Annotated in this window: 85 protein-coding genes and 1 riboswitch (1 of these 86 running past the window's edge); of the genes, 59 read left to right on the top strand and 26 right to left on the bottom strand. The window is 42.5% G+C overall.

What is annotated here, in order from left to right; all coding sequences use genetic code 11:
- Positions 1-256: 256 nt before the first annotated feature.
- From gap to pgk, 3 genes are all read left to right on the top strand, one after another.
- Positions 257-1261 carry a type I glyceraldehyde-3-phosphate dehydrogenase gene (gene gap, locus FHW89_RS18510; RefSeq protein ID WP_172336524.1) on the top strand — a complete coding sequence of 335 codons (1005 nt, stop codon included), beginning with the start codon at positions 257-259 and terminating at the stop codon, positions 1259-1261.
- 116 nt (positions 1262-1377) lie between these two features.
- A complete protein-coding gene (locus FHW89_RS18505; protein ID WP_172336523.1) occupies positions 1378-1812 on the top strand; it encodes a GNAT family N-acetyltransferase in 435 nt (144 codons plus the stop codon).
- Positions 1813-1913: 101 nt separating this feature from the next.
- Entirely contained in the window at positions 1914-3104 is a 1191-nt protein-coding gene (gene pgk / locus FHW89_RS18500) for a phosphoglycerate kinase (RefSeq protein ID WP_172336522.1), read from the top strand.
- 257 nt (positions 3105-3361) lie between these two features.
- On the opposite strand, the gene FHW89_RS18495 is transcribed toward pgk, so the two are convergent.
- The 5 genes from FHW89_RS18495 to FHW89_RS18475 all read right to left on the bottom strand — a co-directional run bounded on the left by FHW89_RS18495 (position 3362) and on the right by FHW89_RS18475 (position 9801).
- Positions 3362-4330 carry a hypothetical protein gene (locus FHW89_RS18495; protein WP_172336521.1) on the bottom strand — a complete coding sequence of 323 codons (969 nt, stop codon included), beginning with the start codon at positions 4328-4330 and terminating at the stop codon, positions 3362-3364.
- Positions 4331-4470: 140 nt separating this feature from the next.
- Positions 4471-5775 carry an endo-beta-N-acetylglucosaminidase gene (locus FHW89_RS18490; RefSeq protein WP_172336520.1) on the bottom strand — a complete coding sequence of 435 codons (1305 nt, stop codon included), beginning with the start codon at positions 5773-5775 and terminating at the stop codon, positions 4471-4473.
- A gap of 347 nt (positions 5776-6122) precedes the next feature.
- Entirely contained in the window at positions 6123-7454 is a 1332-nt protein-coding gene (locus tag FHW89_RS18485; RefSeq protein ID WP_172336519.1) for a glycoside hydrolase family 18, read from the bottom strand.
- A gap of 135 nt (positions 7455-7589) precedes the next feature.
- On the bottom strand, positions 7590-8822 hold the full coding sequence (locus FHW89_RS18480) for an endo-beta-N-acetylglucosaminidase H (protein WP_172336518.1): 1233 nt from the start codon (positions 8820-8822) through the stop codon (positions 7590-7592).
- A 31-nt stretch (positions 8823-8853) separates the two neighbouring features.
- On the bottom strand, positions 8854-9801 hold the full coding sequence (locus tag FHW89_RS18475) for an endo-beta-N-acetylglucosaminidase H (protein ID WP_172336517.1): 948 nt from the start codon (positions 9799-9801) through the stop codon (positions 8854-8856).
- Between the two features lie 409 nt (positions 9802-10210).
- Positions 10211-10303: riboswitch (TPP riboswitch) on the top strand.
- Between the two features lie 58 nt (positions 10304-10361).
- On the opposite strand from FHW89_RS18475, the gene thiD reads away from it, so the two are divergent.
- From thiD to FHW89_RS18450, 5 genes are all read left to right on the top strand, one after another.
- A complete protein-coding gene (thiD, locus tag FHW89_RS18470; protein WP_172336516.1) occupies positions 10362-11195 on the top strand; it encodes a bifunctional hydroxymethylpyrimidine kinase/phosphomethylpyrimidine kinase in 834 nt (277 codons plus the stop codon).
- Between the two features lie 828 nt (positions 11196-12023).
- A complete protein-coding gene (locus tag FHW89_RS18465; protein WP_172336515.1) occupies positions 12024-13889 on the top strand; it encodes a CocE/NonD family hydrolase in 1866 nt (621 codons plus the stop codon).
- 442 nt (positions 13890-14331) lie between these two features.
- Complete coding sequence (locus tag FHW89_RS18460) at positions 14332-14670, top strand: cupin domain-containing protein (RefSeq protein ID WP_172336514.1); 339 nt, start codon at positions 14332-14334, stop codon at positions 14668-14670.
- Between the two features lie 417 nt (positions 14671-15087).
- Complete coding sequence (locus FHW89_RS18455; RefSeq protein WP_172336513.1) at positions 15088-15543, top strand: DUF2314 domain-containing protein; 456 nt, start codon at positions 15088-15090, stop codon at positions 15541-15543.
- A gap of 51 nt (positions 15544-15594) precedes the next feature.
- Positions 15595-16017, top strand: a complete 423-nt coding sequence (locus tag FHW89_RS18450; RefSeq protein WP_172336512.1) for a hypothetical protein — start codon at positions 15595-15597, stop codon at positions 16015-16017.
- Here FHW89_RS18450 and FHW89_RS18445 read toward each other — a convergent pair whose 3' ends face one another.
- Complete coding sequence (locus FHW89_RS18445) at positions 16018-17331, bottom strand: polysaccharide deacetylase family protein (protein WP_172336511.1); 1314 nt, start codon at positions 17329-17331, stop codon at positions 16018-16020.
- 186 nt (positions 17332-17517) lie between these two features.
- Between FHW89_RS18445 and FHW89_RS18440 the strand changes: the two genes are divergently transcribed.
- The 17 genes from FHW89_RS18440 to FHW89_RS18360 all read left to right on the top strand — a co-directional run bounded on the left by FHW89_RS18440 (position 17518) and on the right by FHW89_RS18360 (position 41188).
- A complete protein-coding gene (locus tag FHW89_RS18440; protein WP_172336510.1) occupies positions 17518-19986 on the top strand; it encodes a TonB-dependent receptor in 2469 nt (822 codons plus the stop codon).
- A gap of 74 nt (positions 19987-20060) precedes the next feature.
- Positions 20061-21278, top strand: coding sequence for a PepSY domain-containing protein (locus FHW89_RS18435; RefSeq protein WP_172336509.1), 1218 nt, complete (start codon positions 20061-20063; stop codon positions 21276-21278).
- A gap of 472 nt (positions 21279-21750) precedes the next feature.
- A complete protein-coding gene (locus FHW89_RS18430; protein WP_172336508.1) occupies positions 21751-23409 on the top strand; it encodes a vitamin K epoxide reductase family protein in 1659 nt (552 codons plus the stop codon).
- Positions 23410-23628: 219 nt separating this feature from the next.
- Positions 23629-24093, top strand: a complete 465-nt coding sequence (mraZ, locus tag FHW89_RS18425) for a division/cell wall cluster transcriptional repressor MraZ (RefSeq protein ID WP_166090265.1) — start codon at positions 23629-23631, stop codon at positions 24091-24093.
- Positions 24086-24988: a 16S rRNA (cytosine(1402)-N(4))-methyltransferase RsmH gene (rsmH, locus tag FHW89_RS18420; RefSeq protein ID WP_172336507.1), complete on the top strand. Its 903-nt coding sequence runs from the start codon at positions 24086-24088 to the stop codon at positions 24986-24988. The genes mraZ and rsmH overlap by 8 nt, the downstream gene beginning before the upstream one ends.
- Complete coding sequence (locus FHW89_RS18415) at positions 24985-25398, top strand: FtsL-like putative cell division protein (protein WP_172336506.1); 414 nt, start codon at positions 24985-24987, stop codon at positions 25396-25398. Before rsmH ends, FHW89_RS18415 begins: the two co-directional genes overlap by 4 nt.
- The gene (locus FHW89_RS18410) at positions 25388-27499 is read left to right on the top strand and encodes a penicillin-binding protein (RefSeq protein ID WP_172336505.1); all 2112 of its coding nucleotides are present in this window, start codon (positions 25388-25390) and stop codon (positions 27497-27499) included. Before FHW89_RS18415 ends, FHW89_RS18410 begins: the two co-directional genes overlap by 11 nt.
- Entirely contained in the window at positions 27496-28956 is a 1461-nt protein-coding gene (locus FHW89_RS18405) for a UDP-N-acetylmuramoyl-L-alanyl-D-glutamate--2,6-diaminopimelate ligase (RefSeq protein WP_172336504.1), read from the top strand. Before FHW89_RS18410 ends, FHW89_RS18405 begins: the two co-directional genes overlap by 4 nt.
- Positions 28957-29130: 174 nt before the next feature.
- The gene (gene mraY / locus FHW89_RS18400; RefSeq protein ID WP_172336503.1) at positions 29131-30372 is read left to right on the top strand and encodes a phospho-N-acetylmuramoyl-pentapeptide-transferase; all 1242 of its coding nucleotides are present in this window, start codon (positions 29131-29133) and stop codon (positions 30370-30372) included.
- A 59-nt stretch (positions 30373-30431) separates the two neighbouring features.
- Positions 30432-31808 carry a UDP-N-acetylmuramoyl-L-alanine--D-glutamate ligase gene (murD, locus tag FHW89_RS18395; RefSeq protein WP_172336502.1) on the top strand — a complete coding sequence of 459 codons (1377 nt, stop codon included), beginning with the start codon at positions 30432-30434 and terminating at the stop codon, positions 31806-31808.
- Between the two features lie 102 nt (positions 31809-31910).
- A complete protein-coding gene (locus FHW89_RS18390) occupies positions 31911-33062 on the top strand; it encodes an FtsW/RodA/SpoVE family cell cycle protein (protein ID WP_172336501.1) in 1152 nt (383 codons plus the stop codon).
- A 74-nt stretch (positions 33063-33136) separates the two neighbouring features.
- A complete protein-coding gene (gene murG, locus FHW89_RS18385) occupies positions 33137-34246 on the top strand; it encodes an undecaprenyldiphospho-muramoylpentapeptide beta-N-acetylglucosaminyltransferase (protein WP_172336500.1) in 1110 nt (369 codons plus the stop codon).
- 54 nt (positions 34247-34300) lie between these two features.
- Complete coding sequence (gene murC / locus FHW89_RS18380) at positions 34301-35659, top strand: UDP-N-acetylmuramate--L-alanine ligase (RefSeq protein ID WP_172336499.1); 1359 nt, start codon at positions 34301-34303, stop codon at positions 35657-35659.
- Positions 35652-36518, top strand: a complete 867-nt coding sequence (locus FHW89_RS18375) for a cell division protein FtsQ/DivIB (RefSeq protein ID WP_172336498.1) — start codon at positions 35652-35654, stop codon at positions 36516-36518. Before murC ends, FHW89_RS18375 begins: the two co-directional genes overlap by 8 nt.
- A 4-nt stretch (positions 36519-36522) precedes the next feature.
- Positions 36523-37863 carry a cell division protein FtsA gene (gene ftsA, locus FHW89_RS18370; RefSeq protein WP_172336497.1) on the top strand — a complete coding sequence of 447 codons (1341 nt, stop codon included), beginning with the start codon at positions 36523-36525 and terminating at the stop codon, positions 37861-37863.
- A gap of 215 nt (positions 37864-38078) precedes the next feature.
- A complete protein-coding gene (gene ftsZ / locus FHW89_RS18365) occupies positions 38079-39683 on the top strand; it encodes a cell division protein FtsZ (RefSeq protein ID WP_172336496.1) in 1605 nt (534 codons plus the stop codon).
- A gap of 260 nt (positions 39684-39943) precedes the next feature.
- Positions 39944-41188, top strand: coding sequence for an aminotransferase class I/II-fold pyridoxal phosphate-dependent enzyme (locus FHW89_RS18360; protein ID WP_172336495.1), 1245 nt, complete (start codon positions 39944-39946; stop codon positions 41186-41188).
- A gap of 183 nt (positions 41189-41371) precedes the next feature.
- Here FHW89_RS18360 and FHW89_RS18355 read toward each other — a convergent pair whose 3' ends face one another.
- The gene (locus FHW89_RS18355) at positions 41372-42415 is read right to left on the bottom strand and encodes a LacI family DNA-binding transcriptional regulator (RefSeq protein WP_172336494.1); all 1044 of its coding nucleotides are present in this window, start codon (positions 42413-42415) and stop codon (positions 41372-41374) included.
- Positions 42416-42589: 174 nt separating this feature from the next.
- On the opposite strand from FHW89_RS18355, the gene FHW89_RS18350 reads away from it, so the two are divergent.
- From FHW89_RS18350 to FHW89_RS18335, 4 genes are all read left to right on the top strand, one after another.
- Positions 42590-43369 carry a heparin lyase I family protein gene (locus tag FHW89_RS18350; protein WP_172336493.1) on the top strand — a complete coding sequence of 260 codons (780 nt, stop codon included), beginning with the start codon at positions 42590-42592 and terminating at the stop codon, positions 43367-43369.
- A 248-nt stretch (positions 43370-43617) separates the two neighbouring features.
- Positions 43618-45354 carry a phospho-sugar mutase gene (locus FHW89_RS18345; RefSeq protein WP_172336492.1) on the top strand — a complete coding sequence of 579 codons (1737 nt, stop codon included), beginning with the start codon at positions 43618-43620 and terminating at the stop codon, positions 45352-45354.
- 263 nt (positions 45355-45617) lie between these two features.
- Positions 45618-47051, top strand: coding sequence for a glycoside hydrolase family 125 protein (locus FHW89_RS18340; protein ID WP_172336491.1), 1434 nt, complete (start codon positions 45618-45620; stop codon positions 47049-47051).
- A gap of 311 nt (positions 47052-47362) precedes the next feature.
- On the top strand, positions 47363-47545 hold the full coding sequence (locus FHW89_RS18335; protein ID WP_172336490.1) for a histone H1: 183 nt from the start codon (positions 47363-47365) through the stop codon (positions 47543-47545).
- A gap of 69 nt (positions 47546-47614) precedes the next feature.
- On the opposite strand, the gene dapA is transcribed toward FHW89_RS18335, so the two are convergent.
- From dapA to ligA, 4 genes are all read right to left on the bottom strand, one after another.
- A complete protein-coding gene (gene dapA / locus FHW89_RS18330) occupies positions 47615-48493 on the bottom strand; it encodes a 4-hydroxy-tetrahydrodipicolinate synthase (protein ID WP_172336489.1) in 879 nt (292 codons plus the stop codon).
- A gap of 582 nt (positions 48494-49075) precedes the next feature.
- Positions 49076-51529: a DUF5686 and carboxypeptidase regulatory-like domain-containing protein gene (locus FHW89_RS18325; RefSeq protein ID WP_172336488.1), complete on the bottom strand. Its 2454-nt coding sequence runs from the start codon at positions 51527-51529 to the stop codon at positions 49076-49078.
- Between the two features lie 121 nt (positions 51530-51650).
- A complete protein-coding gene (locus FHW89_RS18320) occupies positions 51651-51878 on the bottom strand; it encodes a hypothetical protein (RefSeq protein WP_172336487.1) in 228 nt (75 codons plus the stop codon).
- A gap of 138 nt (positions 51879-52016) precedes the next feature.
- Positions 52017-54032, bottom strand: a complete 2016-nt coding sequence (gene ligA, locus FHW89_RS18315) for an NAD-dependent DNA ligase LigA (protein ID WP_172336486.1) — start codon at positions 54030-54032, stop codon at positions 52017-52019.
- Positions 54033-54450: 418 nt separating this feature from the next.
- Between ligA and FHW89_RS18310 the strand changes: the two genes are divergently transcribed.
- Both FHW89_RS18310 and FHW89_RS18305 read left to right on the top strand, forming a co-directional pair.
- Positions 54451-55065 carry a TNT domain-containing protein gene (locus tag FHW89_RS18310; RefSeq protein ID WP_172336485.1) on the top strand — a complete coding sequence of 205 codons (615 nt, stop codon included), beginning with the start codon at positions 54451-54453 and terminating at the stop codon, positions 55063-55065.
- A gap of 8 nt (positions 55066-55073) precedes the next feature.
- Complete coding sequence (locus FHW89_RS18305; RefSeq protein ID WP_172336484.1) at positions 55074-55433, top strand: hypothetical protein; 360 nt, start codon at positions 55074-55076, stop codon at positions 55431-55433.
- Between the two features lie 204 nt (positions 55434-55637).
- On the opposite strand, the gene FHW89_RS18300 is transcribed toward FHW89_RS18305, so the two are convergent.
- Complete coding sequence (locus FHW89_RS18300; protein ID WP_172336483.1) at positions 55638-56558, bottom strand: DUF6263 family protein; 921 nt, start codon at positions 56556-56558, stop codon at positions 55638-55640.
- A gap of 142 nt (positions 56559-56700) precedes the next feature.
- Here FHW89_RS18300 and FHW89_RS18295 point away from each other — a divergent pair, with 142 nt between their 5' ends.
- Positions 56701-56958 (top strand): hypothetical protein, encoded by a 258-nt coding sequence (locus tag FHW89_RS18295; protein ID WP_172336482.1) that lies wholly within the window; start codon positions 56701-56703, stop codon positions 56956-56958.
- A gap of 218 nt (positions 56959-57176) precedes the next feature.
- On the opposite strand, the gene FHW89_RS18290 is transcribed toward FHW89_RS18295, so the two are convergent.
- Entirely contained in the window at positions 57177-58970 is a 1794-nt protein-coding gene (locus FHW89_RS18290) for a DUF885 domain-containing protein (RefSeq protein ID WP_371742466.1), read from the bottom strand.
- Between the two features lie 190 nt (positions 58971-59160).
- Here FHW89_RS18290 and FHW89_RS18285 point away from each other — a divergent pair, with 190 nt between their 5' ends.
- Positions 59161-59628: a DinB family protein gene (locus tag FHW89_RS18285; protein ID WP_172336481.1), complete on the top strand. Its 468-nt coding sequence runs from the start codon at positions 59161-59163 to the stop codon at positions 59626-59628.
- Positions 59629-60222: 594 nt separating this feature from the next.
- On the opposite strand, the gene FHW89_RS18280 is transcribed toward FHW89_RS18285, so the two are convergent.
- Positions 60223-61542 (bottom strand): serine aminopeptidase domain-containing protein, encoded by a 1320-nt coding sequence (locus FHW89_RS18280; RefSeq protein ID WP_172336480.1) that lies wholly within the window; start codon positions 61540-61542, stop codon positions 60223-60225.
- A 376-nt stretch (positions 61543-61918) separates the two neighbouring features.
- Here FHW89_RS18280 and FHW89_RS18275 point away from each other — a divergent pair, with 376 nt between their 5' ends.
- Complete coding sequence (locus FHW89_RS18275; protein WP_172336479.1) at positions 61919-64270, top strand: outer membrane beta-barrel family protein; 2352 nt, start codon at positions 61919-61921, stop codon at positions 64268-64270.
- Here FHW89_RS18275 and FHW89_RS18270 read toward each other — a convergent pair whose 3' ends face one another.
- From FHW89_RS18270 to FHW89_RS18260, 3 genes are read right to left on the bottom strand one after another with little or no spacing between them, the layout of a single operon-like run.
- A complete protein-coding gene (locus tag FHW89_RS18270) occupies positions 64271-64486 on the bottom strand; it encodes a KTSC domain-containing protein (RefSeq protein WP_172336478.1) in 216 nt (71 codons plus the stop codon).
- A gap of 58 nt (positions 64487-64544) precedes the next feature.
- A complete protein-coding gene (locus FHW89_RS18265; protein WP_253952266.1) occupies positions 64545-64946 on the bottom strand; it encodes a DUF1634 domain-containing protein in 402 nt (133 codons plus the stop codon).
- A gap of 6 nt (positions 64947-64952) precedes the next feature.
- Complete coding sequence (locus tag FHW89_RS18260; RefSeq protein WP_172336543.1) at positions 64953-65789, bottom strand: sulfite exporter TauE/SafE family protein; 837 nt, start codon at positions 65787-65789, stop codon at positions 64953-64955.
- 207 nt (positions 65790-65996) lie between these two features.
- Between FHW89_RS18260 and FHW89_RS18255 the strand changes: the two genes are divergently transcribed.
- From FHW89_RS18255 to FHW89_RS18240, 4 genes are all read left to right on the top strand, one after another.
- Positions 65997-67841 carry a UbiD family decarboxylase gene (locus FHW89_RS18255; protein WP_172336477.1) on the top strand — a complete coding sequence of 615 codons (1845 nt, stop codon included), beginning with the start codon at positions 65997-65999 and terminating at the stop codon, positions 67839-67841.
- Positions 67842-67989: 148 nt separating this feature from the next.
- Positions 67990-68685, top strand: a complete 696-nt coding sequence (locus FHW89_RS18250) for a hypothetical protein (protein WP_172336476.1) — start codon at positions 67990-67992, stop codon at positions 68683-68685.
- A gap of 147 nt (positions 68686-68832) precedes the next feature.
- Positions 68833-70212: a pitrilysin family protein gene (locus FHW89_RS18245; RefSeq protein WP_172336475.1), complete on the top strand. Its 1380-nt coding sequence runs from the start codon at positions 68833-68835 to the stop codon at positions 70210-70212.
- 15 nt (positions 70213-70227) lie between these two features.
- A complete protein-coding gene (locus FHW89_RS18240; RefSeq protein WP_172336474.1) occupies positions 70228-71565 on the top strand; it encodes a pitrilysin family protein in 1338 nt (445 codons plus the stop codon).
- 111 nt (positions 71566-71676) lie between these two features.
- Here FHW89_RS18240 and FHW89_RS18235 read toward each other — a convergent pair whose 3' ends face one another.
- The 3 genes from FHW89_RS18235 to FHW89_RS18225 all read right to left on the bottom strand — a co-directional run bounded on the left by FHW89_RS18235 (position 71677) and on the right by FHW89_RS18225 (position 75347).
- A complete protein-coding gene (locus tag FHW89_RS18235; RefSeq protein WP_172336473.1) occupies positions 71677-72762 on the bottom strand; it encodes an AI-2E family transporter in 1086 nt (361 codons plus the stop codon).
- A 181-nt stretch (positions 72763-72943) separates the two neighbouring features.
- The gene (locus FHW89_RS18230; protein ID WP_172336472.1) at positions 72944-73525 is read right to left on the bottom strand and encodes a hypothetical protein; all 582 of its coding nucleotides are present in this window, start codon (positions 73523-73525) and stop codon (positions 72944-72946) included.
- A gap of 340 nt (positions 73526-73865) precedes the next feature.
- Positions 73866-75347: a glycine--tRNA ligase gene (locus FHW89_RS18225; RefSeq protein ID WP_172336471.1), complete on the bottom strand. Its 1482-nt coding sequence runs from the start codon at positions 75345-75347 to the stop codon at positions 73866-73868.
- A 118-nt stretch (positions 75348-75465) separates the two neighbouring features.
- Between FHW89_RS18225 and FHW89_RS18220 the strand changes: the two genes are divergently transcribed.
- Positions 75466-76281, top strand: a complete 816-nt coding sequence (locus tag FHW89_RS18220; RefSeq protein WP_172336470.1) for an alpha/beta hydrolase — start codon at positions 75466-75468, stop codon at positions 76279-76281.
- An 80-nt stretch (positions 76282-76361) separates the two neighbouring features.
- Positions 76362-77027 carry a flavodoxin reductase gene (locus FHW89_RS18215; protein ID WP_172336469.1) on the top strand — a complete coding sequence of 222 codons (666 nt, stop codon included), beginning with the start codon at positions 76362-76364 and terminating at the stop codon, positions 77025-77027.
- Positions 77028-77164: 137 nt separating this feature from the next.
- Here FHW89_RS18215 and FHW89_RS18210 read toward each other — a convergent pair whose 3' ends face one another.
- Positions 77165-78379, bottom strand: coding sequence for an acyltransferase family protein (locus FHW89_RS18210; RefSeq protein WP_216650610.1), 1215 nt, complete (start codon positions 78377-78379; stop codon positions 77165-77167).
- Positions 78380-78547: 168 nt separating this feature from the next.
- On the opposite strand from FHW89_RS18210, the gene FHW89_RS18205 reads away from it, so the two are divergent.
- The 10 genes from FHW89_RS18205 to FHW89_RS18160 all read left to right on the top strand — a co-directional run bounded on the left by FHW89_RS18205 (position 78548) and on the right by FHW89_RS18160 (position 88826).
- Complete coding sequence (locus FHW89_RS18205; protein WP_172336468.1) at positions 78548-79258, top strand: ATP-binding cassette domain-containing protein; 711 nt, start codon at positions 78548-78550, stop codon at positions 79256-79258.
- A gap of 345 nt (positions 79259-79603) precedes the next feature.
- Positions 79604-80125 carry a hypothetical protein gene (locus FHW89_RS18200; RefSeq protein WP_172336467.1) on the top strand — a complete coding sequence of 174 codons (522 nt, stop codon included), beginning with the start codon at positions 79604-79606 and terminating at the stop codon, positions 80123-80125.
- 169 nt (positions 80126-80294) lie between these two features.
- The gene (locus FHW89_RS18195) at positions 80295-80831 is read left to right on the top strand and encodes a hypothetical protein (RefSeq protein WP_172336466.1); all 537 of its coding nucleotides are present in this window, start codon (positions 80295-80297) and stop codon (positions 80829-80831) included.
- Between the two features lie 189 nt (positions 80832-81020).
- Entirely contained in the window at positions 81021-81527 is a 507-nt protein-coding gene (locus tag FHW89_RS18190) for an outer membrane beta-barrel protein (RefSeq protein WP_172336465.1), read from the top strand.
- A gap of 548 nt (positions 81528-82075) precedes the next feature.
- Positions 82076-82432 (top strand): nuclear transport factor 2 family protein, encoded by a 357-nt coding sequence (locus tag FHW89_RS18185; RefSeq protein ID WP_172336464.1) that lies wholly within the window; start codon positions 82076-82078, stop codon positions 82430-82432.
- A 230-nt stretch (positions 82433-82662) separates the two neighbouring features.
- Positions 82663-85059 carry a gliding motility-associated ABC transporter substrate-binding protein GldG gene (gldG, locus tag FHW89_RS18180; protein WP_172336463.1) on the top strand — a complete coding sequence of 799 codons (2397 nt, stop codon included), beginning with the start codon at positions 82663-82665 and terminating at the stop codon, positions 85057-85059.
- 144 nt (positions 85060-85203) lie between these two features.
- Positions 85204-86328, top strand: coding sequence for a DNA polymerase III subunit beta (gene dnaN / locus FHW89_RS18175; RefSeq protein WP_172336462.1), 1125 nt, complete (start codon positions 85204-85206; stop codon positions 86326-86328).
- A gap of 199 nt (positions 86329-86527) precedes the next feature.
- Complete coding sequence (locus FHW89_RS18170; protein ID WP_172336461.1) at positions 86528-87268, top strand: DUF4397 domain-containing protein; 741 nt, start codon at positions 86528-86530, stop codon at positions 87266-87268.
- Between the two features lie 11 nt (positions 87269-87279).
- Positions 87280-88032 carry a DUF4397 domain-containing protein gene (locus tag FHW89_RS18165; RefSeq protein ID WP_172336460.1) on the top strand — a complete coding sequence of 251 codons (753 nt, stop codon included), beginning with the start codon at positions 87280-87282 and terminating at the stop codon, positions 88030-88032.
- A gap of 140 nt (positions 88033-88172) precedes the next feature.
- Positions 88173-88826, top strand: a complete 654-nt coding sequence (locus FHW89_RS18160; protein ID WP_172336459.1) for a DedA family protein — start codon at positions 88173-88175, stop codon at positions 88824-88826.
- A gap of 27 nt (positions 88827-88853) precedes the next feature.
- Here the strand turns inward: FHW89_RS18160 and FHW89_RS18155 are convergent, their stop codons facing one another.
- Entirely contained in the window at positions 88854-89825 is a 972-nt protein-coding gene (locus tag FHW89_RS18155) for a zinc dependent phospholipase C family protein (RefSeq protein ID WP_371742465.1), read from the bottom strand.
- 75 nt (positions 89826-89900) lie between these two features.
- On the opposite strand from FHW89_RS18155, the gene FHW89_RS18150 reads away from it, so the two are divergent.
- Positions 89901-90569, top strand: a complete 669-nt coding sequence (locus FHW89_RS18150; protein WP_172336458.1) for an HAD family phosphatase — start codon at positions 89901-89903, stop codon at positions 90567-90569.
- A 3-nt stretch (positions 90570-90572) separates the two neighbouring features.
- On the opposite strand, the gene FHW89_RS18145 is transcribed toward FHW89_RS18150, so the two are convergent.
- A complete protein-coding gene (locus tag FHW89_RS18145; protein ID WP_172336457.1) occupies positions 90573-91325 on the bottom strand; it encodes a class I SAM-dependent methyltransferase in 753 nt (250 codons plus the stop codon).
- A 221-nt stretch (positions 91326-91546) separates the two neighbouring features.
- Here FHW89_RS18145 and rpsT point away from each other — a divergent pair, with 221 nt between their 5' ends.
- The 8 genes from rpsT to FHW89_RS18105 all read left to right on the top strand — a co-directional run bounded on the left by rpsT (position 91547) and on the right by FHW89_RS18105 (position 102066).
- Positions 91547-91801 (top strand): 30S ribosomal protein S20, encoded by a 255-nt coding sequence (rpsT, locus tag FHW89_RS18140; protein ID WP_076374856.1) that lies wholly within the window; start codon positions 91547-91549, stop codon positions 91799-91801.
- A 192-nt stretch (positions 91802-91993) separates the two neighbouring features.
- On the top strand, positions 91994-92692 hold the full coding sequence (gene radC / locus FHW89_RS18135) for a DNA repair protein RadC (protein WP_172336456.1): 699 nt from the start codon (positions 91994-91996) through the stop codon (positions 92690-92692).
- Positions 92693-92912: 220 nt separating this feature from the next.
- Entirely contained in the window at positions 92913-95312 is a 2400-nt protein-coding gene (pheT, locus tag FHW89_RS18130) for a phenylalanine--tRNA ligase subunit beta (protein ID WP_172336455.1), read from the top strand.
- A 134-nt stretch (positions 95313-95446) separates the two neighbouring features.
- Positions 95447-95737, top strand: coding sequence for a hypothetical protein (locus FHW89_RS18125; RefSeq protein WP_076374860.1), 291 nt, complete (start codon positions 95447-95449; stop codon positions 95735-95737).
- A 20-nt stretch (positions 95738-95757) separates the two neighbouring features.
- The gene (locus tag FHW89_RS18120; protein WP_172336454.1) at positions 95758-96048 is read left to right on the top strand and encodes a cell division protein ZapA; all 291 of its coding nucleotides are present in this window, start codon (positions 95758-95760) and stop codon (positions 96046-96048) included.
- 236 nt (positions 96049-96284) lie between these two features.
- Complete coding sequence (gene rny, locus FHW89_RS18115; protein ID WP_166090147.1) at positions 96285-97850, top strand: ribonuclease Y; 1566 nt, start codon at positions 96285-96287, stop codon at positions 97848-97850.
- A 251-nt stretch (positions 97851-98101) separates the two neighbouring features.
- A complete protein-coding gene (locus FHW89_RS18110; protein WP_172336453.1) occupies positions 98102-98644 on the top strand; it encodes a DUF962 domain-containing protein in 543 nt (180 codons plus the stop codon).
- Positions 98645-98745: 101 nt separating this feature from the next.
- The gene (locus tag FHW89_RS18105) at positions 98746-102066 is read left to right on the top strand and encodes a TonB-dependent receptor (protein WP_172336452.1); all 3321 of its coding nucleotides are present in this window, start codon (positions 98746-98748) and stop codon (positions 102064-102066) included.
- A 530-nt stretch (positions 102067-102596) separates the two neighbouring features.
- On the opposite strand, the gene FHW89_RS18100 is transcribed toward FHW89_RS18105, so the two are convergent.
- From FHW89_RS18100 to FHW89_RS18090, 3 genes are all read right to left on the bottom strand, one after another.
- Positions 102597-104186 carry a hypothetical protein gene (locus FHW89_RS18100; protein ID WP_172336451.1) on the bottom strand — a complete coding sequence of 530 codons (1590 nt, stop codon included), beginning with the start codon at positions 104184-104186 and terminating at the stop codon, positions 102597-102599.
- 205 nt (positions 104187-104391) lie between these two features.
- Positions 104392-105792, bottom strand: a complete 1401-nt coding sequence (locus FHW89_RS18095; RefSeq protein ID WP_172336450.1) for an APC family permease — start codon at positions 105790-105792, stop codon at positions 104392-104394.
- Between the two features lie 395 nt (positions 105793-106187).
- Positions 106188-107016: the 3' portion of a lysophospholipid acyltransferase family protein gene (locus FHW89_RS18090; protein WP_172336449.1), read on the bottom strand. It continues 926 nt past the right edge of the window; the window shows 829 of its 1755 coding nt (coding positions 927-1755); its start codon lies beyond the right edge, outside the window — the gene reads right to left on this strand; its stop codon occupies positions 106188-106190.

Raw genomic sequence — 107016 nt, 5'->3', positions numbered from 1 at the left:
CACCTTCCTGATCTCGGTGATCCTGCTGATCCCGATTGTTTTTAACTGGATGGTCACTTTCTGTATCCGCTCTAAAGAACGCGAACAGGTGGCTTTGCGAAATTTATTTGTTTGAAGAGATTAAGTCATTTACTTCGTGAGTCATTAAGTCATTTACTTTATAGTGATTATGCGTTATATTATCAAAAAATGACCTAATGGCTCAATGCCCCAATGACTTAATTACTAACTTTGACCTGTTTTTAAAACAGAGAGAATGAAGATCGCCATAAATGGATTTGGCCGCATAGGCCGCATTTTTTTAAGAAATATCTTAGCTAAACCCGGTATCGAGGTGGTAGCTATCAATGACCTCACCGATACGCAAACCCTTGCTCATTTATTTAAATATGATTCGGTTCACCGTGGATTTAAAGGTACGGTTGAGCATGATGCCAGCAACCTTTACATCAATGGCAGCCAGATAAAAGTATTAGCCGAGCGCGATCCGCAGGCATTGCCATGGGGGGCATTGGATATCGACCTGGTGATAGAATCAACCGGAAAATTCACTTCCAGGCAGGGCGCTGAACTGCATTTGGCGGCCGGTGCCAAACAGGTAATTATCTCGGCCCCGTCAACAGATAAAAATGTACCTACCGTGGTGCTGGCTGTCAACGATGGTCTGGTCGATCTGCGGTCACTCATATTATCCAATGCTTCCTGTACCACCAATAATGTGGCGGCTATGGTGAAGATACTGGATGAGAACTGGGGAATTATTGATGGCTACATCACCACCGTTCACTCTATGACCGGCGATCAAAGTTTGCATGATGCTCCGCATAAAGACCTGCGCCGCGCAAGGGCAGCTTCGGCCTCTATTATACCTACTACAACAGGCGCGGCCAAAGCTATTACGGCTATATTTCCACATCTGGAAGGGCGCTTGGGTGGTGCCGGTATCCGTGTTCCGGTGCTTAATGGCTCATTAACAGATTTTACCTGCAGCCTTAAAAAGCAACCCACTATTGAAGAAATTAACCGGGCATTTAAACAGGCTGCCGATGGCCCCATGAAAAATGTACTGGAGTATACCGAAGATCCCATCGTATCAACCGATATACTGGATAATCCGCACAGCTGTATTTTTGATGCGCAGCTCACCTCTATCGTAGGCGGACTGGTGAAAGTGGTTGGCTGGTACGATAACGAAATGGGCTACAGCAGCCGCCTGGCCGATCTGGTAGATGAAATAGCTGCGTTAGAGCTAAATGAATAGAACCCAAAGAATAGAATCAAGAGTTAAGAAAATAGCTAACCAGAAAGCGGGTCGATAATCAATGATTGTTTTTTTCTTGATTCTTGGCTCTTAATTCTTGACTCTCATAAAAAACTATGATCAAATTTATAACTGTAGAAGAGTTATTGCCTATCCGCAACGAAGTGCTGCGCGAAGGGAAACTCACCCTGGATGAATGTATTTTCCCGACAGACAGGATAGAGGGTGCGTTTCATTTAGGCTATTATCAAAATGATGAACTGGCCTGTGTGGCTTCGTTTCATCCCCAGAATTATGAAGGTTTTGAAGGCAAGGCCTACCAATTGCGGGGCATGGCTACTACCGAAAAATACAGGGGCAAAGGGCTGGGGAACCAACTGGTTAATTTTGCCCTGGTGTATCTGCGCGGCCAAAAAGCCGATTATGTTTGGTGCAACGCGCGTAAAAAGGCCGCCGCTTTTTATCACAATGCCGGTTTTGAGATCATTTCGCCGGAGTTTGAAGTGCCCGGAATTGGGCCGCATTATGTGATGTATGTTAAAATATCATGAAGTTTGGGGCATTTTCAAACACCTTTTTTACTTTTTCGTTAAGAATTAAGAATAAAATGCCCAATTTGCGCGCCTTACAGTAAATGACCCATATAATTAATATGAAAACAATAGATCAAATAAGTTTTGCAGGCAAAAGAGCCCTGATCAGGGTTGATTTTAACGTGCCTTTGGATAAGGATTATAACATTACTGATGATAACCGGATGACGGCCGCTTTGCCAACCATAAAAAAGATTTTAAAAGATGGTGGTAAAGTTATCCTGATGTCGCACCTGGGGCGCCCGAAAGATGGGCCGAATGAGAAGGACTCTTTGAAGCATGTTGTTTCGCATTTATCAGATCTGCTGGGTCAGCAGGTGCAGTTTGCTGATGATTGCATTGGTGCCGACGCTGTTGAAAAATCACAAAAATTAGGAAAAGGCGAGGTGCTTTTATTAGAGAACCTGCGTTTTTATAAAGAAGAAGAAAAAGGCGATGTGGCTTTTGCCGAAAAGCTTTCGAAACTGGGTGATGTGTACGTGAACGATGCTTTTGGTACGGCTCACCGCGCTCACGCTTCTACAGCGGTTATCGCGCAGTTTTTCCCGGATGCCAAATATTTTGGTTACCTGATGGCTGCCGAACTGAACAATGCCGAAAAAATATTAAACGGTGCTGCCAAACCTTTCACCGCTATCATGGGTGGTTCAAAAGTTTCTGATAAAATTGAGCTGATCGAAAAACTGCTGGATAAGGTAGATAACCTGATCATCGGTGGCGGTATGGCTTATACCTTTGCTAAAGCCGATGGTGGTAACATTGGTACTTCACTGGTTGAAGCCGATAAGCTCGACCTGGCTATCAGCCTGAAACAAAAAGCAAAAGACAAAGGCGTAAAATTGTACTTACCGGTAGATAACGTTATTGCTGATGCTTTTGCTAACGATGCCAAAACCGGCGTTGCTAAAACCGGCCAGATTCCTGACGGTTGGATGGGCCTGGATATTGGTCCGGAAACCGTTACTTTATTCAGCAAGGTGGTTGAAGAATCAAAAACCATTTTATGGAACGGCCCGATGGGTGTTTTTGAAATGGAATCGTTTTTAGTAGGAACCAAAGCTATTGCCGAAGCCGTAGTTAAAGCTACTGAAAATGGCGCTTTCTCCCTGATAGGTGGTGGCGATTCAGCAGCAGCTGTTGCCAAATTTAACCTGACCCAGGAAGTTAGCTACGTGTCAACCGGTGGCGGCGCTTTACTGGAATACATGGAAGGTAAAGAGTTACCAGGTGTAAAAGCGATCAACGAATAAGAGCATATCTCCTATAAATAAAAAAGCCTCCTGATCATATCAGGAGGCTTTTTTATTTAAGGCCTAAGTTATTATGCTAAAAAACGCGTCATTGCGAAGTATGAAACGGAATAAAAAAAACGCGTAATTGCGAGCGCAGCGTGGCAATCCCCGATTTGTAGAGCGGCTCTGTATAGTTAGGGATTGCCACACTGCGCTCGCAATGACGCAATGGGTTAAAAGAGGCTATTGAATTTCAACAAGAGCTCACTTCATCATTACCGTTTAACACTCAAGTGCGCAAAAACAGAATCGGTATAAGCCTGCCCCGCGCCATTCGCGGCATAAACCATAATACCGGCTTTAAGGTCGCCGGTAGGGGGCTGCCAGGCTGCGGCTGCTTCGGCATTGGCCAGGCTGTTATATTGAGATGATACACCGATCATGGTTTTGGCATTGCCTATGTACTTGGCGTATTGGTTAAATCTTGAAGTATTATCAGAGAAATATCCCATATCCTCCACAAAATTAAAGTAGGCTGCCATGCTTGCTTTTTTGCCTATGGCATCACCTTCCGGCGCGCCGCTGTATATGGCCGCGGTGTAAATGGTGCTGGTGTTGGATGATTTTGGTCCAAAGTATCCTCCCAGTGCCTTTAGCATGTTGTTATAATTTGTATTTACCGTTGCCCCGTGTTCAATATCCAAAGCAATACCATCCAGGTGCAAGGAGTCAATTACAATTTGTTTAACAAAAGTGGCAAATTGGGTATAGGTTAATTTAGTACCGGCGCTATTGGTAAAAGGTGTTGTTGTGCTCCATGAAGCCGCATCGTCAATATTCATCAGCACCTTTACACCCCTGGCCTGTAATGTTCGTACATCGGCCATAATAGCTTTGTATGATTTGTACTGGTTGCTCAGCATAATACCATTGTGGTTGGGATCGTAATGCGTAGAATCGACAATTTGCCATGGTGTACCTTCAAACAATACCATCACATTGGCACTTTGGGTGCACTGCAGCAGCGAAACGCTGCCATTATCAAAGGCATAATAAGCCACTTTGTAAGGAGGGCCGGCGGTAACAGATGTTGTAGTAACAGCACGCGCTGTAGCAGACTGTGCGTTTTCGCCTGTTGGGGATACCTGCTCCGACTTTTTACAACCGGCTAAAAATAGCAGGGATAAGCCTGCAATTACCATACTGGTATGGCAAACCTTGTTTGATTTTTTTAATGAATTCATTTTCATAGATTTTTGATAGGTGGATAAATAGTTGAAAGGTATAGTAGGAATCAAGACCCAAGAGTCAAGAATCAGGATTTAGGAAAATGTCCAGAGGTTTTCCTTTATGTCCTGATTCTTGTCTCCTGACTCTCTTAATGTTATTGGATCTTAATCGATGACACTACATCATTGGCACTTGGCGACAACGCGCCAAACCAACTGTTATTGGCAGTTAATGTCCATGATGTGCCGCCAAAATTGTCATTAGAATACATGATCACTGTCCAGCCCGAAGGTATCTGCACCGATGATGCCCAATCGTTCACAAAACCCTTGGCTTGTAATTGCGCCAGGGTATAATTGCCTTTAGCTATTTTTTGGGTAGCTGTACCGGCATAGTTGGAGTTTTGATAAAAAACCACCCCTGTTGTAGTACCGCCACCGCCGCTGGTTGGGTTCATGATCTTGATCAGGTCCTTAGTTACCTTGTAATCCGGAACACGAAGAGTGTTATCGTGCAGAGAGGTAAGCGGTGCATCGCGGTCAATGGCATAACCAAATACGCCGCCTTTTTTGCCTGAGGTTGGCTCCCAGCGGGCATAATCATAAGCGCGGCCTGTTCCGTTTTCCGGGTAAGTAACATCATCCCAGTAATTGCTTGGATAGCCGTTTTCTTCGTAGAATGAAAATCCGGGTACAAATTTATCCGAGGTGATATAAGAAGAAAAAGTGTTCCAGGTACTTTGCAAAGTAGAAGACCCACGACCATAAGCCTGCAGCCATACATAATCGATCATGGTATACACATTCCGGAAAAGGCTGTTGGTGCCGGTTTGATTGGTATCAAAGGTCAATAGTTTCCCGGTGCCTGATTTTGGACCCAGGTAAGCGGAAAGCGCAGTGTAAACGCCAGTCATATCGGTTAGGGTTGTACCCGACGGATTGCTTTCCACATCAATATCATAGCCATCCAAACCGTATTTGTTAACCACGCTATCCATGATCATTTTGGCGGTTGTCTGGTACCCCGCGGTGTTATGCGGTACGCCCGAAGGAATGTTGAGGTTACCGGTGATGATCACTTTAGTGCCTTTGGCATGTAAGGCGCTTACCCATGCCGGTACGCTGGAGGCAATAGGCGAGGTTTTGTCGAAACAAAAAAGAATGAGTATATCCAGGCTATCCGGCACCAACGAAAAGTTGGAGCCATTTACGCCGGCCCCATAACAAGGGCCCTGTACACGGTAGAAACCAGCGGTAATTTCGTGCTTGGTTTTCTTGTAGGCAACCAAAGCGCTGTCTGAAGCTGCAGATAGCGTTGTCAAGCTGTTTTTAGATGAACCTTCGGTTTGCAGTTTAGAAGCAGCGCTGCCATGGTCCTTCTTACAGGCTTGGGTTGCAAGCAACGCAGAGAGGCTGATCAACAAAAGACCGGCTTTGAAAGAAAAGAGGTTTTTTTTCATAATGAGGGATTTTAAAGGGTTTATGTTTAATAAAATTGATTCATAAATATTAACAGGAAGGTTGTATAGCAACTTTTTCCAAGAGAATAATTAGCCAAAAAAGGGTGAGACTCCTTCTTTGGCCATTATTTATTTCGTAGATCGTTACTCCCAAAGAGGAGTTCAGATCATTGAATTTTAGCCGAAAGAAGGGTGAGACTCCTTCTTTTGGCTAATTATTTATTTCACAGATCGTTACTCCCAAAGAGGAGTTCAGATCATTGAATTTTAACACAAAGAAGGGTGAGACTCCTTCTTTGTGTTAATTATTTATTTTGTAGATCCTAATTCTTAAAAAAGAGTTCAGATCATTGAATTTTAACCGAGGTCACTTTATCATTGGCATTTGGCGATAAGGTGGTAAAATCGGGTGTGTTGGCTGTACGTGTCCATGAGGTGCCGCCAAAGTTATCGTTGGTATACATGATCACCGTCCATCCTGAGGGTACTTTTACCGATGATGCCCAGTTATCTACAAAGCCTTTGGCCTGTAATTGCGCCAGGGTATAAGTACCTTTCTGGATCAGACTGGTAGCTGTACCGCCGTAATTGGTGTTCTGATAAAAAGTTACACCCGTAGTTGGCGTAGTACCACCGCTGCCATTCATCAATTGGATAGCGTTCCTGGAAACAATAAATGGAGGAGTATGGTTGTAATCGCGGCTCATACGATATGCTCCAACGCCGGCAACCTTGTTGGCTTTGGCCCAATTGGTGGCATAATTGTATAGATCTGACGTTGCCTGAGCATCGCCGCCTGATTGGTCTTCACTGCCATCGGCATGTTTAAAGCTATCGCCGTTAACCAGCAAAATAGTTTTATCCGCTCCATAAGTAGAGGCTATTGAGGATAGCGGGAAGGAACTGCTGCTCCAGAAATGGCTTCCGGTAGTATAGGATTGGAATAATATATAGTCATAATTGCTTTTGGTGCCGGTTAAACTGTTGTTATCCAGGGATCCATCGGTGTCATAAAAGAACACCGGTTTTTTACCCATACTTTTGGTAACTGCCGAAGTAGAATTTGGTCCGAACCATTTGGCAACGGAGGTTAATAAATTCGGGTAACTGCTGCTGGTTACATTTTTGTTGTCGATAGTACCAGATTCTATATCCAGGTCTATGCCGTCTAAAGAGTCGGCTACAATGTGCTGGTTATACATGGCCTGCGACCAATGGTCATAAGTACTGGTTGCAGTGGCAACGGTTTTGGTTGAAGTTGGCGTAGCCGGATCTTTGGAAGATCCATCAAAATAGGCGTCGCCCAAAAAGTGGCATACCACAATCCGGGTTCCTTTGGCCTGTGCAGCGCGCCAGTGCGACCGTGTGGCATCATTCCCGGCAAAAAACTCCAGGAAATCGGTACTGTCGGGCGCATTGGCCGGATTGAAACTGGCAGCCGCGTCGGCGCCATCACCCACCAAAAAGCCTACAAATATTTTATGCACGCTGTTTTTATAAGCGATCAGGTCGGCATTGGAAGTTACCGCCTGGGTTTTTAAATTATTTGTGGATGCGCCAAGTGTTTGTAGTTTTTCGGCGGAGTTTCCATTATCCTTTTTGCAGGATGAAGTAACAGCAAGAGCGAACAGACAAAGCATAGGCAATCCAAGCCTTGTTAAAAAAGCGTTTTTTTTCATAATTGTTTTTTTGGTTAAGAGAGCGTTGATAGAATCAAGAACCAAGAACGAGGAATCAAGAGCTTTGGCAAATTCCCGGAAGGTTTTGTTCCAGTCTTGATTCCTGACTCTTAACTCCTGATTCTCATTTTTTAATTATTGAATTTTAACAGATGATACCACATCGTTCGCGTTGGGCGACAGGGTGGTGAAATTGGTTGTGTTGGAAGTTAACGTCCAGGAGGTACCGGTAAAGTTATCATCACCGTACATGGTCACCGTCCATCCCGAAGGTATTTTTACCGACGATGCCCAATCGTTCACAAAGCCCAGCGCCTGTAACTGCGATAGGGTGTAATTCCCCTTGGCAATGGTGCTGGTAGCCGTGCCTGCATAATTGATATCCTGGTAAAAAGTAACACCAGTAGTTGGCGTGGTGCTGCTGCCATATACCGTTGCTTTGCCATACAGCGCGTTGGAAACACTGCTCAGGTAAGTATGCACATCGGTGTTGGGCAAATTATAATAAAGGTAAATGCCATAGCCATCATTTACAGTTTGTGTAGCCAATGAGGCTGCGGTTGACGAACTGGTGCTCTGGATATCAATAGCAGCGGGACCCAGGTTGCTTTTAGCTAATCCCGGTACGTTGGGAGCGCCATAGCTGCCATAATAGGCTTGCCAGCTATAGTCGATCTTTGAACCTACGGTTACCCCATTATAGCTTAAGTTGGATGCCGCCGGACCGATAAAATAGAAAGAGATCAGTTTGGTAGGCAGCAACTGGCGTAGGGCTGTTACCAGGTAAACAAACGAGCTGGAGTTGGGTTGCCCGGTGTTGTTGGTGCCGTAGTCGGCATATTCGTCATCAAAGTCGATACCGTCCAACCCGTAGGTGTTTACCGCGTTGGCCAGTAACTGGGCAAAATCCTGCGCGGCCTGCTGGCTCGGGAAGTTGGAGATCCCCGCGCCCTGGTGATTACCCAGGATGGATAGCATCACCTTGATACCCTTGGCCTGTAATGGCTGGATTTTGGTGGCCGCGTTGTTCAATACGGCGGTTACCTGCGGATTAAAAAACAGCTCGGCTTTTTGGGTACTGGTATTGTAATTGATATTGGCGGCGAATATGATGCCGATATCAAAAAGCTGCTCCCCGGTTGATAGCTTGTAATTGCCCACATTCAGGATGTCGTTATTGTTCACCTCTACATAACAAACGCCTTTGGGGCCACTAACACCAATAGCGTTGGTGCCCAGTTTTGAGGGGGCATTGTTTGTTTTTGCAGCGGGCGACAGATCTTTTTTACAAGCTGCCGTAAACAGTAGCACGAAGCCCAATGAGGCCACAGCTATCCTGTTAAAGGATAAATTGATAGATGTTTTCATGTCGGTTACTATTGTTTTTTTAGGGTAGATGTTAAGGTAGTTTCACGGTAGCCTTACCATACAGCGCGTTTGACACACTGCTCAGGTAAGTATGCACATCTGTATTGGGCAGGTTATAATACAGGTATATACCATAGCTATTATTAACGGTTTGCGTAGCCAGCGAAGCCGCGGTCGACGAGCTGGTGCTTTGGATATCAATAGCAGCAGGGCCCAAATTACTTTTAGCTAATCCCGGAACATTGGGTACCGAATAAGAACCATAAATAGCATTCCAGCTATAATCAACTTTTGAACCTACGGTTACGCCATTAAAGCTTAAACGCGATGCTGCCGGGCCATAAAAGTAAAAAGAGATGATCTTGTTGGGCATCAGCTGTCGTAAGGCGGTTACCAGGTACACAAATGAGCTGGAGTTAGGTTGCCCGGTACCGTTGGTGCCGTAATCGGCATATTCATCGTCAAAGTCAATACCGTCTAGCCCGTAGGTGTTTACCGCGTTGGCCAGCAATTGGGCAAATGCCTGGGCGGCTGCCTGGTTGGGGAAATTACTAATACCCGCGCCCTGGTGATTACCCAAAATAGATAGCAATACCTTAATGCCTTTAGCCTGTAAGGGCTGTATCTTGGTGGCTTTATTATTTAATACAGTAGTTACCTGCGGGTTAAAAAATAGCTCGGCTTTCTGGGTGCTGGTGTTATAATTGATATTGGCTGCGAAAATAATACCGATATCAAAAAGCGGCTGCCCGGTTGATAAGGTATACTTGCCCACATTCAAAATATCATTGCTGTTCACCTCTACGTAGCAAACGCCTTTAGGACCGCTAACGCCAATAGCGTTGGTGCTTAATTTTGATGCGTCATTATCGGTTTTCGGGGTGGGCGACAGATCTTTTTTACAGGCCGCTGTAAATAGCAGCGAAAGGCCTAATAAAGCAACAGATGCTTTGGTAATTGAATTAGATGTTTTTCTCATGGTCGGTTGTTAAATTGGTTTTATAAATTTTTAATAGGTTGTAAGTTCAAAAGCGGTGTTTTATCCATAGGCATCTGCTATTTTTATAGGTAACGGCAAAAATTAATGGGAATAAGTTAATAGGGGATGAGTCGGTGTTAAACGATTTAGCAATATGATACGCGTAGTTAAATATCTCATAAATATGATATCATTTTTGTTTTTCAATATTGTAGCAGGCATATAGGTAGGTTTTATATGCGTGATGATTTAATTGGTTTACAGTGATATAGACAAGCAATAATCAGGAATTGCCTACAAGGTTTTAAAATTTTTATTGTACAAGTTAATATTTTTATTTCGATATGTTTTTCTATAATATATCTGATCATGATATACCGGCATAAATGAACAAGAAAAACTACATTTGCTATGGCTTTAGGGGTATTCTGTACAGAATTGAGACAAACCCTTTGAACCTGATCCGGCTGATACCGGCGTAGGGAAAAGTCGGGAACTATTTCTGCCCGTTTGCTCAGTCCCGAGCCCTGTAAGCCCTGTTTTTATGAAAAGCATAAATCATGAATAAAAAAACACATAGTTATCCATCCGTATTAACCATAGCCGGGTTTGATGGCGTTGGCGGCGCGGGTATCCAGGGCGATATCAAAACTATTTCGGCATTGGGTTGCTACGCTACTTCGGTGCTTACCGCGCTGCCGGTACAAAATACCCGTGGGGTGCAATCTGTTTATCCTATTCCTGCTGATGTAGTAGAGGCGCAGTTGCGTGCCGTATTGGATGATGTTTTCCCGGATGCTATCAAAATAGGGATGGTACATACTACGGCTATTGTACACTCCATTGTAAATACGTTGCAGCGATATCCAAAAGTGCCGGTAGTGTTTGACCCGGTGATGGTATCCACCAGCGGGCACCGGCTCCTGGAGGATAGCACCATAGCCGTCATCGTTAAAAAACTGTTTCCGCTGGCTGCCGTTATAACCCCGAATCTGGATGAGGCCGCTGTTTTGACCGGGGTATCCATACACACTGTAGATGATATGCAGGCAGCCGGTAAAAAGATCATCGAGCTCGGAGCCCGGTCGGTATTGCTCAAGGGAGGTCATCTAAATGCTATAAAATTAACCTCCTTATATTTTACCGGCGATGGCCAGATACAAGAATTCAGTTTTGAAAAAATAGATACGCCAAACACCCGTGGAACCGGGTGCACCCTGTCATCGGCTATAGTCAGCTATATCGCCCGGGGAAGTTCACTGTCGGATGCGGTAGCATTGGCGCAAGAGTATGTTCACCAGGCTATACTGAATGGGAAAGATGCGCGCGTGGGCAGAGGCAACGGTCCGCTGAATCATTTTTTTGATCCGCAGAAACTCATTATCAATTCCTAAGAATAGTAAAAAAAATAGATTTGTCATGCTGAACGCAGTGAAGCATCTATTGTTGAACTTTTCAATTGTAGAATAGATCCTTCGTTCCTCAGGATGACAAAAATGAAATAAATCCCCTCTATGCGCGCAGCGGAGAGAGGGGGTGACGAGCGCAGCGATGTCGGGGTGAGTCGATACCCCGCGTTCGATCCTTATCGCAAATCCACCCCGTTAAACCTCAAATACCCGATGGATTTTACGTTCCCTACATCGCGTAAAATCCCGATCGCGTAAATGCCCCTGCCCGAAAAAATGGAGGTCAAAAACTCCATGCAATTGGTAAGGCATGCCACACATGCCTTATGGCTAAACGCCAGCAGTTTTAGAGGACATACTTATAATGGAATAAAGTAAGTTTTGTTATTCTACATTAATACCCTCTCAAGCCCTTAGCTAAATGCTAAGGGCTTGTTAATTTTTGTCCACTCCGGGTCTCTCGCAGAGGGCCCTGAGTTATTAGCTGTTCTCTATTCCCCTATAGAAAACCTCAGAATCCCTTTCAGGAGACCCCGAGGGAACACAAGAGGCTGCTATCCCAAAAAGGTGTCATGCTGAGCTCCGTCGAAGCATGGTGGGCAGGCCTCTGCGCTCTACCCTTCGACGGAGCTCAGAGTGACAGCCCCTTTTGTTCCCTCAGGATCCTTTTCAGAAGATCCCTGGGGGACATCGTCGCCTTGATTTCTGCAAACTGCCCATTCACTCCTCACCACCCCCCCCCCACTCAAAACTCATCACCAGTTGCCCATTTTATTTTATTGAGGTACATTTAGGGCTTGATTGACTAATTAAATGAAAAAAACTTTATTTACCTGTTTATGGCTGGCCATAACAGTTATCAGCGTTTACGCGCAAACCCCACCGCCCGATGCCGAATACATCAAGGCTAATTACCAGAAATACGAATACCAGATACCCATGCGCGATGGTAAAAAGCTGTTTACCTCGGTATACGTACCTAAAGATAAATCCAAAAAATACCCATTTATGATGGATCGCACGCCCTACAGCGTTGCACCCTACGGAACCGATCTGTATAAAGGCAGCCTGGGCCCATCACCGGCATTTGTGCATGATGGATTTATTTTTGTTTACCAGGATGTACGCGGCCGCTGGATGAGTGAAGGCGTTTATGAGGAAATGACACCCGAAAAAGAGGTGCACAAAACCAAAAACGATGTTGACGAAGGCACCGACACGTATGATACCATCAACTGGCTGCTTAAAAACATCCCCAATAATAATGGCAAAGTGGGCGTGTGGGGCATATCATATCCCGGTTTTTATACCACCACGGCACTGCTAAGCCGTCACCCCGCATTGGTTGCCGCATCGCCGCAGGCACCTATTGCCGATTTGTATCGCGATGACGCTTTTCATAACGGCGCCTTTATGCTGGTGGCCAATTTTGGTTTCTACTCCTTTTTTACCAACCGACAGGATGATAAACCCACGCAGCGCCGTGCACCGGGATTTGATTTCGGTACCGAAGATGGCTATGATTTTTTCCTGAAAATGGGTTCCGTAAAAAATACCAACGATAAATATTATAAGGATACCATCCGCCTGTGGAACGAGATGCTGGATCATCCCAACTATGATCAGCACTGGAAAGACCGCAACGTGCTGACCCACCTGCACGATATTAAAACCGCTGTACTGGTTACCGGTGGCTGGTACGATGCCGAGGATCTGTACGGAGCTATCAACACCTATAAAACATTGGTTAAGGAAAACCCTAAAACACCGGTTTACTTTGCTATGGGCCCCTGGGTGCATGGCGGCTGGGCCCGCGGCGATGGCGATCATTTAGGCGATGTTGACTTTGGCGGGCCAACCGGCCCATTCTACCGCGAAAAGATAGAATTTGCCTTTTTTAGCCATTACCTCAAAGGTACCGATCTGAACCTGGCACCGGTATCCGTATTTGAAACCGGCACCAATCAATGGAAAAACTACAATACCTGGCCGGCAAAAGAAGCTACGGAAAAGAGCCTATACCTGTTGCCTGGCGGTAAACTGTCTTTCGATGCCTCAGCAGTTACAAAAGGCAGCTTTGACGAGTTTGTATCAGACCCTAACAAACCGGTACCTTTTACCAACGATATTACCAATGATATGAAGCGGGAATACATGACCGGCGATCAGCGTTTTGCCGCCCGCAGGCCCGATGTATTAACCTATCAAACCGATGTGCTGGACAAAGATATGACCATTGCGGGCAACATCTGGGCTAATTTAAAAGTATCAACCACCGGCACCGATGCCGATTGGGTGGTGAAGGTGATTGATGTTTACCCCGATTCGGCCAAAAATAATAAATGGACAGGCAAGGAGGTTTACCTGTCGGGCTATCAGCAAATGGTACGCAGCGAGGCCATGCGCGGCAAATACCGCAATGGTTTTGATAAACCGGAGCCATTTGTACCAGGACAGGTTAGCCCGGTGAATTTTGAACTGCAGGATGTGCTGCATACCTTTAAAAAAGGTCACCGTTTAATGGTGCAGGTGCAAAGCACCTGGTTCCCGCTCACTGATAGAAACACCCAGCAATTCCAGGATATCATGAAAGCGAAAGATACCGACTTTAAAAAAGCAACCCACCGGGTGTATACCGGCGGCGGAAACAGCTTGTTGAAAGTAAGGGTGATAGAATAGACTAGCAAATATCGAACACCGGATGTTGAAAAATGAATATAGAATGGTTTTGTTACTCAGTATCTGATGTAAGGATGAATTAAAAAATGGAGTAATAGCACAATTCCCTGATTCTTTTGATGGGTGTTATGCTGATCTCCGTCGGAGCATGGTGAACTGGCCTCTACACGCTACCCTTCGACTGTGGGGTGACAGCCCGCTTTTTTTCGACAAAGCCTTTTATTTCTTCAGCGTATCTTTAGCTGGTTTTAGTATTTTTACATGGGTTTACATAAAATCTGGTAAATCGCAGTTTTATTTTTATAATATATTGAAAATGAATTTTTTATAAAAATTTCAACCACGAAAAGTGTAAACCATGTAAACCCACTTTTTAGCCTGTGGTCGATATTTAGTATTTGCGAACAACTATTAAATTTTATATAAATCTGTTTTATTGCATATGGAGCCATTACAACCAACGGTTATCGATACAAAAGTGATCTCGGCAGAACATCCGGAAGATTATTTCAATACCATTCTGAGCAGCGTGAACGATCATATCGTGCGGATAGGGATCATGACGGAGCCTTATTTCTGGCACCTGCACCCCAACTCCGACGAAACCTTTCTGGTACTTGAAGGTACCCTGCTCATCGACCTGGAAACCGGCACCATCGAGTTACAGCCCGGGCAATTGTTAACTATCCCCAAAAATATGCGTCACCGTACCCGTCCCGGCGGAGAGCGGTCGGTAAATCTAACCATCGAACATAAGCAAACAGAAACGGTAATGGGTTAGACTTTTGCATAACCCACAAATATTTTGTATATTGTATAAACAGCCCGGCTTTCCCCGAAAAGGAGAAAGCCGGGCTGTTTGGTTAAGGGAAAAATACCTCAAAAAAATGAGCTGTTTGTATTTAGGTATTTGAAGATCAATGAATTAATACTTTTTAAACCTTCAAAAACCACACTGAAATTTGTTAAAAAGTGTTAAAATGGGGTTTTTTAAATGAATTTTTGGTGGTTTTTAACCCATTTCTACCCTGCTTTTGGTTAAAAAAGTGTTAAAATAAAACTTTAAAAAGTTTTAGGGGCCGACGGAGCGATCAGAGGTTAATGTAAAAATAACGGTTGTGGTGTAATGCAGAATTTGCACTAATCTATAGTTTTGAAGTTGAAACCTGGAGATCCAAACTTTATCGGTGAAATACGCATGAAAAATCTATTGTTTATTTTGTTGCTGTTGGTAATAACCGGCGCTTATGGGCAACAAACCAAGGTCGAAAATAATGTGCTGTATAAATCGGTATCCTTACCAAAGGATGATGCCCGGTTCCTGGCTTTAAAGCGTATTGCTCAAAAATATTTACCCCAGTTTATAGATAGCCTGCAAAAGCATGGAAGGGATACGGAGGGCTACCGGTTTGTAGTAAAATCCGACTTTGTAGAGGGCAGTAACCATGAGCATATGTGGTCGGAAGTGATTGGCTACAGCAATGGCATTTTCAGGGCAATATTTATCGATTCACCTTTTACCCTTAAAAATATTAAGCTTGGCGATAAGATCAGTATCAACCAAGCCGATGTGGAAGACTGGGCCGTTCATGACCTGAGAACCAAGAAGATAACCGGAGAGTTTTCTGAGAAATATTTGAATACCAAACAGTAGCGACTGTAGCATTTATAACTTTCCCGTCGTAAAGGATATAAAAACCTTATAATGATTAAGAAAGTATCTTTCCTGCTATTGATAATTGCTGGCTTTACAGCCTGCAAAGGGAACAAACAAAAAAACGGCTGCGGTGTACAAACCTGCACCCTGGAGTATGCCTACCTGGGAATTGTTATAACCGATAAGCAAAATACGCATCCTGCTATCACCGGTTTTTCGGCTATTAATGTGCGCACCAACAAACCATTGACACCGGTAAAATACCCGCCTAATGTTGATTTTGTGGCAGGCTTTACACTATTGGCTACAGACGATAACATCAAAGATTTTTCAACCGATGGGGATGATATAAAAATAACAGCTACTAACGCGGCTACCCATCAAACCTTGAGTACAATTATCACCATCGCCGGAGGTTGCAATTGTCACGTTAAAAAAGTATCAGGCCCGGATAAAATGGTGTTCGACTGATCAGCTACCCGATAAAGTTACCGGTGAAACATTTGCATAAGCCTGGTATAATACGTAAGAGCCATTAGCATCTGTAAGCGCTTTAAGCGTTTGCTTTTTATTGCCCTGTACCGCGTTGATGTTTTTCCAGTCTGCTGGAACATAGGTTTTAAGCGTAAGCGGGATGGTGTAAAAAACTTTGCTGAGCGGGTGGGTGATATTTACGGTTATCTTATCACCTTTAAAACTGCTTTGTACTTTGGCACTTTGTCTTTCGCGCATGTACTTGGTTACATCGCCAAAAGTGGCTACCCAGAGTTTATCCTGATGGTTTTTGATATAGGTGAAATATTCATCCAACTCCTGGTGGGGCAAGGGTTCCCAGCCTATACCGTCAACACCGTGATGGGTAAGTACCAGCCAGGTATCTTTCCTGTTCATGGTGGTATCTACCCAGGCTTTCATCATCGGTAATGGCGTTTTGGTAGTAGCGCCGCGCTGGTATTGTACATACTCTTTATCCGTATTGCCGGGAGTATCCTTGTTACCGCGGCTTATTTCTTTGAGCCAGGGTTCGGGCATGCGATTGCGCAGGGCAGGGTAAACTTTGGACAAATAAGCAACGGCGCGCTCATTCTCGGTACCAAACGGTCCTTCGGCGCTAAAGGTATAAGCAAGGCCCAAATGGTTTAAAACATCCAGCCGGCTTTTTTCGGCTTCGTACATTAAATTGGTTTCATCAAGGGCGGCCAGGCGGGGATGGGTTACCATATGACTGGCAAATTCATGGCCCTGCGCCGCGTAAGCTTTTATCGGTGCCCAGGTAGTGCCATGAGCGTCTTTATATTCGTCGTTATGCTGTATGCCGGGTTTAAATTCACCGTTACGAACTTTAGCATAGCATTCATCAATAGCTTTATAGGCGGCTTCGGTTTTACCTGCATCTACCAATGAGCCTGCTTTATAATGATAATCCAGCGGACCGATCAGTCCAAGATACCCCCCTGCCGAAGCCCGCTCAAAGAAATTATCTTTATTGGTTGGTATAGTAGCCGTTTCCTTAATGATATCCTTTATCGGCCGTCCAATGAATTTGCCATGATATTGCGAACCTGGTATTTGTCCGGTAATAATGAAAAAGGTAGCAGGTAGCTGTAGTTTGTTAAGTATAGGTAATGCCACTTTGAATTGGTTAATGGAGCCATCATCCCAGGTAATAGATACCGCTCCGTTACGTCCGTATTGCCATTTGGTTATCTGAGTTTTACCCGGTTGAGCCTTTACTATAGGGCTTAAAAGCAGGGTGATAACAATTAGCAGAAGCAGTTTTTTCATGATAAAAAGGTTTATGTAGCTAATATAACACACTTGTGCAACGATGTACTGCAATAATGCTATTGTAACGAAATAGTTAATGATGAGGCGATCAAATTATTATTAATTTAAACTAATTCTAAATAATGTTTGCAAATCAGGATTGCGTTGTTATTTTTGCGCTTAATTAGACTCAATCTAAATTAAATGGCAAAACACTTACACAATTCACTGCAAAAAATTTCTTTTCTTCTCTTTGTTCTATTCATAACTATTTTAACAGCAAAAGCCGATGATGAAGGCGCTAACGGAAAAATATCCGGATTTGTTAAAACAAGCGACGGTATACCGGCAGCATTTGTTAATGTATCTATAAAGGGTTTAAATAAAAGCACGATGACTATTGGCGATGGGTCTTTCATCTTTACCAATATAAAACCTGGGACTTATTTATTAACAACATCGTATATCGGTACTAAAAGCGAGGAGAAAACGGTCGAGGTACTGGCTAAACAAACTACTACTGTTAGTTTTATTCTGAGTGAAAGTTCGGCACAACTTAATGAGGTGGTTGTGTCTTCTACAAAAACCATCAACAGTAAAAAGCTAAGTGTAGGTAAAATGAATGTATCGCCCATAGACCTGCCTCAAAGTGTTACCATTATAGGTCGCGATGTGCTTGACCAGCAACAATCATTACGATTAAGTGATGTAACTAAAAATATCAACGGCGTTTATTTGTATAGTGCCCGCGGTAATACTCAGGAAACATTTGGAGCGCGCGGATACAATTTTTCAAGCACCAACATGTTTAAAAATGGTTTCCGTATAAACTCAGGCGTAATGCCAGAGATCAGTTCGCTTGAGCAGGTGGAGGTTTTAAAAGGCAGTGCTGCATTGCTTTATGGCAACGTTGCGCCAGGCGGTATACTGAACCTGGTTACCAAAAAACCCAAATTTGAACAAGGCGGCCAGGTATCCATGACTTATGGCAGTTATGATCTGTATAAGCCGGTATTTGATGTTTATGGCCCTATATCATCTAAATTGGCATACCGCGTAAACGGAACCTATGAGAATGCAAAGAGCTTTCGTGATAATGTAAAATCAGAACGTGAATACGTCAACCCATCATTCTTGTATAAGATCAGTGATAAAACCCAAATTATTGTTGAAGGTGATTATCTGAACTATGATTTTACACCTGATTTTGGAACCGGACAAATCAATAATGTAATTGCCAAAGTGCCCCGTAACCGTTACCTGGGTGCATCATGGTCAACAGGTAATACCAAGCAAACAACAGCCACGGCCACTATTAATCATCAGATCAATAGTTTATGGCAGTTAAGTGGAGGGTTTTCCTATCAGCATTTTGATCGTCAGTATCAAACAACAGAACGCGTGCTTCCCGACTCTAACGGCGATTGGGGCCGTACGCTGAACAGGGCCAAAATATTAGAAGATTACTACACCGGTCAGTTTAACATAACCGGCCAGTTCAATACCGGTGCTATCAAACATAATATTTTAGTTGGTGCTGATGCCGATTGGTACAAAAACACCAGTTATACCTATGTAGCTACCGTAAATAAAGTATCAAGCTACCTTGATCAAAACGGTGCACTGCAAAACGCGGTTTATGATAAGATCAACATTTTCGATGTTAACAAATACCCTTTGCGCACTGATAAGCCTACCATGAATCCTTTTTATAATGTTTTAACACCAACAAATCGTTTTGGCGCTTATTTTAATGATTTGATTAGCTTATCGGAAAAAGTAAAGGTGTTGGCTGGCTTGCGATGGTCATACCAATATATATCACCTACAACGGTTAATACTTATTATAATACAGCACCCGCATTGGTACAACCCGCAGCCGGTAAGCAAGATAAAGCCTTTTCACCAAGAGTGGGTATCGTTTATAAGCCATTGGTTACTACAGCTTTGTTTGCCAGCTATTCAAACTCTTTTGTTACCAATACAGGTACAGATGTTAACAATAAGCCATTGAGTCCATCGCTGATTGATCAATATGAGTTTGGTGTTAAAAATGATTTTCTGAATGGTAACCTGTCAGTCAATGTAACGGCATATCGCATCCTGAATAATAACCTGGCTCAAACAGCACCCTTCCTGGCCGATGGGGTAACCACCAATACCAATACCAACATCAAAACATTAACCGGGCAAACCAAAAGCGATGGCGTTGAACTGGACATTGCCGGTCATCCTGTAAAAGGCCTTGATATATTAGCTGGTTATAGCTATACAAATGCTAAGTATACCAAAACACCAACAACAATAGGTAGTAATATTGCAGGTCAGCCGTTATTGAATGTGCCTAAGCATACAGCAAATACCAGTGTGTTTTACACTTTTTATAATGGCGATCTGAAAGGGTTTAAAGTTGGTGCATCTGTTTATTACCTGGGTAATCGTGTTGCTGGGAATGCCAATACCGTTGGCCAAACACAAACTCTATCAAGGTTGGTTAACGTTTCTGGATTTACAACAGTTGATGCATCGGTGGGATATAGTTATAAAAGATTATCCATTATTGGTAAAATATCAAATATAGGGAATGTGCTTAATTATAATGTACACGAAAATTACAGCATAAACCCAATACCACCAAGACAGTTTTTAACCACATTGGCTTATAAGTTTTAAGATTTTTAATCAACACTATAAAATATAAGAACCGGTTACGCTTTTGCGTACCGGTTTTTACAGATACAGCGGCAATGAAGGTTTTTTTTCGCACCATACATCTTTACCTGAGCCTTGCGGCTGGGATTATTATTTTTTGCTCGTGTTTTACAGGTACCATGTTGGTTTTTGAAAAGGAAATACAACACACCATTAATCCGCATCGTTATTTTGTAAAACCGCAGGGGGGAAGAATGGCTTTGGCTAACCTAATTCCCGGTGCCTTAAAACAAGTGCCCAAGGCAAAGCTCTCGTCGGTTATTGTGTATAACGATCCAGAGCGAGCTATAGAAATAGCGATAATAGTTCCGGAAAAGAAAAATAAAAAAGGTGCCGGGGCGGCTATACCAGAAGCCGACAAGGGGAAAAAGGCCGCTGGACATGACCTTAAAAAGCCTAAAACAGATGAGCGATCTAATCTCACGCTTTTTGTAAACCCCTATACAGGGCAGGTGCTTGATCAATTTAACCGTCGTCAAACATTTCTGTATAAGGTAGAGATGTTTCACCGGTATTTGCTGGGCGCTAAAAACAGTGTTGGGGACTGGGTGATATCTTTATCGACATTCTTCTTTCTGTTTATATTAATTACCGGGGTGATATTGTGGTGGCCCAAAACAAAAAAGATCATGAAACAGCGCCTCAAAATAAAGTGGGGAGGCAGTACTAAAAGATTAGTGCATGATTTGCATATTGTGACCGGATTTTACACCTCGGTGTTCCTTATAGTTGTGGTGCTAACCGGTTTAACTATGACCTTTAAGTGGGCAAATGCCACCCTGTTTGCCTTAACTGGTTCAAAAGTAGTAGGTAAGGAATTGCCAAAGCCGCCATTATCAATATATAAGCCCGATGCGGTTGCTTTATCTCCCGAAACGGCTTTAAGCGGCATGGGAGAAATCCTCACAAACGCCAGCTATTATAGTGTTCGCCTGCCGCGTGATTCTTCAGCTACCTATACTGTTAGCGTGTGGTCAAAAGAACTGATTGAAACAAATGCGGATATATATTATATCGATCAGTATAGTGGTCGCGTAGCTGGTTCGGTCACGTTTGCTTCTAAAAGCTTAGGGCAACGAGTAAGGGCGTATATGAAACCGGTACACACCGGGGCGGTATATGGTTTGCCTACTCAAATAATCAGCTTTGTTGTTTGCCTGGTATCATTGATCTTTCCGGTAACCGGGGTAATGATGTGGTTAAATCGTACCAGGAAAAAGAAGCCCCGAGCAAAGGCGCTGGTCGCCGCTTAAATTATTCGAAGAATTAATAGTTCTTTCATTAATAATGCCCTTTGGATAAATAAGGGCATTTTTTTTGAGTATAAGCATATCCCTTTTCCTTTACAGGTGGAGCTATTTATGTCACCTTTCTAATACGGCGTTTAGCTTTTATGATAGGCCTGTCTCCATTTTAATGATTATAAAATATTATTAGAAATAAATAGTGAGATATCTTTTTTATTATATTTTTTTTAATGAACTTTCACATTGTATTTCAGATTGATTATTCAATGAGATAAAGAACGGATTATAGCTATTTTGAAGTAAAATATTGAAATAGTGGTTGGGTTTACAATTATAGAAATAGATATTTTTATAATAATGTTCTCTTTTTAATAAATTAACATCAACCAATGCCGTCCATGATTTTTTGTTCTAAATAATTGGACTAACATATACCTGATAAACCGATCGAGCCTAAAAACATTAACATACTCTAGTTATGCTTTCTTTTTTTGAATCAAAAACGAATGGCCCAAATGCGGCAAAACTTTTACTTGATCTTTTGCAGGTTAAAGTAACAGCCACTACGTTAACCCGTGAAATAGAAGAGCATCCAGATTATCCGAGTCTGTTAAGTATAAGCGATGTATTGAATAATCATGGAGTCGAAAATATGGGTATACGGGTTGATCGCCAAAAATTGGAGGAACTTCCCTGTCCATTTATTACTCAAATAAGAGGAGTAAAAGACAAAACAGAATTTTTTACGGTTGTAAAGGAGGTGGGTGAAAATGCTGTTCGTTTTTTTGATGAAGAAAAACGTAGATGGACCTCATTGGCTAAAGAGGATTTCCTAAAAGGCTGGTCGGGAGTTGTATTATTAGCTGAAGCTAAAGAGGATGCCGGAGAGAAGGATTATAACAAAAAGCTAAAAGAAGAAAGCAGAAAAAATACCATTCAATATTTAAGTGCTTTTTGTATACCTGCTATGGTTATTATTACCGGCTTAATAACCTTGATGCAGTTTGGGGCGAGCGCCTTGCTTCCGTTTGTCTTTTCTGTGTTAACCCTTGCGGGAGCTATTACCGGTGCATTACTGCTTTGGTATGAGCTTGATCAACATAATCCTGTATTACAGCAGATTTGCAGTGCCGGTAAAAAGGTAAACTGCGGAGCTATATTACAATCTAAAGCGGCTAAAATTGGAGGTATCAGCTGGAGCGCTATCGGCTTTAGCTATTTCATGGGTGTGTTGCTGTTGTTGCTATTTTCGGGTATAGTTAATCCTGCCGCGTTGTTTGTAGCATCCTGGCTAAACGTAATTGCTGTACCCTATGTGGTATTCTCCATTTATTATCAATGGCGCATAGCCAAACAATGGTGTGTGTTATGTTTATGCGTGCAAGTATTATTAGTATTGCAGTTGGTAACAACACTTTTGGGGGGCTGGCATACCTTGTTGTCATTTAATACCATTGAACCAGGGTTGATCATTGCAACTTTAACAGCGCTCGTTGTTCCGTTTATCATTACCACTTTGTTAATGCCAGCTTTTCAAAAAGCTAAGGCGGGTAAACAAACCAGTAACGAACTGCAAAAGCTGAAGCACAACCAGGAGATATTTGAAGCATTACTTCAAAAACAAAAAATGGTGGCTAATATTCCCGATGGTCTCGGAATAACTTTGGGTAATCCTAATGCCAGTTATAAACTGATCAAGGTGTGCAATCCTTATTGTGGCCCTTGTGCCAAAGCGCATCAACCGATGGAAGATCTGCTGGAGAATAATCCAGATGTTCAGGTACAGATATTATTTACTGCCACAAATAGCGAAGGTGACATGAAAACGCCGCCGGTAAAACATTTGTTAGCCATTGCCGAGAAAAACGAAGAGCCTATTGTGAAGCAAGCACTGGATGACTGGTATCTGGCCGAAAAGAAAGATTATGAGACATTTGCAGCTAAATATCCTATGAATGGAGAGCTGAAACAACAAAATGCTAAAATAGAAGCTATGAAAAATTGGTGTGATACAACGGGAATAGAATTTACACCCACGTTTTTTGTTTCCATGCCGAATGAAAATAATGAAACAATATACTATCAATTACCATCTATATACAGCGTAATTGATTTAAAATATTTTTTTGCTGTGTAAAAATGAATCTTCAATAAGCGTTTTTAGGTACAGTATTTTATAGAGATTTATAAGAAAAAAAATAATTGATTTTAAAGATCCGGCGGCAGCCGGATTTTTCTTTTTAGGGGTATAGCAGAATACCCTCCAAAAATGTTGAAAACTTTTTGGTGGTAGAAAGTGGTAGAAAGTGGTAAAAGTACCTTACTTTTACTCATTGAATTATGCCATAGTCTCAAAATGTCCTATTTAACCGGTGAATTTGAATGTAAGCTGGATCCTAAATCAAGGATGATGATACCTGCTGGCCTCAAAAAAAAGCTTCCTGAAGCTGAAACTGAAGGCCTGGTGATCAATCGCGGATTCAAAAACTACCTGGTTATTTATACAAAAACAGAGTGGGACAAACGGCTTGATGAACTGAGCAAACTTAACGAATACGAGGAAGATAACATAGAGTTTATCAGATATTTCACCCGTGGCGCTACCGAGCTTTCGCTTGATGCTGCCGGCAGGGTGTTGTTGCCGAAGTTTTTGTTGGATTATGCAGGTATAAAAAATGATGTAGTACTGGCCTGTCAGTTAAATAAAATTGAGGTTTGGGATGCCGAGGCGCATAAAGCCGCGTTCTCCAATGAGCCTCAGAATTTTAGCGCGCTGGCACAAAGGGTTATGGGTAATAAAGCAAGGAGGGGTGATGAGTGAGTATCATGTACCGGTAATGCTCAGTGAATGTATTGAAGGGCTTTCCATTAAAAAGGACGGCACATATGTGGATGTGACTTTTGGCGGTGGTGGTCATTCGCGCGAGATATTAAAGAATCTGGGTCCCGAAGGAACTTTGCTGGCTTTCGATCAGGATGCCGATGCGCAGCAGAATTTGATTGAGGATGAGCGTTTTGTTTTTATTGATCAAAACTTTCGCTATCTCAAAAACTTTTGTCGTTTGCATGGCGCTATCCCGGTTGATGGTATCCTGGCTGATCTGGGTGTTTCATCGTACCAGTTTGACCAGGCCGAGCGTGGGTTTTCCATTCGCTTTGATGCAGAGTTGGATATGCGTATGAATCAACTGGGCGAGCTTACAGCTAAGGATGTGGTTAATAACTATACTGTTGCTGAGTTGCACCGCATTTTTGGCATTTACGGTGAAATACAGAACGCGAAATCGCTGGCCGAAACCATCGCGACAGCTCGTTTAAATGCACCGATAGTGACCATTGCCGATCTGAAAAACGCGATCAGTAACCGTATCCCCCGGGGGAAGGAAAATAAATACCTGGCACAAGTGTTCCAGGCATTGCGCATTGAAGTTAACCAGGAGCTGGAAGCTTTGAAAGAGTTTTTGGTTCAGTCGGCAGAAGTTTTAGCCGTTGGTGGCCGACTGGTGGTGATGTCATACCACTCGCTGGAAGACAGGCTGGTGAAAAATTTCATTGCCAAAGGCAAATTTAGTGGCGAGGTGGAGAAGGATTTTTACGGTAATAATAATAAACCGTTGGATGCAGTAAGCCGAGGGGCTATAACAGCATCAGACGAAGAGATAAAGAATAACAATAGGGCACGGAGCGCTAAACTAAGGATAGCTGTAAAAAAATGACGAATCGTTTACGTACAGAAATTCAGGACGAAGAAGAATTGGAACAGGATATCATCGTGGAGGAAAAACCTGCGCGAGAGATCCAGGACAATCTTTTTACCCAGCTTTTTGCCAAGGGTTTTATCTCCAAAGAAAAAGCCACGGGTGCCCTTCCCTTTGTGATGTATATAGCTTTTTTAGGTATGGTATATATTGGTAATATGCACCTGGCTGAAAAAACGATACGTGACATTGATGATCTGAATAAAGAAGTAAAAGAGCGTGGTTGGGATTATAAAACCGCCAAGGCTGATATGGCCTTTAAAAGTACATTAACCGAGGTGGCTAAACGTGCCGATACCCTGGGGGTGAGGCAATCTGTTGAGCCACCACAAAAAATAACAGTAAAGGAGGATCAGGATGGGAATTAGAACCAACATTCTGCTGCGGGTATATATCGCTTTCGGGCTGATATTGCTATTTGCTTTTGCTGTAGTAGTGCAGTTGTGCCGGGTGCAATTTGTACAGGGCAAAAAATGGAAAGATATGGCCGCCAGTCTTTCGGCTCAGTATCAAACTGTTGAGGCTGCCCGTGGTAATATATTTTCTGTGGATGGTAGTCTGTTAGCAACCTCTGTTCCGGAATATGAGTTGCACATGGATATGATGGCAGGTGGTATTGCCGAGGATAGCGTGTTTAATGATAACATTGATCAGTTAGCCTCCAGCATGTCAAAAATGTACGGCGACAGATCTTCCCGTGAATACTCCAGGATATTCCGCGATGCCCGTAAAGAAGGTTCGCGCTATCAGTTGTTAAGGCGTCGGGTGAGTTATCAGGAGCTAAAAAAGATCAAGGAATTTCCAATTTTCAAAAAAAGGAAGACCCGGAATTGTCTGATCGTATTGCAACAGAATAAACGTATACGGCCTTTCCATTCGCTTGCCGCACGTACTATCGGCTATAAGAATGAAAATGTTAAAAATGCAGTAGGCCTTGAAGGGGCCTATTCGTCTTATATCAATGGCGAAAACGGACGCAGGTTAATGCAGCGCATTCCAGGCGGAACATGGATGCCCGTTGATGATGACGAGGAGATAGCCGCTAAAGATGGTGCAGATATTATATCTACCATCAATGTGAATTTTCAGGATGTAGCCCAGGATGCCTTAATGAAACAGTTGATCAAAAGTGAGGCCGATCATGGTTGTGTAGTATTAATGGAAGTAGCTACCGGCGAAGTAAGAGCTATTGCCAACTTTACCCGTACCAAAGAAGGCAACTATGAGGAAAGAATGAACTATGCTATCAGTAACGCTATTGATCCGGGTTCAACGTTTAAACTGGCATCGTACATGACCCTGCTCGATCAGCATAAAATAGATACCAGTACAATAGTAAATGCTGAGGGAGGTAAATACAAATTTCCGAAAGGGCCAACCATTACCGATACCGAGCATGATAATTATGAAATGAGCGTTAAACGCGCGTTCGAAGAATCATCAAACGTAGCAGCAGCTAAACTGGTCACTCGTTATTATAGTGGTAATCCATGGGAGTATATCAATAAGCTGTATAGTTATCATTTAAACCAAAAATTACAACTGCAAATCCGGGGGGAAGGGCAGCCGGTAATCAAAAATCCATCGAACCGAAGCTGGAATAAAAATTACAGTTTGCCTGAGATGGCTTATGGATATGAAATGAATTTAACGCCGCTGCAAATGCTGGCTTTTTATAACTCGGTACCCAACAATGGTAAGCTCATATCGCCCATTTTTGTACGCGAGATACGTCGCATGGGCAATCCTATTGAACAATTCCAGGCACGGGTTATCAACGAGCAGGTATGTTCAGATGTCACCATCGGCAAGTTAAAAGGTATGCTGGAAGGTGTGGTACTTAATGGTACGGGTAAAAATGTAATCAAAAACAAGCTTTACAGTGTGGCAGGTAAAACAGGTACCGCACAAATAGCCGACGGACGAAAAGGTTATACTGCTCACAAAACCTACCAGGCTTCATTTTGCGGTTATTTCCCCGCCGATCATCCTAAATATTCCATGATCGTGGTGATCAATAACCCAACAAAAGGTAATTACCTGGCAGCCCTGGTTGCTGGTCCGGTTTTCAGAGAGGTTGCAGATAGGGTTTATGCTAATGATATGGAAATAAACCAAAGTCCGGCTACACATTTGGTAGGTAATACCAGCATGCCAAAAGTAAAGCAGGGTAATTTAAAAGCATTAAAAAAGGTGTATACCAAGTTGGGTGTAAAACCACTGTACGCATCGGCAAACGCCGATGTGGGCGGGATTGATACCAGCAATGGAATTCCTTTTGAGGATGTAAAATATAAAAATGGCACTGTGCCGGCAGTTACCGGCATGGGCCTTAGTGACGCCCTGTATGTATTGGGTAACGCGGGTTATAAAGTAACGGTACGCGGCAGCGGCGTGGTAACCACACAATCGGTTACCGGCGGCAGCCTGATACCAAAAGGATCACGAATAACAATTGAATTACAATGATGTATTTAAGTGATATATTGGATGGATTGGCTTTTACTGAATTACAGGGAAGCGCTGATGTGGAAATTACGTCTGTAACCTTTGATTCGCGCAAAGTTGAGCCCGGTTCATTGTTTGTTGCCGTAAAAGGTACGCTGGTTGATGGCCATGACTATATTGATCAGGCTATTAAAAGCGGTGCCATCGCTGTTATTTGCGAAGATCTGCCAGCGCGTACCGTAGCCGAGGTCGACTTTCTGATGGTGGCCGACTCTGGCAAAGCATTAAGCATCGTGGCTGCTAATTTTTATGGTCGGCCGTCTGAGCAACTTAAGCTGGTAGGGGTAACCGGTACCAATGGCAAAACTACGGTAGCCACTTTGTTGTATCAATTGTTTCGCGACCTGGGATATAAATGCGGATTGCTGTCAACTGTCGAAAATCAGATCAATGATACAGTGATCCCGTCAACCCATACCACCCCAGATCCTATTGAGCTCAATAGTTTACTGGCCGAGATGGTAGAGCAGGGATGTGATTATTGCTTTATGGAAGTTAGCTCGCACGCTATAGCCCAACATCGTATAGCCAACCTGGTATTTGCAGGTGGGATATTTACTAACCTTACGCATGACCATTTAGATTATCATAAAACATTCGACAGTTATCTGAAAGCCAAAAAAGCGTTTTTTGATGGCTTGCCAAAAGCAGCCTTCGCGCTAACCAATAGCGATGATAAAAATGGTAACGTGATGCTGCAAAACACACAGGCCCATAAGAAAACCTACGGACTAAAATCAATGTCCGATTATAAGGCCCGCATTCTGGAAAACCAGTTTGATGGCTTACTGCTGCATATTGATAACGAAGAAGTTTGGTTTAAAATGGTAGGCACATTTAATGCCTATAACCTGCTGGCGGTTTATGCTACGGCTATGCTGCTCGATCAGGATAAGGCTAAAGTATTAACCAGTTTAAGCAAACTGACCGGTGCCGAAGGTCGCTTTGAATATATCGTAGCACCTAATAAGGTTATAGGGATAGTTGATTATGCCCACACACCGGATGCTGTTCAGAATGTGTTGAGCACCATTCATGATATCCGCAAAGGCAACGAGAAGGTGATCACGGTAATTGGTTGCGGAGGCGACAGGGACAAAACCAAACGCCCTGTAATGGCTCGCGTAGCCAGCGAATGGAGCGATAAAGTGATACTGACTGCGGATAACCCACGGTCGGAAGATCCAGGCCAGATTATTAAGGATATGGAGGAGGGTGTTGATCCGGCTTTCAAAAGACATACAGTGAGTATTGTTGATCGTCGTGAAGCTATTAAAACGGCATGTATGCTGGCCAGTCCGGGAGATATTATTCTGGTAGCAGGTAAAGGGCACGAGAAATACCAGGAAGTAAAAGGAGTGAAAAATCACTTCGATGATATGGAGGAGTTAGAAGAGCAGTTTAAGTTATTGTCATAAATAAGAGTCAATAGTTAAAATTTTAGGGAAGATAATTTCAACAACCAATTAATATAAATAAACGAGTAGAAGTAATCAAAACATAAACCACGATCTGCACATCGATAATCCGCACATATGCACATCAGCATACCTGCACATTTGAAATCTGCACATCAGCACATTTAAAAAGGGATGTTATATTATTTATTTACATATCTAAGTAAAAACTTCAGTATTCCGGGGGCAGGGGTATTTCAGTATATCACTTTCCGTACCGCTATGGCTGTAATAACATCGTTGATTATCACTACGGTTTATGGCCGTAGGCTTATCGATTACCTGCGTTTTAAACAAGTGGGCGAAACGGTACGAAACCTGGGTCTGGAAGGCCAAATGCAAAAATCGGGTACGCCTACCATGGGTGGTATCATTATTTTATTAGGTATCCTGATTCCTACTTTGCTGTTTGCTAAACTCGGTAACGTTTATATTATCCTGATGCTGATTACCACAGTATGGCTGGGCGCAATTGGTTTTTTGGATGATTATATCAAAGTTTTCAGGAAAAACAAAGAAGGCCTTGCCGGAAGATTTAAGATCATCGGGCAGGTAGGTCTCTCACTGATCATCGGCTGGACAATGTATTTCAATACGGATATTGTGATCAGGCAGGAAGTTAAACTACCTGTAAAAGTTGATGCCCCGGTTGAGTTTCATATGAAAAGGGATGTGCCGGTTTATACCCAGGATGTGCGGTCAACAAAAACCACTATGCCTTTTTATAAGAACAATGAGTTTGATTACTCCAAAGTGCTCAAATTCCTGGGACCTGGTTATGAGCAATACGGATTGGTCGTGTTCCTGTTTTTTGTTATTGTGATCATCACTTTTATATCCAATGGAGCAAATATTACCGATGGTATCGACGGATTGGCCACTGGTACTTCAGCAATTATTGGTATTACGCTGGCCATACTGGCTTATGTATCCGGTAACATTGCCATGGCCGATTATCTGAACATTATGTTTTTACCCAACTCGGGCGAACTGGTAATATTTGCGGGCGCATTTGTTGGGGCCTGTGTGGGCTTTTTATGGTACAATTCCTATCCGGCCCAGGTATTTATGGGCGATACAGGTAGTTTGGCCATAGGCGGCATCATCGCTGTTTTTGCTATCGTAATACGAAAAGAGCTATTGCTTCCGGTGCTATGTGGCGTATTCCTGATCGAAAATATATCGGTTATTATGCAGGTAGGTTGGTTTAAATACACCAAGAAAAGATCGGGCGAGGGCCGGCGGATATTTTTAATGGCGCCGCTACATCATCATTATCAAAAAAAAGGGTTCCACGAAGCCAAGATTGTTACCCGCTTCTGGATCATTGGTATCATACTGGCCATTATAACCATTATAACATTGAAGTTGAGATAAGAGAATCAAGAAATAAGAATCAAGAGACAGGACAAAAAAATATATAGTGCAATAGAATAATGAATCAGACGGAACACATAACTCAAAACTCACTACTCGCCACTCAAAGGCTCGCCATTCTCGGCGCGGGTGAAAGTGGTGTAGGTGCGGCGTATCTTGCTCAACAGCAGGGTTATGATGTTTTTGTTTCGGATTTTGGTGCCATTGCTGATAATTATAAAAAACAACTACAGGACTGGAACATTCGCTTTGAAGAGAACCAGCATACCGAGGCAGAAATACTGAACACTGTTGAAGTGATCAAAAGTCCGGGGATACCCGAAAAAGCCCCTATTGTTAAAAAGCTGCGGGAAAAAGGCATCCCGGTTATTTCGGAGATAGAGTTTGCAGGAAGATATTGCGACGCTAAAATAGTAGGAATTACCGGTTCAAACGGAAAAACTACTACTACCAGCTTAACTTATCATATCCTAAAGAACGCGGGATTAAATGTGGGTTTAGCCGGCAACATTGGTAAAAGCTTTGCTTACCAGGTGGCCACCGAAAAATTTGAATATTATGTGTTGGAGCTAAGCAGCTTTATGTTGGATGACATGTACCGGTTTAAGGTTGACATTGCTGTTTTGCTCAATATTACGCCTGATCATTTAGACAGGTACGATTATAAGCTGGAAAATTACGCGGCATCAAAATTTCGTGTAACGCAAAATCAAACAGCGGCCGATTATTTTATTTACTGTGCCGATGACCCGGAAACCATCAAAGGGATGGCCGGGCGGACGTTTGAAGCACAGCAGTTACCCTTTTCAATTGAAACTACGATTAAACCGGGAGCATATCTCGAAAACGACAATATTGTCATTAACACAACACAAGAACATTTTCAAATGTCAATTAAAGAATTAGCCCTGCAGGGTAAGCACAACATTTACAACTCCATGGCATCAGGTATTGTTGCAAAAGTGCTCGAATTGCGCAATGAATCGATGAGGGAGAGTATGGGCAACTTTAAAAATATCGAGCACAGGCTGGAGTCGGTTGGCAAAATATCCGGTATCAGCTTTATCAATGATTCTAAAGCTACCAATGTTAATTCAACGTGGTATGCGCTCGAAAGTATGACTACTGATGTGGTATTGATCCTTGGTGGTGTTGACAAGGGCAATGACTATAATATGTTGAAACAGCTGGTAAAGCAAAAGGTAAAAGCTATAGTGTGCCTGGGTAAAGACAATAAACGTATCCACGATGCTTTTGAGGATGATGTAGAAGTGATCGTGAATACAGGCTCAGCTGCCGAAGCGGTACAGGTATCATTCCACCTGGCCGAAAAAGGCGATACCGTATTGTTATCACCTGCTTGTGCCAGTTTTGATCTGTTTAAAAATTATGAAGATCGCGGCAATCAGTTTAAAGCTGCGGTAAGGGAATTATAGAATGAGGTCCATAGACTATGGTCAATAGTCCATGGAAAAAGAAAATAAGATCTAAGGACTATTGACTATGGTCCATGGACAAAAAAAGTAAAAAGTTAAGAAATGCACAGGATACTCAGTAATACAAAAGGCGACCGCTGGATATGGCTTATAGTCATATTGCTTTCTGTTATATCCCTGTTGGCGGTATACAGTTCAACCGGTACGCTGGCTTATAAGCGTGGCGTTGGGGTCGAGTCGATCCTGATGAAACATCTCGCTATGGTGGTGGGCGGTATCGCGCTGATGTATATTTCGCACAAGCTCGATTATCGTTACTATGCAGGTATCTCCAAGATCATGATGATTGTGACCATACCGTTGTTGCTATATACACTATTATTTGGCGCACGCATAAACGAGGCCAGCCGGTGGATAAATATCCCCGTGATAGGACTTAGTTTCCAGACATCGGATTTGGCTAAACTGGCTTTGATCACCTACCTGGCACGTACCCTTTCGCGCAAGCAGGAAAACATTAAGGATGTCAAAGAATCCTTTTTACCAATTATGGGCGCAGTTTGCCTGGTATTTGTATTGATAGCACCAGCCAACTTATCAACTGCGCTGATGTTGTTTGGGGTAAGCATTTTATTGCTCATCATAGGGCGTATCAGTATTAAGCAAATATCAATGGTTTGTGTAGCCGGATTTATATTGTTAATGGCAGTTTTGTTTTTAGGCCCACGGCGTGAAACACGTATTTCCAGGGTGAAAACATTTTTACATCCTGAACTGGCAAAGCCCGATAAGTCGTTTCAATCAGATCATGCCAAAATAGCTATTGCCAGTGGCGGCATATTTGGCAAAGGCCCGGGCAACAGTACCGAAAGAAATTATCTGCCAGAGTCCTACTCCGACGAAATATACGCCATTATTATTGAGGAGTATGGACTTATAGGCGGACTTGCCCTGATAGGCATTTACCTATTTTTACTATACAGGTGCATAAAAATTGTGACGAAGGCCCCGAAGGCTTTTGGCGCGTTACTGGCTTGTGGTTTAAGTTTTAGCTTAACTATACAAGCATTTGCCAATATGGCGGTGGCGGTAGGATTAGGGCCGGTAACGGGTGTGCCACTACCGTTCGTGAGTATGGGTGGTACATCGATATTATTTACCAGTGTGGCGTTTGGTATCATACTGTCGGTTAGCCGTGATATTGAAGAACCTAAAAAAGTAGTGGTGGGCGAGATCAGGACGGCCCGAGCTTAATTAGTGAATGAGTGATTTAGTGAGACGGAGTTTTGGGATTTAGAGTTTAGAATTTAGTTTTTAAAGTTAAAAAAATGGCAAAGAGAATAATCATCAGTGGTGGCGGAACAGGAGGACACATCTTCCCGGCTATTGCTATTGCCAATGCTTTAAAAAATATTGATCCGGCTATCGAGATATTGTTTGTGGGTGCTAATGGCCGTATGGAGATGGAGAAAGTTCCGGCTGCCGGTTATAAGATTATTGGTCTGGACATCCAGGGTATACAACGCAAGTCTGTTTGGAAAAACGTGATGTTCCCTGTCAAACTGTTAAACAGTGTACGCCGGGCACTTAAAATTATTAAGGATTTTAAACCCGATGCCGCTGTAGGCGTTGGTGGCTATGCTTCGGGGCCGTTGTTGTATGCTGCATCGTTAAAAAATATCCCTTACCTCATACAGGAGCAAAACTCTTACGCGGGTATCACTAATAAATGGCTGGGTAAAAATGCCCAAAAAATATGCGTGGCCTTTGACGGCATGGACAAGTTTTTCCCTGCCGGAAAAATTATTAAAACGGGTAATCCCATCCGCCGCGATTCGGTGAACGTGGCCGGTAAACATATGCAGGCGTTGGAGCTGTTTAAGCTTTCGGCCTTCAAGAAAACGGTATTAATAACTGGTGGTAGCCTTGGGGCACTTACGTTAAACAATAGCATAGCCGCCGGTTTAGATAAATTGATTGCTGCCGATGTTCAGGTTATATGGCAAACCGGCAAGTATTATTATAAACAGATTATTGCGAAGTTAGGTGAAGACCATCATCCTGATGTGAAGATCAGGGAGTTTTTAACACGAATGGACCTTGCTTATGCTGCTGCCGATATCATTATATCACGTGCCGGTGCCGGTACTATTGCCGAGTTGTGCATGGTTAAAAAACCGGTGATCCTGGTACCATCACCTAATGTAGCCGAAGATCACCAGACAAAAAATGCGCTGGCGCTGGTTGAGGAAGACGCAGCTGTTTTTTTGGCCGACAGGGACGCCGAAGAAAAGCTGGTTGATAAAGCGCTTGAATTGTTACACGACAGAAATTTACAAAAGAAACTAAGTACTAATATTGGCAAAATGGCCATGCCTGATGCCGACGAAGTTATTGCACGCGAATTATTAAAAATAACAATAAACAACAACAATTAAAATTATGGTCCTCCTTCTCCCCAAAAGAGGAGGGCCTTTTTTAAAATTAAAACAATGGAACTGCATAACATCAAAAGAGTTTACCTTATAGGTATAGGCGGCATCGGGATGAGCGGCCTGGCTCGTTATTTCCATCATTTAGGGTGTGTTGTTTGCGGTTATGATAAAACGGCGACGGATTTGACCAATGATCTGCACAACGAAGGTATCCGGATCATCTTTGATGACCGGGCCGATTGGATCCCGATGAGTTTCCAACAGCTTTGCGATGATACCCTGGTTATTTATACCCCGGCTGTTCCTAAAGATTCTGTTATATTAAACTATTTTAAAAATAAAGGATTCGAGCTGTTCAAACGGTCGCAGGTTTTGGGGCTGATCAGTAAAAGTTCCTTCACTATAGCGGTTGCGGGTACGCATGGTAAAACAACCACCTCAACCATGGTGGCGCATATCCTTAAAGATTCTGGTAATGATTGCTCGGCATTTTTGGGTGGTATATCATCCAATTACCAAAGTAATGTGCTGTATGGTAAAAGCAATGTGATGGTGGTTGAGGCCGATGAGTACGATCGTTCGTTTCTTACCCTTTTCCCGGATGTGGCTATCATCACTTCGATGGATGCCGATCACCTGGATATTTACGGCGATCACGCGCATTTAACCGAGTCGTTCCAACTGTTCGCCTCACAAATAAAAAGCGGCGGTACACTGGTTCATAAAAAAGGCTTGCCTTTGGATACGGGCTATACTTATGCGCTCAATGATGCTACAGCCGATGCGCATGCAGCCAACGTACGTATTGAAGACGGCGATTTTTACTTTGATTTTGTGAATGCTGACGTCACCATCCCCAACATCAAAATGGGTATAGCCGGAACACACAATGTGGAAAACGCGGTTGCAGCCATAGAAGCTGTTTTGCGATTAGATGTTGATACCGGTGCTATAAAAAGCGCGCTGGGGTCATTCAGAGGTGTTAAACGTAGGTTTGAATACATCGTGAAAACACCACAGCATATTTATATTGATGATTATGCGCATCACCCTGAAGAATTACGGGCATGTATATCCTCAGTAAAAAAGCTGTACCCCAACAAAAAGCTGACCACCATTTTTCAGCCACATTTATATACGCGCACACGTGATTTTGCTGAAGGTTTTGCCGAGGTGCTGGATATGGTTGACGAATTGATCATGCTGGATATTTATCCGGCACGTGAATTGCCTATAGAGGGCGTTAACTCAGAAATGTTGCTGAACAGGATGGAGCTGCAAAACAAACGGAAACTAAGCAAACAAGAGGCGCTGGATGCGGTAACCAATGAGCAGCCAGAGTTATTGCTTACCGTAGGTGCTGGTGATATTGATACTTTGGTTCATTCTTTAAAAGAAATATTGAGTAATGAATAGAAAACTCATTTGGAAGCGTGTGTTGATCATATCTGCCTGGGTAATTTGCCTGGGTGGCCTCATCACGCTCATGAGTTTTATTGAAGCAAAAAAGGGTAGTGTTATTTGTACGGCGGTAAAGGTTAATATACCCGGTAGTCAGTATTTTATTGATAAGCAGGAAGTTGATCATATTTTGCAAACTACCAGTCATACACTGATAGGGCGCAAACTGGAAGGGATCGATATACAGGATCTGGAAAATAAATTAAAGGCGAATCCATTTATTGAATTTGCCAAGGTCTATACCGAAATGAACGGTGTTTTACGGGTCGAGGTAAGTCAGCGCCAGCCCATATTGCGTATCATGAACCATTATGATATGGATTTTTATGTAGATCAGCATGGTTTAAAGATTCCGCTGTCGCCCAATTTTACTGCAAGGGTATTGGTGGCCAATGGTTTTATCGACGAGCTGTTTACCAACCATGTAGACTCCTTGCATACCAAACTGGCTAAGGATCTGTTCCTGACGGCCGATTTTATCCGTAAGGATTCCCTTTGGGATGCGCAGATAGCACAGCTGTACGTGAATAAAGACCACGAAATTGAATTGATCCCGCGTGTGGGGAGCCAGAGGATACTGATCGGGAATGCCGATTCGCTGCAGGTAAAATTTGCTAACCTGATAGCGTTTTATAAACAGGTATTGCCCAAAGTAGGCTGGGATAAGTACAGTACTATAAATATCAAATACTCCGGCCAGGTGGTTGGTGTTAAAAATGAAAATATGAAAGCAGATTCAATCAGGGCAAGCAAGGCCAAAAGTCTCAAAGCCGATTCTGCAAAAATGGAAAAGGATACATCTCAAATAAATTAGGAATATGGACAAAAGCTCAACTCAAGAAAAAAGTTCGCCAATTGTAGTAGGATTGGATATCGGAACGACTAAAATATGCGCCATTGTTGGGCGCAGGAGCAAGAACGGGAAGATTGAGGTATTAGGAATTGGCAAGGCCGAGTCTGCGGGTGTTACCCGTGGTATGGTATCAAATATTGATAAAACAGTACAAGGGATCTCGCAGGCGGTTGATGTAGCCGGTGCGCAATCCAATGTAGATATTAAAGTTGTGTTTGTAGGTATAGCGGGCCAGCATATAAAAAGCCTGCAGCACCGCGGTTTGATAACCCGTCGCGACCTGCAATCAGAAATTGGTCGTAAGGATATTGATAAGCTCATTGAAGATATGTACAACCTGGTGATGCCTCCGGGCGAGGAGATCATCCATGTATTGCCGCAAGAGTTTACGGTAGATAACGAGCCGGGTATTAAAGACCCTATAGGTATGGCTGGTGTGCGTTTGGAAGCCAACTTCCACATCATATCCGGCCAGGTTACGGCTATCAAAAACATTGTAAAATGTGTTAACAAAGCCACCCTGGATAGCCAGGACCTGATCTTGGAGCCACTCGCTTCTTCCGAATCGGTATTGAGCGAAGAGGAAAAAGAAGCTGGTGTAGTACTGGTAGATATTGGTGGTGGTACTACCGACGTGGCCATATTCCACGAAGGTATTATCCGTCATACTGCCGTGATTCCATTTGGTGGTAACAGCGTGACCGAGGATATCCGAGAAGGTTGTTCGGTAATGCGTAACATAGCCGAGCAGTTAAAAGTAAGGTTTGGATCGGCATTGGCTGATGAAAATAAAGAGAACGAGATTGTTTGCGTACCGGGTTTACGTGGTCGCGAGCCAAAAGAGATCTCGGTGAAAAACCTGGCCTACGTAATACAGGCCCGTATGGAAGAAATTGTAGAGCATGTGTACTACGAGATCAAATCGTCAGGTTACGAGAAAAAACTGATAGCCGGTATTGTAATAACCGGTGGTGGTGCGCAACTGAAACACCTGCGTCAATTGGTAGAGTTTGTTACCGGTTTAGATTGCCGCGTTGGTTACCCAACAGAGCACCTGGCCAAAAACGAAGTGCTGCCTAAAAACATTTATGAGGAGCTGCAAAGCCCGACTTTTGCAACAGGTATTGGCTTGCTGATAAAAGGTATCCAAAAAACGGAATACATGACCGCGGCACCTGTAGCAGATACAAGAACAGAAAAACCAAAATACGAGCCCAAAAAGGAAGGTGGCTTGTTTGACAGGTTGCTGAAAAAAAGTATCACATTTATAAAAGATGATATAAATGATGAAGACTTTTTGAAGTAGTTTTTATGGTATCAAGTAATTAGTATCAAGTATCAAGACTTTTTAGGAAGTCGAATAAAAAAGAGCGGTCTTGATACTTGATACCAAAGTTTTACACATAAAGCAACTTTTCCACATTATTGACAATTGTGGAAAACCTTTGTGGAAAAAGTACTATTATTACGATGGTAAAATCTAAATATTGGTTGAATCACATATAGCTGAAAACGAAGATTATGCAGTTTGAGATGTTAAAAGAAAAATCGTCTATCATCAAAGTAATTGGTGTTGGCGGTGGCGGCGGTAACGCGGTGAACCATATGTACAGGCAGGGAATTACCGGTGTTGACTTTATAATTTGCAACACTGATGCCCAGGCGCTGGAGCTAAGTCCTATACCAAACAAGGTACAGTTGGGCGCTAGTCTTACTGAAGGAATGGGTGCCGGTTCAATACCCGAGGTGGGCAAAAACTCAGCTATTGAGAATATCGACGATATTAAGCAGATGCTGGGTGTAAATACCAAAATGTTGTTTATTACAGCAGGCATGGGTGGTGGTACAGGTACAGGCGCAAGCCCTATCATTGCCAAAGCGGCCCGCGAAATGGATATATTAACGGTAGGTATCATTACTACGCCGTTTTCATTTGAAGGTAAACGCCGTAAAATGCAGGCCGATGCCGGTTTGGAAGAATTGAAAAAATATGTCGACTCGTTCCTGGTAATATCAAACGATAGGTTACGCCAGATATTCGGCAACTTAACCATGAGCTCTGCTTTTGCACAGGCCGATAATATATTAACAACTGCCGCTAAAGGCATAGCCGAGATCATTACCTTACCGGGTTATATCAACGTTGACTTTAAGGATGTGCGCACCGTAATGAAAGACAGCGGTGTATCTATCATGGGTAGCTGTTCTGCCGAAGGCGAGAACCGGGCTTTAAAAGCGGTTGAAGGTGCTTTGGCATCGCCATTGCTAAAAGATAATGAGATTGAGGGTGCACGTTATATATTGCTTAACATCAGCTCTGGTATACATGAAGTAACCATGGACGAGGTAAGCATTATTACCGATTACATACAGGAAGAAGCAGGCTTAGCGGCCGACCTGATATGGGGTAATTGTGTGGACGATAACCTGGGCGACCAATTATCGGTTACCATTATCGCTACCGGTTTCCAAACCAAGGATGAGCGCGAAAAAGAGAACAGCAATAAAAAGATCATCTCGATGCTGGAGCCCGAAGTTAAACCTTTGGTAAAACCGGTGAATGAATTTATCAACCCGGTTAAAGCCACCGCTACTGCCGAGCCTTATATTAAACCAAAGGATGAGCCAAAACAAACCGGCTTGTTTGATATGTTTGCTGCCGGCCGTTCTGAAGAAAAAGAAGAGGTGGTAATGCGTTATAATCTGGACGAGGAAGAAGCCGAAGAAGATCACGAACCGGATACCGCGGGCTTTACTTTTAAAATGAGCGAACCTGAATCATACGCACCGGTTAGGGAAGAAAGAATGCCAGAGCCACCAGCTCCAACTCCGGAACCCGAGCCTGTAGTAGGTGCCGATGATCATAAAACAAATGAATCTATCGAAGAGCAGTTGAAAAAATCGCGCGAGCGTATCATGAGGCTGAAAGATCTGAGCATGAAACTGCGCAGCGGCAACATACAGGAACTGGAAAATGTACCTGCCTACAAACGTAAGGAAATAGCGCTGCAGGAAACCCCGCAATCTGACGAAAGCCAGATTTCCAGGTTCAGCCTGATGCCGGATAACGAAGGCAATACCGAAATCCGCAAAAACAACTCTTTCCTGCATGATAACGCTGATTAAAAAGTAGAATCAAGAAGTAAGAGTCAAGATACAAGACCACAATAATTAAAGACAGGAAAGCTATCAAAGAATAAATCTTAGATAACTTTCCTGTTCTTGTTTAAAATAATACGTTTTTTTCAAGTCTTGATTCCTGACTCTAATAGTCTTGACTCTATTACTTTAGTTATAACCTATTCTAAAAAGTTATAGCTATTGCTGCAAGCAGGATAAACGGCTATATTTGTATTTTAAAATACTATCTTCAAAAGCATACTATTTTGGATCTATTTGACAAAATAACAAAAAACTCTGGCGGCCCTATCGGTCAGCATCAAAAATGGTCGCACGGTTATTTTTCATTCCCTAAACTGGAAGGAGAGATTGGCCCGCATATGCAATTTAATGGCAAAGAACATTTGATCTGGAGCCTGAACAATTACCTGGGTTTAGCCAATCACCCCGAAGTAAGAGAAGCGGACGCGAAAGCGGCTGCTGATTACGGCATGGCTTACCCGATGGGTGCACGCATGATGTCTGGTAACTCTATCCATCACGAAGAGCTGGAAAATAACCTCGCTGCATTTGTTGGCAAACAAGCCGCTTTTTTATTGAACTACGGTTACCAGGGTATGGTATCCATTATAGATGCGCTGGTTGACAGGAATGACGTTATTGTTTATGACGCGGAATCGCACGCTTGTATCATTGATGGTGTGCGCCTGCACATGGGAAAACGTTTTGTTTATCAGCATAACGATGTGGAAAGCTGCGAAAAGCAACTGGAACGTGCTACACGTCTGGTGGAGCAAACCGGCGGAGGTATCCTGCTGATCACCGAAGGTGTTTTTGGTATGTCGGGAGTTCAGGGTAAGCTAAAAGAAATTGTTGAGCTTAAAAAGAAATTCGATTTTCGTTTACTGGTTGATGATGCGCATGGCTTTGGTACCATGGGTAAAAATGGTGGCGGTACCCACGAAGAGCAGGATTGTGTAGATGGTGTTGATGTATATTTCGGAACCTTTGCCAAATCGATGGCAGGTATCGGCGCGTTTGTAGCCGCCGATGAGCAGATCATCCATTTCCTGCGTTATAATATGCGCTCCCAAACATTTGCCAAAGCATTGCCAATGCCAATGGTTATAGGTTTGAAAAAGCGTTTTGAACTATTAAAATCAAAACCTGAGCTGCGCGAAAAACTATGGCTGATAGCTAATACGCTTCAAAAAGGTTTAAAAGAGCGTGGTTTTGATCTTGGTCAAAGCAATAGTATGGTTACCCCGGTATTTTTAAAGGGCGATCTTTATGAAGCCACCAGCTTAACCCGCGACTTGCGCGAAAACTATGGTATCTTCTGCTCTATCGTGATCTACCCGGTTATCCCTAAAGGATTAATTGTGTTGCGTATTATACCAACCGCTGTGCATTCTTTAGAGGATGTACAACGCACGCTTGACGCCTACAGCGAAATGGCCGAAAAACTAAAATCTGGTTATTACAAAGAGAACAAGCTGGAAATAGCTTAAGTTTTTTCTTGAAACATAAAAACAAACAAAGGCCACAAGAAACTGTGGCCTTTGTTTGTTAAAGCGCGTCATTGCGAGCGCAGCGTGGCAATCCCTAAAAAGAAGGTCCGCCTCATAAGTAGGGGATTGTCATGCTACACTGAATGACATGTCTTTGCTTGTTGCTTATCCGAATTTACTTATTTATCTATTCTTCCGAAGGCTCGATTGCCTGATAGTCAAATTCGTTTTTAATACTTCTTTGATATAGCTCCTACTTGGCCCAATCACTTGTTTTAAGAAAATATCAGCTGCGGCCACGCCAATTTCAAATGCTGGTTGGGCAACAGTTGTTAAGGGAGGATCTATAACCGTAGCAGTAGGATCATCGTTAAAACCAACAACCGCGATATCGTGAGGTATCTTGATACTCTTTTGCTTTAAGGTAAGCATTACCCCTATAGCCACCGGATCGCAGACTGCGAATATGGCATCGACGGAAACCTGATCGGTGAGTAACTTTTCTGTAGTGGTTATTCCCTGGGTTCTTTCAAAACCACATTCGTATATTAGTTCATCATTTACCGGGATGTGGTGTTTTCGTAGCGCATCTTTGTACCCCTGCAATCTGTTTTGTGCCAGTGCGATATTCAATGGCCCGGTAAAGTGGGCTATTCTTTTACAGCCCTGCTCAATCAGGTGTTCAACTATTTTAAAGGCGCCTTCATAATCATCAACCGATACGCTGTTGCTTTGAATGCCTGTAGGCAGCCTGTCAAAAAAGATCAAAGGGATGTTCTTATCCAGGAATTGCTGAAAGTGATCCATATTGACGGTTTCTTTTGAAACGGACACGATCAGTCCATCTACCTTCGCCGATAACAATGTTTTGGATACGATCACTTCTCTTTCGTACAACTCGTGCGATTGGCAAATGATCACCTTATACCCGGCTTTATAGGCTACATCCTCTATCCCGGCTATTACCGTCGAAAAAAAGTAATGGGATAGGATAGGGACAATCACCCCAATGGTTTTGGTTGATTTTTTAAATAAGCTGGATGCAATGGCGTTGGGCTGGTAATTGTATTTTTTGGCCAGTTCATGCACGGCTTTCGTAGTTTCGGCGCCAATAGAATGATGATTCTGGAGCGCCCGGGATACGGTGCTTTTAGAAACATTTAATTCATTGGCTATATCAATTAAAGTAATTTCTTTATTTAATTTATAACGATCCTCTATACTCATGCCTGCATTGTACGTATGTTGCGGAAAAGCATCTAATTTATCATTTATTCCCGCTATAAATAATCTTTCTGGTACACAATAAATTACAATAAAAATTCTTTTGTGAATTAATTTTATATATTTACACAACCGGTTGCGTAAATATATTATAAACCATCTATAAACTAAAGAAGAATGAGAAAAATTCAACTAATGGCAACTGCCTTAGGGGCTGGTTGCATGCTATTGCTATCGCAATGTACCAAAGATGTAAAGACCAATCCAGTAAGTAATGGAGGCAATGCTACGCAAAGTAACGGGAAACTGAGCACTATGTCGCTGTTATTTAATGGGGATGCCTCCCTTGGTTCAAGCAATGTGTGGAAGGATGTAAACATCGAAGGTTCGGGCGCGATGACAACCGTGAATGACGAGACTAATACACTTTGCTGGCAATTCACCAAACCGGAGGGCAGTCACCGCACCGAGGGTCACGGCGCCAAAAACTACCAGGCACAAATAGGCTCTGAGTTTTACATCGGGTGGACAGACAAACTATATATGCCTACCACATTAAAAACGGATGCCGTATTCCAGTGGAAATCATACCCTACCAGTAATACAGCCAACCATCCATTAATGCTGCGCACCAATAACGGCAACCTGGAGCTACAATACTTTGATATCAATCATGTGGCCAGTGTGCCATGGTCAATCCCACTTTCGGTGAGCACCTGGCAATCTTTTGTTTTACGTATCAAATTATCAGATAATGCCACCGATGGCTATATTGAATTGTGGTATAATGGGGTGAAACAAACATTTACCAATAATAGTCAGCGATACTATTGCCGTACTTTTGACAGCGATTACTGCGATCCGAAATGGGGCGTATATGGCGGTGATGCTTCACAGGCAACGCATATTGTTAAAAAGATACGTATCGGTACGAGTTATGCAGATGTAGCTCAATAAGATAGAAAAGAAGCCTTGGTTTACCGGGGCTTTCTTTTTTGTACCTATTTCTTTTGTCATCCTGAACGGAGTGAAGGATCTGCTAAACGACATGCATATCGACGAATAGATCCTTCACTCCGTTCAGGATGACAGATGAAGTGTTTCCCCTCCACAAAATATTTTATTGTTCAATTGCACGCACACATTTTATTGCCATATTTGTTATCAAACTGATTTTAACAAATTATCCATTAATAAAGGTGCACATGCAAGAATTAGACCCCTCCGTACTACAAAAAGTAAATACATGGCTTCAAGGCAGCTACGATGCTGATGTTAAACAACAGATACAAAAATTACTGGATGATAAGGCATATACAGAATTAACAGACTCGTTTTACAAAGACCTGGAATTTGGAACAGGTGGTCTTCGCGGCATCATGGGCCCGGGCTCAAACCGCGTTAATAAGTACACCATTGGTACCGCTACTCAAGGTTTAGCCAACTATCTTAAAAAGACTTACCCCGGCGAAAAAATTAAAGTAGCCATCGCGCATGACAGTCGTAACAATGCCGATCTTCTGGCATCTACAACGGCCGAGGTTTTTTCGGCAAATGGAATCCACGTATATTATTTTGAAGCGCTGCGCCCAACGCCAGAGCTATCCTTTGCAGTACGTCACCTGGGTTGCAAAAGTGGGGTAATGCTTACCGCATCGCACAATCCAAAAGAATATAATGGTTATAAAGCCTACGGCGATGACGGCGGCCAACTGGTTGCCCCGCATGATAAAGCTGTAATGGACGAAGTAGCAGCTATAAAAAGTATTGATGAGGTTAAATTTAACCGTGTTGAAGAAAATATAGAAACGATAGGTAAAGACATAGACGACTTATACCTGGCCGAAATTGTTAAGCTTTCTGTATCGCCAGAGGCGATTAAAAGGCAGAAAGATCTTAAGATCGTGTACTCGCCCATTCACGGAACAGGTATCACCTTAACACCCAAAGCTCTTGAGCTTTTTGGGTTTGAGAATGTGATACTGGTTGATGAACAAACCACGCCCGATGGTAATTTTCCAACGGTAGTATATCCAAACCCCGAAGAAAAAGAAGCATTAACGCTGGCTCTGAAAAAGGCACGGGAAACCGATGCCGACCTGGTATTGGCCACTGATCCGGATGCCGACCGTGTAGGTATCGCCGTAAAAAATGATCAGAACGAATTTATACTGCTTAACGGTAATCAAACCGGTAGCTTGCTCATCAATTACCTGTTGACCGCATGGCAGGATAAAGGCAAACTTACCGGTAAGGAGTACATCGTTAAAACCATCGTAACTTCCAACCTTATCGAGGCGATAGCCAAAGCCAAAAACGTTACCTATTATAATACGCTTACCGGCTTTAAATATATTGGCGAGCTGATGACCCAACTGCAGGGCAAGCAAACCTTCATTGGTGGCGGCGAAGAAAGCTACGGCTACCTGGTAGGTGAGCTGGTACGCGATAAGGATGCTATTGTATCCAGCGCGTTTATTGCCGAAATGACTGCTTATTATAAAGATAAGGGCAGTAGCTTGTTTGAGGCGCTTATTGATACGTATGTACAGTATGGTTTCTATAAAGAAAAGCTGATCTCGATCACCAAAAAAGGTAAAACTGGTGCCGAAGAGATCGTGGCGATGATGGATAAATTCAGGAATAACCCGCCGGCTACCTTGGGGGGCTCAAAGGTGATCACGCTGAAAGATTACGAAAAAGGAATCGAAACCGATTTGAACAATAATACCACCAAAGCACTGGAATTGCCAAAATCAGATGTGCTACAGTTCATCACCGAAGACGGAAGCATCATCTCTGCCCGTCCTTCAGGCACCGAGCCTAAGATCAAATTCTATTGCAGCGTAAACGGCAAGCTGGCCAGCAAAGCCGCTTATCATGAAACGGATCATCAATTGGAAGCAAAGATTGATACCATTATGAAGGACTTGGGAGTTTAAGTACTCTTTGAATAAAGTATATCCAAACAACAAGAGGCGCCTTAGGCGCCTTTTGTTGTTTAATAAATACACGCGTCATTGCGAGCGCAGCGTGGCAATCCCCAATAAGCAGAGCCGCTCTGTAAGTAGGGGATTGCCACGCTGCGCTCGCAATGACGTGGTGGCGAAATACCCCCTTGCTAAAACCTTTTAAAATAAAATCCCAATGTCTTTCGGATAATCAAAGGCTTTTATATTTTTACAGTTACCATTAAAAAATCTTTATGCTCACCAGAAGACATTTTATCAAACTGAACGGCGTGGCCGCCGCGGGTATTACCCTGGGTGTTACACCGTCATTATTTGCCAGCACTTTGCCTGCTTTTGAAAGTAAACGACCTAAACTGGCCGATCGTAAATTTACCAGTAAGGCGGTTGAGGCCATTATTCAAAAGGTGAAAAAAGATATTAAAGATCCGGAACTGGCCTGGCTGTTTGAAAACTGCTATCCCAATACTCTGGATACTACGGTAAACTATTCCGAAGCCGGTGGCAAGCCTGATACATTTGTGATTACCGGCGATATTAACGCCATGTGGATGCGCGATTCATCCGCTCAGGTTTGGCCGTATCTGCCACTCATCAAAAATGATCCGGCGCTGCAAAAGCTGATATTGGGTGTATTGAGCCGTCAGGCTAAGTGTGTGCAGATAGACCCTTATGCCAATGCCTTTAACCAGGGCCCAACCGGCAGCGAGTGGGATACCGACAATACCGATATGAAACCCGAACTGCATGAGCGCAAATGGGAGATCGATTCGCTTTGCTATCCTGTAAGGCTGGCTTATAACTACTGGAAGATCAGCGGCGACAGCAGCTTTTTTGATGAAAGCTGGCAAAAAGCAGGTAAGATCATCCTGAAAACTTTTAAGGAGCAGCAGCGTAAAGAGAGTAAAGGTCCTTATCATTTTCAACGGAAAACCGAAGTAGCCAGTGATACCGCGCCCAACAGGGGCTACGGTAACCCGGTTAAGCCTGTAGGATTGATCTGTTCTATCTTCCGTCCTTCAGATGATGCCACCATTTATCCATTCCTGATCCCGTCAAATTATTTCGCGGTTACCAGCTTAAATCAAATGGCCGAAATGTATGCCACTATTGGTAATGATAGCGGAACATCCTCTGCTTGCCGTGCCTTGGCCACCGAAGTGGAGGCTGCGCTTAAAAAGTACGCGGTGGCCCAACACCCGGAGTATGGCAAAATATTAGCTTTTGAGGTTGATGGCTACGGTAACCAGTTATTTATGGACGACTCCAACGTGCCCAGTTTGCTGGCATTGCCTTACCTCGATTCATTGCCAGTTAACGATCTGTTGTACCAGAACACCCGGAAATTTGTGCTGAGCGAAAATAACCCTTACTTTTTTAAAGGCAAGGTAGCCGAAGGTATTGGTGGCCCGCACGTAGGCATTGGTTATATATGGCCTATGGCTATTATTATGCGGGGCTTAACGTCTACACATAAAGACGAGATCACCGAATGCCTACGATTATTAAAGACCACTCATGCCGGTACCGGCTTTATGCATGAGTCGTTCAATAAAGATAATGCCGATGATTTTACCCGTAAATGGTTTGCCTGGGCCAATACCTTATTTGGCGAATTGATCATCAAAACACATCAACATTATCCGGATATATTGCAGAAAATCATTTAATACGATTTTTAATATATGGATGGTATTAAAATACGAGTTTTGTTAACTAAAATCATATAAAATATTATTATTTAAAGTTATTTTGTATTTAATATGTTTTATTAATAAAATATTATAGAATATATTTTATTAATGTTTGTTTTTAATATAATATATAGCTGCTTAAATATTCATTAAGCCTTTAAAATGTGGAAAAAAACCACTTTTAAGGCAGTATTTTTCTGCCTTAAAAATTTTTAATTAAAAAAAAACATTATAGATTAGCTTTAGTTAAAACAATAAACCTCAATAATTTTAAAAGGAGTAATTAAATGAAAAAATTTACTGAAGTAAAAGAGCTTGTAGCTTCATTGGAGGCCGACGCCGACAAATTCTACAACAAAGGAAACAGCGCTGCCGGAACACGTGTTCGTAAAGGTATGCAAGATCTTAAAAACCTGGCACAGGCTATCCGTCTGGAAGTACAGGAAGCTAAAAATAAAGAAGCTAAGTAAGGTTTTTCTTATTCCAATAAAAAACCCGGTTATCCAATAACCGGGTTTTTTTATTCAACATATTTTATTTTAGGAAAGCCTGGCTGTTTCCAGTTTAATAGCATCAGCTGTTTTGCTGCTTACCGGTACAAGTGGTAATCTTAAAGTTTCACCACAAACCCCTAAATGTTTCAGCGCGTTTTTGGCACCGGCGGGGTTACCTTCCACAAACATAAGCCGGGTAAACTCAACCAGGCTGGCATTTATTTTTTGCGCGGCTTTGTAATCATTATTCAGCAATAGGCCTATCATGGCTGATAATGGTTTTGGCAAGGCGTTACCAATAACAGATATCACGCCCACAGCTCCCATCGCCATCATCGGCAGGGTAACCGGATCATCGCCCGATATTACTAAAAACTCTTCCGGCTTATCGCGCATCAACTGGTTAAACAGATCGAAATTGCCCGATGCTTCTTTAATACCAATGATATTTTTAAAATCGCGGGCCAGGCGCACGGTTGTTTCCGCAGCAATGGTGCTGCCGGTGCGGCTGGGTACGTTATATAAAATTACCGGTAGTGGTGCTGCCTGCGCTATGGCTTTATAGTGCTGGTATATACCCTCCTGGGTAGGTTTGTTATAATGCGGGCTTGATGATAGTATGGCATCGTAGCCAGTAACATTAAACTCTTTGATCTGCTCCACTACCTCATGAGTATTATTGCCACCTATACCGGCAACCAAATTTACGCGCTTCTTGACAACCTCCGCGGTAAATGCCCAAACCTGCTTTCGCTCGGCGGCATTCAATGTGGCACTTTCGCCGGTTGTACCTAATGATACCAGGTATTGCACCCCGCCATCAATCAAATGTTCAATAAGGTTTCTCAAACCCTCGTAGTCAACTTGACCATCCGCCTGAAAAGGGGTCACCATGGCTACCCCTGTTCCGTAAAATATATTCATGAGTAAAATTAAAGGACGCTAATATAGTGATTAGTGGTGAGTAGTGAGTAGTGATTGGTGAGTTTTGAGTAATGAAAAATATGCCTACGTGATTTAAACCATGTTTTTACACATTTTATCTATTCAGATTGTCATCTCGAACGAACGAAGACAACCGACCAGAGGGAGCTCATTAATACCAAAAAACAAACACATCATTAATAATCTCATTTAAGTTTGTCATCCTGAGCGTAGCGAAGGATCTATTCTTCGCGTTGTATAGCGTATACCCGCTCTTGGCCGCGGGAGGGCCAGTTACTTTGTAGCCACAAAGTAACCAAAAGGCTTTCACCAGAAATGCTTCTTTGCCGCACTTGGCCTTTGCCCTGCAAATCAGACAGAACCAGGGCTGCAATTATTTTGCGCTACTGCGTTCGCACACTCTTGCGCTTCAGCAAAAACTTGCTATGCCCCGCAGCCGCACAGTCTACCATTGTTCTGCCCGCTTTCGCCCGAAGCTGTTCTGCTGACAGGAAAAGAAAAAATGATAAAAATAAAAGCCTGGTAAAACCGGGCCTTTATTTTTTCTCACACTCACACTCACTAAAAAGAAACCCCCAGTCTTACTGCCGAATTGGTATTGCTGCCGCTGTTGAATGATTTGCCGTACATCAGCCTGATATTTAAATATTGCAGACCGAAACCCAGTTCGGTATAATTTTTAAGGGTAGGGGTGTACAGATAATTTACGTCGACAATTTCTTGCAGCTTTAACTTGCGGATGATCGGTATCTTATTGGTGATAAAACCCATGAAATTGTGTTCCAGGTGACCTTCGGCATATTTATCAGGTGTGCTGAAATTATAATAATCCAGCAGCAGGAACCGGTTGATGCCCGGGGTATAGACTAATAACTGGTTGCCGTCAAAGTGTTTATAATCGGGGAAGTATAATTTATTGGCGTTCAGAAATTTGCCCGCGCCTATAAAAAAGGAGGTTTTGCCGTAAAAGCCCATATCGATGTTTGATTTGGATATATCGGCACTCAGCAGGGCATAATCTACATCAGATCCCAGTACGTTTTTTATCCCCTTGGTATAATTTATCCCGATGGTAGGATATTTTGATGGCAGGTACCTGCGACCTGATGGGTAAGTTTCATACTGATCGCTAAAATTATAGCTGGTACGCAAAGCTATTTTGAACGATTGGTTCTCCGGGAACAAGGGACTATCCTGCGCCGGGCTTAACGGGTTATTGGAGGTAAACTGGTGATTTTGCGGACTAAAAAAGCTGTAGGTAGTGCTGTTAGTCAGTGATTTACGGTTGGCCCATTCTACCGTTGCGCTGGCCAGCCATCCACCCACAACACGACCGGAAAAGGAAGCCGATGCAAATTGTTTTTGATAAAGCTTCTGGTAGTTTTGCCGCTCAAACAAGGTATACAAAGAGTTAACCAGGGTAGAAACCGGTTGCTGGTTGTTGAGGTCGGTAATGTCAGATCCGCCGCGGATGCCTAATGTGAATCGTTGGCCTATGGGTATAGCCGCGCCTGCGGTACCGTTGAGTAAATGATTGGAAAAGCCGTAACGCACATGCCCGTCCAGCGCAAGCGAACGGTGATTAAGCGTATCGATCACTTTGGTGTAGGATAAGCCGTAGTTGATAGCAAAACCTTCTACGGTATTGTAAAGCGCCGAACCCAATAATCCATCATAATGGAAAGTTTCTTTTTTATAACGGTTGCGTACATCAACACCGGTAACCAATACACCCAGGGGTTTTACCTCATTATTGGCTTTATCCAACGAATCGAGATATTGTTTCGACTCGCGTTTGCGGGCGAGTTTGCCCTTGTTGATATAGTCGATTTGTTCTTCACCGGTGAGTGGGATGGGGCGCTGCTGGTTCCAATAGGTCGAATCTTTGTTGGTGCCTTTATCAATGTGCAAAACCTCGGCAAAGTTGGTTTTCGCAAAATTTGGTTCCAGATCATAATTCTTATATATCGAAATATAATATCCGCCCACACGGAAACCCAACAAGCCGCCGGTGAATTCAAACTTAACACTGGCAGGCATCCATGCGGTATTATTAACGGGATAAAATTGCTGGTTCACCTTAAGGGTATCAACCAGATTGATATTGGCCTTTTTGGTGATGAACAACTGCAGGGCCGATAATCGCCAGCTATCATCCAGTATATAAATGTAGCCTTCAAAACAAGGGTCATGCGCGCGCTTGGGGGTTACCTGTATTTTATTGATGGTTTCGCCGTTCTCAACAGTGAGGCCCATCCATTTATAGTTATAATAGAACAGGGCATTGTCGGCAATAGGCGATACCAGCGGGCGGTTGCTCAGGCCGTCCCAGGTTTCGAAATTCTCATAAAAATTAACCGCCATATCTGATGCCCGGTTAAAACTGAATGCCCTGTTTTGGCCCGATACTTTGGAGGATACCTGCACTTCATGTACCTTGTTGGGGCGTACAAAACTGTATTTTGATTCGGATTCGGACAGATAAACAATCCCCGTACGGTTGGAGTCGAGACCAGCCTCGTTGGTGGCTTTTTGTACATCAAAGCCCAGGAACTTTTTGGGTGCGGCTAATAGCTTTTGCAGGCCTTTGATATAAATATCACAAGTGTAGGCTTTAACCTCGTTTAAATAAGTTTTGCGTTTTTTGATGGCCTTGCGGATAATAGCATAGGCAGGATCTTCGCTGCCGGCATGAATGGCTACCGATTTAAGCTGGTAAGTTTCGGTTGGGAGCGAGATGTTGATCACCTGGTTAGCAGTAAGGTTTACCTTGCGACTTTGCTGTCCATAGCCAACCGCTTTGTATTGTAGTTCGTAATTGCCTGCGCTTAGTTGCAGCTGATACACGCCCTCGCTATTGGCCGAGGTGCCTTTAGAAGTATTTTTGATATAAATGGATGCGAAAGGAACTGGTTTGTTTTGCTCATCGGTTATTTTACCACTGATGGTAAGTTGCTGGGCAAATACAGGAATCCCCGATATAAAAAGCAAGATAGATAGTAATGTAAATTTCATGTAGTAAGGTAGTTTGTACTAAGATGAAGCTTAATTACTAAATGTTACAACACAGTTTTGTTAAATAATGTGAAATCTAAAAAATAAAAATAATACGGAGGTTCCGATAGGGAATGATTGATCAGGATGCCTTTTGTGGATTTTTTGTATTGCCCAGGGGAGGATACGTTTTATTTTTCAGGTTCCAGTCTTCAATATTTACCAGGCCAAGTTTGGTTTTATAGTGGGTTTTGTCATTTGGGCAACGAACGGTAAATGCTCCTTTTATTTGTTCAATAATTGGTCTGGCACCGCAGTCTTTGCAGGGTTCGCAAAAAAAATTTTCCTGTATAGGAATGATGGCTCCCATGATGACTGGCTCTTATTGGTAATGGTTAATGAAATTACGAAAAAAATATATAATCAGCGTTTATTATGTTGAATAAAAGCTAATTATATACCAATCTTATTTTATAAACCAATAACTATGGGTAAAGTTTTAACAAAATTAGCCTATCATAGCCAATAATTCATCATCGCTGATGATGGGGATATTTAGCTTTTGCGCTTTCTCCAGTTTGGCTGGCCCCATATTGTCGCCGGCAACCACATAGCTGAGTTTGGACGATATGCTGCTCAGAATTTTACCGCCATTCTGCTCTATCATATCCTTCAGTTCATCGCGGGAGAATTTTTCAAACACACCTGATATGATGAAGCTTTGCCCGCTCAGTTTTTCGCTGGCCAGTTTTACTTCTTTTATCTCCACTACAAATTGCAGTCCCAGGGCTTTTAATTTTTCAATTTCTTCCCGGTGTTTTTCATCTGCAAAATAGTCAATAATGCTTTGGGCTATGCGCTCGCCAATTTCATCGGCGGTTACCAGCTCTTCCGTGGTAGCAGCCATTAGTCCGTCGATAGATTTAAAGTGGATGGCCAGTTTTTTGGCAACCGTTTCGCCAATATAGCGGATACCGAGGCCAAACAGCACTTTTTCAAAAGGCATTTGTTTGGATTTTTCGATACCATCCAGCATGTTGGTGATGGATTTATCGCCAAAGCGATCCATCTTTTTTAGCTCATCGGCATGCTCATGCAGCTTATAAATATCGCTGATATGACTAATAAACCCGCGTGAATACAGGGTTTCTATGGTCTCATCGCCCAAGCCGTCAATATCCATAGCTTTACGGCCGATAAAATGCTGCATTTTACCCACAATTTGCGGTGGACAGCCCTCATCATTTGGGCAATAAAAAGCGGCCTCGCCTTCCTTGCGCTCCAATGGGGTATCACAGGCAGGGCAGGTAGTACGATATACTACAGGCACAGCATTCTGCGCCCTTTTCTCGGGGTTTACGCTGATAATCTTCGGGATGATCTCGCCGCCTTTTTCCACAAAAACGGTATCGCCTTCGTGCAGATCCAGTCGGATAATCTCGTTGGCATTGTGCAAAGTGGCCCGTTTAACTGTGGTACCGGCCAGCAATACCGGTTTTAAATTAGCCACCGGTGTAACCGCACCCGTGCGGCCAACCTGATAGCTTACGCTCAACAGTTCGGTTTCTACTCGCTCGGCTTTAAATTTATAGGCTATGGCCCAGCGCGGCGATTTGGCTGTAAAGCCAAGCTCCTGCTGCTGCGAATAGTTATTTACCTTGATCACAATACCGTCGATATCATAGCTCAGGCCAAAGCGGTCCTTATCCCATTTGGTTATAAACTCAAACACCTCATCAATATTACCGCAAAGGCGACTATGCTCATTGGTATGGAACCCCCAGCTTTTAACTGCCTGCAGGCTTTCCCAGTGGGTTTGAAATACAAGTTTTTCTGTATACAGGAAATATAGGAAACAATCCAGCGGGCGTTTAGCAACCTCGGCCGAATCCTGCATTTTAATGGTGCCAGATGCAAAGTTACGTGGATTGGCATACGCAACTTCGCCGCTCTCCAAACGTTCATTATTGAGGCGCTCAAAGGCTTTACGGTGCATAAAAACTTCGCCGCGTATGTCAAAGTAGCTTGGGTAGTCGGTACCCTCATGCAGGCGTTTGGGTATGGTATTAATGGTGCGCACGTTAGTGGTTACCTCGTCGCCCTGTACACCGTCGCCACGGGTTACGGCGCGCGTCAGCTTACCATCCTCATAAGTTAAACTCATGGACAGGCCATCAAACTTCAGCTCGCATACATACTCAAAATTATCGCCAATAGCCTTGCGGATGCGCTGATCAAAATCAAGCAGTTCCTGTTCGTTATAAGTGTTGCCTAATGATAGCATGGGCCAGCGGTGACGGTAGGTCACAAACTCTTTAGTAATGTCGCCACCAACTTTTTGCGTGGGTGAATCCGGATCTGCAAATTCCGGGAACTCCTTTTCCAGCTTGTTCAGCTGTTCTAATTTTTTATCAAAATCAAAATCGGCAATGGTAGGCATGGCCAGCACATAGTAGTTGTAGTTGTGCTGTTTTAACTCGGTTGTTAAGGCCTTGATCTGGTTTTTGGCTTCCGCTGGTGACATAGATGCGAAGTTAAGAAATTACTTTATTCCATAGTTTACAAACTATAAACTCCATAGTGAAATTCAAATTAGTACGGGGTAGACTCACCCCCGACAATATTCCTTCTTCGCCTGTGGCGGAAAGGGGGATTTTTGTCATCCTGAGGAACGAAGGATCTATTCTACAATTGAAAAGTTCAATAATAGATGTTTCACTGCGTTCAGCATGACAAACCTGTTTTTTTCCACCCTCTTTCCTCCGCAGGCGAAGAAGGGCTGTCCAGCAAAGCGCAGATAAGGTGAGCCGACTTAAACGCTGTTTTCAACCCATACAAAATGAATAAAAAGTTCAATTATTGCTTAATGTTAAATGTTTAATTTCGTTTTGCGCAATAATTGCGACTTGTTTAATTATTATTTAACTTAAACCAAAGCACCAATGAAACAAATTAGACTACTGCTCCTGGCGGTTTTCCTGATGCCTTTCCTGGCACAGGCCCAGGTAGCCAAAAAACATCCCGCACAGCAAGCCAAAGTCCCTGCAAAAAATGCCAAAGTAAGGGGCATCAGTTATGATGATTTTGTAAAATCGGTATCAGACTTTGCTGACAGTACCAAGAAGCCCTTAGCCGACACCGCCTGGATGCTTTGGAAACAAGAAAAGTGGGCCAAACTCGAACAGTTTTTTACCGCTAACAGTCTCAATGGCGGCTGGCCGCCAAACCGCGGCGCGGTCGATCTGAAAGTTATAACCTTGCCTGCCGGGATACTCATTGACCGCTACGGAGGCTACTTTGATGCCGACAGCGTGTTCCAGGATCGTGGTACATTTGTATCCAGAACAGGCGTACCTTTTCCGAAGCGCGCTTTACCAGATAAAACACTAAATTCGCCTTACCGGGTTTATAAAATTATAAAACCTATACCTAATGTAAGGCGGGGTGTAATTATACCATGGTTCGGTAAACCGGGTTTAGGTGTTCAGTTCGAGACACCATATATCATTAATGATCTTAAAAAAGAAGGATACATCAAGGAGCAAAAAACTAAATAACACAAGCCATGATCACAAAATATGAAAAGATAGGATCACTGATCTTTGATGGAGCCGAGCAGGATGTTGTGTCCCGTTCCTTCCAACCGGATGCCGAAACAGACCTTGGCGACGCCATTGCATTTGATGATGCTGTTAAACATGATTTTGAGGATCTGCGCAGCGTTATCGGCGATGATGATTTTGAATCGATCATCAAAACCGGTGATTTTACACCCGATGGTGGCTTTTTACACCAATACCGGGGCAGCGATAACCTGAAGCTGTATTATTTCAAAAGAGGTAAAACCGTAGTTGTTTTTGCCTACGGCGAGTTTCAGCCAACGCGCTATAAGCTGTACCTGGAAGGGGTGTGGGTGATTAAGTAAAACCTGACCTGCGAACCTCAGGGTCTCCAGAAAGGGAGCCTGAGGGTATGGGAGGAAAAAAGGGTCTGTCACCTTGAGCTTGTCGAAGGCGCGCGCGCAGAGGCCAGCCCTCCATGCTTCGACGGAGCTCAGCATGACATCCGTTTTATATAAACAAGCCCTTGCAGGTAATCCTGCAAGGGCTTGTTTATAGAGCTTAAACCATTACTTATCCGTCGTTACCGATTCATTGACCACGCTCATCGGGAAGCTGACACCGCCCGGTACTTTGGGGTTGTCTTTGATATCCACTGTACCGCTGATCACCTGTTTGCTTTTTGATTCGCTGATCCAGCCAGTAACCTTATCGGCCTTAATATCGGCGGTCATAGTGCCGGTCATGTTATATTTCATGGGCATATCGCCTACCCTTTTAAAATCGTCGGTGGCGTTGGTAGCCAGTTTTCCTTCGCCATGAATTACATAGCTGGTTGGGCTGATATCGGTTAATTGATAAACCGTACTTACCTTGGCCGACATGGCGCTTTCCAGGCTGGTGTTAATGGTCCACTTATCGTTTTTAGCTACCGGTGTTTCGGGAAGAACGGCTATCGCCAGTTCAATGCTGCCTTTGATGGCTTTGGCGCCAAAAGATTGCAGAAACTGGGCCTTAATCTGCTCTTTCTGCGGACCCTGAACCTGCGGAAAACTATCCAGTACCGACGAGATCATGTTCTCCACATTCTCCACCGACTTTACCCGGCCGCTTTTGGTAAATGTCGCGGTAAAAGGTTTGTTGACCAGGCCGGCCAGGATACCCGACATAAAATCGTTCGGATCATTTTTCTTCGAATCATAGTTCACCGGACCGTTGGGGAGCTGCATTTTTAGGGCCAGGCTTTTATAGTTAACCTCCATATAATACAGCGAATCATCGGCATTCAATACTTTGAACGAGGTGGTGCCGCTAATATTGATCTCGATATGGTTATCCATCCCGTTAACGGTTTGCTTAATGGCCGATGTGGTGTTGGTAACCATATTGTAGGTATTGCCTTTCAACAGGTGCAGGGCGAGTTTTATTTTTTGCGCTTGTGATGACAGATTTATGCCAAGGATTAAAAGCAGGCTGAAAAGATATTTCATAGTGTATTTATTGCAGGCTAAAGTTATTACAAAAAATTGCAGCAAAACATAACAATTATTTAAAAGTAATTTCGTTAACTTTATAGTAATCAATGCTCTTTATATTTCATTAGTATATTTTAACAACGGAAAGGGGGTTTTTATGTTACAGCCAATAGCATTTATACCACAACACCAGTTTCATGTGTTGATCGATTTTAAGGACGATGAACGCATTGTAGCCGTTTTACCAAATGAAGCAGGACGATTCCGCGTGGTTGATCAGGGTAAAGTTATTGCAGAGGTTGATCTGGAAAAAAGCAAGCATAATTTGGTTTGCTGCCAGGGCAAGCTGGAAAATAATGTATTAGCCCAGCTGGAGCATCAGATCATACGTTATTACGAAAATCATTACGCATAGTAAAGCATACAAGAATTTGATAGTTCATGGGTGATGGCTTATGGTTCATAGTCCATGAGTTTTTATTATTCATGGGCTATCTCTTTTTTTAGGAGTGTATACCAACATTGGCGGCTCCACTAAAACAGTTGTCATCCTGAGCGATAGCGAAGGATCTTCTTCAATATGCACAGCGTACAATAGATGCTTCACTACGTTCAGCATGACAAAAGGGGCAATCAATTCTTACTCGCCGGCGGTTTGGCCAGCATGGCTTCTTTGATAAACTTAACCGGGGCGCTGCCGTAGCTCAGGAATTTTTCGTTAAAGTCTTTCAGTTTATATTTATCGCCCATTTTTATTTTGTAGGCATCGCGCAAGTCAATGATCTCTTTGTAGCCGGTGTAGTAGCTGGTGAGCTGCACGCTGCTCACGCTAACCCTTTTCCATTTACCTTCGGCTTCGGCCTGCTGCTGAAATGCTTCGGCGGTTAGTAATTTGATGGCCTGTTCCCTCGTCATGTCGCTGCTGTGCACGCTGTAATCCAATATGGTGTTACAAACCGAGCGCAGGTGCCACTTATACCACATCAGCCTCATTTCGGGCTCGTTGTTGCCGTAACCGTTATCCAGCATCATTTCCTCGGAGTATACCGCCCAGCCCTCGTTCATGGCGCCATTACCAAATACCGATTTGATGATGCTTGGCGCTTTATTGGCGTAAACACCCTGTACATAATGCCCCGGTACAGCCTCATGGATGCTCAGTATCTGGATGATATACTGGTTGTACTCGCGCAAATAGCTTTCTGCTTTCTCTGGGCTCCAGCCGGCCAGGCTGCCCACGTTGTAATACGAGTTGCCATTTTTATCATACGGGCCGGGGCCGCTCATGGAAGCACCCGCCACACCAGCCATATAACCGGGTTCTTTGCGTATAATGAGTGGCTTGGTAGGATCAAGTGTAAGCAGGTCCTTGGTTTTTACAAAATCTTTTAATTTGGGGATCAACTGCACAATGGCCGACTGAAAATCATTAGGCTTCACGTGTTTGGACGAGAGGGTATCAATCATGGCCCTGATGAGTGTTAACGTATCACCAGGCATCGCTTTGCTTCCAAAGTATTTTGGCCACAGATCGCGACTTATTTTGGCCATCTGGCTGTGCAGGTATTTTTTACGCTGCATGGCCGCGTTATAGGTTTGCTGCCCGTTGCTGGCAGCTACGTTTTCGTATTTAAATTTATCTTCATACAGATCTTTCCCCAGGCGAAAGCTGCGTGGGTGATCGTTTTTTAAAGCCTTGAGCCAATCGGTATAACCTTTGATGGCCTGCACGGCAAGCGCGGCACGATCGGTCATCAGTTTTCTTTCGGCTTTAGGTATATCTGTTTTTTTGAGCGAGTCGGCAAAATCTTTATCGATCACATCAAGCCCGCCCAGGTTTTGTTCAATGGCTAGCGAAGTAAGTTCGGCAACCGGGTTTTTAATTTGTTTCTGCGCCTCTTTGTAATAAGCAGGGACATTGGCCAGCCGCTGATAAAAGTTGCGCATACGCTTTGTGAGGGGAGCATAATGCTCATTGAGCATATAGGCGAAGGTACTGATAACGTTATATGACGATGGATCCCACTCGTATGATTTGAGGCGTTCAATTTGCCATTGAGTATAATCCAGCTGGTTTTGCATTATTTTATAATCAATCCGGTTGCTCTCGTTAAGTGTGTTCACCTCAAAGCGACTTAGCGAATCGATCTGGAATTTTACAAACTCCAGCATTTTGCTCCGGCTTTGTTCGCTGGGGATGTACAATAAGCTATCGTACTTATGATAGCCTACCGAAGTTGCCCAGTCGGGGTTCAGTTTCCATAAATGCTCCAGGAAGGAGTTTTCATAAGTGGTAAAAGCCGCGTCGTCCTTACCTAACAGGGCGCCGCTGCCGCCACCGCCCATATCTTTTTTACAGCCGGTAAAAGCAACCAGGAAAATAATAACGGCCAAAGCCAGCCTTACGAATATATTTTTTATGATCACGGGATAAAATGATTTAATAATGCACGATAAACTTAAAACATTTAACGCAAATAAATCAAACCGTAGATTAATTTGTTACTTTAACCTTACCCCAACCCTTCTCCGAGGGAGAGGGGCTTTAGAAATATAAAAAAAGAGACATGCAAATCAAAGCCCTCTCCTTTGGAGAGGATTTAGGAGAAGTTATACGATGAATACAACGGACATATTAATAAACGAACTGCTGCACCTGCTGAACGGGGGCAATGCCCATGCCGATCTTGACCGGGCGCTGAAAGGCTTACCGGCAAATTTAAGAGGAGTAAAGCCAGATAAGCTGCCTTACAGTATCTGGCAACTGGTTGAGCATATCCGTATTGCCCAGTGGGATATGCTGGAGTTTAGTAAGGATGGCAGCCATGAGTCGCCCAATTGGCCCGATGATTACTGGCCCAAAGAAACCGCCCCTAAAAGCGATGAGGCCTGGGAAAAATCAATAAAACAGATAGAACTTGACCGGGCAGAATTTATAGATCTGATCAAAACAGGTGATCTGTTCAGCAAAATACCGTATGGCGATGGGCAAACCATTCTGCGCGAAGTTTTACAGGCTGCCGATCATGAGGCTTACCATGTGGCCGAGATTGTCATGATCAGAAGGTTGTTGGGCGCGTGGTGAGCTCTCTAACCCCCCTGAAGGGGGAATTTTATTTAATATCGAACATGGGATGTTGAATATCGAATGATAAAAAAGCTTCGGGTGTTGGAGATTCGAAGTTCGTTGTCTGATACTATTTCTCCATTGCCTGTGTCCTCACAGGCAATTTAAATACAAGCTTCCTGTGAGGACACAGGCAGCGGGAGTTAAATTTGAATATCGAACATGAAATGTTGGATATAGAATAATGAGGGTGATACTTCTGTGTTGAATATTCAGAATTCGGTGTTTGATCTTATTAAGATTTTTACTTTTGCCCCAAATTTCGTATATTTATATAAATCGACAGCCCGGTTCTCTTTGATCAGAGAACCGGGCTGTTTGGTTAAAGACAAAATGCGTCAAAAATCGACTGCTTTGTATGTTGTTGTTTGAAAGTTAGTTATTTAATACTTTTTAAAGTTTTTTAAACTTATCAAAACACAGTTGTAATTTGTTAAAAAGTGTTAAAATCGATGATTTTGATAAAATTTTGCCGCTTTTTTCCCTGTTTTTGTGCAGAAATTTGTTAAAAAACGAGGTTTAAAAAGTTTTTGCAACGGTTAATTTTACAGTTTACTTCTGCTTATTTAAAAAGCTGATCAAGGCTTTTACAAATTCGGATTTTAGTGGTAGCTCGGGTTCGTTGTAGGTGGCTATATTTTTATCCCTATCGGCCGGGGCATCTTTCATGATGTGGTTCATGCCCGGGATGATGTCAAGTATGGCATCTGATTTCGCTTTCTTTAATTTTTCGGCATCGGATACGGTCACCTGCAAATCCGTTGTACCCTGAAGAATGAGGATAGGTATTTTTATCTTTTTGATTTCGCGGATAGGGTTATACCTGAACCACGACATCAGGTACTTTTGTATACTTGGCCGGGCGTAGGGATACAGGGATGGATCGATATTGTCGGTTGTTTTGCCTCTTTTCAAACTATCCAGCATGCGGTTAAAACCATCAGATATCAGGGCACCTTTTGATTTCATTTGCTCGGTCATGATCTTATCAGCCGAATCACCGGCGCCAGCTACAGAAATGAACGCTTTGACAGGCTGACCGTTAGCAGCCATCATACCAACCAATGATCCTTCGCTGTGGCCCAGGATAATGATCTTTGAAAAGCGCTGGTCGTCATTCAGCATGTTGATCAGGCCTACGGCATCGTCTACATAATCTTCAAAGCGAAGCTCATTCTCCTTGGTGGAGCTTACGCTTTGGCCAACCAGGCGTTTGTCATAACGCAGGGAAGCAAAGCCATTTTTGCCCAGTTCATTGGCTATCATTTTATAGGCGTTGCTGGCTAAACCCAATTTTGGGCTGTTGCCGTCACGATCAGTAGGGCCCGAACCGGCTATGATCAGCACGACAGGTATTTTGTCGGCAGCATTCTTTGGCATAGCTAATGTGCCAGAAATAGAGCCTGAAAAGGTTTTCAAGGTTACCGGAGATTCTGTTACGGATGGATCTGCAGGTAAAGTTGGGGTAGCTACTGCCTGAGCAGCTTCTGTTGCGGGAGCCTGGTAAGGTTTTAAAAGCAAACCGGTAAACTGTGTTTGTGAGTTTACAGAAAGATTCAATAAAAAGGTTCCTTTTTGAAAAGTAGCTTTATAAGAAGCCAATGGGGCTTCATATTTTACAAAATCAGCATCGGTAAGGTTGCCTATCTGTGATCTTAACTGCTGGGTGGTAGTCCTGAACTGTTCTGCAGGTAAAGCCGTTTTCATTTCGGTACTGAACATACTAAATATGCTGTCGGTTTGCCCGGCATTATACAACCGTTTAAACTTATTTAAAGCGATGGCATAATTAGCGGGTGCCGGTTGTGCCGCCGCTATGGTACCGATTGTAAAAAAACAGATGATCAGGATAAAAAGGCTTACTTTCTTCATGTTTATGGTAATCAAAACAGTATGGTGGTCTGTTGGGCCGAAATTAAATAAAAATTGATTGTTTTTAACTTAATTGACTATAGATGTTTATCTAAAAAAGATAACGTTTGCAGGTAACCGCTAAATTAAAAAAATAAAATAGCGGAAACATTTATTATTTAGATATCGTAAAATTATCAATATGTGATTTATATGGTTGAATATATTGTTACTATATTGCAGTACAATATAATATTAGCTTGAAGATTATAGAAAATTTCTACACTACTTATTAATGAAGGTTTTATTTGGGGGCTTATTCTCGGCATTTTTGGTCGGGATGTGTTTTTTTTCTTACGGGCAAACAAAACTTTCAGCAATACAGGGCAAAGTTCTGATGGATACCAACGAGGCAGCTGACGCTGCTACCGTGGTTTTATTAAATGCTGCAGACTCATCGGTAGTGCAGTCGGGTTTGGTGGATGCGGCCGGTAAATATGGTTTTGCTAATATCGCCCAGAATACATACCTTATTTTAGCCACCAGCATAGGCTGTAGTAAAGTTTATTCAAAACCATATAAAATTTTAGAGGGGCAAAATATAATTGCCGATAATATATTGCTGAAACGGATAAACAATCAGTTACAGGAAGTTAAAATAATAGCCAAAAAGCCTTATATTGAAGTAAAACCCGGGAAAATAGTACTTAATGTACAGAGCAGTTTAACTGCCGAAGGAAACTCAGCCTATGATATTTTACGGCAATCGCCGGGAGTACATGTTAACAGCAGTAATGAAGCCCTGATCATTAGCGGCAGACAGGCAGCCCTGGTCACCATTGATGGCAAACCAACCAACTTAACCGGCGATGACCTGGTGAACCTATTGCGCAGTATACAAAGCAGTACCATCGACCAGATAGAAATGATCAGCAGTACGTCGGCAAAATATGACGCGTCGGGCGGAGGAATCATTAATATTATTTCCAAAAAGGGTACCAATATCGGCACCAATGGATCCATTAACCTGGGTGGCGGCTATGGTAAATATTACAAAAGCCGGGCGGGCATTTCCTTTAACAATCGCTCGGCTAAACTTAATATTTTTGGCAATTATATCTTTGATGATAACAAAACCAACAGGTATATTAACACTAACAGGAATATTATTTATAACGATATTTTAAGTAATTATAACGTTGATTATAATAATATTCAAAAAAACTATAATCATAATTTCAGGCTTGGGGCCGATTATGCTATTTCGTCCAAACAAACTATCGGGGTGCTGGTGAGCGGGGTGGTGCGCGAAGATGATTTTTTGAAAGATAATGATCTGAAGATATCCAATCAAAAGCGGCTCGATTCGGTGATTATTGCCAAATCGAAATTAGACAGGGGGAGCAGCTTTTTAAATTACAATATCAACTATAATGGTACGCTGGATAAAACCGGAAAAAAACTATCAGCTGATGTAAATTATTCAACCTATCGCCGTCACTCCAACGAATATATAACCAATAATTTTTATACCCCGGCCGGTGTAAAATACCGCGATTCGTTACAATTGGAAAATCTTTCCCCGTCTGATATTCATATATGGACAGGGAAGATTGATTATGTGAATCCCCTTTCAAAAACTTCCAGACTGGAGGCTGGTGTGAAATATAATCATGTGCAAAGTAATAACAACATGGTATTTGGCCCCCTGGTAAATAATAACTACCAACCCGATCCAGACTATACCAATCGTTTTATTTATACCGAGATAGTAAGTGCGGCTTATTTAAATTATATAGGTAAAATAGGGAAGCTGGATATTACTGCTGGCCTGCGGGGCGAAAAAACAAACACCAAAGGCAATTCATCCGGAATTGATAAAAGCAGCGCGGTAAACAATATGAATAGCTATTTTAATCTGTTCCCGCAATTACAATTCAGTTATACGGTAGATAAAAAAAATGTATTAGGCCTGAGTTATAATCGTGGTATTGAGCGGCCTAATTATCAGGATATTAATCCGTTTTTGTATTATACCGACCTGTATGACTATAATTCAGGTAATCCTAACTTAAAACCGGAGTACACCAACTCGATACAACTATCACATACCTATAATGATAAATTTATAACCACCTTGTATTATAATGTAACTAATGATATTTATGACTTCCCGGTATATGAACAAGATGATTCGTCAAAGGTTAATATAGCCATCAAGCGAAACTTTGGCAGGGTATTCGTTTATGGAGCAACATTTTACGCGCCGGTTCAGTTTAATAACTGGTGGAGTGGCAATTTTAGCCTGGATGCGATGTATCAACGTTATAAATCCTATGCTATATACGGTAATTTTAACCGGGGAATGCAGGATGTTATTTTTAATACTACACAAAACTTTACATTAAGCAGCACGGTTACAGCCGAATTATCTGGCATGTATGAATCGCCAACTCTTTACGGAATTAATGAACTTAAACAACAGTATAGGGTAAACGCAGGGCTAGGTAAGCAGATATTGAATAAACGCGGTAATTTAAAACTAAGCGTTATTGATATTTTTAACAGCGACCGGTATCGATATAAGGTACAGTACCAGAATATTGATCTTACGGGTCTCGACAAAAGAGAAACCCGCAGGGTGATGATCAACTTCAGTTATCGTTTTGGTAAAACCTCTGTTAAATCGGCCAGTAAGCATACAACCGGTAGCGATGATGAACAACGGCGCACCAATGGTAATAATTAATTACCTGACGCGTAACTCGGGATATTTGCCTTTGATTTTAGTAACAAAATAATTGCCAAGGGAATCGGCACTGATGAACTTTCGATAGGCTGTAACCGGAAATCCAAAATACTGCCATACGTCGCCGCTATCCCTGAACTCTAATTCCAGTATTTTGCTTGAGGGGTCATAGCCCATGCTGTTAAGTGCCGATGATTCAACTACTTGCCGTTGCATATATGTTATAATATAAGCGGGCTAAAAAAAGTTTTAATTAATTGTTATTTGTACAATATTAACCGGCGTGGCCACTAAGCATGCTCGCCATAATAATGAGCAGAACCAGTATGGTAATGCCGATATACAGATAGTCTTTTTCGAGCACAAAGCCTATGGCCGAAAATATTACCCGGATAATAGGAGTGGCGATAAGTAGAATAATACCAGCTTGTATAATAGCTTGCCCCCTGAAGGTAATGATACCGTTTAGTATGCCATGGATATTATGTACAAAATCGGGAATGCCTTTAAATGTGTGGTAATTGGCAATAGCCTGACCGTGCCTGTAAAGATAGATGACACCACCGATGAAAATAATGCTCATAGAAAGCAACACGCCGAGCCGTAATATCCAGCCGATAACAGCCTGCATATCGGTATCTCTAAATGTTTTTTGACTCATTGGTTGCTTGTTCATTTAGTTTTATATTTTTCCGATGAATCCATTATATATCATTTGCACTGCCAAAAAGGTCACTACTACAGCAAACACCCAGCGTAACCAGCCCGATGAGTTGGTGTGAACCAATATTTTTGATCCGCTTAAAGCACCGAGTAATACACCAATAGCCACAGGCATAGACAGGCCCGGATCAATATATCCGCGCTGTAAATAAACAACAGCACTTGCCGCCGCGGTAACGCCTATCATAAAGTTACTGGTAGTGGTGGATACTTTAAATGGTATTCGCATAATGGTATCCATCGCCAAAACTTTTAATGCTCCCGAGCCTATACCCAGCAAGCCAGATATTATCCCGGCAAAACCCATCATGAAGAAGCCACCGCCTACATTTTTTACAGTGTAGTTTACAGGGCCGTTGGGTGTAGGGAAGCTGCTGTTGAGTTTTAATTTTTCGGCCAACAGGTTTTTCTCCTGATTTATTAGTTCGGCTTTTTTGCGTAAGGACATAATAGCCGATGTGATTAGGATAATGCCGAACAAAATAGCGATGAAATTGGTAGGGATATAAACCGCGATGAGGGCGCCTACCATAGCACCGGCTGTAGTGGCAATTTCCAGGAACATGCCCAGCCTGATATTGGTGATACCTTCTTTAACATAAGCCGCGGCCGAACCCGACGATGTAGCGATCACAGATACCAGTGAAGCACCGATGGCATAATGAATATCAACATGCAATACCAGGGTAAGTAATGGGATGATCACAAAACCACCGCCCAAACCGGTTAAGGAGCCTAATAAACCCGCAAAATACGAGCCGATAAACAGGATAAGCGTTAATACAATTACCGACATCATTTGCAGTCAACTTGAACTGCGAAAGTAGCAAAATTTGGTCATTTAACTCGTTGAATGAGAAAGAGATTAGGTATTAATAAAGTCTATATGATCTACAGATAAAATAACTAACAACTTAATGGCCTGACCCCTAAATACATGTCTGGAAAGTAAAAATGACCTAAGTACAAATGTCCCAATGACTAAATTTGCTACTTTCGTGCCATGGGTTACAAAAATTTACAGGCCTGTATTGCCGATTTGGAAAAAAACGGTCACCTGGTGCGTATTAAGGAGGAGGTTGATCCGTATTTGCAGATGGCTGCCATTCATTTGCGGGTATTCGAAAACCAGGGGCCGGCCATATTGTTCGAGAAAGTAAAAGGCAGCAAGTTCCCGGCGGTATCAAATTTATTCGGTACACTGGAGCGCTCCAAATTCATATTCAGGGATACGCTGGATAAGATCAAAACCCTGGTCGAGCTCAAGAACGATCCTTTAAAGGCCATCAAACACCCTTTTCAGTATACCAACGTAGCACTTACTGCTTTATCGGCCCTGCCGATGAAAAAACGCGCGGGCGCGCCTGTTAATTTCGGTCGCTGTAAAATAAGCGACATCCCGCAGATAGTGAACTGGCCTATGGACGGTGGCCCCTTTGTAACGATGCCCCAGGTATATACCGAAGATCCCGATAAACCAGGCATTATGAATGCCAACCTGGGTATGTACCGCATACAACTGGCCGGTAACGATTATATCCTGAACGAGGAGATTGGTTTGCATTACCAGATCCACAGGGGCATTGGCGTACATCAAACCAAGGCAAACGCCAAGGGACAACCTTTAAAAGTAAGTATATTTATAGGCGGTCTGCCATCGCACCCTGTAGCAGCGGTAATGCCACTGCCCGAAGGGTTATCAGAAATGACCTTTGCCGGGGCTCTTGGCAATCGTCGGTTCCGTTATTTTTATGATGATGAGGGATTCTGCATTTCATCAGATGCTGATTTTGTGATCACCGGAACGGTAATGCCCCATGATAACAAACCAGAAGGCCCTTTTGGCGACCACCTGGGCTATTACAGCCTGATACATCCATTCCCTTTGCTCAAGGTACACAATGTATATCACCGTAAAGACGCTGTGTGGTCATTTACCGTTGTTGGGCGCCCCCCGCAGGAGGATACCAGTTTCGGTGCGCTCATCCATGAGATCAGCGGGGCGGCTATTCCAAAAGAAATCCCTGGCCTGCACGCGGTTAACGCCGTTGACGCGGCGGGTGTACATCCGCTGTTGTTTGCTATCGGCAGTGAGCGCTATACACCATATATCAAGGAGCGCAAGCCGCAGGAAATATTAACCATTGCCAATCATATACTGGGCAAAAGTCAATTGAGCTTAGCCAAATACTTGTTCATTGCCGCTAAGGAAGATGATCCTGCACTAAATGTCAATCATATCGGCGCGTTTTTAAATCATATCCTGCAACGGATCGATCTTACGCGCGACCTGCATTTTTATACCCGTACCACCATAGATACGCTGGATTATAGCGGCAGTGGCTTAAACTCCGGCAGTAAAGTAGCCATCACTGTAGCGGGCGATATCAAACGTGAACTCTGGACGGAGTTGCCATCATGGTTTGATCTGCCCAAACCTGTCAATAATTATAAAATGGCTATTCCTGGTGTGCTGATGGTAGAAGTGCCCAAACATGTAAATCATCAGGATATTGATAATATCATCAGCATTATCGAATACAGGTTAAAAGAGGAGGAAGAAGAACTTAGTGGTTTGCCGCTGATCGTACTCTGTGATGATGCTGCTTTCGCAGCCGAAAACGTGAATAATTTTGTTTGGGTAACCTTTACCCGCAGCAATCCATCGCATGATATCTATGGTGTAGGTAGTTTCACCGAACACAAACACTGGGGCTGTACCGGTCCGCTTATTATTGATGCCCGTATCAAACCGCATCACGCCCCTGTGCTCGAAAAAGACCCCGAAGTTGAAAAGCTCGTTGATAAAATGGGCGAAAAGGGCGGAGCGCTGCATGGAATTATTTAAGGTTTTATGGAGCAAGGATTTTGAGAGCAAGGAATAAGGACGAAAGAAATCATGAAAATCTCATAATACTATAAATCATGGTTCCTAATAAAAGAAAAATCAACGTAATCGGCGTAATCCCCAAAATCAACGGTTAACTTTGCCACTTATGAAAAATACCCTGCTTTGCTTAGTAATTGTGCTGGCCGCTTTTGGCTGTGAAAAAAGAGATGTCCCTCATTATACCATATCAAGAGTAGTTAAAAGTGATACTGCCAGTAAGCTTACCGTTAATATCAGCACGCGTTTAAGCCAAACTGATCTGCTCAATATTGCCGCAAAAATCAAGGCGGATAGTTCGGCATTAAGTAATTTGCAGCTTTGCTACATGTTGCCGGGACACAATGATAAAAATACAGGCCCTGATAATTTTTATGCTGTTGCCAAATATCCCGCTGCTTCTGTAACCACTATGCAGGATACCCTGAAAGATGCCGACGGCACCATTGTACGCTTAAATATCAAAGGCTTATCTGCACAAGATGCCAAACATCTGCTGGAGCTCGACCCAAGAGAGATCCAGGGAAAAAACATCCTGGGAAAGTTTATCGATGATAGTAATCATACACTGATAGTGCCTTTTACCGAAGTTAACGATCCAAAAAAAGAAGTATACATCATTGAATTTGACGGCACCGGGAAAGTAGTATCAGCAACAGTACCTATGCGCGATAATAAAGATGGGATAGACAAGCTCATTGTAAGCCACCGGGGCGATTATTGTACGCTGAAGGATAGCGTTCTTACTCAATACTCTATTGATGATCTGGGTTTGGCATACAATAGTATCAAATCGGGTATTTAAGAATATTAGAGATATGCGAAAATCACTTTATTATTAACCATCTCCCTTTAACGTTAACTTTTGTTAAAAACCAGGGTTAAATATTGATAATCGTTACTTTTTATAGAATATACTAAATATATTTATAGGTATAAAATATTATAGTATATGACCCGAAACTTTACCAAAATTTTAGCACTAAGTGTTGCTGGGGTTTTTAGCGTTTGCTGCGCGATAGCGCAACCCCGATTGCCGGAAGGTTATTTCTGGAAAAAGCTTCCAAACGGACTGGAAGTTGTAGTTATTGAAAATAGCAAGGTACCGTTGGCCACCATTGAGATTGCTGTAAAAAACGGAGCCTATACCGAAGGCCCCGAGTTTAGCGGATTATCGCACCTTTTTGAACATATGTTTTTCAAGGCTAACAAAGATTATCCAAACCAGGAAGCATTTTTAAAACGTACACAGGAATTAGGCGCCATATGGAATGGTACTACCGATGTGGAACGGGTTAATTACTTCTTTACGTTTGACAGGGATAGCCTTAAAGCCGGTTTAAAATTCATGAATGCCGCTATCCGCTTTCCGATATACCGCGAAGAAGATATGAAAAAGGAACGCCCTGTTGTTGATGGTGAATTTCAACGTGCCGAGAGCGATCCGGGTTTCCAGCTTTGGTATGGTATCCAGCAAAAACTTTGGGGCGACCTGATCACCCGTAAAAACCCTATCGGGATACACGAAGTGATCAATACGGCTACGCCAGAGAAGATGATGGTGATCAAAGACAAATATTATTTCCCGAATAACAGTTTGGTAACCATTTGTGGTGATGTAAAGCATGATGCCGCATTTGCCCTGGCCGAAAGCATATTTGGCGATTGGGCCAGCAGTGGCTTCAATCCGCATGAAAAATATCCTATTCCACCGTTTAAGCCACTAACCAAAAGCGAATATTTTATCAAAGAAACCACTATCGCGCAAACACCTTACATGCAGCTTTCATGGCAGGGGCCGGCTTATTTAACCGATTCTGCTTCGACAGTTGCTGCTGATGTGTTTTCAACCATTGTAGGTTTAAACTCTTCCAAATTTCAACAATCACTGATTGATAAAGGATTGGCCAGCTCTGTTTCTTTGGGGTATACTACCAGCCGTTTTGTAGGGCCGATAGACGTTTTTGTGGTGCCAAATCCTGGTAAATTAAAAGAATGCTATGATGAGCTGCTTAATCAAATTAACCAGTGGGCCAAAGCCGATTATTTTACCGATGGTCAGTTAAATGATGCTAAAGCTATTTTATTGCGCAACAGTGTTCACCGCAAGGAGAAACCATCAACACTGGCGAGCCAATTGAGTTACCAGTGGTGCAGCACCTCGCTTGATTATTACACCGATCTGGATAATAATTACCAGAAAGTTACCCGTGCCGATATACAAAAATATATCACTACCTATATCACGGGCAAGCCTTATGCAGCAGGTATAATCATAGCACCAGAGTTAAGTAAACAACAAAATGTAGCTTCATTTTTTGTAGCTAAGTAAAATTAAAATCTTATCATGATGAAGAAATATGTATTCACCCTGTTGATTGCAGCGGCGATAGGAAATATAAAAACAGTACAGGCGCAAAATAAAGCTTACGAAACCACGGTTGATGGTGTAAAAGTAATTGTGCAGCCAAGTGGCAATGATATTGTAGAGATACAAACTATTATAAAAGGTGGCGTACAAAACTACAAAGCCGATAAAATGGGCATTGAGGCCATGGCTATGGCTGCCCTTACCGAATGCGGAACCATAAAACACGATAAAAACGCATTTAAAGATCAACTGGATAAAGTAAGCGCCACGGTTGATGGCAGCAGCAACAAAAATTACGCTACCATGCGTATGAACTGTATTAAGAGCGATTTTGATATAGTTTGGCCTTTGTATGTAGAGGCTTTAACCCAACCGCGTTTTGATGCCAAGGAGTTTGCACGTATTAAACAGGATGCGATCAACAATATTAAACAAGCTGATTCGCAGCCAGACCACGCGATTGATCAACTGGCAAATAAAATTGCATTTGCTAATCGCGATTATGCAAAAGATCCTAATGGTACTGTAGATATCGTATCTAAACTAACACCCGAAGAAACCAAGGCCTATTATCAATCTATATTAACCCGCTCCCGCCTGGTTATTGTGGTTGTAGCCGACCTGGATAAGGCAGTTATCGAGGCAAAAGTGAAGGGTATGCTTAACGGTATCAAACAGGGGCCTCCTTTTGAATTTAAAAAATCATTCTTCCGTGTTTATAAAAATTCATTTAATGCCGAATCGCGCGATCTGGCTACCAACTATGTAGAAGGTATTACCAGCGGCCCGCAATCAGGCACGCCTGATTTTGATGCATTCAATGTGGCTATGAGGATATTTGCCAATCGCCATTTCTTAGATGTACGTACCAATAATGGCTTATCATACGCCCCTCAGGCCTGGTTTAGCGTTGGACAAACATCCACAGCCCGCTTCTCGGTATCAACAACCCAACCAGATAAATATATTGCTGTGTTTGACAAACTGGTTGACAAAATTAAAACAGAAGGCTTTAAACCTGAAGAGGTTGCCAATATGAAGATTACTTATCTTACCGGTTTTTATTATAAAAACGAAACCAATAGCGCGCAGGCATTTTCTATGGCCTCTAACGAGGTGTTGTTCAATAACTGGAAACGCTCATTAACACTGGTTGATGATGTTAAAAAATTGACCACTGAGGAGGTAAGCGATGCTTTTCGCAAGTATATCAACAACATTGTTTGGGTTTACCAGGGCGATCCTAAAAAGGTGAACCAGATATTATATATCAATGGTACGCTGAACAAAGGCGATAACCCAGTCAGTCATTAATATTGTTAAAGTAAAATAAAAGGTTAAAAGGATTGGTTTTGCACCATCCCTTTTAACCTTTTTTGTTTTGAGAATCGCCCATACAACGGGAAAAATTTATTTATCCGGGAATCAGTTTTTTTTCTTTTGCCCCCATATTGCTCCTTTGTAACGGGTAGGTACGGTATCGCCTAAGAGCTTACCCCAGGGTTTAAGTTCTTCAATACGGTCAAAAATAATTTTTATTACGGCTATGAATGGTATGGCCAGGAACATTCCTGATAATCCCCACAACATATTGCCTAAAAGTACCACAATGATGGATATGAGTGCATTGATCTGTACTTTTGAGGATACGATACGTGGCACCAGTATATTATTGTCGATAAACTGGATAACCAGGTAAGCTATAATAACTCCTAACTGAGTTGTGTAACCGTCTTTAGTAACTGTAGCCATGAGCACGGGCAGGGCAATAGCTATAATGCCGCCGATGTAAGGTAACAGGTTTAATATAGCCCCTATAACACCAATCAGGATACCGTATTTTACACCTAATAATACCAACGCTGTTGAATTAAGGATAGCTACCAAAATCATCTCGATTAATAAACCCTGAATATAGCTTTGTATGGCCGTTTTGGTTTCTTTTAAAACCTCGCTTACTTGTTTTGAGTTCTCTTCTGAAAATACTTCAAAAACGAAATTAAGGATAAGCGTTTTGTAGAAAAGGGTTAAAAAAACATATACCGGTATCACAAATACTAACCCGAATACACCCAGTACCGAGCCGAGTGTATGGCCTACCATCGCCTGGCTATTATTTATGGCATCTTTGATCATTAGGTCTTGCTTTTGAACAGAGAGGTTAAAGGTGGTGGCAATCCACGCCTTAAACGTAGTGAACAACTCCCCAAACTTTTGCTTGAGCATGGGCAATGAATCACCGAATTGTATGATCTGGGTTGATAGAAAATAGAATAGCGCCACTAATAGGATAGCGCCAATTAACATAACAATTATAATAGAAAATATTTTGGGAACTTTATGCTCCATTAACCAATTGCAAACAGGGTTAAGCAGGATAGCAATAAAAGCAGCGAATGCCAACGGTATCAATACATCTGCCAGTTGTGAAAAAGTATATACCAATAAAATAAGCCCAAACAGGGTAACGGTATTTTTTAAATAGAATGGATATTCTTTTACAGCAGGCATAATTAAGCAGGGGTGAAGTTTGGTTAAAAAGATAAGGAATAGTAGCTTGAATTGTTTTAACCCTACGATGTCAAACTAATAGAATAATGCGAAACACGTTCTGGGTTGTAAATTACAATAGTGTCATTAAAACAAAAATGCCCGATATTTAGCGGGCATTTTTGTTTCGAGACAGATAAATCTATTTTACGTCTCTTTTAACTTTGTTCAGGGTGCTTTGTCCTGGTAAGTATATCTGGAAACCAAAATCTAAAGTTAGTTTGTTTTGATAGCCTAAGCTGCCAAAGCCAGCTGTACCGTTGTATTTCAGCAAGGTTTCTAAACCGATACTTGGCGTAATGAAATAAGCAAAGCCTGGGCCGAAGCTAAAGTCCAGGCCATTGGTTGAGCCACCCGGGCCGCTTGGATTGAAACCGCCAAGACCAACAGTAGCTTCACCAAAAAAGCGACCGTGTTTTAATACCTCAACATCCGATCCGGTATAGTAACGGCCTAATGCACCTATGCCATATCCAACATCTGTACCGGCTCCTTTGGCTGTAGCCAAATTTAATTTAGCATAAGCACCCAAGGCTACGTTATCTTTAATAAACCATGCGGCTTTGGGTGTAAGATCCATGGTGAAATTTTTAGAGCCATTTAAACCCAGGGAAAGGTTGCCGATATCGCCCCCCATTAAAACATTCCCTTTCTGTATTTGCGCGCTCGCTGTGAAGCCGAAGTCGATAAATGCCAATACGGCTAATAATGTAAACTTTTTCATAGTGCTGTTTTTTAAGTTTTTAACTTTAAATTTATTTTAATAAGAAATTATTAACAATAGCTGTGCCATTGGAAATATTTAATGATAAAAACACACCGAGTTAGATTGAAATATATTGATAATAAAGATGTTATATGATAGTTTGGCCTCTTAATAGTTGAGTGTATTTACTTTAATATGTATATTAATAAACATCGTTATGTATGTTAATAGATATACATTTATTAAATAAAGGAAGCGTATGGTTATGATAATTCGCCTGGTTTAGGAGTGGTTGATAAACAACAAAGCCCGCTTAAATAGCGGGCTTTGTTGTTTATTTGGGTAGATATAGAATATCTTATTTCAATAAGTTTCTCCAGCTAACCAGGTCGCCAATGATCTTGTCGAGCTGGTCGGCGGGTACGCGTTCCTGTTGCATGCTGTCGCGGTGGCGGATGGTTACGGTGTTATCTTCCAGTGTCTGGTGATCTACCGTGATACAGAAAGGTGTACCAATGGCATCCTGGCGGCGATAACGTTTACCAATGGCATCCTTCTCCTCGTATTGTATGTTGAAGTCGATCTTCAGTTTATCCATGATCTCGCGTGCTTTTTCGGGCAAACCATCTTTTTTGGTCAGCGGGAAAATAGCGGCTTTAACCGGCGCCAGGCAAGGGTGCAGGTGCAATACAGTACGGCTATCTTGTTTTTCCTCGGTGCTCAGATCTTCTTCTTCGTAAGCGTTGATCATGGTCAGCAGGAACATCCTATCTAAACCAATAGAAGTTTCAATTACGTAAGGTACATAGTTACCGAATGGTTTGCCTGTTTCAGGATCAACCTCAGGATCAAAATACTGTAGTTTTTTACCGGAGAATTTTTCATGCTGGCTTAAATCATAGTTGGTACGACTATGAATCCCTTCTACTTCTTTAAATCCGAATGGGAATTCAAATTCGATGTCAAAAGCAGCGTCGGCATAAAAAGCCAGTTTTGCATGCTCATGATAACGGTATTTAGCGGCATCAGTGCCCAGGGCCAGGTGCCATTTCAGGCGTGTTTCTTTCCACTGGTTAAACCATTCTTTTTGAGTGCCGGGGCGTACAAAAAACTGCATTTCCATTTGCTCAAACTCACGCATTCGGATGATGAACTGGCGGGCTATCACCTCGTTACGGAAGGCCTTACCAATCTGTGCTATGCCGAACGGGATTTTCATCCTGCCTGATTTTTGCACATTCAGGTAGTTTACAAATATACCCTGAGCAGTTTCAGGACGCAGATAGATCTGGTCGGCATCATCGGCAACGGCGCCCATCTGGGTACTGAACATCAGGTTAAACTGACGAACATCGGTCCAGTTACGGGTACCACTTACCGGGCAGGCGATCTCATGCTCAATGATCAGTTCTTTTAAACGTGGCAGGTCCTCGTTTTTCAAGGCCTCGTCCATATCGTGCTGCAATTGCTCGGCTTTGTCTGTTTTACCGTCTTTATCGTAGCGATCAATCTTGTCTTCTAACAATTGATCGGCACGGTAGCGTTTTTTAGAGTCTTTATTATCGATCATCGGATCGCTGAAACCATCAACGTGCCCGCTGGCTTTCCATATTTTGGGGTGCATAAATATGGCCGAATCAATACCCACAATGTTATCATTCATCTGCACCATGGCTTTCCACCAGTAGGTTTTGATGTTGTTCTTCAACTCGGCGCCAAACTGGCCGTAATCATAAACGGCACTCAGACCATCATAAATCTCGCTTGAAGGGAAAACAAAGCCATACTCTTTGGCATGCGATATAACATTTTTAAAAAGTTCGTCGGTTGATTTGCTCATAATAGCTGCAAAGATACAATTTAGGAGGAAAGGTTAAAGGGGAAAGGTTAAAGGTGTAAAATGCAGTTTTTTGACTGATCTTTTTAACTTTACGATATTCATCCACCCTCATAAAACAATGAAACATTGCTGTCTGATCTTGCTGTTATTTGTCTCCTTTGCGCTCAAAGCCCAGGAATCAGGCAGTAAACCTTTTATACTGGGCGAGATCAAAGAGATCAATTCGGCACAGCTTTCCGAAAAGCGTATCCTGAACATCTACCTGCCGGAGGGATACCGGAAAGACGACACCCTGCATTACCCTGTTATTTATCTGCTTGATGGCTCGGCCAATGAAGATTTTATCCATATAAGCGGCCTGGTGCAGTTTTTGAATATGGCCAAAATGATGCCTAAAGTAATCATTGTAGGCATTGCCAATATAGACAGGAAGAAAGATTTTACTTTCCCGACAACAAATGCCAAGGAAAAAAGGGATTTCCCCACAACCGGTAGTTCGGGTAAATTTATAGCGTTTATAGAAAAAGAATTGCAACCTTTTATTGATAAAACCTATAAAACTAATTCGTCCAGAATTATTATCGGACAATCTTTTGGTGGGCTACTGGCTACAGAGATTGTGTTAAAGAAATCCTATCTGTTTACTAAATATATTATTGTAAGTCCGAGTTTATGGTGGGATGATGAATCGTTGTTAAATAAAGCTCCAGGATTGCTGGCCAAACAACTTGATCATCCTGTAACGGTGTATGTTGCCGTAGGTGACGAAGGAAAACAGATGGGAAACGATGCTGATAACCTGGCAAAAACATTGCAGGCCGCCGGAAAAAAGGATTGGAAAGTGATATTCGCCCCCTTTCCCGACGAAAATCATTTGACCATTTTGCACAATAGCGCTTACAAAGGTTTAAAAATGCTTTTTTCAAAACCCTGATCTTACGATCTATATGTGCTTAGCTAAAACTAAATGAGTGTTATTTTGATTATATTATAACCAATTAATTGACCGCAGCTATGGAACAAATTGTAAGAATACTGGATATTCATAACGTTACCCACAACGTAAAACAGTTTATAGTAGAAAAGCCTGACGGGTTTACCTTTACCCCCGGACAGGCTACCGAACTATCTATCAATCAACCACAATGGGAGGGGCAGCGAAATCCGTTTACATTCACCTGTCTTACCGATGAGCATTACCTGGAGTTCACCATTAAAATATATAGTGACCATCCCGGCGTTACTAACCATTTAGGCGAACTGCAGGTGGGCGACGAGCTGATACTGCGCGAAGCCTGGGGGGCTATAGCGTATAAAGGTCCGGGATATTTTATAGCAGGTGGCGCGGGTATTACCCCGTTTATTGCCATATTAAGACAGCTTTATAAAGAGGGTAAGCTGGAGGATAACATCCTGTTCTTTTCTAACAAAACCGATGATGATATTATTTTGGCTGACGAATTAAAAACGATGCTTGGTGAAAATGCCCGGTTTACTACAACCCAGCAAAAGGACGGTAAAAACGACCACCGCCGTATTGACGGGGAGTTTTTGAAAGCCGAGGTGAAAGATTTTAACAAACACTTTTATGTTTGCGGTCCCGACCCGATGGTTGCTGAAATAACCGAAACATTAACAAAACTGGGCGCGAACGCTGATGCCATTGTTTTTGAAAAGTAAGGAGATACTGCCTTCCTGAGTAATAAGAAAAGTAGGTGTCATGGTGAGCCCCGCCAAAGCATGGTGGGCAGGCCTCTGCATGCGAGTCTTCGACAAGCTCAGACTGACAGGCCTTTTATGTGCCGTCTCCTAATATTTCAGATCTTGATAAATATTTTCCGCCGGTACATCCAGGAAAGTATGAGCCATAGGAAAAATAGGGTCAGGCCGCCGCTAACAAGCGTTGTATAGGCTATTCCAAATAACTGATCATAGTGCTGCCCCAGGTGCGTGTGGAGATTTTCGTTGATATATCGCCTCAGGCCACCGTCGGCCATGACATAGGCAGCGATTGAATTTACCCCGATCACCGTGAGGAAGAAAAATGGTTTCTGAATCTGTTTCAGATCAACCAGCCAATAAAATAAAGCCAAGAAACCAAAACATATACCGCCGCTGAAAACTACCCATGCCGGTGTCCAGATCCTTTTTACAATAGGGTTGATATTGGTTAGCTGTAACAATATCCCCAAAGCGATGAGGCTTCCCCCGGCTATGATAAAATATTTCAGCTTCTCTTTACCTGTTTGGCTGTTTTTCAAAACTCCGCCTGCCAAAAGGCCAAGAATCATAGTGCCCAGGGTGGGTATAAAACTGAGGGTTGAATAACCGCCTTCATTAAACAGGAAAGGCTGGCTGCGCGGTAACAGATTCAGAAACCAGCGATCTGCGGCCCAGGCCAGGTTGGTATTTTTATTCCAATGAGCTGCAAAACCATGCAGGTTATGTTCCCAGTTCGGCGGTACACCGGCTGATGCATAATCAAAGCCAGCCCCAGGCAAGGGATAAAGGGCGAATGCGAGCCAGTATCCTACCAAAATGAAGATCAGTACGCCAAGTTGTATTTTTGGCGAGCAAAAGCCAAGCATCACCAGGAAAGTATAACCCAGGCCTATTTGGGTAAGCGTATCTTCAAACGTAAAAACGGTGTGATCGGAACCCAATGATCTTAAAAAGAAACCGAGAAAAATGAGTACCAGCGACCTGAACAGGGTATGGCCAATAATGGAATTGAAAGTGGCTCCCTTTTTTTTCCGGGAGGCTACGGAATAGGGAAGTACCACACCCACTAAAAATGTAAAAGAGGGTTGGATCATGTCATGCAGGCTCAGCCATGTCCAAGGTACATGCGATTGGTTAAAAGCTAAAATTTGCCAAAACCTGTTGTCTGGTAACGCTTTCGCTACACTTTCAAAAGATACTACTTCGGCCATCATCAGCAGCATAACGAAGCCCCGGTAAACATCTACCGAAGCAATTCTGTTAACTGGAGCCTCGTTATTCACCGTTTCTGCAATAGTAGTTTTTCCCATTTCGAAATTTGATTAAATAGCCGTGCTTCAGCAGGTTGTATTATTGATGATTATAAAAACTTCTTTAAAGTAGCGTTTTTTTATTTTTTTGTCATAAGATTTAATCGATTTTGAAACCATCGGGGGATTTCTATCCCGAATATCACATCGAAAACTTATTTTTACCGCATGAGTATCGAGGTGCAGTCACTAACCAAAATTTACGGAACGCAAAAAGCGGTTAATAGTATCAGTTTTAGTGCAGGGCCAGGGGTGCTGGGCTTTTTGGGGCCTAATGGTGCCGGTAAATCTACCACCATGAAGATACTCACCTGCTTTATCCCACAAACCTCGGGTACAGCATCGGTTTGTGGGTTCGATGTGATTGCCCAGCCCCTGGAGGTACGCAGGCGCATTGGTTACCTGCCCGAGAGCAATCCGCTGTACCTGGATATGTATGTGAAAGAATCATTAGGTTTTATAGCCGGGATCCATAAATTACCGGAGCCCGAAAAACGAATAGCCACCATTATTGAGCAAACAGGCTTGGGGCCCGAGCAGCATAAAAAAATAGGTCAGCTATCAAAAGGGTACCGCCAACGGGTGGGATTGGCGCAGGCTATACTCCATAACCCCGATGTGCTGATACTGGACGAACCCACCTCCGGGCTTGATCCTAACCAGTTGATCGGCATTCGTCAGTTGATCCTGGAACTGGGGAAAACCAAAACCATCATCCTCTCTACCCATATTATGCAGGAGGTAGAAGCGGTATGCAACAAGGTGATCATTATCAATAAAGGCAAAATTGTAGCTGATGATACACTGCAAGGACTTCGCCAAAAAAACAATGACCATACATTGGAGCAGATATTTATTTCACGTACCCATGACAATTAATGTTTTTAATTTTAAAATAAACTTTTATTTTTGTGTCACCTAATTATTTTACTTGCGAATAAGATTGATACGAACTCCCTGCCGCCCACGGTGAGTATTCAAAATTATTCTATTGATTATTACATTTATTTTGCGAATTAACCGATACAATAGCACCACCGTCCCTGGGTGTGTATCTCATATTATTCTGTTGATTAATATGCCAAAATCACGTATTTAATAAAAAAAATTAAAAGAGTTTGTAACGTTTGCTCAGGAGCTGCGTCTATACTCTCAATAAAAAACTGCGTTATAGGAAAATCCTATTAACGTTGTGTTAACAAACAAACATCAATCTAATAAATTATGAAAAAAGTTCTATTAGCCTTAGCTATTATCGCTGGCACAGCATTCACAACCTTCGCGCAAACCAAATCTGGCGACAGCGGTAAATTTAGTGTAGGCGTTGAAGCGGGTTTGCCTGTTGGTGATGCTCATCAGGCATTTAATTCTGTATTGGGTGCTTCTGTTAAATATGAGTTACCGATAGCACCAAGCACCTGGTTTACCATTTCTGCAGGATATAATGCATTTTTGTACAAAAGCGAAGTTAAAGATGCGTTTAAGGCCCTTGGCCAGGACAGATCTGTAGAAAGTTTTGTTCCGGTAAAAGTGGGTGTTAAGTACTACATTGAGCAAGGCTTTTTTGCCGAAGGTCAATTAGGCGCGGCATTTGGTACAAGAAGCGGAAGAGGTACTGCTTTTGCTTATTCTCCGGGGGTAGGTTATACCTTTGATGGTGGCTTTGAAGCAGGCGTTCGTTATGAAGGCTGGTCAAAAAATGGTACCATTAGTCAAGTTGGTTTACGTTTAGCTTACCGTTTCTAAACAAAAAATTAACAATTAAGATTTAGGTAAAGCCCGGGGATATTATCCCCGGGCTTTATTATTTATAAATATTTTTTGGCGTATTAAACGTTAGTAGCCCCATGTGCGTCAAACCAAGCAACAGCGGTTAAAAAACAAGTCCGCATTAATCCTATTACAAAATTATTTTATGAAAAAAATCCTATTAGCCTTAGTCATTATCGCAGGCACAGCATGTACAACCTTTGCGCAAACAAAATCCGGTGATGGTGGTAAATTCAGTATCGGTGTTGAAGGCGGATTGCCTGTTGGCGATTTCCACAATTATTCTAATTATATTATTGGTGGTTCGCTTAAATATGAGTACCCGGTAGCCAATAATTTATTTATTACCGCATCGGCGGGGTATAGCAGCATACACATCAAGAGTTTTGATGTTTCTTTTAATGACCCGAATATCAGCTATCAATTTCACAGTGATGGCGGCTCTGTCGGTATAATACCCGTAAAAGTGGGTGCCAAATACTATTTTGACGGGCACTTTTTTGGCGAAGGCCAAATAGGTGCTGCATTTGCAACCGGAAATGGCAGTGGTACGGCATTCGTTTATTCACCGGGTATAGGTTATACTTTTGCCGGTGGCTTTGAAGCAGGAGTTCGTTATGAGGCATGGTCAAACAATGGAACTATCGGGCAACTGGGTTTGCGATTGGCATACCGTTTCTGATCTTCTAAAAATTAACAATTAAAATTTATAAAGCCCCGGGAATATTATTTCCGGGGCTTTATGTTTTATACCGTTAGTACGGTTACTTATAACCCGGTTATGGTTTTGCCATGATACGGGATATATGATATAGAGCAAACAATATGTTTACATGACTGTATTGATAGAAATCACACAATTTAAAAAATCATGAAAAAAATTCTATTAGCCTTATTCATTATTGGATTTACCGCGGCGCAAAGCTTTGCGCAATCCAGGGGCAGAAACAGCGGGATATTCAGCATCGGCTTTGAGGCTGGATTACCTACAGGTGACGCCCATCATCTTTTTGGTTCGGTATTAGGTGCTTCGCTTAAATATGAGCTTCCGATTGAACGCAGTACCTGGTTTACCATATCGGGTGGCTATAACTCCTTCCAGCCAAAAGGGGTATATAGTGATTTCGGCGGTCCCGCTATCAATGCCATTCCTTTAAAAGCAGGTATTAAATATTACTTTGACAGGAACTTTTTTGCCGAAGGACAAATAGGCGCCGCGTTTTTTACCGGTGCGGCTGATGGTACCGCATTTGCCTATTCGCCTGGTATTGGTTATAGCTTTAGGGAGGGTTTTGAGATTGGCCTGCGTTATGAAGGCTGGTCGAAAGATGGTACTCTGGGCCAGGCTGGTTTGCGTTTGGCTTATCGTTTTAGATAAGAGCTCAAGTAAACAAAAGAGTCCTGAAATAGCTAAAATTTCGGGACTCTTTTGTTTAAAAGACATTTTAATACCCACTCCGATGGGAAAAATCACAAGCGGTACACACGCCAAATGATGGTTTACACCTTTACCATGATATTAGGAGTATTTTTACTATAACTAATTTTTTATCAGTTATTTATGCTAATGTAAACCCATGAAAAGTGTAAACCATGTAAACTCACTGTTTTGAAGGAAATGTTGGTCGTTGGCCCTTTACTGACGCACACTCAATGTGATTAAGTTAAGGAGAGGTAAACCCCATCGGGGTTAAAGCTTTGTAGAAAAATTCAGTTTCAAAACCAGTGCCGTAGGTACTGTACTTAGGTTGCATACCTACGGCGTGCTTAAGATCTCTTTTTGTTTGCTACAAAGCTTTTACTCCTCCGGAGTAGATCGGGTGCTTGCTATCTCAATTGTCGTAAAACACCCCGATAATGTCATTCTGAGCCCTCCCGCCTGTTTTGTATAAGGGCTAACTTTGTTATCAACAAAATCAAATTACTATGACAACTAAAGAAATTGTATTACAGGTTATCGATGCTTTTGATAACAACGATGTTGATAAAATATTAAGGCTTTTTGCTGATGACGTAGTATGGACTATGAAAGGTTCAAGCGTTACTATCGTAAACGGAAAGGATGAAGTAGAAAAGTTTTTGGGCGGAATGGATGATGTAAAGATTGTTTCATCAACCCATGACCACGTTATTATTGAAGGTAATAAAGCCGCTGTGGATGGCTTTATCCAATGCAAAGGCAAAAACGGCGAGGAAATAAACATGCATTATGCCGATTTTTATGAAGTGGAAAATGATAGGGTGAAAATAGTTACATCCTATATAGTTGATAAAAAGGATTGAGGTAATTTTCATTTTTGGAATTTGAAAAGAACGCATCATTGCGAGGTACGAAGCAATCTCTAAGCTATACGGAGTGGCTCTGCCTATCGGGGATTGCTTCGTGCCCCGCAATGACGTGTGGGAGAAGGAGTGGTTACCTTACGAGACAGCCAGCATAACCACATTATATATAAACCCATAAACCAATAAAAAAATATTGTAATTTCGGCGCCTAACACCCGATCAAAAAAGTGCTAAGTATCCTTAAAAAAGAAATCGTTTCGTACCTCAGCTCATTGGTGGCTTATGTCACTATAGGTGTGTTTTTATTGGTGCTGGGTTTGTTTTTGTGGGTATTCCCGGATTCGAGTATTTTAGATTATGGCTATGCCGGGCTCGAAAGTTTATTCAGCACAGCTCCATACTTATTTATTTTCCTGATACCCGCCATCACCATGCGTTCGTTGGCCGAGGAACGTAAGGAGGGTACTTTTGAATTGTTATTCACCCGTCCGCTTACCGACTGGCAAATCGTATTGGGTAAATACCTGGCCAGCGTGTTGCTGGTGATTTGCGCTTTGCTACCCACACTGGTTTATTATTTTTCGGTGAGCACGCTGGGTACGCCACAGGGTAACATTGATACAGGAGCGGTTATAGGGTCCTACATAGGCTTGTTTTTATTGGGCGCGGCATTCGCAGCTATCGGTATGTTCGCCTCATCTATCACCAAAAATCAGATCATTGCCTTTACAGTGGCGGTGTTCCTGTGCTTCTTTTTTTACAGCGGGTTCGATTCGCTGAGCCAGTTGCTGTCGTTACAGGACCTGGGTTTGCAAAACCTGGGTATTACAGAGCATTACCAATCCGTAAGCCGTGGTGTACTGGACACGCGCGACCTGACTTATTTTATCATAGTAAGCGGCATATTTATATGGCTTACGTTGTTCGTGATCATCCGTCAGCGCAAAAAAAATATTATTTCAAGCTCCCCCTTCAGGGGGCTGGGGGGCTTGCTGGTTTTGGCTATCATTGGCAATGTCGCATTTACCCGTTTTGACTTTACTTCCGAAAAACGTTATACGCTTTCGCCCATCAGCAGGCAAATTATGGATGGTTTGCAGCAGCCGGTAAAAGTTACCGTGTATTTGCAGGGTGGCAATTTGCCGGGTGGCTTTAAAAGGTTGCAGGGTGCAACGCGTGATATGCTTAATGATCTGCAGGCATACAGTCACCGTAAACTACAATTCGAGTTTATTGACCCGCTAAAAAATCTTTCCGGCGATCAGCAAAACGAGGCCATCCAAAACCTGGAAGCCAAAGGCATCGAACCCACCAACCTGAGTGTAAAAACCGACGACGGCGTATCGCAAAAACTGATATTTCCGGGTGCGCTGGTATCGGCCAATGGTAAAGATATTGCTGTGAAGCTATTATTAAGCAGGATAGGGCTTTCGCCGGATGAGGTGTTGAATAACTCCATCCAAAACCTGGAGTATGCTTTTTCATCGGCCATAAAAAAAGCAACCAGCGGGGGCAAGCCCGAAATTGGCTTTACCGAAGGTCATAACGAACTGAGCGACCTGCAACTGAACGATGCGATGAAATCGCTTTCCGACGGATACCAGGTTGGCCGGGTTAACTTAAGTACGATTAGCACCGCCGGCTTGCAAAAGGTAAAACTGCTGGTGATACCCAAACCTGATAAAAAGTTTACCGAACTGGAAAAATTCAAGCTCGATCAATATATTATGCATGGCGGTCGGGTACTGTGGACGATTGACCAGGTAAGCGCCGAACTGGACAGCCTGCGCGGGCATGGCGGCGAGCAGCTGGCTTTTGCCAAACAATTGAACCTGGACGATCAGCTTTTCCGTTATGGTGTGCGGATCAATTACGATCTGATAGCCGATATGAACTGTTCGCAGATACCGGTTACTACGGGCAGTGTAGGCGGGCAGGCACAGATACAAATGCTGCCCTGGCTGTTTTATCCGATATTTATCCCGCTGTCTAAACATCCGGTAGTGAAAAATCTGGACGGCATCAGCAGCGAATTTGCCAGTACTATTGACCTGCTGGATACTAAGGATGTAAAGAAAACCATCCTACTTACCTCGTCGCCTTATAATAAAAAAATGAGTGCGCCGCATATGCTGTCGTTACAGGCATTGGAACAGGAGCCTAATCCTAAAGATTTTCAAAGCCCGCAAAAAACGGTAGGGGTACTGCTGGAGGGTAAATTTGTATCCGATTGGCGCAACCGTCCGCTTCCCGATGGGTTTACCGAACAAGCGACTATACAGCCAGAGAGTGTACCTACCAAAATGATCGTGATCAGTGATGGTGATATTTTGAAAAACCAGGTAGGCAGCGATGGATCGCCTTATCCGTTGGGCTATGACCACTATACCCAGCAAACTTATGGCAACAAAAACCTACTGCTGAATATTGCCGATTACATGACCGATGATTCGGGCCTGATAGCCCTGCGTACCAAGGAGATCAAGATGCGTTTGCTCAACCGTGCACGTATCCGCAACGAAAAAATGTACTGGCAACTGGTAAATACGGTTGGTCCTTTGCTTTTAGTGTTAATATGTGCTATTTTTCAACATTACATCCGTAAACGGAAGTATGCGCATTAAATTTTATATTTTTGATAACTAATAAGCCTCACCCTGCCCTCTCCAAAGGAGAGGGATAAAAAAATGAGGAGTTAAAGTCCTCTCCTTTGGAGAGGATTTAGGTGAGGCTTAATTTTATATTTTTGATTGATAAAATATTCCCTTATGAGATTTATTGTTTCTACATCAACATTACTCAAACAACTGCAGGCTGTAAGCGGGGCTTTAAGCAATAGCACTGTTTTGCCTATACTGGAAAACTTTTTGTTCGAGATAAAGGATGGAAACTTAACCATTTCTGCAACCGATCTGCAAACCAGCATGACCACGTCATTAGCTGTTGAGGCTAAAGAAAATGGCCGTATTGCCATACCATCGCGTATATTATTAGAGACCTTGAAGTCGTTACCAGAGCAGCCGGTAGCTTTTTCTGTGGATGATAACACGTTTGCAATTGAAATAAACGCGGGCGATGGTAAGTACAAACTAAGTGGCGAAAATGGCGAGGATTTCCCGAAGATACCGGTAGTAGAGAACGCTTCGTCGGTAAATTTACCGGCATCGGTTTTAGCCGAAGCGATCAACAAAACCATTTTTGCGGTAAGTAACGATGAACTGCGCCCGGCCATGACAGGTGTATACTGCCAGCTAAGCACCCAATACCTTACTTTTGTTGCTACAGATGCGCACAAACTGGTACGCTATCGCCGTAAAGATGCCAAAGCTGCAAGTACCACTTCGTTCATATTACCTAAAAAGGCGTTAACGCTGTTAAAATCATCTTTACCAACTGATGATGTGAATGTATCTGTAGAGTATAACTCCACCAGTGCGTTCTTTAAGTTTGGTAATATTAACCTGGTATGCCGTTTAATTGACGAGCGCTATCCGGATTATGAGGCGGTTATACCTCAGGTAAATCCAAATAAATTAAATATCGACAGGCTTACCTTCCTGGGTTCATTGAACCGTGTGGCTATTTATGCCAACAAAACCACTCACCAGGTAAGGCTTAAAATAAGCGGCAGCGAGTTGAATATATCATCAGAGGATATTGACTTTGCCAACGAAGCGCATGAGCGTTTAAGCTGCCAATACGAGGGCGAAGACATAGAAATTGGCTTCAACGCACGGTTTTTAATAGAAATGTTGAAGAACTTAAGTTGCGAAGAAGTATCTTTGGAGATGTCGACACCAAACCGTGCCGGGTTATTGTTACCTCAGGGTGGCGATGAAAATGAAGATGTGCTGATGCTGGTTATGCCGGTGATGCTCAATAGTTATGCTTAAGTGTAAACTTAAATTATAAATCCAAAACTAAGTCCGGTTTAAAAGAACCGGACTTTTTTGTTCGCCGCGGATAACAAAAAACGCGGGAATCAGTTATATAGATTGATTTTTAGTTAGTGAATTAGTGGTTTAGTGAATTAATGATTCAAATATCTTTACTCACTAAATCGCTAATTCACTAAATCACTAATTTGCCAATATGAATATCAGGATCAAAGCCTTTACTTTTATTATAGCCGCGGCGGCATGCTGGGCATCCTGTAAAAAAAATAACGATAAGCCTACGTTTCTGCCAACTACCAATGTCAGGGTGATTAACGCATCAAAGGATACGGTTAATTTTTATCAGAACGGCACATTGATCAATAATACCTCAACGTATTTTCCTGGCGGTACACTGGCCAATTTATTAATCGTAAAAGCAGGCTTGCAAAATTATCAGGTTAAACTGGCAAAGCCTTCTGCCCCTAACCCTTTATTTACTTTGCCGCTTACGCTTGATAGTGGGAAAAGATATTCGTTATATATAAGCAGTAGATCAGCAGACGGGATTTTTTTTACTACCGATACCGCAACCGCACCTACCAATAATACCGCTAAACTCAGATTTGTAAATGCATCGCCGGATGCGGGGCCCCTTACACTGGCTTTTGTATCTCCGGGCGCCTCTCCGGTAATTACCCCTCAGTTGAGTAATATAGCTTATAAAACAACAACCAACTTTTTGAACGTTACGCCAAGTACAACAGCTACACCTGGCACAACACTTGGCCCGGGTTCGCTTATTTTTAGTGTTTACCAAACCGGGTCTGATATAAGTACCGCCAGAAAAGATACGGTAACAATTAGTATGGGTAGAATTTATACTGTAGTTGGTTATGGTACTATAGGTTCAGGCGGCAATCAGGCAATTGGCGCCAGTTTAATAGTTAATCAATAAAATTTTAATTAATGACTAACCCCAATAAAAGCAGCTTACTGGTTTCCTTACTTTTAATTACCGTTGGTACTTTGCTGTTGCCTTTCCTGTCATCATGCGGTAAAGGCGCCAATGCTAATCCTACAGGGTTGAATACGCAGCTGCAGATAGTTAATTTAAGTCCCGACATACAACCGGTAAATTTATACCTCAACTTCCTTAAGGAGAATACAACCAGTTATACCTATCCTACTAATTCAGGTTATTTTTTTATATCCACCCTGTTACCGCCAGTGCAATTACGCACAGCAACACTGGCCCCTATAAACCTGGTTACTATCGATAGTACAGTAGCATTAAAAGCTAACTCCAAATACACCTTATTCATTACCGGTTTCAGGAGCGATAATTCCATAAAAAAATCAATGCTGTTATTAGATACGGCTACTGTTCCTCCTTTAGGCAGAGCTATAGTACGGTTTGTTCATTGCTCGCCTACCTCGGCCCCGCTTGATCTTAGAGCTAATGGTATCGGGACAGCGCTGTGGACGAAAATTCCTTTTGATTCCGTATCAAAATATGTTCAGCTGCCTGTAGGCAATTATAATTTCACTATCAATTTAAATACCTCGCCCGATAATGCTCAATTCACATTGCCTAATGTTACCATACAGGATGGCCGTGCATATACCATTTATACACAAGGAATTGTTGGCCGGACAGATTCGGTTGCATTTGGCGCGGCTATATTGACCAATAATTTACTGCTGAAAACTACGAAGTAGTATCAAGTAGTTAGTATCAAGTATCAAGATTTTTTGCGAATGCTAACTACCGTGTTTAGGGAGTCGTGATACTTGATACTAACTACTTGATACCTGATTCTGATTTATATTCCTATTTTTAGCCAAAATTTCAAAAAACCGTGGAAGTAATAAAAGCCATTATCGATTTTATACTGCATATTGATGTGCATTTAAGCCAGATCACCAGCGACTATAAAGGCTGGACTTATCTCATACTGTTTGCGATCATTTTTGCCGAAACCGGTTTTGTGGTTACTCCCTTTTTACCCGGCGACTCGCTGCTGTTTGCAGCAGGCGCGCTTATTGCTAATGGTAAAACCGGCCTGGATATAACTTTGCTGGCCATTATGTTGGTTATTGCCGCTTTTGCGGGTAATACGGTTAACTATCTGCTGGGTAATTATTTAGGTCCAAAGGTTTTTAAAGAGGATAACAAAATATTAAAACTGGAATATTACCTCAGCACTAAAGCGTTTTTTGATAAACATGGTGGTAAGGCAGTTATATTCAGCCGGTTTTTACCTATCATCAGAACAATTGCCCCTTTTGTAGCCGGCGTTGGTCGTATGCCTTTTTTACGTTATAGCCTGTATAATATTGTAGGTGGTGCATCATGGGTGCTGAGCTTTTTGTTTATCGGCTTCTTTTTTGGCAATATCCCAGTGATCAAACAAAACTTTACCCTGGTGGTAATGGCTATTATATTGATATCTGTAGTGCCGCCAATTTATGCGGCCATAAAAAGCAGGGCCAGCAAAAAAGCTTCAGTATAAATATATCTCAGCGGTAGGTTCAGAGTTTTATTGAGGTGCCTGGTAAATGCATTTGCCTGTTTTGTACATGGCTTCTTCATGCTGTAGCTTAACCCGATCTTCCGGGCTTAGCGGTTGTGCTATCAGTTTATTCAAATTCGGCTGCCCGGCATCTACCCAGGCCGAGTACCAGAAACTTCCAACCGAAAGTATCGACGAGCGCATTTGCCGCTCTACCATGCCTTTCAGCATTTTTTGATAAGCATGGCTGTAGGCAATGGAATAGTCATTAAGCTTACGTTTGCCGCGCATCACCAGGCTGTATTTTTTATCGGGTGGGAAACTTCTGTTGATCATCCGCTCAAACCGCAACACCGAATCGACACTTTTGAAGGATCCCCGGCAAATTTTAAATGCCTCGGCCAGTGGATTATCAATATAGCGTGCCCGGCCTGCATAAAGATGATACTGCTTAATAAACAGCTCCGGAAGCCGGGTTTCCCATAAACCATGTATGCCTGTCTGATCGGTAAGCTGCCCGTCATAGTTCAGGGTAAGGTGAAGGGGTACATGCGCATCGGCAACGTAGTGCCCCAGGTAGGCCGATGCATTAAGTATAGCTGTGGTATCGTGAGCCTTAAATGCCCTAACCAAGCGGTAATACTGGTATTGGATAGTCCACGGAACGGTGCCATATTTGTTTAACGTATCGGCAGAGTATTTGGCTGCGGCGTCGGTCCATCGTTGTGGCATGGCGGCAAAAGGCTTTTTGCCATAATGGTCAGCATCAAAAAAGTGACGGGGTATCTCGGCCGAGTCTACATAGCGGCGTTTATCGGCACTCACGGCATGTTCTGTAATATAAGCGATATTGGCCTTGTAAAAACCGGACATGCCCTTAGGAAGCGTAAAAACCGCCAGTCTGTTGATGCGATAATGCGCAAAGAACCCCCATGACGAACAGAGGAACATTAAACATACAACTGATAAGCTTAAAATAAAGCGCCGTTTCATTGGCATAAATATGAGCCTAAGTTTTGAGTTTTAGATCACAGAAACACCAAAGTTTATAACTTTACTGCCTAAGCCTATACAATGAAATATCTTAAAGCCCTGTTGTTCGACCTGGACGGTACCTTAATCGATTCTGAATTTTTTCATTTCGAATGCTGGAACGAAATTTTATCGGAGTTTGATGTGCAATTAACTTATGATGACTGGCTGAAAACCTACGCTGGTGTTCCTATGCCCGCCAATGCGGCCCGTCTGGCCGAAAAATATAGTATTGCTGCCCCATTACCGCAAATTATTGATAAACGGGAAAGGCTGACCTTGGAACGCCTGAAAACCAAAGATGTAAACCTGATGCCGCATGTGGCTGATGTGCTGGAGTATTTTAAAAGTAAAGGATTGAGGCTGGCATTGGTAACTTCAAGTCCGCGGCAGGATGTGGAGGCGGTATTTGAAAGGAATGGTTTAGGCAGGTATTTTGAATTGATTATCACCCGCACCGAGGTTGCCAAAAGCAAGCCCGATCCGGAAAGCTACCTGGTATGCGTCGAAAAACTCGGCGTGTTGAAAGAGGAATGCCTTGTTTTTGAGGATACCATCAATGGCGTTAAATCGGCAAAAGCTGCCGGACTTACCTGTTTCGCCATTCAAAGCAATACCGGTGAACATCATAAACTAAGCATTGCCGATAAATTGTTCCTTGATTTTAAGGAGGCAAAGAATTATTTAATTACAGAGGAGCTTATTGCGTAGTTGCTACAAGCGCCCAACATAAACCTTGGTATCGTAATTTATGGTGATGACGCCATCTTGTTGGTAGCGGTTGAACAATTCTTGCAGATCATTGATCATAGGTCCATAGCCGGGCTGATCTTTGGTAGGCATATAGGATGAAGATAGCAGTCGGCCTTTTAATCCCTCAAAATCAAAAACCTGTTTGTTTTCAAATACTTTAAGTTCAAAAGGCTCAGGATCGTAAAAAGAGCCAATGTTATCATAATCAATATTGCGATGGCCAACTTTTACATAATCCTGGCCGTGTGTGATGATCAACTGGTCATAGTCCTGTTCAAATGCAGATGCTGTTTTTCGTTCATTCCAGATCAATGCCACGATACCGTCGGGTTTAAGAATGTGTTTAAATTCCTCCCGCGCATTTTTTGCGTTAAACCAGTGGAAAGCCTGCCCGGCAATAATAGCGTCAACGCTTTCAGTATTTAAGCCTGTAGCTTCTGCCGTACCATCAGTCGCTGTAAAATTGGGGTAACGACCGAGCAAATCGATAGATTTTTCTCTCATTTCGGCATTGGGTTCAACCGCAATAGCCTGGTACCCGGCATTTAGGAACAATTGGGTAGATATTCCGGTACCTGCGCCAATGTCGGCTATCAACTTATCGGTAGTCAATTGGTAACTATCCTGTAAAAAGGTAATGATAGCAGTAGGGTAATGAGGGCGGTACTTTACATAATCGGCTACCCGGTTACTGAATCTTTTGGTGCTGTCCATATCTCTAAGAAAATAAAATATTTACATATACAACGTTTGCCATTCTATATAGTTGTTTTCTGTGTATAATATGAACGCGCAGGGCTAACGTAAATCAGGAGAGTGTCATTAGTTAAATCGGGCTTTAAAACTTTAATAAAAAAGCACTTGCATATTTAAATTTATCGGCATATATTTGCAGTCCTTAAAATAAATAGAAAAAAGAATAACAAAGCTATACAATGGCAAATCATAAATCGTCTTTAAAAAGAATCAGGTCAAACGCTGCGAAGCGTCTGCGTAACAGGTACCAGGCTAAAACAACCAGGAACGCTATTAAGAAATTAAGAAACACTACTACTAAAGCTGATGCAAGCGCACTGTTAGGTAAAGTGATCTCTATGTTAGACCGTTTAGCTAAAAAGAATGTTATTCACAAAAACAAAGCTTCGAACAATAAATCAAAGCTTACTAAATTTGTTAATGGCTTAAGCTAATCGCTTAACTAAAAATATATAAAAAGGGTTGTACTGAAAAGTACGACCCTTTTTTGTTATTACACACGTCATTGCCACGCTGCGCTCGCAATGACGTGTAGAGAAAAAGGTGCTTACTGCGGCGATGTCAGGGTGAGTCGGCGCTGTGTCGCAATTTTTTTTGTTTGATAGTTTTCTCCATATTTGGATACCGTGGAAAACTACAACGAAAAGATCAGCATTAAATCATGGGCCGAGGAAGATCGCCCGCGCGAAAAACTAAGCACCCAGGGGCGTCGAGCGCTCACTGATGCCGAGTTGATCGCTATCCTGATCGGATCGGGTAGCCGAACCGAAACCGCCGTTGAACTGAGCAAGCGCATTCTCCATCATTATGAAAATGATCTGAACAAGCTGGGTAAAGCTTCCATTAGCGAACTTTCCAAATTCAAGGGGATAGGAGAGGCTAAAGCCATATCCATTATTGCCGCACTGGAGATCGGTCGCCGCCGCAATGATACCGAGACTAAGGCTATCGAATATATCAACAGTAGTCGTGATGCGTATCATATTATGCGCCGTCATCTGATGGATCTGAACCACGAGGAGTTTTGGATACTATTGGTTGGCCGCTCACAAAAAGTGCTGGCCAAAGAGCTGGTGAGCAAAGGCGGCTTATCTGCCACGGTAGCCGATCCCAAGATTATTTTTTACATGGCCCTGCAGCAACAGGCCAGCGGTATCATCCTGGTACATAATCATCCCTCTGGCAACTTAAAACCCAGTCACCAGGATATTGATCTCACCAAAAAAATAAGCGCAGCCGGTCGTTTGCTGGATATCAATGTGCTTGATCATTTGATTATTACTGATAATGGTTATTATAGCTTTGGAGATGAAGGAGTTTTATGATTTCGGATTTGGGAATTTCGATTTCGGATTTTATCTGAACCGTGATTTATAGGATTGCAGGATTAACTTGATTTTACCCAGAAAAAAGGGAATCCTTTAATCCGTTCATCAGGCAAATCGAGGTTCAGATAAAATTCGATATCCGAAATACAATTAAATCCCAAATCCCAAATCCGACTTCCGAAATCTTTATATCTTTGCCGATTATCGCTGCTCAATAATGAAAATATCATATAACTGGCTAAAAGAGTTTATTAATACGGATAAAACGCCTCAGGAAATCTCCATTATCCTTACCGGAACGGGTTTGGAAGTGGAAAGCCTGGAAAAAGTACAGGCTATTCCCGGCGGATTGGAAGGCCTGGTGATCGGCTATGTTAAAGAATGCGTTGATCATGCCAATTCCGATCACCTGCACGTAACTAAAGTTGATGTAGGCGGCCCCGAAGATCTGCAGATCGTTTGTGGTGCAGCCAATGTAGCTGCCGGACAAAAAGTAGTAGTAGCCGTAGTGGGTACTACCGTATATCCTGTTAGCGGTGAACCTTTCGCCATCAAAAAATCAAAAATACGCGGTGAAGCATCCGAAGGGATGATCTGCGCCGAGGATGAAATAGGTTTAGGCACCAGTCACGAAGGTATTATGGTATTAGATGCCGACGCCCCGGTTGGTACTTTGGCCAAAGACTATTTTAAGGTGAACGACGATTATATGTACGAGATAGGTTTAACACCAAACCGTGCCGATGCTATGTCGCACCTGGGGACTGCCCGTGATATTGCTGCTTTTTTAAAGATCGGTGTTACCCGGCCGGATGTTAGTGCGTTTAAAATTGCCAATAACAACAGAACTGTTGAAGTTGTGGTGGAGAACGAGCAGGCAAGTCCGCGTTATTCCGGTTTAACCATGACCGGTCTGGAAGTAAAAGAATCACCAAAATGGTTAAAGGAGCGGTTGGCTGTTATCGGCGTCCGTTCTATCAATAATATTGTGGATGTAACCAATTATGTGTTGCACGAGTTGGGGCAGCCGCTGCATGCTTTTGATGCCGACGAAATAAAAGGCAACAAAGTATTGGTGAAAAACTACCCGGAAGGAACGCTTTTTAAAACCCTGGATGATGTGGAGCGCAAGTTATCAGAAAACGACCTGATGATCGGTAACACCGAAGAGCCAATGTGTATTGCCGGTGTATTTGGTGGTATTACTTCAGGCGTAAAAGCATCAACTACAAGCATTTTCTTAGAGAGCGCTTATTTTAATTCCGTATCGGTACGTAAAACTGCTAAAAGGCATGGGTTGAAAACTGATGCCTCGTTCAGATTTGAGCGTGGTACCGATCCGGACATGACCGTGTTCGCTTTGAAACGTGCAGCCTTGCTGATACAGCAGGTAGCCGGCGGCGAAGTATCGTCAGAAATTTTTGATCATTACCCGGCACCTGTAGCGCCGTTTGCTTTTGAGGTAAGCTATAAAAATATTCACCGCCTGATAGGTAAAGACATCCCGCATGCCGAGATCAAAGCCATTATTGAGGCATTGGATATTAAGGTAGTTAGTGAAACAGAAGAAACACTTTCCTTACAAGTACCTCCATACCGTGTTGATGTTACCCGTGAGGTAGATGTGGTAGAGGAGATACTGCGTATTTACGGCTATAACAATATCGAGATCCCTACCCAGATCAGGGCATCGTTAAATAATTCGCAAAGGGCCGAGAAGGACACGGTGCAAAACCAGCTGTCAGACTTACTTACTGCCAATGGTTTTAACGAGATCTTATCCAACTCCTTAACCAAATCGGCTTATTCGGATAATCTGGATGCTGCCGTAAAAATATTGAACCCGCTGAGCAGCGATCTGGATGTGATGCGTCAAACCATGCTGTTCTCGGGCCTGGAAGCGATTACCTATAACCAGAACCGCCGTGCTGCCGACTTGAAATTTTATGAGTTTGGCAAGGTTTACAGCGTGAAGGACGATAAATATAACGAGGTGCAACGTTTCTCAGTATTTCTGACCGGAGCAACAACCGCCGAGCAATGGAACCAAAAACCAAAACCGGTATCATTTTATAACCTGAAAGCTATCGTTGATAGCATTTTAGAGCGCCTGAATATTACCGGCTATGTGGTAGAAGATGCTACCTGCAAAAAACTGGCTTACGGGCTACAGTATATGCTGAACGGCAAACAGCTGGTTAAGTTTGGCGCGGTTGCAGGCGAGGCTTTGAAAAAGGTGGATGTGGATAAAGAAGTATTTTATGCTGACTTTAATTTCGACCTGATCTTAACGGCTGTACGCAAAAACAAGATCGTTTACCAGGAGGTTTCCAAGTTCCCGGCAGTACGTCGTGATTTGTCTATGCTGATTGATAAAGCAGTTACTTTTGGTCAGTTAAAGCAAATTGCCCAGCGAACCGAACGCAAGCTGCTGAAGGAAGTTAGTGTATTTGACGTTTACGAAGGCGACAAACTACCGGCCGGTAAAAAATCATACGCGTTAAGCTTCATCATTCAGGATATCGAAAAGACCCTTACCGACAAAGCGATTGATGCCATTATGCAAAAATTAATTTATAACTTAGGTAAAGAAGCCGGAGCGGAGATCAGAAAATAAAGATGATTTCGGATTTCGGAATTTTGATTTCGGATTTAGAGTTTAAAATTTTAGAATTATAATTCAATAGCCAGGTAATTAAAAAATCATCAATTCACTAAATCGCTAATTCAATAATTCACTAATTAAAAAAGATGCCTTCTGTAGCAGAACAGTTAAATAAAATTGTAGATAAAACCGAGAGGTTGATAGAGCTTTGCGCTGCTTTACAGGAGGAAAACGATCTGTTAAAACTGGAAAGTGAGGCTTTGACCGTAGCCCTTGATGCCAGTAAAAACAAGACAAAGGAACTGGAAGAAAAGCTTCGTGTATTGAAGCTGGCCAAGTCATTTTCAGAAACAAATGAAAAAAGTCTTGATATAAAGCAAAAAATTAACGACTTTGTGCAGGAAATAGATAAGTGTATTGTGTTATTGAAGAAATAACGCAAAAAGTGAAAAGCTCAATGGGAGAAATCTCAATAAAAATAAATATTGCTGACAGAGTTTACCCTTTAAAGGTAAACATGGAGGAAGAAGAAATAATACGCAGGGCGGCTAAACTGATCAATGACCGGATAAAGGAATATCAGGAAAACTACGCGGTGAGGGATAAGCAGGATCTGCTTTCCATGGCGGTGTTGCACTATGCTACATCATCATTAAAAGCCGAAAAAAAGGTTACCGTTGAAGATACCGATATTGCCGAAAAGGTTTACCAGCTGGATCATTTGCTGACTGAGTTTTTCTCAAAGTAATTAGCGTTCTTTACATATACAGAGCACAATTAAGATTTAACCGCAGTTAAATTTTAAGTTTCACTATTAAAAACTTAACGCTTCAATATTAAGCGGATCAAAGAGGCATGCGTTACTCGAATGGTATTAACGTAACCATGGTCCCCAATATCCGAAATGAAGTTTTTAAATACATGATACTTAAGAGTTTAGTTGCGGTTTTTTTATTTATATAACCTTACACCCTAAAAAAGAAGATGGACATATTACTATACGGAATAATAGGACTATTGCTTGGCGTTGGCCTTGGGATAGTTATCGGGCGCTTCCTGCTGCGGAAGCTTTTTAAAGACCAGGAGGCATCGGCCCAGAATAAAGTGAAAAAGATACTGAAGGATGCTGAAAACAATGCCGAGATACTAAAGAAAAATAAACTGCTGGAAGCCAAAGAGAAGTTTTTACAAATGAAGGCCGAGCATGAGCAGGAAGTAAACAACAAAAATAACGCCATCAACCAGCGCGAAAACGGTGTGAAACAAAAGGAGCAATCATTAAATCAGCGCCTGGAAAACATGAACCGCAAAGAAAGCGAGCTGGACAACACCCGTAAAAACCTGGAAAAACAAACAGAAATTGTTGTTAAAAAACAGGAAGAAGTAGAAGTGCTTAAAAATTCACATGTACAACAACTGGAAACCATTGCCGGTTTATCTGCCGATGATGCCCGTAACCAGCTGGTGGATACCCTGCGCGAAGAAGCCCGCACCAAAGCCATGATCCAGATCAAGGACATTGTTGACGAGGCTAAGCTAACCGCTACCAAAGAAGCTAAAAAGATAGTTATACAAACCATACAGCGTACCGCTACCGAAAGCGCTATTGAAAATACGGTTTCTATATTTAACATCGAGAACGATGAGATCAAAGGTCGTATCATCGGTCGCGAGGGTAGGAACATTCGCGCCTTGGAAGCCGCAACCGGTATCGAGATCATCGTTGACGATACTCCGGAAGCCATTATCCTTTCGGGTTTTGACCCGGTAAGGCGCGAAATTGCCCGTTTGGCTATGCACCGCTTGGTAACGGACGGCCGTATACACCCGGCCCGTATTGAGGAGGTAGTAGCCAAAACCAAAAAGCAAATTGAAGAAGAAATAGTAGAAATAGGTGAGCGCACGGTGATTGACCTGGGCATACATGGTTTACACCCGGAGCTGATCCGTATGGTTGGCCGTATGCGTTACCGGTCATCATACGGGCAAAACCTGCTGCAACACTCACGTGAGGTGGCTAACTTCTGCGCTACCATGGCAGCAGAGCTGGGTCTGAATGTGAAGATGGCTAAACGTGCAGGTTTGTTACATGATATTGGTAAAGTACCTGATGACAATCCAGAACTGCCACACGCTATTTTGGGTATGCAGCTGGCCGAAAAATACAAAGAACACCCTGAGGTTTGTAACGCTATAGGTGCTCACCATGATGAAATTGAGATGACCTCGATGTTATCGCCAATCATCCAGGCTTGTGATGCTATCTCCGGTGCCCGCCCGGGTGCACGCCGTGAGGTGGTTGAAAGCTACATCAAACGTTTAAAAGAACTGGAAGAATTGGCGTTATCTTACCCTGGTGTCGAAAAAACTTTCGCTATACAGGCTGGCCGTGAGCTGCGTGTGGTGGTTGAAAGCGAAAAAATAACCGACGCGCAGTCTGAAGTACTGGCGGCGGATATCTCCAACCGTATCCAAACCGAGATGACCTATCCAGGCCAGATCAAGGTTACCGTGATCCGGGAAACCCGCTCGGTAGCGTTTGCTAAGTAGTAGGAGAGAGCTAAGAGATAAGAATCCAAAAAGAAGAATCAAGAGATAAGAGTCAAGATCGATAAGGTTTTGACTCTTTTTTATTTTCCAGTTTTTATTTCCCAGGTCTTGGCTCTTGATTCTTGACTCTTGGTTCTATTTTATTTTCCTGGGTCTTGACTCTTTATTCTTATCTCCTGCTTCTATTTTATTTCCTGTCTTGATACTTGATACTGATTACTTGATACTTTTTTCTTATATTAGATTAAATTATGGCCTCCAGTAATATATCAAATACCTCACAAAGTGGTGCCGGCGATGCTAACCCTATTCGTCCGGTTGATGTTTACTTTGCCAAATACGCCGAAAGCCATCGGAACGGAACTAATGAGGCTATCCATTTTATTTGTATCCCGCTTATCGTGTTCAGCCTGCTGGGCCTGGTATGGTCAATCCCTTTTCCGTACCTGAAATTCCTGGGTAGTTATAACGGCGTGTTTAACTGGGCATCCTTTTTAATTGCATTTAGTATCTACTACTATCTGAAACTTTCGCCGGTACTGTCGTACATTATGTTGTTGATATTATTTGGCTTTAGCTATGGTATTATACAGTTGGAACATTGGCACCAGGCTGGTGGTCCTGCACTATGGCTGGTTTCACTGATCATCTTCTTTGTGTCATGGATAGGGCAGTTCATCGGGCATAAAATTGAAGGTAAAAAACCATCGTTTTTAGATGATATTAAGTTTTTGCTTATCGGTCCTATCTATCTGCTTCACCTCATACTTAAAAAGTTATCGCTTAAGTATTAATTGTCATTTTCACTTAATGTTAACAATTGGGGTTAAAAATAATCTAGTGTTAACATACGGTTAATATTGTAGCCGAACCTTTGTGTTCTAAATAAACACAAATGAAAAAGCTTTACTTTATCCTTTTATCAGTGCTTATTATAGGGGTTGCTAACGTTGCCAAGGCGCAAATTACCACCTCAGTAGTAAGCGGAAAAGTTACCGACCAAAAGGGGGTTACCCTGCCTGGTGTAACTGTAACTGTGCTGAACACCGGTACAGGAACACGTTACGGCGCCCAGACAAACTCCGATGGTCGTTTCACTATCACCAACATTAACCCAGGTGGTCCGTACACCATTTCGGCATCTTTTGTTGGATTTAAAAAAGACGAAAGAACAAATATTACACTGAGCCTGGGTAGTACTACCCTGAACTTCGCTCTTGCCGACGAAACTACTTCATTAAAGGAGGTAAAGGTTACAGCTTCAGCAGGCGGCACCAAAACCGGTGCAGGCACCCGTATCAACCAAAACCAGATCCGTACGCAGCCTTCTATCAACCGCAGCTTACAGGATCTTACACGTAACACTCCTCAAAGTAACAACAACTCATTCCAGGGTACCAACTACCGTTACAATAACGTAACACTGGATGGTGCTATCAATAACGATGCGATCGGTTTCAGCCCATCATTAGGTGGTCAGAACAATGCTTCGGGACAAGTAGGTAGCAGTACCCGTACCAGCCCGGTATCATTAGATGCGATACAGGATATCCAGGTATTGGTTGCTCCTTATGATATTAAAATTGGTAACGTATTGGGTGGTAGTATCAATGCTGTTACCCGCAGCGGTACTAATGATTTTACCGGTTCGGTTTACGGTTTTGGCCGTGGCTCGTTCATGGTAGGCCCAAACAATGCTAAAGCTGCTGCTGGCGGTGATGGTTCAAAATTGTCTGATTTTCATGATTACCAAACTGGTATCCGTTTAGGTTTCCCTATCATCAAAAACAAATTATTCTTCTTTACTAACGAGGAGATTGCCCGCAGACAAGATCCTGTAATCGCTGCTGCCGGTACCAATGGTTCAAAAAATATCCTGAGCTTACAGGATGCTCAAAATTTAGCTGCTGCGTTTAAAAACTATACAGGCATGGATCCAGGTACCTATGGTAACACGACCATCTTCTCCAACTCCAACAAATTCTTTAACCGTTTGGACTGGAACATTGATGATCACAACCAGTTAACCATCCGTAATAATACCATTATTTCAAAAGCTACTAACTTAGAGCGCGATCAGCAAAACTTCCGTTTCAGCGGTATCGATTATACCTCGCATAATAACTCTACCTCAACTGTGGCTGAGTTAAAATCAAGGTTTTCTAACAGTGTTAGCAATAGCTTGGTATTAGGTTATTCTAATGTGCATGATTACCGTGATCCAAACTCAAACCCTGCGTTACCGCAGATCGAGATCACCGGCCGTACCCCTGGTACTACCATTTTTATGGGTACCGACCGTGAGGCTGCTATATTTGACATGCACCAGAAAACAGCTGAGTTTACCGATAACTTAACCTGGACAAAAGGTAAACACACCTTTACTTTTGGTACGCACAACGAGTTTTACAACATCACTTACAACTTTGTGAATGCATGGAATGGTCGTGTGGCTTATAAAAGTATTGAGGATTTCCTGAACAATAATCCATCACGTGTACGCGCTAACTTTAATTATACTGATAATACCCGTGATTATATATTAGCACACCCATCAGCTCAATTCAAAGTTAACCTGTTGAGCTTATATGGCCAGGACGAAATTCAATTGACTGATAACTTCAAATTGACAGTAGCCTTACGTGCGGATTATGCCGGTGTACCAAACAAACAGCCACTGAGCGACAAAACAACAAACGCTCCGGTTGATCCTAACTATGGTACTACTTATACCTATACCAAACCAAGGGATATTAAACAAAACTACCTGGGTAACATAGAGTGGAACCCACGCGTAGCATTTAATTATGATGTGCTTGGTGACCAAAGCGTTGTTTTACGTGGTGGTAGCGGCTTCTTTACCGGTCGTGTTCCATTTGCATGGTTCGGTTACGCGTTCTACAATAACGGTAAAACCTATGGAGCTTACGATGGCAATCCTCCTGCCCAAAAACCAGGAACGAATCCGATACAGGCTCCTGCCAATGGCGGCTTAAACTATGTTAACCAGCAAGGGTTTAATACTACGCCTACAGGTGCAACCCAGGTGGATATGATCGACAACAACTTCAAAATGCCGCAGGTATGGAGAAGCAGTTTAGCTGTTGATTATACTACTGATGACCAGTGGAAATTTACTGCCGAGGGTATCTATACAAAAGTTATTCATGACTTGAAATTCCAGCAGGTAAATACCAAGGATAGTGTAACCTATTATCCTTACGATACACAGCACCTGCAACCGATATTTATTAACAAAAAAATAAACTCTGCTTATACCAACGCTTACTTGTTATCAAATACCAGCGAAGGTTATCGTTACAGCTTAACTGCACAGGCTGCTAAATTCACACAATTTGATCCAAAGAATGCTTTAAATGTTTCGGTTGCCTATACCTACGGTCACTCAAAAGATGTTACCAATGGTATTCGTAACTCTATGGAATCAAACTGGCAGTTAAATCAGGCTTTAAACCCTAACAATCCTGGTTTAGCAAACTCAAACTTTGATATCCGTCACCGTATCGTATCAAACGTAAACTTTAAACACGATTGGGATGCCGGACATAACTATACTGCAAACTTTACCTTCTTCTTTAGCGCGCAAAGTGGTAACCCATATACTTATGATACTTATCCAAATGCTACCGACGGAACAGGACAACAATTGAGCTTAGCCTATATCCCTAAAAAAGGCGAAACAGCTAACTTTATTGTAGACCAGGTAAAAAATGGTCAGGTAGTAAAAACTGCTGCACAGCAGGTAGCTGAATTTGACGCATTTATTGATGCTGATAAATATTTAAGCTCACGTCGCGGTCAGTTTACCGAGCGTAACGCTGCATTTACGCCTTGGAATAATCAATTAGACTTCCGTTTTACTCAGGACTTTAAATTTGGTAATGGTAAACACAAACAGATGATTACATTTACTTATGATATCATCAACCTGACCAATTTACTGAACAAAAAATGGGGACAGTATTATTTCTCAGCTAATACATTCAACTCTTCAGCGAGCGTAGGTTTAACACCAGTGAGTCAGATACCAGGAGCTGCCGCGACATCATCAAAACCAGCCGGTCCTACTTTTGTTAAAGATGGTAATGTTACATCTTACCCAACTTACAATTTCAGCAACCCAGGACTACCTTACTCGGTTGATTTGTTCGCATCACGCTGGCAAATGCAGTTTGGTATCCGTTACAGCTGGTAATACCTAACAAAACTAAACTAAAACAATAAATAAACACCCTGCCGGTAAAACGGGAGGGTGTTTTGCTTTAGGCCAGGATTTACTGAATTTATGAATTCATTTTGGGTGTTATTTTGTGAATTTTAAAATCCTGTAAATTTTGATTCGGATGAAATGTTTTGTCCTCTTCGCTTATTTTTAATACTTGTAAAAGTGAACGCTTACAGAGGGGAGGTTAAAGTATAGGGCCATGAGTCGGCGAAGCGAATGATAATACATACAAAGTTTTCAAAACTCCGGATATATTTAAATCTAGTGGCAGGGAATACTTGATAAAAACCTATGCTATTTGAGGGTGCCAGCTAAAGAAGCTAAGAAGGAGGGATGCATTGAATTAGGAGGTGATATCAAGCTTTCTCTAAATAAATCTATTGATATTTCTTTATAATATGCTCATAAAACAAGAGGCTGTTTCCTAGTTGGGAAACAGCCTCTTTAGTATTGCAATTTATATATGTAGCGCTAAATGAAGTTTTGATATGTAAAAATTATTACTCAACATAATTTATTGCTCTAACAAGTATGTTAAATGATTTAACGATGGTGGTTTTAGGGGTACCGTTGTTAGGAACAACGTCAAATGACACTCTTAATACAGTTGAAGGCATTGAAGAATTAGTAGTGAATATATCATCGGGGCTCGCATAAGCGGGAGCACCGCCGCCAAATACTGTCACATGGCGTTTAAATGGTATTATATAATCTCCCGGAATATTATCAACGATTACTGTAGTATTATCTATTTGTTCAGTAGTAGCGGTTGAAGGAATAGGGGTGTCAGGATCGCTATGAGGTGGATTAGCATATACTCTGGTCAGAGAGTAATAATTTTTGAAGCTTATTATTTGTTGTTTCAAATTTTGAATAGTAGCTCCGGTTGAACTGCTGTTGATTACTGCTGGGTTAAATTGAATTTGGTAAGAGTTTGGATCAAACTTAATTGTTTGATCACCTGTATATACTATAGTTACATCTTCACCATAATAGACTGGAATTGATATATCAACCTTTGGAGCCGCCGAAAGACTAAAAACACCTAATGGGCTTGTATATAGTGGAGAATAGCCAGTCCCTGTATTTTGTCCTTTACTGCCCGGTATGTTTAAATTTGGATTTTGTAGTTGATAAGTATCCGTTATACTGCCAGATAGCGTATACTGAGCGCTGGTAGTTAAATTTGCATATTGTGTTGTTTGACTTGCGCCACCAAACATACCATTCAACACGTTTTTCACTGTTCCTCCAAGTCCGCTTGATAATGCAGTTTTCAATGCACTTGTAACTGGTGCTGCTAATTTCCAGGAGTCAATAAGATTTGCATATGGAAAAGTTAAAATACCTGGAATTGTAGCGCCAAGTAAATTCGAAGGCGGTACTGATTGAGATATCGTGCCTTGAATAGTTCCTTGGGATGATCCAGTCAACGCTATACTTGAAGTATTGACAGAGTTTACCAGCCATGTCATTTGTGTAGTTTTGGCGCCAATGGCGGGGTCGTAGGCCATTTCAAACTCAGCAGCATACCATGTGCCTGTAGCGGAGGTTTTGTATTGCTGAACTGTTGAAGATACTGGTGTATTTATATTTAGATTAGAAACCTCTGTGGCTGAATAACTAAGAAGAGGAGCTGTATTACTCGATGCATCCTGTACTAAGGCGTGCGTTATGTAACTACTTGGTATACTTGAGCCGGGTGTTAAATAGAAATAACCTCTTAATAAGCCTCTGTATCTATTATATAAAATAAAATACAGAGGCTGAGCGGTACTTGTTGGACTAAAAGTGTTATAAACCAGCTCCCATCCATCAGCTACTTTTATGTCAGTTGCATAAATTGTTGGAAATGATCTGTTGGCACCACTTGCCCATGGCACGAGTATATTTGTGCCAGCAGGGGCGGGCATATAATCAGTATGCTCCCAATCAAATCTGTATGGAATTAAAGTGTTAACGGATTTTCCTCTATCGGGGGTTTTAACCGGTGTTGCTAAATTTGAGTCCAAATCCTTTTTACAACTGTTAAGTAATGGTAGTAATAATAGGAATAATAAGTAATAATGAATCTTGAATTTGTTTTTCATAATGCTTTTGATAAAGTTTAATGTGTATTTATAATATTAAATATATGTATCAGTTGTATTTTGACACTGTACTTGGTATTATTAAATTATTAAATAATTATAAAGCTGTTATGGAAATAAAGGTTGTTTTGCCCCTTCTTTTTAAAACCCCAGGCAACGTCAGACTTACGAAGTTTTCAAAACTTCGTAAGTCTTTTTTATGCCCTTATACCCTCTTCTTAAAATACCAATAAAAAGGTGCGCCGCTTAAAATGAGCAGCAAGCCCAGTATGGATGCCAGCGGCTGCGTAATAATAGTATTGATGGTGAGCGCGATACAAAATAAGATAATAATGACGGGTATTACCGGGTAACCGATTACTTTTGATTTGATCACGCCCTTGATCTTCATCCTGATCAAACCCCAGGTGGCCAGCGCGAAAAACGCATAGGAGGCAAAAATAACCAGGTTGGTGATCTGATCGAAAGTGCCGCTGCATACCAGGATAATGCTCCAGACAGCCGAATACAGCAGAGCGATATGCGGGGTACTGAATACAGGATGCACCAGGGCTGCCTTTTTAAAGAAAACTTTCTCTTGTGCCATCCGGAAATAAACCCGGGGATACGAAATGATACAGCCGTTTAAGGCCCCAAAAGTGCAGGTCATGATGAGTATAGCGATAATGATAGTACCTGTTTTACCCATGATGATACCGGCTATTTCGGCCGCGGCTATTTTATTACTGCCCAGTAGTGCCAGCTGCGATACGGGCAAAACTTTCATGTAAGCGTAATTGAGCAATACATACAAGGTCATGGCGATGCCTACACCGCCAACAATGGCCAGTGGGATGTTGCGTTTGGGGTTTTTGATTTCGCCGGTTACAAAAGTGATGTTGGCCCATCCGTCATAAGCCCATAGCGCGCTGAGCATGGCGCCAAACAAACCGCTATATAAGGAGGCGCCATGTGGTGCTTCAACTGCTTCAGTGCCTTTTGCAACAACCGGATGGCCGCTATATAGGAATCCCGCGATAATGAGCAGCAGTATACCCAGTATTTTTGCTGAGGTTACGATGTTGTTTAAAACCCCGGCTTTATTTACCCCCTTGTAATTTACCCAGGTGAGGGCTATAATAGTAAGTACCGCCAGCATTTTAATGCCCGAGTCGGCAAAGGGAAAAATAGAATCGCCAACACCCATATTTTTAAAAGACGATAAAAACTCGGGTAAAGGCAAAAGCGTGTTAACAGATTGCGCGAATACAAAGGATAACGCCGCTACAGCACCACTGCCAACAATAGTAAAGATGGTCCAGCCAAATAGGAAGGCTATGAAATCACCGTAGATCAATCGCAGGTATTCATATACGCCGCCGGTTTGCGTGGTCATGGTAGCCAGGCCCGCATAGGTAAAAGCGCCAAACATGGTAATAACACCCCCAATGATCCAGGCCATCAAAATATACGTTTCGCTATGCAAAGCCTGCGACATGGGCACGATCTTCTTGAACACCCCCGAGCCGATCATAATACCGGCTACCAATAAAATTCCGGTGGGCAGGCTTAGCACCTGTTTCAGTTGGGCGGTTTCGGCGTGATCGCCGGTTGGCTTGTCATTCATGTTGCGGGGTTAAGGTTGTTTACCGCAATATATTCAATTTCAAACAAAAAAACCGAAGCAAGGGTTGGCCCACCCAAATTGGTATCCAGACAAATATTTCGTATCTTTATATCAGCAAACAGCCCGGCCCTCTTAAAAAGGAGAGCCGGGCTGTTTGGCTAAATAACAAAAAAAGCGAAAAAACAACCGGTTGGTATGCAGTTATTTGACAATCAATAAACTAATACTTTTTAAAGTTTTAAAACCCATCAAAAATTTGTTAAAAAGTGTTAAAATGGCGTTAAAACTTTGTTAAAATGACCAAAAAGCAAGTGTTTTTACCCCGTTTTTATCTAAAAAAGTGTTAAAATTTGAGGTTTAAAAAGTTTTTTGGATCATAAAACGGCATTTGTTAGCTACAGATTTTTGCCCAGTTTTTCCAAAATATCCTGGGGTACTTTTTCCAGGTCGAGCACCAGGAAACCATCCAGGCAATCGGCAAATTTGGGGTCGATGTTAAAACTGATGATCTTGGCATTAAGCGCGATATATTGGCGCAACAGTACCGGCACCTTCATATTACGGGTTTCTACCTCCGATATCAGGTTATCGAGCCCTTTGAAGGTATCCTCGCCGGCCATCAGCAGATCGGTATCTATTTTGGCAAAATCAACCTTGAATTTTTTGCGCGGTTTTACATACTGCGCCATTTCATGGTCAAAGTGGTTACGGTTGATATAATCAACAATAAGCGACTTGGAGAACTTAGAGAATGAGTTACTTATACTTACCGGCCCGATAAGGTAACGGTATCTGGGGTTATCGATCAGAAATTTCAGAATGCCTTTCCACAGTAAAAACAATGGAAGCGGTTTAGTCTGATACTCCTTGCGGATCCAGGAACGACCTAGTTCCAGGCTCTTACGTAACACAGGGGTAAACTGAGTTTTAAGTTTGAATAGCTCAGTAATGTAAAATCCATTTTTACCAACGCTGTAAAATATCTCGTCGCCCAAACCTATACGGTAGGCGCCTACAATCATTTTGGCATCAACATCCCAAATAAACAGGTGGTTGTAATAAATGTCATATTCATCCAGGTCGATGGCTTTGTTGGTGCCTTCGCCCACTTCCCTGAAGGTAATTTCGCGCAGGCGGCCTATCTCCCGTATAACATTGGGAATAGTTGACGTGGGTACAATAAATACCTCGTAGTTCTTTTCGGCCCATATCCTGTAGTTCTCT

Source organism: Mucilaginibacter sp. SG564 (assembly GCF_013149275.1).
In the GTDB taxonomy this organism is placed as follows: domain Bacteria; phylum Bacteroidota; class Bacteroidia; order Sphingobacteriales; family Sphingobacteriaceae; genus Mucilaginibacter.
The sequence above is the reverse complement of the archived record's forward strand: the minus strand, read 5'-3'. Positions and strand labels throughout refer to the sequence as shown.

Bases quoted from the DNA above. Each gene is read 5' to 3' on its own strand.
- pgk (WP_172336522.1), top strand. From the start codon at position 1,914: ATGAAAACAATAGATCAAATAAGTTTTGCAGGCAAAAGAGCCCTGATC.
- FHW89_RS18340 (WP_172336491.1), top strand. From the start codon at position 45,618: ATGCTCACCAGAAGACATTTTATCAAACTGAACGGCGTGGCCGCCGCG.
- murD (WP_172336502.1), top strand. From the start codon at position 30,432: ATGAATCAGACGGAACACATAACTCAAAACTCACTACTCGCCACTCAA.
- FHW89_RS18280 (WP_172336480.1), bottom strand. From the start codon at position 61,542: ATGAAGAAAGTAAGCCTTTTTATCCTGATCATCTGTTTTTTTACAATC.
- FHW89_RS18495 (WP_172336521.1), bottom strand. From the start codon at position 4,330: ATGAATTCATTAAAAAAATCAAACAAGGTTTGCCATACCAGTATGGTA.
- FHW89_RS18270 (WP_172336478.1), bottom strand. From the start codon at position 64,486: ATGCAACGGCAAGTAGTTGAATCATCGGCACTTAACAGCATGGGCTAT.
- FHW89_RS18105 (WP_172336452.1), top strand. From the start codon at position 98,746: ATGAAAAAGCTTTACTTTATCCTTTTATCAGTGCTTATTATAGGGGTT.
- FHW89_RS18150 (WP_172336458.1), top strand. From the start codon at position 89,901: ATGAAATATCTTAAAGCCCTGTTGTTCGACCTGGACGGTACCTTAATC.
- FHW89_RS18440 (WP_172336510.1), top strand. From the start codon at position 17,518: ATGGCAAAACACTTACACAATTCACTGCAAAAAATTTCTTTTCTTCTC.
- FHW89_RS18285 (WP_172336481.1), top strand. From the start codon at position 59,161: ATGAATACAACGGACATATTAATAAACGAACTGCTGCACCTGCTGAAC.
- FHW89_RS18465 (WP_172336515.1), top strand. From the start codon at position 12,024: ATGAAAAAAACTTTATTTACCTGTTTATGGCTGGCCATAACAGTTATC.
- FHW89_RS18195 (WP_172336466.1), top strand. From the start codon at position 80,295: ATGAAAAAAATCCTATTAGCCTTAGTCATTATCGCAGGCACAGCATGT.
- FHW89_RS18310 (WP_172336485.1), top strand. From the start codon at position 54,451: ATGAAACAAATTAGACTACTGCTCCTGGCGGTTTTCCTGATGCCTTTC.
- FHW89_RS18410 (WP_172336505.1), top strand. From the start codon at position 25,388: ATGGGAATTAGAACCAACATTCTGCTGCGGGTATATATCGCTTTCGGG.
- FHW89_RS18215 (WP_172336469.1), top strand. From the start codon at position 76,362: ATGGAACAAATTGTAAGAATACTGGATATTCATAACGTTACCCACAAC.
- FHW89_RS18505 (WP_172336523.1), top strand. From the start codon at position 1,378: ATGATCAAATTTATAACTGTAGAAGAGTTATTGCCTATCCGCAACGAA.
- FHW89_RS18300 (WP_172336483.1), bottom strand. From the start codon at position 56,558: ATGAAATATCTTTTCAGCCTGCTTTTAATCCTTGGCATAAATCTGTCA.
- FHW89_RS18480 (WP_172336518.1), bottom strand. From the start codon at position 8,822: ATGAAAACATCTATCAATTTATCCTTTAACAGGATAGCTGTGGCCTCA.
- ftsA (WP_172336497.1), top strand. From the start codon at position 36,523: ATGGACAAAAGCTCAACTCAAGAAAAAAGTTCGCCAATTGTAGTAGGA.
- FHW89_RS18350 (WP_172336493.1), top strand. From the start codon at position 42,590: ATGAGAAAAATTCAACTAATGGCAACTGCCTTAGGGGCTGGTTGCATG.
- FHW89_RS18225 (WP_172336471.1), bottom strand. From the start codon at position 75,347: ATGAGCAAATCAACCGACGAACTTTTTAAAAATGTTATATCGCATGCC.
- murG (WP_172336500.1), top strand. From the start codon at position 33,137: ATGGCAAAGAGAATAATCATCAGTGGTGGCGGAACAGGAGGACACATC.
- ligA (WP_172336486.1), bottom strand. From the start codon at position 54,032: ATGTCACCAGCGGAAGCCAAAAACCAGATCAAGGCCTTAACAACCGAG.
- FHW89_RS18275 (WP_172336479.1), top strand. From the start codon at position 61,919: ATGGATACCAACGAGGCAGCTGACGCTGCTACCGTGGTTTTATTAAAT.
- FHW89_RS18295 (WP_172336482.1), top strand. From the start codon at position 56,701: ATGTTACAGCCAATAGCATTTATACCACAACACCAGTTTCATGTGTTG.
- FHW89_RS18455 (WP_172336513.1), top strand. From the start codon at position 15,088: ATGAAAAATCTATTGTTTATTTTGTTGCTGTTGGTAATAACCGGCGCT.
- FHW89_RS18230 (WP_172336472.1), bottom strand. From the start codon at position 73,525: ATGAAAAAGTTTACATTATTAGCCGTATTGGCATTTATCGACTTCGGC.
- pheT (WP_172336455.1), top strand. From the start codon at position 92,913: ATGAAAATATCATATAACTGGCTAAAAGAGTTTATTAATACGGATAAA.
- FHW89_RS18220 (WP_172336470.1), top strand. From the start codon at position 75,466: ATGAAACATTGCTGTCTGATCTTGCTGTTATTTGTCTCCTTTGCGCTC.
- FHW89_RS18325 (WP_172336488.1), bottom strand. From the start codon at position 51,529: ATGAAATTTACATTACTATCTATCTTGCTTTTTATATCGGGGATTCCT.
- FHW89_RS18305 (WP_172336484.1), top strand. From the start codon at position 55,074: ATGATCACAAAATATGAAAAGATAGGATCACTGATCTTTGATGGAGCC.
- FHW89_RS18485 (WP_172336519.1), bottom strand. From the start codon at position 7,454: ATGAAAAAAAACGCTTTTTTAACAAGGCTTGGATTGCCTATGCTTTGT.
- FHW89_RS18170 (WP_172336461.1), top strand. From the start codon at position 86,528: ATGAATATCAGGATCAAAGCCTTTACTTTTATTATAGCCGCGGCGGCA.
- FHW89_RS18245 (WP_172336475.1), top strand. From the start codon at position 68,833: ATGACCCGAAACTTTACCAAAATTTTAGCACTAAGTGTTGCTGGGGTT.
- FHW89_RS18095 (WP_172336450.1), bottom strand. From the start codon at position 105,792: ATGAATGACAAGCCAACCGGCGATCACGCCGAAACCGCCCAACTGAAA.
- FHW89_RS18210 (WP_216650610.1), bottom strand. From the start codon at position 78,379: ATGGGAAAAACTACTATTGCAGAAACGGTGAATAACGAGGCTCCAGTT.
- FHW89_RS18415 (WP_172336506.1), top strand. From the start codon at position 24,985: ATGACGAATCGTTTACGTACAGAAATTCAGGACGAAGAAGAATTGGAA.
- FHW89_RS18460 (WP_172336514.1), top strand. From the start codon at position 14,332: ATGGAGCCATTACAACCAACGGTTATCGATACAAAAGTGATCTCGGCA.
- FHW89_RS18100 (WP_172336451.1), bottom strand. From the start codon at position 104,186: ATGAAAAACAAATTCAAGATTCATTATTACTTATTATTCCTATTATTA.
- ftsZ (WP_172336496.1), top strand. From the start codon at position 38,079: ATGCAGTTTGAGATGTTAAAAGAAAAATCGTCTATCATCAAAGTAATT.
- FHW89_RS18240 (WP_172336474.1), top strand. From the start codon at position 70,228: ATGATGAAGAAATATGTATTCACCCTGTTGATTGCAGCGGCGATAGGA.
- FHW89_RS18235 (WP_172336473.1), bottom strand. From the start codon at position 72,762: ATGCCTGCTGTAAAAGAATATCCATTCTATTTAAAAAATACCGTTACC.
- FHW89_RS18390 (WP_172336501.1), top strand. From the start codon at position 31,911: ATGCACAGGATACTCAGTAATACAAAAGGCGACCGCTGGATATGGCTT.
- FHW89_RS18155 (WP_371742465.1), bottom strand. From the start codon at position 89,825: ATGCCAATGAAACGGCGCTTTATTTTAAGCTTATCAGTTGTATGTTTA.
- dnaN (WP_172336462.1), top strand. From the start codon at position 85,204: ATGAGATTTATTGTTTCTACATCAACATTACTCAAACAACTGCAGGCT.
- FHW89_RS18190 (WP_172336465.1), top strand. From the start codon at position 81,021: ATGAAAAAAATTCTATTAGCCTTATTCATTATTGGATTTACCGCGGCG.
- FHW89_RS18265 (WP_253952266.1), bottom strand. From the start codon at position 64,946: ATGAACAAGCAACCAATGAGTCAAAAAACATTTAGAGATACCGATATG.
- FHW89_RS18320 (WP_172336487.1), bottom strand. From the start codon at position 51,878: ATGGGAGCCATCATTCCTATACAGGAAAATTTTTTTTGCGAACCCTGC.
- FHW89_RS18120 (WP_172336454.1), top strand. From the start codon at position 95,758: ATGGGAGAAATCTCAATAAAAATAAATATTGCTGACAGAGTTTACCCT.
- murC (WP_172336499.1), top strand. From the start codon at position 34,301: ATGGAACTGCATAACATCAAAAGAGTTTACCTTATAGGTATAGGCGGC.
- FHW89_RS18445 (WP_172336511.1), bottom strand. From the start codon at position 17,331: ATGAAAAAACTGCTTCTGCTAATTGTTATCACCCTGCTTTTAAGCCCT.
- FHW89_RS18200 (WP_172336467.1), top strand. From the start codon at position 79,604: ATGAAAAAAGTTCTATTAGCCTTAGCTATTATCGCTGGCACAGCATTC.
- rny (WP_166090147.1), top strand. From the start codon at position 96,285: ATGGACATATTACTATACGGAATAATAGGACTATTGCTTGGCGTTGGC.
- FHW89_RS18430 (WP_172336508.1), top strand. From the start codon at position 21,751: ATGCTTTCTTTTTTTGAATCAAAAACGAATGGCCCAAATGCGGCAAAA.
- mraY (WP_172336503.1), top strand. From the start codon at position 29,131: ATGTTATATTATTTATTTACATATCTAAGTAAAAACTTCAGTATTCCG.
- FHW89_RS18405 (WP_172336504.1), top strand. From the start codon at position 27,496: ATGATGTATTTAAGTGATATATTGGATGGATTGGCTTTTACTGAATTA.
- FHW89_RS18165 (WP_172336460.1), top strand. From the start codon at position 87,280: ATGACTAACCCCAATAAAAGCAGCTTACTGGTTTCCTTACTTTTAATT.
- FHW89_RS18475 (WP_172336517.1), bottom strand. From the start codon at position 9,801: ATGAGAAAAACATCTAATTCAATTACCAAAGCATCTGTTGCTTTATTA.
- FHW89_RS18110 (WP_172336453.1), top strand. From the start codon at position 98,102: ATGGCCTCCAGTAATATATCAAATACCTCACAAAGTGGTGCCGGCGAT.
- FHW89_RS18205 (WP_172336468.1), top strand. From the start codon at position 78,548: ATGAGTATCGAGGTGCAGTCACTAACCAAAATTTACGGAACGCAAAAA.
- FHW89_RS18125 (WP_076374860.1), top strand. From the start codon at position 95,447: ATGCCTTCTGTAGCAGAACAGTTAAATAAAATTGTAGATAAAACCGAG.
- FHW89_RS18255 (WP_172336477.1), top strand. From the start codon at position 65,997: ATGGGTTACAAAAATTTACAGGCCTGTATTGCCGATTTGGAAAAAAAC.
- FHW89_RS18260 (WP_172336543.1), bottom strand. From the start codon at position 65,789: ATGTCGGTAATTGTATTAACGCTTATCCTGTTTATCGGCTCGTATTTT.
- FHW89_RS18435 (WP_172336509.1), top strand. From the start codon at position 20,061: ATGAAGGTTTTTTTTCGCACCATACATCTTTACCTGAGCCTTGCGGCT.
- FHW89_RS18490 (WP_172336520.1), bottom strand. From the start codon at position 5,775: ATGAAAAAAAACCTCTTTTCTTTCAAAGCCGGTCTTTTGTTGATCAGC.
- FHW89_RS18345 (WP_172336492.1), top strand. From the start codon at position 43,618: ATGCAAGAATTAGACCCCTCCGTACTACAAAAAGTAAATACATGGCTT.
- FHW89_RS18145 (WP_172336457.1), bottom strand. From the start codon at position 91,325: ATGGACAGCACCAAAAGATTCAGTAACCGGGTAGCCGATTATGTAAAG.
- FHW89_RS18335 (WP_172336490.1), top strand. From the start codon at position 47,363: ATGAAAAAATTTACTGAAGTAAAAGAGCTTGTAGCTTCATTGGAGGCC.
- gap (WP_172336524.1), top strand. From the start codon at position 257: ATGAAGATCGCCATAAATGGATTTGGCCGCATAGGCCGCATTTTTTTA.
- FHW89_RS18250 (WP_172336476.1), top strand. From the start codon at position 67,990: ATGAAAAATACCCTGCTTTGCTTAGTAATTGTGCTGGCCGCTTTTGGC.
- mraZ (WP_166090265.1), top strand. From the start codon at position 23,629: ATGTCCTATTTAACCGGTGAATTTGAATGTAAGCTGGATCCTAAATCA.
- FHW89_RS18185 (WP_172336464.1), top strand. From the start codon at position 82,076: ATGACAACTAAAGAAATTGTATTACAGGTTATCGATGCTTTTGATAAC.
- FHW89_RS18450 (WP_172336512.1), top strand. From the start codon at position 15,595: ATGATTAAGAAAGTATCTTTCCTGCTATTGATAATTGCTGGCTTTACA.
- FHW89_RS18355 (WP_172336494.1), bottom strand. From the start codon at position 42,415: ATGAGTATAGAGGATCGTTATAAATTAAATAAAGAAATTACTTTAATT.
- FHW89_RS18375 (WP_172336498.1), top strand. From the start codon at position 35,652: ATGAATAGAAAACTCATTTGGAAGCGTGTGTTGATCATATCTGCCTGG.
- dapA (WP_172336489.1), bottom strand. From the start codon at position 48,493: ATGAATATATTTTACGGAACAGGGGTAGCCATGGTGACCCCTTTTCAG.
- rsmH (WP_172336507.1), top strand. From the start codon at position 24,086: ATGAGTGAGTATCATGTACCGGTAATGCTCAGTGAATGTATTGAAGGG.
- rpsT (WP_076374856.1), top strand. From the start codon at position 91,547: ATGGCAAATCATAAATCGTCTTTAAAAAGAATCAGGTCAAACGCTGCG.
- thiD (WP_172336516.1), top strand. From the start codon at position 10,362: ATGAATAAAAAAACACATAGTTATCCATCCGTATTAACCATAGCCGGG.